This is a genomic window from Mesorhizobium sp. P2_F8 (assembly GCF_056403655.1).
Genome location: NZ_JBFUFB010000001.1, coordinates 674,022 through 763,323 on the forward strand (window position 1 = coordinate 674,022; position 89,302 = coordinate 763,323).

Annotated in this window: 92 protein-coding genes and 2 pseudogenes (1 of these 94 running past the window's edge); 42 read left to right on the forward strand and 52 right to left on the reverse strand. The window is 63.9% G+C overall.

All coding sequences use genetic code 11. The annotated features are described in order from the left end of the window. Window positions 1-57, reverse strand: partial view of a cytochrome-c oxidase, cbb3-type subunit I gene (gene ccoN, locus AC1DZP_RS03225; protein WP_477300110.1) — the beginning only. The gene continues 1,587 nt to the left of window position 1, outside the view; the window shows 57 of its 1,644 coding nt (coding positions 1-57); the start codon lies at window positions 55-57; its stop codon lies off the left edge, out of view. 296 nt (window positions 58-353) lie between these two features. On the opposite strand from ccoN, the gene AC1DZP_RS03230 reads away from it, so the two are divergent. Then, window positions 354-1,997, forward strand: coding sequence for a SulP family inorganic anion transporter (locus tag AC1DZP_RS03230; protein ID WP_477300111.1), 1,644 nt, complete (start codon window positions 354-356; stop codon window positions 1,995-1,997). Between the two features lie 43 nt (window positions 1,998-2,040). Here AC1DZP_RS03230 and AC1DZP_RS03235 read toward each other — a convergent pair whose 3' ends face one another. After that, a complete protein-coding gene (locus tag AC1DZP_RS03235) occupies window positions 2,041-3,591 on the reverse strand; it encodes a CYTH and CHAD domain-containing protein (protein WP_477300112.1) in 1,551 nt (516 codons plus the stop codon). Between the two features lie 84 nt (window positions 3,592-3,675). On the opposite strand from AC1DZP_RS03235, the gene AC1DZP_RS03240 reads away from it, so the two are divergent. Both AC1DZP_RS03240 and ppk2 read left to right on the forward strand, forming a co-directional pair. Then, window positions 3,676-5,355, forward strand: a complete 1,680-nt coding sequence (locus AC1DZP_RS03240; RefSeq protein WP_477300113.1) for a SulP family inorganic anion transporter — start codon at window positions 3,676-3,678, stop codon at window positions 5,353-5,355. A 48-nt stretch (window positions 5,356-5,403) separates the two neighbouring features. Continuing rightward, on the forward strand, window positions 5,404-6,228 hold the full coding sequence (ppk2, locus tag AC1DZP_RS03245) for a polyphosphate kinase 2 (RefSeq protein WP_477300114.1): 825 nt from the start codon (window positions 5,404-5,406) through the stop codon (window positions 6,226-6,228). A 29-nt stretch (window positions 6,229-6,257) separates the two neighbouring features. Here ppk2 and AC1DZP_RS03250 read toward each other — a convergent pair whose 3' ends face one another. Further along, window positions 6,258-6,722 (reverse strand): histidine kinase, encoded by a 465-nt coding sequence (locus AC1DZP_RS03250; RefSeq protein WP_425352276.1) that lies wholly within the window; start codon window positions 6,720-6,722, stop codon window positions 6,258-6,260. Between the two features lie 277 nt (window positions 6,723-6,999). Here AC1DZP_RS03250 and AC1DZP_RS03255 point away from each other — a divergent pair. The 5 genes and pseudogenes from AC1DZP_RS03255 to AC1DZP_RS03275 form a co-directional block, all read left to right on the forward strand. After that, window positions 7,000-7,197, forward strand: a pseudogene (locus AC1DZP_RS03255) (adenylate/guanylate cyclase domain-containing protein); the annotation flags it as partial. Beyond that, window positions 7,151-7,872: pseudogene (locus tag AC1DZP_RS03260) on the forward strand (XRE family transcriptional regulator). The pseudogenes AC1DZP_RS03255 and AC1DZP_RS03260, both read left to right, overlap by 47 nt. 232 nt (window positions 7,873-8,104) lie before the next feature. After that, window positions 8,105-8,365 carry a hypothetical protein gene (locus AC1DZP_RS03265; RefSeq protein ID WP_477300115.1) on the forward strand — a complete coding sequence of 87 codons (261 nt, stop codon included), beginning with the start codon at window positions 8,105-8,107 and terminating at the stop codon, window positions 8,363-8,365. Window positions 8,366-8,422: 57 nt separating this feature from the next. Continuing rightward, the gene (locus AC1DZP_RS03270) at window positions 8,423-8,674 is read left to right on the forward strand and encodes a hypothetical protein (RefSeq protein ID WP_457153733.1); all 252 of its coding nucleotides are present in this window, start codon (window positions 8,423-8,425) and stop codon (window positions 8,672-8,674) included. Between the two features lie 4 nt (window positions 8,675-8,678). Beyond that, on the forward strand, window positions 8,679-8,939 hold the full coding sequence (locus tag AC1DZP_RS03275; protein WP_477300116.1) for a hypothetical protein: 261 nt from the start codon (window positions 8,679-8,681) through the stop codon (window positions 8,937-8,939). Here AC1DZP_RS03275 and AC1DZP_RS03280 read toward each other — a convergent pair. From AC1DZP_RS03280 to AC1DZP_RS03295, 4 genes are read right to left on the reverse strand one after another with little or no spacing between them, the layout of a single operon-like run. Beyond that, window positions 8,936-9,829, reverse strand: coding sequence for an energy transducer TonB family protein (locus tag AC1DZP_RS03280; protein ID WP_477300117.1), 894 nt, complete (start codon window positions 9,827-9,829; stop codon window positions 8,936-8,938). The genes AC1DZP_RS03275 and AC1DZP_RS03280 overlap by 4 nt on opposite strands. Beyond that, window positions 9,826-10,293 (reverse strand): TonB system transport protein ExbD, encoded by a 468-nt coding sequence (gene exbD, locus AC1DZP_RS03285; RefSeq protein ID WP_477300118.1) that lies wholly within the window; start codon window positions 10,291-10,293, stop codon window positions 9,826-9,828. The genes AC1DZP_RS03280 and exbD overlap by 4 nt, the downstream gene beginning before the upstream one ends. A 26-nt stretch (window positions 10,294-10,319) precedes the next feature. Continuing rightward, entirely contained in the window at window positions 10,320-11,036 is a 717-nt protein-coding gene (gene exbB, locus AC1DZP_RS03290; RefSeq protein WP_477300119.1) for a tonB-system energizer ExbB, read from the reverse strand. Beyond that, window positions 11,027-11,155: a hypothetical protein gene (locus AC1DZP_RS03295; protein ID WP_477300120.1), complete on the reverse strand. Its 129-nt coding sequence runs from the start codon at window positions 11,153-11,155 to the stop codon at window positions 11,027-11,029. Before AC1DZP_RS03295 ends, exbB begins: the two co-directional genes overlap by 10 nt. Window positions 11,156-11,230: 75 nt before the next feature. Here AC1DZP_RS03295 and AC1DZP_RS03300 point away from each other — a divergent pair, with 75 nt between their 5' ends. Then, on the forward strand, window positions 11,231-11,422 hold the full coding sequence (locus AC1DZP_RS03300) for a hypothetical protein (protein WP_477300121.1): 192 nt from the start codon (window positions 11,231-11,233) through the stop codon (window positions 11,420-11,422). After that, window positions 11,388-12,062 carry a cysteine hydrolase family protein gene (locus tag AC1DZP_RS03305; protein ID WP_477300122.1) on the forward strand — a complete coding sequence of 225 codons (675 nt, stop codon included), beginning with the start codon at window positions 11,388-11,390 and terminating at the stop codon, window positions 12,060-12,062. Before AC1DZP_RS03300 ends, AC1DZP_RS03305 begins: the two co-directional genes overlap by 35 nt. 16 nt (window positions 12,063-12,078) lie before the next feature. On the opposite strand, the gene AC1DZP_RS03310 is transcribed toward AC1DZP_RS03305, so the two are convergent. Both AC1DZP_RS03310 and AC1DZP_RS03315 read right to left on the reverse strand, forming a co-directional pair. Further along, a complete protein-coding gene (locus tag AC1DZP_RS03310; protein ID WP_477300123.1) occupies window positions 12,079-13,020 on the reverse strand; it encodes an LLM class flavin-dependent oxidoreductase in 942 nt (313 codons plus the stop codon). 137 nt (window positions 13,021-13,157) lie between these two features. Further along, window positions 13,158-13,313, reverse strand: coding sequence for a hypothetical protein (locus AC1DZP_RS03315; protein ID WP_095084108.1), 156 nt, complete (start codon window positions 13,311-13,313; stop codon window positions 13,158-13,160). Between the two features lie 291 nt (window positions 13,314-13,604). On the opposite strand from AC1DZP_RS03315, the gene AC1DZP_RS03320 reads away from it, so the two are divergent. Continuing rightward, entirely contained in the window at window positions 13,605-14,372 is a 768-nt protein-coding gene (locus AC1DZP_RS03320; RefSeq protein ID WP_477300124.1) for an SDR family NAD(P)-dependent oxidoreductase, read from the forward strand. A gap of 28 nt (window positions 14,373-14,400) precedes the next feature. Here AC1DZP_RS03320 and AC1DZP_RS03325 read toward each other — a convergent pair whose 3' ends face one another. The 7 genes from AC1DZP_RS03325 to AC1DZP_RS03355 all read right to left on the reverse strand — a co-directional run bounded on the left by AC1DZP_RS03325 (window position 14,401) and on the right by AC1DZP_RS03355 (window position 22,200). Next, window positions 14,401-15,345 (reverse strand): ABC transporter permease, encoded by a 945-nt coding sequence (locus AC1DZP_RS03325; RefSeq protein WP_477300125.1) that lies wholly within the window; start codon window positions 15,343-15,345, stop codon window positions 14,401-14,403. Continuing rightward, window positions 15,342-16,397: an ABC transporter permease gene (locus AC1DZP_RS03330; RefSeq protein ID WP_477300126.1), complete on the reverse strand. Its 1,056-nt coding sequence runs from the start codon at window positions 16,395-16,397 to the stop codon at window positions 15,342-15,344. The genes AC1DZP_RS03325 and AC1DZP_RS03330 overlap by 4 nt, the downstream gene beginning before the upstream one ends. Then, complete coding sequence (locus AC1DZP_RS03335) at window positions 16,397-17,887, reverse strand: ABC transporter ATP-binding protein (protein ID WP_477300189.1); 1,491 nt, start codon at window positions 17,885-17,887, stop codon at window positions 16,397-16,399. Before AC1DZP_RS03335 ends, AC1DZP_RS03330 begins: the two co-directional genes overlap by 1 nt. Before the next feature lie 268 nt (window positions 17,888-18,155). Next, on the reverse strand, window positions 18,156-19,187 hold the full coding sequence (locus AC1DZP_RS03340; protein ID WP_477300127.1) for a BMP family protein: 1,032 nt from the start codon (window positions 19,185-19,187) through the stop codon (window positions 18,156-18,158). Between the two features lie 153 nt (window positions 19,188-19,340). Then, window positions 19,341-20,546: a 3-oxoadipyl-CoA thiolase gene (pcaF, locus tag AC1DZP_RS03345; protein ID WP_477300190.1), complete on the reverse strand. Its 1,206-nt coding sequence runs from the start codon at window positions 20,544-20,546 to the stop codon at window positions 19,341-19,343. Between the two features lie 2 nt (window positions 20,547-20,548). After that, window positions 20,549-21,346 (reverse strand): CoA-transferase subunit beta, encoded by a 798-nt coding sequence (locus AC1DZP_RS03350; protein ID WP_095084103.1) that lies wholly within the window; start codon window positions 21,344-21,346, stop codon window positions 20,549-20,551. Then, window positions 21,343-22,200 carry a CoA transferase subunit A gene (locus tag AC1DZP_RS03355; RefSeq protein ID WP_477300128.1) on the reverse strand — a complete coding sequence of 286 codons (858 nt, stop codon included), beginning with the start codon at window positions 22,198-22,200 and terminating at the stop codon, window positions 21,343-21,345. The genes AC1DZP_RS03350 and AC1DZP_RS03355 overlap by 4 nt, the downstream gene beginning before the upstream one ends. A gap of 121 nt (window positions 22,201-22,321) precedes the next feature. On the opposite strand from AC1DZP_RS03355, the gene AC1DZP_RS03360 reads away from it, so the two are divergent. Then, entirely contained in the window at window positions 22,322-23,092 is a 771-nt protein-coding gene (locus AC1DZP_RS03360) for an IclR family transcriptional regulator domain-containing protein (RefSeq protein ID WP_477300129.1), read from the forward strand. Between the two features lie 252 nt (window positions 23,093-23,344). Here AC1DZP_RS03360 and AC1DZP_RS03365 read toward each other — a convergent pair whose 3' ends face one another. Genes AC1DZP_RS03365 through AC1DZP_RS03380 form a run of 4 tightly spaced genes read right to left on the reverse strand, consistent with a single transcriptional unit; the run spans window position 23,345 to window position 28,251 of the window. Further along, entirely contained in the window at window positions 23,345-24,634 is a 1,290-nt protein-coding gene (locus tag AC1DZP_RS03365) for an NAD(P)/FAD-dependent oxidoreductase (protein ID WP_477300130.1), read from the reverse strand. Beyond that, window positions 24,634-26,013, reverse strand: a complete 1,380-nt coding sequence (locus tag AC1DZP_RS03370) for a type I glutamate--ammonia ligase (protein WP_095084405.1) — start codon at window positions 26,011-26,013, stop codon at window positions 24,634-24,636. The genes AC1DZP_RS03365 and AC1DZP_RS03370 overlap by 1 nt, the downstream gene beginning before the upstream one ends. A gap of 5 nt (window positions 26,014-26,018) precedes the next feature. Continuing rightward, the gene (locus AC1DZP_RS03375) at window positions 26,019-27,302 is read right to left on the reverse strand and encodes a nucleotide disphospho-sugar-binding domain-containing protein (RefSeq protein WP_477300131.1); all 1,284 of its coding nucleotides are present in this window, start codon (window positions 27,300-27,302) and stop codon (window positions 26,019-26,021) included. 10 nt (window positions 27,303-27,312) lie between these two features. After that, window positions 27,313-28,251 (reverse strand): GntR family transcriptional regulator, encoded by a 939-nt coding sequence (locus AC1DZP_RS03380; protein ID WP_457152145.1) that lies wholly within the window; start codon window positions 28,249-28,251, stop codon window positions 27,313-27,315. Window positions 28,252-28,481: 230 nt separating this feature from the next. On the opposite strand from AC1DZP_RS03380, the gene AC1DZP_RS03385 reads away from it, so the two are divergent. From AC1DZP_RS03385 to AC1DZP_RS03425, 9 genes are all read left to right on the forward strand, one after another. Continuing rightward, window positions 28,482-29,549 carry a polyamine ABC transporter substrate-binding protein gene (locus AC1DZP_RS03385; RefSeq protein ID WP_477300132.1) on the forward strand — a complete coding sequence of 356 codons (1,068 nt, stop codon included), beginning with the start codon at window positions 28,482-28,484 and terminating at the stop codon, window positions 29,547-29,549. Between the two features lie 100 nt (window positions 29,550-29,649). Continuing rightward, complete coding sequence (locus AC1DZP_RS03390) at window positions 29,650-30,492, forward strand: ABC transporter permease (RefSeq protein ID WP_477300191.1); 843 nt, start codon at window positions 29,650-29,652, stop codon at window positions 30,490-30,492. Continuing rightward, window positions 30,485-31,279: an ABC transporter permease gene (locus AC1DZP_RS03395; protein ID WP_477300133.1), complete on the forward strand. Its 795-nt coding sequence runs from the start codon at window positions 30,485-30,487 to the stop codon at window positions 31,277-31,279. The genes AC1DZP_RS03390 and AC1DZP_RS03395 overlap by 8 nt, the downstream gene beginning before the upstream one ends. Further along, window positions 31,276-32,349, forward strand: a complete 1,074-nt coding sequence (locus AC1DZP_RS03400) for an ABC transporter ATP-binding protein (RefSeq protein WP_477300134.1) — start codon at window positions 31,276-31,278, stop codon at window positions 32,347-32,349. The genes AC1DZP_RS03395 and AC1DZP_RS03400 overlap by 4 nt, the downstream gene beginning before the upstream one ends. A gap of 12 nt (window positions 32,350-32,361) precedes the next feature. Then, complete coding sequence (locus tag AC1DZP_RS03405) at window positions 32,362-33,636, forward strand: glycosyltransferase (protein WP_477300135.1); 1,275 nt, start codon at window positions 32,362-32,364, stop codon at window positions 33,634-33,636. After that, entirely contained in the window at window positions 33,633-33,983 is a 351-nt protein-coding gene (locus AC1DZP_RS03410; protein WP_477300136.1) for a cupin domain-containing protein, read from the forward strand. The genes AC1DZP_RS03405 and AC1DZP_RS03410 overlap by 4 nt, the downstream gene beginning before the upstream one ends. Window positions 33,984-34,001: 18 nt before the next feature. Next, window positions 34,002-34,343, forward strand: a complete 342-nt coding sequence (locus AC1DZP_RS03415; protein ID WP_477300137.1) for a cupin domain-containing protein — start codon at window positions 34,002-34,004, stop codon at window positions 34,341-34,343. Between the two features lie 29 nt (window positions 34,344-34,372). After that, window positions 34,373-34,717: a cupin domain-containing protein gene (locus AC1DZP_RS03420; protein WP_095084091.1), complete on the forward strand. Its 345-nt coding sequence runs from the start codon at window positions 34,373-34,375 to the stop codon at window positions 34,715-34,717. Window positions 34,718-34,737: 20 nt separating this feature from the next. Beyond that, window positions 34,738-36,246, forward strand: coding sequence for an aldehyde dehydrogenase family protein (locus AC1DZP_RS03425; protein WP_477300138.1), 1,509 nt, complete (start codon window positions 34,738-34,740; stop codon window positions 36,244-36,246). A gap of 41 nt (window positions 36,247-36,287) precedes the next feature. Here the strand turns inward: AC1DZP_RS03425 and bla are convergent, their stop codons facing one another. After that, the gene (bla, locus tag AC1DZP_RS03430) at window positions 36,288-37,175 is read right to left on the reverse strand and encodes a class A beta-lactamase (protein ID WP_477300139.1); all 888 of its coding nucleotides are present in this window, start codon (window positions 37,173-37,175) and stop codon (window positions 36,288-36,290) included. A 104-nt stretch (window positions 37,176-37,279) separates the two neighbouring features. Between bla and AC1DZP_RS03435 the strand changes: the two genes are divergently transcribed. Continuing rightward, window positions 37,280-38,203 (forward strand): LysR family transcriptional regulator, encoded by a 924-nt coding sequence (locus tag AC1DZP_RS03435; protein ID WP_477300140.1) that lies wholly within the window; start codon window positions 37,280-37,282, stop codon window positions 38,201-38,203. Here the strand turns inward: AC1DZP_RS03435 and AC1DZP_RS03440 are convergent. From AC1DZP_RS03440 to AC1DZP_RS03460, 5 genes are all read right to left on the reverse strand, one after another. Next, window positions 38,147-38,908 carry an SDR family NAD(P)-dependent oxidoreductase gene (locus AC1DZP_RS03440; protein ID WP_477300141.1) on the reverse strand — a complete coding sequence of 254 codons (762 nt, stop codon included), beginning with the start codon at window positions 38,906-38,908 and terminating at the stop codon, window positions 38,147-38,149. The genes AC1DZP_RS03435 and AC1DZP_RS03440 overlap by 57 nt on opposite strands. A 10-nt stretch (window positions 38,909-38,918) precedes the next feature. Beyond that, a complete protein-coding gene (locus AC1DZP_RS03445) occupies window positions 38,919-39,731 on the reverse strand; it encodes an ABC transporter permease (protein WP_457150211.1) in 813 nt (270 codons plus the stop codon). Beyond that, on the reverse strand, window positions 39,731-40,594 hold the full coding sequence (locus tag AC1DZP_RS03450; protein WP_457150210.1) for an ABC transporter permease: 864 nt from the start codon (window positions 40,592-40,594) through the stop codon (window positions 39,731-39,733). Before AC1DZP_RS03450 ends, AC1DZP_RS03445 begins: the two co-directional genes overlap by 1 nt. Before the next feature lie 64 nt (window positions 40,595-40,658). Then, window positions 40,659-41,822 (reverse strand): ABC transporter substrate-binding protein, encoded by a 1,164-nt coding sequence (locus tag AC1DZP_RS03455; protein ID WP_477300142.1) that lies wholly within the window; start codon window positions 41,820-41,822, stop codon window positions 40,659-40,661. Beyond that, window positions 41,803-42,939, reverse strand: coding sequence for an ABC transporter ATP-binding protein (locus tag AC1DZP_RS03460; RefSeq protein ID WP_477300143.1), 1,137 nt, complete (start codon window positions 42,937-42,939; stop codon window positions 41,803-41,805). The genes AC1DZP_RS03455 and AC1DZP_RS03460 overlap by 20 nt, the downstream gene beginning before the upstream one ends. A 114-nt stretch (window positions 42,940-43,053) precedes the next feature. On the opposite strand from AC1DZP_RS03460, the gene AC1DZP_RS03465 reads away from it, so the two are divergent. Continuing rightward, entirely contained in the window at window positions 43,054-43,860 is an 807-nt protein-coding gene (locus tag AC1DZP_RS03465) for a helix-turn-helix transcriptional regulator (protein ID WP_477227580.1), read from the forward strand. A 4-nt stretch (window positions 43,861-43,864) separates the two neighbouring features. Here AC1DZP_RS03465 and AC1DZP_RS03470 read toward each other — a convergent pair whose 3' ends face one another. The 8 genes from AC1DZP_RS03470 to AC1DZP_RS03505 all read right to left on the reverse strand — a co-directional run bounded on the left by AC1DZP_RS03470 (window position 43,865) and on the right by AC1DZP_RS03505 (window position 53,740). Next, a complete protein-coding gene (locus AC1DZP_RS03470) occupies window positions 43,865-45,931 on the reverse strand; it encodes a 3-hydroxyacyl-CoA dehydrogenase NAD-binding domain-containing protein (protein ID WP_477300144.1) in 2,067 nt (688 codons plus the stop codon). 166 nt (window positions 45,932-46,097) lie between these two features. Continuing rightward, complete coding sequence (locus AC1DZP_RS03475; protein ID WP_477300145.1) at window positions 46,098-47,045, reverse strand: ABC transporter permease; 948 nt, start codon at window positions 47,043-47,045, stop codon at window positions 46,098-46,100. 2 nt (window positions 47,046-47,047) lie between these two features. Further along, window positions 47,048-48,028 (reverse strand): ABC transporter permease, encoded by a 981-nt coding sequence (locus tag AC1DZP_RS03480; RefSeq protein WP_457150204.1) that lies wholly within the window; start codon window positions 48,026-48,028, stop codon window positions 47,048-47,050. Between the two features lies 1 nt (window position 48,029). Beyond that, window positions 48,030-49,457, reverse strand: coding sequence for an ATP-binding cassette domain-containing protein (locus AC1DZP_RS03485; protein ID WP_477300146.1), 1,428 nt, complete (start codon window positions 49,455-49,457; stop codon window positions 48,030-48,032). Window positions 49,458-49,506: 49 nt separating this feature from the next. Next, window positions 49,507-50,520 (reverse strand): substrate-binding domain-containing protein, encoded by a 1,014-nt coding sequence (locus AC1DZP_RS03490; protein WP_095084081.1) that lies wholly within the window; start codon window positions 50,518-50,520, stop codon window positions 49,507-49,509. 94 nt (window positions 50,521-50,614) lie between these two features. After that, window positions 50,615-51,505, reverse strand: a complete 891-nt coding sequence (locus AC1DZP_RS03495) for an SMP-30/gluconolactonase/LRE family protein (protein ID WP_457150202.1) — start codon at window positions 51,503-51,505, stop codon at window positions 50,615-50,617. A gap of 214 nt (window positions 51,506-51,719) precedes the next feature. Beyond that, a complete protein-coding gene (locus tag AC1DZP_RS03500) occupies window positions 51,720-52,454 on the reverse strand; it encodes a response regulator (protein ID WP_457150201.1) in 735 nt (244 codons plus the stop codon). After that, a complete protein-coding gene (locus tag AC1DZP_RS03505) occupies window positions 52,454-53,740 on the reverse strand; it encodes a sensor histidine kinase (RefSeq protein WP_477300147.1) in 1,287 nt (428 codons plus the stop codon). The genes AC1DZP_RS03500 and AC1DZP_RS03505 overlap by 1 nt, the downstream gene beginning before the upstream one ends. A gap of 153 nt (window positions 53,741-53,893) precedes the next feature. Here AC1DZP_RS03505 and AC1DZP_RS03510 point away from each other — a divergent pair, with 153 nt between their 5' ends. From AC1DZP_RS03510 to AC1DZP_RS03540, 7 genes are all read left to right on the forward strand, one after another. Continuing rightward, window positions 53,894-56,326, forward strand: coding sequence for a glucan 1,4-alpha-glucosidase (locus tag AC1DZP_RS03510; protein WP_477300148.1), 2,433 nt, complete (start codon window positions 53,894-53,896; stop codon window positions 56,324-56,326). Window positions 56,327-56,360: 34 nt separating this feature from the next. Next, the gene (gene gnd / locus AC1DZP_RS03515; RefSeq protein WP_477300149.1) at window positions 56,361-57,374 is read left to right on the forward strand and encodes a phosphogluconate dehydrogenase (NAD(+)-dependent, decarboxylating); all 1,014 of its coding nucleotides are present in this window, start codon (window positions 56,361-56,363) and stop codon (window positions 57,372-57,374) included. A gap of 22 nt (window positions 57,375-57,396) precedes the next feature. Further along, a complete protein-coding gene (gene zwf, locus AC1DZP_RS03520) occupies window positions 57,397-58,773 on the forward strand; it encodes a glucose-6-phosphate dehydrogenase (protein ID WP_477300150.1) in 1,377 nt (458 codons plus the stop codon). 14 nt (window positions 58,774-58,787) lie between these two features. Then, window positions 58,788-59,489, forward strand: a complete 702-nt coding sequence (locus AC1DZP_RS03525) for an ROK family protein (protein ID WP_477300151.1) — start codon at window positions 58,788-58,790, stop codon at window positions 59,487-59,489. A 214-nt stretch (window positions 59,490-59,703) separates the two neighbouring features. After that, window positions 59,704-60,165 carry a Ros/MucR family transcriptional regulator gene (locus AC1DZP_RS03530; RefSeq protein ID WP_095084073.1) on the forward strand — a complete coding sequence of 154 codons (462 nt, stop codon included), beginning with the start codon at window positions 59,704-59,706 and terminating at the stop codon, window positions 60,163-60,165. A 122-nt stretch (window positions 60,166-60,287) separates the two neighbouring features. Then, entirely contained in the window at window positions 60,288-61,388 is a 1,101-nt protein-coding gene (locus tag AC1DZP_RS03535; protein ID WP_477300152.1) for an aminotransferase class I/II-fold pyridoxal phosphate-dependent enzyme, read from the forward strand. A gap of 263 nt (window positions 61,389-61,651) precedes the next feature. Next, window positions 61,652-62,890, forward strand: a complete 1,239-nt coding sequence (locus tag AC1DZP_RS03540) for an MFS transporter (protein ID WP_477300153.1) — start codon at window positions 61,652-61,654, stop codon at window positions 62,888-62,890. Window positions 62,891-62,893: 3 nt separating this feature from the next. On the opposite strand, the gene AC1DZP_RS03545 is transcribed toward AC1DZP_RS03540, so the two are convergent. The 6 genes from AC1DZP_RS03545 to hemC form a co-directional block, all read right to left on the reverse strand. Next, on the reverse strand, window positions 62,894-63,610 hold the full coding sequence (locus AC1DZP_RS03545) for a glutamine amidotransferase (RefSeq protein WP_477300154.1): 717 nt from the start codon (window positions 63,608-63,610) through the stop codon (window positions 62,894-62,896). Between the two features lie 17 nt (window positions 63,611-63,627). Then, complete coding sequence (locus tag AC1DZP_RS03550) at window positions 63,628-64,107, reverse strand: tellurite resistance TerB family protein (RefSeq protein ID WP_095084069.1); 480 nt, start codon at window positions 64,105-64,107, stop codon at window positions 63,628-63,630. 95 nt (window positions 64,108-64,202) lie between these two features. Continuing rightward, window positions 64,203-65,804: a heme biosynthesis HemY N-terminal domain-containing protein gene (locus AC1DZP_RS03555; protein WP_477300155.1), complete on the reverse strand. Its 1,602-nt coding sequence runs from the start codon at window positions 65,802-65,804 to the stop codon at window positions 64,203-64,205. A 10-nt stretch (window positions 65,805-65,814) separates the two neighbouring features. Next, window positions 65,815-67,299 carry a COG4223 family protein gene (locus AC1DZP_RS03560; RefSeq protein WP_477300156.1) on the reverse strand — a complete coding sequence of 495 codons (1,485 nt, stop codon included), beginning with the start codon at window positions 67,297-67,299 and terminating at the stop codon, window positions 65,815-65,817. Window positions 67,300-67,410: 111 nt separating this feature from the next. Beyond that, a complete protein-coding gene (locus AC1DZP_RS03565; protein ID WP_477300157.1) occupies window positions 67,411-68,127 on the reverse strand; it encodes a uroporphyrinogen-III synthase in 717 nt (238 codons plus the stop codon). 1 nt (window position 68,128) lies between these two features. Continuing rightward, window positions 68,129-69,055: a hydroxymethylbilane synthase gene (gene hemC, locus AC1DZP_RS03570; RefSeq protein WP_477300158.1), complete on the reverse strand. Its 927-nt coding sequence runs from the start codon at window positions 69,053-69,055 to the stop codon at window positions 68,129-68,131. Between the two features lie 100 nt (window positions 69,056-69,155). Here hemC and tsaD point away from each other — a divergent pair, with 100 nt between their 5' ends. From tsaD to AC1DZP_RS03600, 6 genes are read left to right on the forward strand one after another with little or no spacing between them, the layout of a single operon-like run. Continuing rightward, window positions 69,156-70,244 (forward strand): tRNA (adenosine(37)-N6)-threonylcarbamoyltransferase complex transferase subunit TsaD, encoded by a 1,089-nt coding sequence (gene tsaD, locus AC1DZP_RS03575; RefSeq protein ID WP_477300159.1) that lies wholly within the window; start codon window positions 69,156-69,158, stop codon window positions 70,242-70,244. Next, on the forward strand, window positions 70,241-71,272 hold the full coding sequence (locus AC1DZP_RS03580; RefSeq protein WP_477300160.1) for an NAD(P)H-dependent glycerol-3-phosphate dehydrogenase: 1,032 nt from the start codon (window positions 70,241-70,243) through the stop codon (window positions 71,270-71,272). The genes tsaD and AC1DZP_RS03580 overlap by 4 nt, the downstream gene beginning before the upstream one ends. 37 nt (window positions 71,273-71,309) lie before the next feature. Continuing rightward, entirely contained in the window at window positions 71,310-71,606 is a 297-nt protein-coding gene (locus AC1DZP_RS03585) for a YciI-like protein (RefSeq protein WP_095084062.1), read from the forward strand. 42 nt (window positions 71,607-71,648) lie between these two features. Beyond that, window positions 71,649-72,074, forward strand: coding sequence for an EVE domain-containing protein (locus AC1DZP_RS03590; RefSeq protein ID WP_095084061.1), 426 nt, complete (start codon window positions 71,649-71,651; stop codon window positions 72,072-72,074). Between the two features lie 53 nt (window positions 72,075-72,127). Then, on the forward strand, window positions 72,128-72,727 hold the full coding sequence (locus AC1DZP_RS03595) for a class I SAM-dependent methyltransferase (RefSeq protein ID WP_477300192.1): 600 nt from the start codon (window positions 72,128-72,130) through the stop codon (window positions 72,725-72,727). A 49-nt stretch (window positions 72,728-72,776) separates the two neighbouring features. Beyond that, window positions 72,777-73,193: a DUF1761 domain-containing protein gene (locus AC1DZP_RS03600; RefSeq protein ID WP_477300161.1), complete on the forward strand. Its 417-nt coding sequence runs from the start codon at window positions 72,777-72,779 to the stop codon at window positions 73,191-73,193. A gap of 16 nt (window positions 73,194-73,209) precedes the next feature. Here the strand turns inward: AC1DZP_RS03600 and gcvA are convergent, their stop codons facing one another. Beyond that, entirely contained in the window at window positions 73,210-74,130 is a 921-nt protein-coding gene (gene gcvA / locus AC1DZP_RS03605) for a transcriptional regulator GcvA (protein WP_477300162.1), read from the reverse strand. A gap of 130 nt (window positions 74,131-74,260) precedes the next feature. On the opposite strand from gcvA, the gene AC1DZP_RS03610 reads away from it, so the two are divergent. Next, window positions 74,261-74,524, forward strand: coding sequence for a hypothetical protein (locus AC1DZP_RS03610; protein WP_477300163.1), 264 nt, complete (start codon window positions 74,261-74,263; stop codon window positions 74,522-74,524). Window positions 74,525-74,588: 64 nt separating this feature from the next. On the opposite strand, the gene AC1DZP_RS03615 is transcribed toward AC1DZP_RS03610, so the two are convergent. Continuing rightward, window positions 74,589-75,125: a L,D-transpeptidase family protein gene (locus AC1DZP_RS03615; RefSeq protein WP_477300193.1), complete on the reverse strand. Its 537-nt coding sequence runs from the start codon at window positions 75,123-75,125 to the stop codon at window positions 74,589-74,591. A gap of 144 nt (window positions 75,126-75,269) precedes the next feature. Between AC1DZP_RS03615 and AC1DZP_RS03620 the strand changes: the two genes are divergently transcribed. Both AC1DZP_RS03620 and AC1DZP_RS03625 read left to right on the forward strand, forming a co-directional pair. After that, a complete protein-coding gene (locus AC1DZP_RS03620) occupies window positions 75,270-75,953 on the forward strand; it encodes a response regulator transcription factor (protein ID WP_023760937.1) in 684 nt (227 codons plus the stop codon). Window positions 75,954-76,072: 119 nt separating this feature from the next. Continuing rightward, complete coding sequence (locus tag AC1DZP_RS03625) at window positions 76,073-76,528, forward strand: Crp/Fnr family transcriptional regulator (protein WP_095084055.1); 456 nt, start codon at window positions 76,073-76,075, stop codon at window positions 76,526-76,528. Window positions 76,529-76,593: 65 nt separating this feature from the next. On the opposite strand, the gene AC1DZP_RS03630 is transcribed toward AC1DZP_RS03625, so the two are convergent. The 3 genes from AC1DZP_RS03630 to AC1DZP_RS03640 all read right to left on the reverse strand — a co-directional run bounded on the left by AC1DZP_RS03630 (window position 76,594) and on the right by AC1DZP_RS03640 (window position 81,199). Beyond that, window positions 76,594-77,400 carry an exodeoxyribonuclease III gene (locus AC1DZP_RS03630; RefSeq protein WP_477300164.1) on the reverse strand — a complete coding sequence of 269 codons (807 nt, stop codon included), beginning with the start codon at window positions 77,398-77,400 and terminating at the stop codon, window positions 76,594-76,596. Window positions 77,401-77,699: 299 nt separating this feature from the next. After that, window positions 77,700-78,380, reverse strand: coding sequence for an outer membrane lipoprotein carrier protein LolA (locus tag AC1DZP_RS03635; protein WP_477300194.1), 681 nt, complete (start codon window positions 78,378-78,380; stop codon window positions 77,700-77,702). Between the two features lie 146 nt (window positions 78,381-78,526). Further along, window positions 78,527-81,199 (reverse strand): DNA translocase FtsK, encoded by a 2,673-nt coding sequence (locus AC1DZP_RS03640; RefSeq protein WP_477300165.1) that lies wholly within the window; start codon window positions 81,197-81,199, stop codon window positions 78,527-78,529. 215 nt (window positions 81,200-81,414) lie between these two features. Between AC1DZP_RS03640 and AC1DZP_RS03645 the strand changes: the two genes are divergently transcribed. Further along, window positions 81,415-81,786, forward strand: coding sequence for a hypothetical protein (locus tag AC1DZP_RS03645; RefSeq protein ID WP_477300166.1), 372 nt, complete (start codon window positions 81,415-81,417; stop codon window positions 81,784-81,786). A 323-nt stretch (window positions 81,787-82,109) separates the two neighbouring features. Here AC1DZP_RS03645 and AC1DZP_RS03650 read toward each other — a convergent pair whose 3' ends face one another. The 3 genes from AC1DZP_RS03650 to tesB form a co-directional block, all read right to left on the reverse strand. After that, entirely contained in the window at window positions 82,110-83,465 is a 1,356-nt protein-coding gene (locus AC1DZP_RS03650; RefSeq protein ID WP_095084052.1) for an ammonium transporter, read from the reverse strand. 31 nt (window positions 83,466-83,496) lie between these two features. Continuing rightward, a complete protein-coding gene (locus AC1DZP_RS03655; RefSeq protein ID WP_095084051.1) occupies window positions 83,497-83,835 on the reverse strand; it encodes a P-II family nitrogen regulator in 339 nt (112 codons plus the stop codon). Between the two features lie 217 nt (window positions 83,836-84,052). Next, a complete protein-coding gene (gene tesB, locus AC1DZP_RS03660; protein ID WP_477227558.1) occupies window positions 84,053-84,928 on the reverse strand; it encodes an acyl-CoA thioesterase II in 876 nt (291 codons plus the stop codon). A 99-nt stretch (window positions 84,929-85,027) separates the two neighbouring features. Here tesB and AC1DZP_RS03665 point away from each other — a divergent pair, with 99 nt between their 5' ends. After that, a complete protein-coding gene (locus AC1DZP_RS03665; protein ID WP_477300167.1) occupies window positions 85,028-86,287 on the forward strand; it encodes a ubiquinone biosynthesis hydroxylase in 1,260 nt (419 codons plus the stop codon). Window positions 86,288-86,449: 162 nt separating this feature from the next. Here AC1DZP_RS03665 and AC1DZP_RS03670 read toward each other — a convergent pair whose 3' ends face one another. From AC1DZP_RS03670 to AC1DZP_RS03680, 3 genes are all read right to left on the reverse strand, one after another. Beyond that, entirely contained in the window at window positions 86,450-86,977 is a 528-nt protein-coding gene (locus tag AC1DZP_RS03670; RefSeq protein ID WP_095084049.1) for a hypothetical protein, read from the reverse strand. Between the two features lie 134 nt (window positions 86,978-87,111). Further along, window positions 87,112-87,468 (reverse strand): YciI family protein, encoded by a 357-nt coding sequence (locus AC1DZP_RS03675; RefSeq protein ID WP_477300168.1) that lies wholly within the window; start codon window positions 87,466-87,468, stop codon window positions 87,112-87,114. After that, on the reverse strand, window positions 87,465-87,683 hold the full coding sequence (locus AC1DZP_RS03680) for a hypothetical protein (RefSeq protein ID WP_095084396.1): 219 nt from the start codon (window positions 87,681-87,683) through the stop codon (window positions 87,465-87,467). The genes AC1DZP_RS03675 and AC1DZP_RS03680 overlap by 4 nt, the downstream gene beginning before the upstream one ends. Before the next feature lie 255 nt (window positions 87,684-87,938). Here AC1DZP_RS03680 and AC1DZP_RS03685 point away from each other — a divergent pair, with 255 nt between their 5' ends. Next, complete coding sequence (locus AC1DZP_RS03685; protein ID WP_477227554.1) at window positions 87,939-88,364, forward strand: OsmC family protein; 426 nt, start codon at window positions 87,939-87,941, stop codon at window positions 88,362-88,364. Between the two features lie 267 nt (window positions 88,365-88,631). Here the strand turns inward: AC1DZP_RS03685 and AC1DZP_RS03690 are convergent, their stop codons facing one another. Next, window positions 88,632-89,276 carry a YceH family protein gene (locus tag AC1DZP_RS03690; RefSeq protein WP_477227824.1) on the reverse strand — a complete coding sequence of 215 codons (645 nt, stop codon included), beginning with the start codon at window positions 89,274-89,276 and terminating at the stop codon, window positions 88,632-88,634. Between the last annotated feature and the right edge of the window lie 26 nt (window positions 89,277-89,302).

Here is an 89,302-nt window from a genome sequence, read left to right on the forward strand (position 1 = left end):
AAGCGAGAGAACAACGATCGCAAGCTGGCGTTCGCCTGTTGTGAGCTGTGCAACCATATCAAGTGTCCCCCACTTGGTTGAACACAAATACGCCTACGTGCATTTCATATGATCCCCTTGTTACCGCATTGTCCAGAATAGTTTCGGCTGCCCGGCACCACTGGATCGCCCGCCCGTCAAGCTGCCGCTGCCTCATCCGCTTTCATTTGAAGGCGGACCGCACTGCCAACTGATTAGAGCCCAGGACGGTGCGTAATTGAGCGCCCTTCCTTGCCGAGGAGTTACGCGCTATGTTGAGAACCCATAACTGACATCAACAAGGTCGCTCGATTAACGAGCGCTGGCAAAGCGGCGTGAGAACTCCCTCGGTCGTTGCAGTCCAACGCCTCGATGTGGTCGCAGGTCTGACGGCCGCAGCCGTCGTCCTGCCTAAGGCGATGGCCTACGCGACGGTTGCGGGCCTGCCGGTAAGTATCGGGCTTTACACGGCGTTCGTGCCGATGATCGTCTACGCGCTGCTGGGCACATCGCGTGTCCTGAGTGTAAGCTCTACGACCACCCTCGCGATCCTCGCCGGGACACAGCTCGGGCTCGCAGTTCCGGACGGTGACCCGGGCAGGCTGATCACCGCGACTGCGACGCTCACCGCGCTGACCGGAGCCCTGCTGATCGGGGCCTTCGTGCTTCGCCTCGGGTTCGTCGCCAATTTCATCTCGTCTCCCGTTCTAACCGGCTTCAAGGCCGGCATTGGCCTTGTGATCGTACTCGATCAGGTGCCGAAGCTGCTTGGCTTACACATTGCGAAGGAAGGCTTCCTGCGCGACATTTTGAGTGTGGCGCACCATTTGCCCGACATGTCGGTGCTCACTCTGATCATCGCCATCGCGGCAATAGTCGCGCTGTTGGCCATGGAGCGGCTCTGGCCCCATTCGCCAGCTCCCCTCGTCGTGGTGAGTGCCGGGATCGTGCTTTCGTGGTTCCTTGGCTTGGATTCCTTGGGCGTTGCCACCGTGGGGTTCATTCCACAGTCGCTCCCGTCGGTCACCTTGCCCAGTCTCAGCCTTGTCCAGCAACTCTTGCCCGGCGCTCTCGGCATCGCATTGATGAGCTTCACCGAAACGATCGCCGCCGGCCGAGCCTTTGCCGACCCCGCCGAGCCACCCATCAAGCCCGACCGCGAGCTTCTTGCAACCGGCGCCGCCAACCTGGCAGGCGCTTTGTTCGGCGCCATGCCGGCGGGGGGTGGTACCTCCCAGACCGCCGTGGTCCGCGCGGTCGGCGGACGCACGCAGATGGCGTCGCTCGTCACGGCCGCCGCCGCAGCAGCCACCATGCTGCTGCTTGCCCCTCTGCTCAGCCTGTTGCCCCAGGCTGTGCTGGCGGCAATCGTGATCGTCTACTCGATTGGACTAATTCAGCCGGCCGAGTTCATCTCCATCCGCAAGGTCCGGCGAATGGAGTTTCGATGGGCGCTGGCGGCCTTCCTTGGCGTGCTTGCCTTCGGCACGCTCCAGGGCATCGTCGTGGCGATTGTCCTGTCGCTGGCGGGCTTAGCCAGTCAGGCGGCGAACCCAAACGTCTACGTTATCGGCCGCAAACGGGGAGCCGACGTACTCCGGCCGTTGTCGTCCGAGCACCCGGACGACGAGACATTCGAGGGCCTGTTGATCCTTCGGCCTGAGGGACGGCTCTTCTTCGCCAATGCTCAACGGGTCGCGGATCGGATCCAGACCCTGGTCGCCGAGCATAAGCCGCGTGTCCTCGCGCTCGACATGAGCCGGGTTTTCGACATCGAGTATTCAGCCCTCCAGATGTTGATGGAGGGTGAACGCCGCATGACCGAGCAAGGCGTGACGTGTTGGCTGGTAGGGCTGAACCCCAGCGTACTTGAATACATCCGGGCCTCAGGCTTCGCCAATCGGCTGGGACCCGAGCGCCTATTTTCCAATGTACGGGCGGCCATTCAGCATTATACGACGCGTTTCAACCAAGACTAATTAGGCACTCATTGACGCTTGTGTCAGACATGTCGGTGCCGAGTTACTTCCAGAAGGGGCGGATCTCATCCAGGTTTTCCCACAAGGTTTTTGCGCCAGCCCAGCCGAATTCGGCGCGCGCCTGGCTCGCCCCAATCACCCATCCGATGGCGCGTTGCGCGGCCGGATCGCCGGCGCCGGGCGCTTCCGCCTCCGTCAACATGGCTCTGACCATCGCCGCGTCGTTCAGGTCGCCGAAGACCGCCTGAAGTTTCTTCAATTGCTTCAGGAACTGTTCAACACGTTTCGCCGGGTACAAGGGAGAGAAGAACTCAACCGCATAGCGCAGCGTCTTCAGCTCTTTCCGCAGGTCGTGGCGTTGCTCAACCGTCAAGGTCTCAAGTCCGTGCGCGCGCTTGCTAACCTTTTTCCAGCGCTTGCTGAGTGCCTTGCCGGCCAACTCGACGACCGGCGCTGCAAGCCGCTCGGTCTGGCCAAAATCCTGAGGAACGAGCCAGCCCCGGGCCTCCACGAACCGCGCCAGGTCGATCAGGAACGCCTGCACGCGCGCCTCGGGGAGAAGCTTGCGAAGGTGATCAAGCTGCCGCCCCGCCTGCCGCGAGAGAGCATCGGCCAGGGGCGGCAAACCCGGTTCATCCACGTGGGCCTCGGCCTCCCGTCGCACGATGTCGTTCGCCACCACGTCGATATCCCTGAGACGCCCGACCTCCTGACCAAGCCAGCGGGCTTCCATGTTGAGCCGCGTCATTTCCGGGCTCTTCAGAACGGAAACGCAGGCAGAGAACGCGCTTCGCAATCGGCGCAGGCCGATCCGCAACTGGTGCGGCCCTTCGGGATCGTCCAGCTTCCGGATGACCACGACATTCGTGGCGATCTGCTCGAGGCACTCGCGAAGGACGTCGCGTGCCGCCTGCTCGGCGATCTGAGCCCGATCGAGCGCAACGTCCTCGGCATTGCGGGGCGCGAGCGGCGGGTCGATCCATCCCTGTTCCGCGAGGAGATAGCCGCGCGCCGCCTTGGAAAGGCAGGAGAACCTCAGGCCCCCGTCAGGAAACAGTAGATGCGCGATGTCGAACAGTCCGCCCAGGCTGCCCTCGATGGGTTCGATCTCGAGTTCACGCAACTCGGCCGAGCGCTCCCCCGCGTGGATTTCGCCGATGTCTATTGCCAGTTCCGCACGCGTGCCGTCCTCAAGGGACAGCTCGCTGACGGAGCGCCTGATCACGGTCTCGCAGACGGGCTCAAGCGGCGCGCCGTTCACGCGGCGAATGACCTCTTCCCGGACCGCTGCGTCGGGAATCGCTTCGAGACATGGCCGTCCGCCTGGAGCCGGATTCTCCACTTCGCCAACCTGCGACAAGCCGCCATGCAGCTCTGGCTTGGTCTTGACGGTCTGTATCCAACGTCGCCCGTCGCGCCGGAGTCTGAGCGCGACTCCTGCCTTCTTCAGCGCATGACCAGGGGTGTCGAGATAGATGCTTCTGAGCGTCCTGGTTTTCGGGCGGCCAGTAGCCAGCTTAAGCGCCTTCACGCGCGCGCTCAGTTGGGTCGACGTCGGTTCGTCGAGGAGAAATTTTAACTCGATCTCGCTCATGGCTGATTGATGTCAGGCCTTTTACAAATCTGTAGACTTAGTTTACGCTAATAAAATTGCTATGCCAGCTAAGGATTCAACCCGGTGGGCGTGCGCCTTCCCGTGCCTGCAAGCCTTTCCGGTTATCAACTGGGCTGGCTGCGAAGCGATGTTTCCGCCGGGCTTGCAGTTGCCGCGGTTGGGCTTCCCAGTGCCATCGCCTACCCCGCGATAGCGGGCCTGCCGCCAGAGACCGGCATCTACGCGAGTATCGCGCCGCTGGTGGCCTACGCGATCTTTGGCCCCTCGCGTCAGCTCATAGTCGGCCCGGACGCGGCTACGATGACGGTGCTCGCGGCGGTTTTAGTTGCCGTTACAGCGAGCGTGCCAGTCGGGCTCGAAGTGGACCGAACAGCGGTCGCAGCAGTCCTTGCGCTTGGCGTTGGGCTGTTGTGCCTGGCGGCGTGGGTGCTTCGGCTCGGCGTTCTTGCGACCTTCCTCTCGCGCCCCATTCTGACGGGGTTCTTCATCGGTATCTCGTTTTCGATCCTGATCGGGCAAATCGGTCGCTTCACCGGAGTCAAGATCGAGGCGGAAGGCCTGCTCGGACCGGTCCTCGAACTTCTGCGCAAGGCCGGATCGATACATTGGCAGTCTCTCCTGCTGGCCATGGGGATGTTCGGTTTGTTGCAGATCGTACGGATCATGCGTTTTCCGGTTCCCGGGCCAGTGCTGGTTGTGGTCCTCGCCGTAGTGCTTTCAGCCGCCTTCGACTTTGAAGGACGCGGCATTGCCGTAGTCGGCGATATTCCGACAGGGTTGCCCTCGTTGTCGTTGCCAGCGATTGCTGGCCTTCCGATCCAGACGCTGGTCCTCGGCGCTGCGGCGATCTTCGTCGTGAGCTACGGCGCCGGCATCATTACGGCCCGCAGCTTTGGGGCAATAGGCGGCTACCCGGTCGATCCAAATCGCGAGCTCATCGGATTTGGCGCTGCGAACATAGGCGCGAGCCTTTTCGGCGCCTTCCCGGTTACGGCCTCCGACTCGCGCACGGCGGTTAACTTGTCCGTTGGCGGACGCTCGCAAGTTTCGAGCATCGTGGCTGCCGCGGCCCTGATCGCGACACTGCTGTTTCTCGGGCAGACCCTAAGGATTATCCCGATCCCTGCGCTCGGGGCGATTCTTGCGGCTACTGCAATCAGCCTGATCGATCTCGCGGCCCTTAGGCAGATTTGGCGCATCAGCCGCATGGAGTTCGTCTTCGCGCTCATCGCGATGTGGGGTCCGATCGGTCTGGGCGTGCTCAACGGGGTCGTCATCGCGATCGGTGCGACGCTCGTCTATGTCCTGCGCAAGCTGATGTTTCCCCGCGACGCCATGCTCGGCCGTGTTCCAGGCCATGACGGCTTCTACAAACTGCATCGAACGCCCGAGGCCCGTCAGGTGCCCGGCCTTGCTGTTTGCCTTATCCAGGGCAGCCTGCTGTTCTTCAACACCGATTACGTCGCATCGCGGCTGCGGTCCATTGCCGAGGAATTGCCGATCGACACCCGCTGGCTGCTGATCGATGCAAGTGCAATTTCCCAGATCGACAGCTCGGCAGCTGCAATGCTGGAGGAGCTATTTGACGAATTGCGCAATCGCGGGATCAGGTTTGGCCTAGCGGACCTTCATGCCGAAGCGCGGGACATCCTTGTTCGGGCCGGCGTGATCGAGCACATCGGCTCAGACATGGTTTTCGACATTCTCGAAGACGCGTATCATGCGTTCGAGGCCCGCGCATGACAGTTCAAGGAATTTGCACCGTGTGATTTGTGTTGAAGGGAGGAACCCATGGGTAAGAAGAAGAACAAGTCGGCCGTCGTATCTGAGCATGTGGAGGAAAAATCGGAAGGGAAAAATTATGCGAAAGAACTCGCCCGGTTGCATATTGAGCTTGCTCACCTTCAGGCTTGGGTGAAGAAGACTGGCGCCCGCATCGCGATCGTTTTCGAGGGCCGTGACGCCGCCGGGAAAGGGGGAGTGATCAAGCGCCTGACCGAGCGGGTCAGCCCGCGGGTGTTCCGGGTCGTCGCGCTGCCGGCGCCGACCGATCGGGAGAAGACCCAACTCTATATGCAGCGCTACTTCGCGCACTTTCCTGCGGCAGGCGAGGTCGTCATATTCGACCGCTCCTGGTACAACCGTCCCGGCGTCGAACGCGTCATGGGTTTCTGCAGCGACAAGCAGGCGCGACGCTTTCTCGAACAGGTACCGACTCTTGAGGCCGCCATTGTAGAAGGCGGCGTAACGTTGCTCAAATACTTCCTCGATGTGAGTGAGGAAGAGCAGGAACGGCGTTTCCGGCAGCGTGCCGACGACCCCCTTCGGCAGTGGAAACTGAGCCCGATGGATGTTGAGTCATACAATCGTTGGTGGGAGTACACCCACGCCTACAACGAAATGATCCGTGCAACAGACACAAGGCATGCGCCCTGGTGGATCGTGCCGTCGAACGACAAGAAGAGCGCCCGCATCAACTGCATCTCGCACATTCTGAGCTCAATCCCCTATGAGCGCGTCGAGTTCGAAAAACCGAACTTCAGCAAACGCCAAAAGCGACCCGACGACTTCGTGGACGACGCAACTCCGCGCAACGTGGTTCCGGACGTGTTCTGACCAGCCGCTTCAGAAACCACCACTGGTTTTTATTTGCGTTCCGGCGCCCAATTGAGGAAGAGGCCGATGTCACCAGGAACTCCGCCCGGGAAGTTAATAACCATGGCTTTGAGCTTGTAACCTTGCGGCTTCCCAATGTCCAGGTAGCGCTGGTAGAATTGCTTGGCTTTACCTTGGAGGGTTTCGGTCCATTGCGGATCAGAGCTGTTGATGGCTCGGCCGCTGTCGGTACACAGGTCCGAAGGGAAGCTGTATACTAGTGCTTCGTACTTGCCATTCTTGACAGCGTTCATCACCAGGCGGCGGACCATTGCGATTTCATCGTCGTTCACTTGGTCCTTCAGGAAACTGTTTGTAAACTTCGTGAGTTCCTCATTCTCTCTCGCTCGCAGTTTTTCCTGCTTGTCTACCTCTGCCATCTGCTCCTTCAGAAGAGCCAATCGCAGTTGCTCAGCACTTGGCGGGGCTGCACTTGTGTCTACGTCTTTGGCCATTTGCTCCCTCCACCGAACCGTCCGAGAATTGAACACCAAAGCCGTCGTCGGCCTCGTTCGTTGGGCTCAATTCATGTCACCCAACCGCAAGACGCAAATCAGCATGGGTAGTCGACTAAGGCAGGCTGCCAGCCGCGCGTTTAAGGGGATCGGCCGCCGCGGCAAGAAGTCTTGTCTTCGCAATCAGCTACCATTCCATAATGGCATCTGGGGACATCAAGGTCAATTCGCGACAGGCGGCAGACTGTGCCTCGACAGAGATGCCGCTACGACCGGTCGCTTGATCGTCGACGCGGTGCGCTACGCCATCGAGGTGCAGGCCGCCATGCTCGAACGCAATGCAGGTGTTACGATCGAGCGCCCTATTGAGTTTCGCATCGGAATCCACACAGGAGACGTCGTTGAGGAGAGCGACGGCGACCTCATGGGTGACGGCGTCAACATCGCGGCGGGCCTGGAAGGCGTCGTTACCGCAGTTCGAACGCTACCTGCAAGCACAGACCGTTCCTAACAAGGCCACCGCCAAGCTGATATGCGACTTCCGGGTCGATGAAGCTGAACTGTACCGGGATCCCGGTGTCCCCGAGCCCAGGGGGCGTGGCCTGCCGCCAATTTCCCAGAGCCTGTTCCCTCAGATGATCCGCCCTCCCAGTCCATCGATCGCGGGAGGCACCTATTTCGCCTATTTTTTCGATTCCGCACCACCCCGACCCGTTGATGCGATCGGTGACCTTCGTGCGGCGCGAAGCCGAAACTGGTCACCTTCAGAAGGGTCACCGGATGGTCGGAACGGCGGGGATCGGCATGGGCACAGGCGCGCGGCAACCACCATGGGGAGGCGAACTTGCGTCTGAACTGGATCTATTTCAGCGGCATCAACCGCCGCCAGACTGGCGAGCCGTCGCTGATCTCCGTGCAATAGGCCCCCATCTCCGAACCGACGCTGACGGGCAAGGCCATGCTTCTGACCGAGGCTTGGCCGACATTCGTGTCCGTCATCATGCGGCGCGACATATCCAACATCCGCCCGAGGCACGCCATCAGCATGGAAAATGTCGTCAGGCTCGGCCATTCGAGCGTCGACCAGCTGGCGGTCAGCCTCACCCGGGACGGGCTAAGCCCTCCCGGCCACGCTGTTTACGCTAAATAAGAATAAAAATGCACCAAAAGAGCGCATACCAACGATTGTCAAACTCTGCATCTGAACAAAATCGATATTTTACACTTAACCGTCAGGAAAGATAAGTCGCAAGGCCGCCTTTTGCGCGCTCCTTTACTACAATTTTAACAAACCATTAACTCTTTCGACCTTACCTTTCTTGTCGTGAATCCCCGTTTTTAGGGTCTTTCAACGGTCCCATGAGGGTCAAGAAGGGATGAAAATGGCCAAGAAAGCGACCCCCGCTCCGAAGCTGACGATTGCCGCCGGCACGCAGACTGTCTTCTTTTCGCAGGCCGGGCATATCGGCCAAAACATGATGCCTGCGGCGACCAATCATGGCCCGTCGGCATGCCCCACCGCCGCGCTCGGTCATTCGGCGATCAACCGCCTGCTTGGTCTCGTTCGCCTCACCGATGCGCCGATCTATGACCATATCGACACCGCAAACTGCCCGCCTCCGGTGGGTCGGTCAATTAATTAGTCGGCTTATTATACCAGTGACGCGTCCCTGAGTTCCACCAGATGACAGGAGAAGCACGTGCCAAACCAATCCTTACGTCAGTCGGAGATCGATAGTCTTCAATACATCTCGTCGATGACCAATGAGCTCGTGCAGATGGCTGAAGCAAACCGCTTTCCCATGATCTCCTATCTGCTGGGCATGGCCTATGCCGAAGCCTTCGACGTCCTTCGCGGCGCACGGCCGGCCAGGCATCCGCAGCTCAGCGGCAACCCGCTGCACCCGAAGGCGCAGCCAAAGGACAATCGCGCTCACGCAAGGAGAGCGTAGCCGCATGCAAGCGCCAGCCGCATGCGCGGCGGCAGGTTCGACCCTCCGGCCAAACCGTTGGGAGACACTGTGCGCGTTGCAAAGCCTGCTGCCGCTGCTGAAAAGAGCCGCCGCAGATCTCGGCAGCGCCGACATGGTCTACTGGTTCGAACAGGCCGATACCGAGGTCGCCAGCATCATCAAAGGCAGGCCGTCCGATGCGGCCGCCATTGCGGCCTTGATTGCATTTGCAGGCCGGCCTCATCTGAATATCAACAGACCTTAGTTGCGCAGGCTGAACACGAACGGTGCCGTGCGGCTTTGGCGCGCGCCAAGTTCCGGCGGCGGTGCCGGCACGGTGGCGCCTTGCAGCACGGCGAGCGCAGCACGGTCCAGATCGGCATCCCCGGAGGAACGGGTGAGCCTGGCAGACAGGACCCGGCCGGACGAGTCGACCGTGAAGGCGACATACGGCTTGCCTTCCACGCCTCGGGCCTTGGCTGAACTGGGATAGCGCGTGTGCCGCTTGATCCAGGCCCCCAGGCGGGAGTCCCACTTGCTGGAATCGCCGGACCGCGATGCCGATTCCGCCGACTTCGGCGCGGCCGTCCTGGCCGCCGGCCTCGCATCGGCACTGGCGATGCTTGCCGTGTTCGGCGGCGCCGCCTTCTCCTTCTTCGGCCGCGGCTTTGGCTTCTCGACTGGCTTTTTCGCCTTGGCCTCGACCGGCTTGGGCTGCGGCAATGGAATAGCCACGTCGGGTGCGACGGCCTCGACAATATCGGGGACGACCTCATCCGGCGGCGGCTGGTCGACCTGTTCAGCCACCTCGGTCTGGGTGGGTTCGGTCTGATCGGGCGGGACGACTTGCCGCTGTTCGACAACCGGCTGCGCCTTCTCGGCCGCGGGCGTCGGCTCGGTCTGATCGGATGTCACCGCGTCTAGCGCGGCCACCCGTTCCTCGACCGCCGGCATCAGCACCATCGGCGCCATCTCGATCACCTGGGCTGGTGGCGGGCCACCATCGGCTTCGTCGACCATGCTGAAGTTCTGCACGGCATAGGCGACCGCGACATGGGCTCCAAGGACCAGCGCGGCCGCACCCGCCCACAAGCCAAGGTCGCGCCGGCTGAAGCGCGACAACTCGACCAAGGGCAAGGCGGCCACTTGCGTCATGGCACTGCTGCTCTGGTGGTCGCAGGCACCGGGGCATCGGCCGCGGGACCGGTTTCCAGGCCGACCAGCGCGATCTTCAGATAGCCCGCCCCGCGCAGCAGGTTCATCGCCTCCATCAGGTCGCCATAGGCCACCGCCTTGTCGGCGCGCAGGAAGATGCGCGTCTGCTTGTCGCCCTTCGTCCTGCTGTCCAAAGTGGCGGCGAAAGCCGGGCGTGGCACGCTGTCGTTGCCGATCGCCAGCGTCAGATCGTCCTTCAGCGTCAGGAACAACGGTGTTTCCGGCCGCGGCGCGGGCGTAGCGGTCGAGCCCGGAAGATCGACATTGACATCCACCGTCGCCAGCGGTGCGGCGACCATGAAGATGATCAACAGCACCAGGATGACATCGATGAACGGTGTGACGTTGATCTCGTGGCTTTCCTCGAGATCGTCGTCCATGGTCTGTCGGATTCTCCTTGCCATGGCCTTGCTCCGCTAGTCCGCCACCATCATTCCGCGGCCATCGCCGTTGCCGGCGCGACACTGCGGAAGTCCAGGTCACGGCTGACCAGCCGTTCGACACCCGCCGAGGCATCGGCGAGGATCTGCCGGTAGCCGGCTATCGAGCGCGCAAAGACGTTGTAGATGACGACAGCCGGTATGGCAGCGACAAGACCCATCGCCGTGGCCAGCAGCGCTTCGGCGATGCCAGGCGCGACCACAGCGAGATTGGTGGTCTGCGCCTGCGAGATGCCGATAAAGGCGTTCATGATGCCCCAGACGGTACCGAACAACCCGACGAATGGCGCGGTCGAGCCGATCGTCGCCAGCAGGCCGGTGCCGCGCGACATGCGTCGTGACGCCGCCGCCTCGATGCGCGACAGGCGCGAGGTGACCCGTTCCTTCAGCCCATCTCCCGAGACATGATCGAGCGCTCCGGCCGAGAGTGCGACCTCCTCTTCCGCCACCCGCACCAGAAGCGCGCCGGGGCCGCTGCTGCGGTCGAGCGCACGGCTGGCCTGCTTCAAGGTGGCGGCATCGCTGATCGCCCGTACGGCATCACGGATGCGCAGCTTGCCGGCGAAAATCTCCAGCGATTTGGCCAGCCATACCGTCCAGGTGACGAGGGAGGCGAAGGCCAGCCCGATCATCACCGCCTTGACGATGATATCGGCCGCCATGAACATGCCCCATGGCGACAGATCGTGCGGCAAGGTTAGTTCCATTGCTGTCGAAGGCCCTCCAGATCGAGCGAAACCGGACCGAGCAGCGTCCGCTCGCCGACAGCAACGCGCACCGCGTCGATGTGGAAGGCCGTCTGGGCATCAATTCCAGCCACGGTCATGGCTCTTCTCCAGTACGGCCGCCGCAATTCCAGATACTGGTTGTCGACAGGCCGATGCCAGGTTGATTATAAAACATGACATTGCTAGTCAACATTGAAGATGAGTGTAACGATCAACAATTGGTCGCGACCGTCAATATCGGCGCGAAATTCGGATCCGCGCCGCCGGCATCTGGTGTCGTCGCGTTGTTGCAAAGTGCTATGGTGCCGGTCCAAAAAACGGAAGCCAACGATGATCAAGGCGACGCCCTTCGACTTCCCTTATGACGGCAGGCTGGTCGCCGAAAACACCGCGCTCGTCGTCATCGACCTGCAGCAGGATTTCCTGTCGACGACGGGCTATTTTGCCAGGCAGGGATATGACCCCTCGCCACTGAGGGCGATCCTGCCGAACGTGGGCCGGCTGATCGCCGCCGCCCGCAAGGCCGGTGTCAGGATCATCCACACGAGGCAGGGTTATCGGGCTGACATGGCCGACATGGCGCCTTATGAGAAATGGCGCCGCAAGCGCGCCGGTCTCGAAGGCACCGAAATCCTGCTTCGTTCGGGCCCGGGGTTTCAGATCGTTCCGGAGATCGATGTCGCGCCGCATGACATCATCGTAGACAAGACCTGCAACAGCGCCTTCACCTATACGGATTTCGAGCTTGTGCTGCGCGCGCAAGGCATCACACATCTGATGTTTACCGGCTGCACGACGGATGTCTGCGTCCACACTACGCTGCGCGAGGCCTGCGACCGCAACTTTCAGTGCCTGACGATTTCCGATGCCTGTGCCAGCGGCGATCAAAAGGCCCATGAGGCAGCGCTTCATATGGTGACGGTCGAGGACGGCGTCTTCGGCGCGCTGGCGGAGTCTGCCGCCGTCATCGAAGGCCTGTCGCGGCTGAGTGGCGCGACAGGTTGATTCCAAGGGCGCCTGCTCAGCCCGCTGCACGCACCACTTGCTGCACGCGCGGCGCATATGCCCCGGGCTGCGGCACCTCCGCCTCACGACGCGCCAGCGAATTGCGCAGCAGGGCGATCGTTTCACGGCCGGCCGTTGCGATCTCGCGCGGCGTGTCGACGCCGACAATCATGAATTCATCGATCCCGAGAGCTGCATAGGCCAGCAGCGACAGGGCCGCCTGGGCCGGCGGCCCGGCAACATCGACTGCCTTGTAGCCGGCGGCGGAAGCGCCCCGGTGAATCCTGACCGGAAGCGCAAAGCGAAGCTTGCCGGCTCGGCCATGTTCGGCTGCGGCGCCGCGCACGCGCTCCATCAGCTGCCGGACCTCGTCGATCGAACCCGGCGCCAGTTCAAAGACATCGGCATGCCGACCGGCCACCTTGAGCGCCGTTCCGGACTGCCCGCCCATGCGGATGACGAGATCGGCGCCGTGCGGACCCTTGCGCGGCACATAACCGCCTTTGATGCTGTAGAACGCGCCTTCATGGTCGAACGGCCGGTCGTTCGACCACAGCCGCTTCAACAGCACCAGATATTCGTCGATGCGCTGCCAGATGACCGTGTGCCCGACCGGCCGCGTTTCGGCATCGTCGTCGTTCAGCGGTTCGCTGATCATCCTGAGCGCCAGCCGTCTGCCGCTCTTCCTGTCAATCAACGCCAGCTGGCGCGCCGCCACCGTCGGTTCGACCACGCCCGCCCAGTGGGTGAGCACGACTTCCAGCGACGACGTCCGGTCCAGCACCTGGGCTGCAAGATCCATATTGGTCAACAGCCCGGCCGAATCGTCGACGACGATCTTTCTGAAGCCGCCATCCTCGATCAGCCCGAGCTTGGTCGCGGTCTCGGCAAAGTCGTAGAAAAAGGGAACAGCGGCGTCGGCGGTCTTGCTGGGGACATGCGTGAACTCGATCGGCATTGCCATCTCCTCCATCTCTGGAATCACTGATGCTGTGAAATTCGAATCCCAGCCGCGCGAAAGCGCACCGAGGATCCGGTTCATTCAACTCCGATTGCCTGAAAGCGTGGGCGGCTAGTCCCGGTCGATCTGACGACTCAGGGAATGAGGCCCAGAACAACTGCCCCGGTGAACACGAACGCAAGGGCAAAGACGATATAGGCGAAAGCACCGGCATAGGCCGGACGAAAGGCCTGGGCGTTGACCAGCCGCTGGCTGCTGCGATCCGTCTGGGCGTTCTGGATATAGGACATATCGACCTCCGTCTCGCCGGTTAATCTATAAAACTTGTAGACTTTGTCGATTGCTATTTTTCGACCATGGGTAGAATAACTTTCTGACATCTGATCAGGAATTGGTACCGAGTTGCTGGGATGGCGTGCTTTGGCCACAGGTCGACCCGTCACGCCGTGCATTGCTCTTGTCTTGAATGAACCTATGGCCTTGTCCTCACCGCACCCAATTCATGCATTGGCCGCCCGGAGCGCGCACGATAGCATCGTGCAATCGGCAAACACGAAATCGTCTGACAGGGGAGCAGGAAAATGGGTGCAAGACTGGCCGGCAAGGTCGCCGTCATTTCGGGCGGCGCGACGGGAATGGGCGGGGCGGCTTCGGAACTGTTCGCCGCGGAAGGCGCCAAGGTGGCGATCATCGACCGCAATGGCGAGGCGGCGGCCGCAACCGCGGCGGCGATCCGCGCGCGGGGACACATAGCCGAACACTGGGTCGCCGACGTGTCCGATGAAGCCCAGGTCGAGGCGGCGGTGAAGGGCGCGACCGAAAAACTCGGCCCGATCACCGTCCTGTTCAACCATGCCGGCACCATCGTCATAAAGCCCTTCCTGGAGACGACGGTGCAGGAGTGGGACTGGCTGCATGCCGTCAACGTGCGCTCGATGTTCCTGATGACGCGCGCCGTGCTGCCCGGCATGATATCGGCCGGCGGCGGCTCGATCGTCTGCACCTCGTCGATCTCGGCGGTGGCGGCGACACCGATGGAGGTGCTCTACGACACCACCAAGGGCGCCTGCCACATGTTCGCGCGCGCCATCGCCGTCGAGTTCCGCGACCGCAACATCCGCTGCAACGCGGTCTGCCCCGGCTTCATCCGCACGCCGCACGGCCTGCGCGAGGTTGCCGATCTCGGTCGCCTCGGCATCGATGTCTCAGACGCCGCACTGGCCGCGCAGCAGGGCCGTATCGGCGAGCCGGAAGAGGTGGCCAGGGCCGCGCTTTACCTGGCCAGCGACGAATCCAGCTTCGTCAACGGCACGCATCTGTTCGTCGACAATGGGTTTACGGCGATGTGACCAGCGGGACGCTGACAGCCCTTGGCTGTCAGCGCTCCTCGCGACGAAACGGCTTGAGCAGGGCCGACGGCGCCACCGCGTTGCGCGACATGACAGCCATGGCGACAATGGTGAAGATGAAGGGAAGCATCAGGAATGCCTCGTAGGGGATATGCCCCAGCCCGCTCGCCTGCATACGCAGTTGCAAGGCATCGACAAAGGCGAACAGCAGCGCAGCCCCTGCCGAACGCCACGGATCCCAGCGACCGAACACGACCAGCGCGATCGCCACCCAGCCGCGCCCCGACACTACGCCGAAGGTGAAGGCGTTGAACTGCGCCATCGACAGGAAGGCGCCGGCAAGCCCCATCAGCGCACCGCCAAGGATGACCGCTTGGAAGCGCGTTGCGATGACGCTGACACCGGCAGAATCGGCGGCGCGCGGATTTTCGCCGACCATGCGCACCGACAGGCCCCAGGGCGTGCGGTAGAGGACGAAGGCGGCCAGCGGAATGGCAAGGATCGCCATGTAGACCAACGTAAACTGGTTGAACACCGCCGGCCCGAGCACCGGGATGCTGGAAAGGACCGGGATCGGCAGCGTCTCGAACCCCTTGATGCTTGGTGGCACCGATTGCTGGCCGAAGATCAGCCGATAGAGGAAATAGGCGAGGCCCGAGGAGAACAGCGTGACACCAATGCCGCAGACATGCTGGCTGAGGCCCAGCGCCACCGTGAACAGCGCATGCAGCGCGCCCATCAGCATGCCGGTCAGCACTGCGACGAACACACCTAGCCACAGGCTGCCGCTGAGGCTGGTGGCGGTGAAGCCCGTCATCGCCGACAACAGCATGATGCCTTCGATGCCGAGATTGAGCACGCCGGCACGCTCGGAGAACATTTCGCCGAGCGTCGCAAACGCCAGCGGCGTAGCGATGCGGATGATCGCGGCCAGGAAGCCGACCTGAAATATCTGTTCGAACACCGCGCTCATCGGGCCGCTCCGACGCGGCGGATGCGGTAGGCGGTGAACAGCAGCGCCACCAGCATGGCAAGCAATGCGGTGCCCTGGATGACATCGCTGAGGAAGGCCGGCACGCCGGTCGCACGCGACATCGCCTCGGCGCCGGTCATCACGGCGGCCAGGAAGATCGCCGCCGGCACCACGCCCAACGGATTGAGCCGCGCCAACATGGCAACGACGATGCCGGAATAGCCGTAGCCCGGCGAGATGTCGCTCATCACCTGGAAATGCACGCCGCCGACCTCGCCGACACCGGCCAACCCGGCCAGCGCCCCGGACAGCAGCGCGGTCGAGATCAGCACCCGCTCGACATGGATGCCGCCATAGCGTGCGGCCTCGGGATTCTCGCCGGTGACCCTGATCCTGAAGCCGAGCGTCGTGCGCACGATCAGGAACCAGATCAAAGGCGCCGCCAGCAGCGCCACGACAACGCCGAGATGCAGCCGCGTGCCTTCGAGCAGCACCGGAAAGTTGGCCGAATCCTCGATCGGCGGCGAGATCGGATAGCCGCTGAAACTGTCTTTCCACGGCCCTTCGATCAGCGCCATCAGCGCATAGTAGATGACCGAGTTGAGCAACAGCGAGCTGACCACGTCATCGACCTTGAATTTGACCCGCAGTGTCGCCGGCACCAAGGCAACCGCCGCGCCGGCGGCGGCACCGGCCGCCGCCATCAACAGCATGGCGAGCGGCCCCGGCATCGGGATCGCGCCGACAAAGCAGCTCGCGACCGCGCCGGCCAGCAATTGCCCCTCGGCGCCGATGTTCCAGAATTTTGCCCGGAAGGCGACCGCCACCGCCAGCCCGGTGAAGATCATCGGCGCGGCACGCACCATCGTTTCGGTGATCGCGTAGCTGTCGCCCAGCGAGGCCGTGAACATCACGCCATAGGCTTCGATGACGCCGGCGCCGGCCAACGCGATCAGGCCGCTGCACAGGACAAGCGTGGCTGCGATCGCCAGCAGCGGCAGGGCCAAATTGAACCAGGCGGGCGTCGAGGTGCGGACTTCCAGGCGAAACATCAGCTGTGCCCCTCCGCGCCGGTCATCATCAGCCCAAGCCGGGCCACCGTCGCATCGGCGCTGTCGAGCGTGCCGGCGATTCGGCCCTCATACATCACCGCGATGCGGTCGCAGAGCACCAGCAGTTCCTCGAGATCCTCGCCGATGACGACAATGCCGCAGCCCTTGGCCCGCATGTCGAGGAACTTTTCGTGGATGAAGCGGGCGGCTCCGATGTCGAGGCCGCGCGTCGGCTGCGAGACGATCAGCACCTTCGGATCGAAGGCCAACTCGCGAGCCAGCAGCGCCTTCTGCAGATTGCCGCCCGACAGCGCCCCGGCGCGGGTCATCGGCCCGGGGCAGCGAATGTCGTAGGCCTTGATCTGCGCCTCGGCGAAGGCGCGGATCGCATCCGGCTTGAGCAGGCCCCTGCTGCTGAACGCCGCCGTGCCGATGCGCGGCAGCACCATCGAATCGGCGAGCGGCAGGTTGGTGACCAGGCCGGTCGTCATGCGGTCTTCCGGGATGCAGCCGAGACCGAGCGCCTGCACCTCGCGCGGCGAATACCCAGACACTTTCTGGCCGGCAATGGTCATCTGGCCTGCATCGGGCACGCGCACGCCGGAGATCACTTCCGCCAGGGCGCGCTGGCCGTTGCCCGAGACACCGGCAATGCCGAGGATCTCGCCAGCGCGGACGGCAAGCGACACGTCGCGTAATGCCGTGCCCGAATGCCGCGATGTCGAAATACCGTCGAGCGTCAGCACCGCTGCACCGGGGGTCGATGGCCCCCTCGCCGGCGGCACGATCTCGTGGCCACACATCAGTTGCGCCATTGCGGCCGACGTCGTGTTGGCGGGGTCGTCGACACGGCCGGCGACGCGGCCATGCCGAAGCACCGTGCAGCGATGGGTCAGCGCCCGCACTTCATTGAGCTTGTGCGAGATGAAGATGATGCCGAGGCCCTGCGCCGCCATCGAGCGCAGCGCCGAAAACAGCCCGTCGACCTCCGTTGGCGCCAGCACCGCCGTCGGCTCGTCGAGGATCAGCAGTCTGGCGCCACGAAACAGCGCCTTGACGATTTCGAGCCGCTGCTGCTCGCCGACCGACAGCGCCGACACCGGAAGGTCGGGATCAAGCGTCAACCCATGCTGGCGGCCGATTTCCGCCAGCCGCGCCAGCCCGCCGGCGCGGTCGATCCGCCCTGATCTGCCTGATATGCCGATGAGCAGGTTTTCCAGCACCGTCAACCGCGGCGCCAGGTGAAAATGCTGGTGCACCATGCCGATGCCGGCGGCCAGCGCATCGGCCGAACTGGTGATCCGCACCGGCTGGCCCTGGATGAGGATCTCACCAGCATCAGGCGCATAGGCGCCGAACAGCACGTTCATCAGCGTCGTCTTGCCTGCGCCGTTTTCGCCGAGCAGGCCAAGGATCTCTCCCTGAGCGACGCTTAGATCAACGGCCTCGTTTGCCTTGACCGCGCCGAAGCTCTTGGTAATGCCGCGCATTTCGATGAGTGGGACGGGCGTCGGCAAAGATACTCCTGTTCGGAATTGGCTTTACGATTCAGCTTTGACTGATGGGGTAGCGCTACACCCCCCTCTGGCCTGCCGGCCATCTCCCCCTCAAGGGGGGAGATCGGATGTGACTTTGGCTTTCGGCACTTTTCTACTTGGAAGAAGAGTGCCGTCAACGAAGCGGCCAATCTCCCCCCTTGAGGGGGAGATGTCCGGCAGGACAGAGGGGGGCGCTTAGCATCGCCCCTCAAAGCAAGCCTCAATCCGAAACCGGCGTGTTCTCGTCAACGTCGACGCGGAAATTGCCTTCGAGGATTTCGGCCTTCTTCTTCTCGACCAACTCCTTCACGTCCGCCGGCAGCGTCTTGTCGAACTTGTGGTAGGGCGCGAGCTGCGAACCGCCCTTGGCCATGCGCGAGAAATCGCCGTAGTCCTGCGCGGTGAAGACGCCGGCCTTCACCAGTTTGATCGCCTGCTGGACGGTCGGATACATGTCCCAGACCGGGCCGGTGATGACCGTGTCGGGGCCGAGGCTCGACTGGTCGGACATGTTGGAGATGGCGAGGATCTTCTTGTCCAACGCCGCTTCGATGACGCCGAAACGCTCGGCATAGATCACGTCGACACCGGCGTCGATCTGCGCGACGGCCGCTTCCTTTGCCTTCGGCGGATCGAAGAAGGAACCGATGAAGGCGACCTTCTTCTTGATGTTGGGATTGACCTCCTTGGCGCCGGCGAAGAAGGCGTTGACCAGCCGGTTCACTTCCGGAATGCCCATCGCCGCGACAGCGCCGATCGTGCCCGACTTCGACATCTTGCCGGCGATCATGCCGGACAGATAGGCTGGCTCGTGGATCCAGTTGTCAAAGACGCCGAAATTGGGTTCCGCCGGTCCGGCTCCAGAGCCGAACAGGAAGGCGGTCTTCGGGAATTGCTTGGCGGTGCGGCGCGATTCACGCTCGGCGGCGAAGGCATCGCCCAGCACCAGCTGGTAGCCACCTTGCGCATATTCGCGCATGACGCGGCTGAAATCGGCGGTCTGCACCTTCTCCGACCATTTGTACTCGATGCCGAGTTCCTTCTCGGCCTTCTGCAAGGCGACATGGATCTGGTTGTCCCATGGCTCCTCGATCGGCGTGGCGAAGATCGCCGCCACCTTCAGCTTCTTGTCTTTGCCAAACGCGGCGCCTGGCAGCATGGCCGCAGCCAGGCCAAGCGCGCCCAATTCCAGCACATTGCGCCGCGAAAGCCCTTCGCGTTTTATCTGGATTCTATTCTTCCGGTTTTCCATTGCATTCCCCTCTGTTCGACAGCCGTGTCGAGCCGGCTGTTCGTGAAAATGTCAGACAGGGAACTATGGAACGGGTCCGCACTTTTGTCCACATGGTCAAATTTGCACGCCCGAATCAGCCTCGATCTTAGCCGGCCAAGAAGAGGCTGCCGCTCAGGCCCGTTCGAGCGCGATCGCTATGCCCTGGCCGACGCCGATGCACATGGTTGCCAGCGCATAGCGGCCGCCGCGTTCGCGAAGCTCCAGCGCCGCCGTACCGGATATGCGGGCGCCCGACATGCCGAGCGGATGGCCGAGCGCGATGGCGCCGCCATTCGGATTGACGTGCTCCGCATCCTCGGCAATGCCGAGTTGGCGCAGCACGGCGATGCCTTGCGAGGCAAAGGCTTCGTTGAGCTCGATGACGTCGAATTGCTGCGGCGTCAGCCCAAGCCGCGCACACAGTTTTTGCGTCGCCGGCGCCGGGCCGATGCCCATGATGCGTGGCGCCACACCGGCGGCCGCACCGCCAAGGATACGAGCGATCGGCGTCAGGCCATATTTCTTGACGGCTGCTTCCGAGGCAATGATCAATGCGGCCGCCCCGTCATTGACGCCAGAGGCATTGCCGGCCGTCACCGTGCCGCCTTGCCGGAACGGCGTCGGCAATTTGGCCAGCGCATCGACCGTAGTGCCGGCACGGGGATGCTCGTCCTTCGAGACGACCACCGCATCGCCCTTGCGCTGCGGGATGGTCACCGGGGCGATTTCCTTCGCCAGCCGGCCATTGGCCTGTGCGTCGACAGCCTTGTCCTGGCTGCGCACGGCAAAGGCGTCCTGGGCCGCGCGGGAGATGGCGAACTCTTCTGCCACATTCTCGCCGGTCTCCGGCATCGAATCGACGCCATACTGCTTTTTCATCACCGGGTTGACGAAGCGCCAACCGATGGTGGTGTCATAAATCTCGGCGTTGCGCGAAAACGCGGCGTCGGCCTTGGGCATCACGAAGGGCGCGCGGCTCATCGATTCGACGCCACCGGCGATCATCAGTTCGGCCTCGCCCGCCTTGATCGCCCGCGCGGCGATGGTCAGCGCATCCATGCCCGAGCCGCACAGCCGGTTGACGGTGGAGCCCGGGATCTCCTTTGGCAGACCGGCCAGCAGCAGCGCCATGCGCGCCACGTTGCGGTTGTCCTCGCCGGCCTGGTTTGCGCAGCCATAGATGACGTCGTCGACGGCCTGCCAGTCGATACCGGGATTGCGGTCGACCAGTGCTCTCAGGGGTATGGCGCCAAGGTCGTCGGCGCGCACCGAGGACAGCGAGCCGCCGAAGCGGCCGATCGGCGTGCGGATGTAGTCGCAGATATAGGCCTCGGCCATGTTCATGCAGCCTTTGCTTTTCCGCTTCCCTCATGCGCCGCCTTGGTACGGGCCTGCAGGTCGCGCAATGTCGTCAGTTCGAGTTCGCTTGGCGCCGGCGTTTCGTCAAGCGCCTCCGCGAACTTTACCATCCAGCCACAGGTCTCCTGCACCTGCTGGCGCGTGACACCGGGATGCAACGACACGACCGTGAATTCCTTGGTCACCGGGTCCGGCTTCCAGATGGCGAGATCGGTGATCAGCAAGGTCGGGCCCGCGGTGTCGATGCCAAGCCGCTTTCGATGATCGCCGCCCTCGCCATGGCCGAAGGAGGTGAAGAAGTCGATCTTCTCGACCATGCCGCGCCTGGTCTGCGCCATGGTGATGTAGATCTCCTTCGACGACGTCGCGATCTCCGGCGCGCCGCCGCCGCCGGGCAGCCGGGTCTTCGGGTGGAAATAGTCGCCGATGACGGTGGTGTTGATGTTGCCGAACTTGTCGAGCTGGGCAGCACCCAAGAAGCCTATCGAGATGCGGCCGCCCTGCAGCCAGTAGCGGAACATCTCCGGCACCGCGACGGTGGTGACCGCGGTTTCGCACAATTCGCCATCGCCGATCGACAGCGGCAGCACGTCTGGCGCGGTGCCGATCGTGCCGCTCTCATAAATCAAGGTGATGTCGGGTGCATGCGTCAGCCGCGCCACATTGCAGGCGGCGGACGGCGCGCCGATGCCGACGAAGCAGACATCGTCATTCCGCAGCGCGCGGCTGGCGGCGATCGTCATCATCTCGTTGGGGGTGAAGTCCGGATTGTCGCTCATGCCGCTTTCCTCAGATGCTCGACACGGGCCGCGAAATCGTCGGCGCTCTTCTCGATGACGTTCGCCTGCATCCACGCCTGGAATTTGTCCCGGTCGGCGGCGATCTCGTCCCATTCGAGATAGGCCGCATTGTCGCGCGCGTAATAGCCATGCGCGTAGGACGGATGCGAACCCCCGGGCACAACGGAGATCGCCGCGATCGTCCAGCGCGGCAGCACCGTCAGATTGGGGTGCAGATCGTCGAAAGTGTCGACCACTTCCTCGACTGTCACGACCGCTCGGCTAGCCGCCAGCACCGCTTCCTTCTGGATGCCGACGATGCCTTCGACCAGCACATTGCCTTTCCGGTCGGCCTTCTGCGCATGGATGAAAGTGGCATCGGGCCGGATCGAAGGAACGGCTGCCAGCACCTCGCCGGTGAACGGACAGGTCACCGATTTGATATTCGGATTCACTGCTACCAGCCCGGCGCCGCGATAGCCGCGAAACACCGCGCAGGGCAGGCCGGCAGCACCCGCCTCATAGGCGTTGGCCATGCCGGCATGGCTGTGTTCCTCGATCTCGATCGATCTGGGAAAACCGTTCTCGATGGCGTCGCGGGCGCGCCGCAGCAGGCCGACGCCGGGATTACCGACATAGGAGAAGATGATCTTCTTCGCCATGCCCATGCCGATCATCTGGTCGTAGATCAGGTCCGGTGTCATGCGGATCAGAGTCAGGTCGCGAAACCCCTGGCGGATCGCCTCATGCGCCGCCGCCGTCGGGATCAGATGGGTGAAGCCTTCGAAGGCGACGGAGTCGCCATTGTTCAGGTTCTCGGCCACAGCCTGTTTGAGCGGCAGGAACTTGACCATCGCATCGGGCTCCCGGGTTCAAGAAAGTTCGTATTGCGAACATATGTTTTGTATGCGATACTTTCTACGTTGAGTGAGAGGTTGAGTCAATCCTGGCAAGGATATCGTTCTGGGAGGTGAGATGGACGAAGAGGCCGCTTCCCGTGATCATGTCGGCTCGCTCGAGCGGGGCCTTGCCGTTATGGAGATCCTGGCCCGGCGTCCCTCAGGCATGACGCTGACGGAAATGGCCGAGGAAGCGGGCCTGACCCGCGCCGGCGCCCGCCGCTTTCTATTGACGCTTGTCGCCACGGGCTACGCCACCCAGGCCGGCCGCGTCTTTTCGCTGTCGCCGCGCCTGCTGACGGTTGCCCGCACCTGGCTCGGCGGCGCCTCGCTATGGAGCTTCGCCGCCCCGACCATGCGGGCAGTGGCGGCTGAGTTGAACGAGGCCTGCTCGGCGGCGATCCTGTCGGGCCAGGATGTCGTCTACGTCGCCCGCATTCCCGGCCGCCGCATCCTCAGCGTCTCGCTCGACGTCGGTACCAGGCTGCCCGCCTATTGCACCTCGATGGGGCGCGTCCTGCTTGCCGGCCTGACGCCCCAGGAATTGGACGCATTTCTCGGCCAGGCGACGATCGAGAAACGGACCCCAAAGACAATCACCGACACGCGGCTGCTGGCATATGCCATTGGCAAAGCCAAAGCGGATGGCTTTGCCGTCGTCGACGAAGAGCTGGAGCTCGGCCTGCGCTCGATCGCCGTGCCGATCCGCGACCGCTCGGAGCGCACGGTCGCGGCCATCAACGTCTCGACCCAGTCCGCGCGTTTCACCGTCGCGGAGATGGAACGGGAAATCCTGCCGGCGCTGCTCGAGGCCAAGCAGCGCATCGAGGATTTTTTCGTCGTCTAAAGAGATCATTGCGAGCTTAGGAATAAGCCCTCATCGTCGGCGCCGCCCCTCATTGCCCTGCCGGGCATTTCTCCCCTTATAGAGACGGGGAGAAAGTAGCTGGCCGCAACGCCGACGCCTTTTTGCGACGCTGGCGATTGGCGAAACCATAAATGAAAGCGCCCCTCTCCCCGTCACTATACGGGGAGAGGATGCCGGCAGGCAGGTGAGGGGCGGCGCGAACTTCGATGCGTAGCCGCGGCGTACTCACCCTCAATGCTTGATGCGGTCGCGCATCGCATACCACAGCATGCCGAGCACATAGAGCGGTCCGCGCAACGCCGTGCCGCCCGGGAATGGCATGGGCGTGAGCGTCGAGAACAGGTCGAGCCGCGAAGCGTCGCCGGTGATCGCCTCGGCCAAAAGCTTGCCCGACAGTGTCGACAGGATGACGCCTTTGCCGGAATAGCCATGCGCAAAATAGACCTCGCCATAGTGCCCGACATGCGGCAGCCGCGACGTCGTCACCGACACCAGCCCGCCCCAGGCATGATCGATGCGACATCCCTGAAGTTGCGGAAAGGTCTTTTCCATATGCGGCCGCACAAAGCCGGCAATGTCGGCCGGCGGCGACGGCGTGTAGCGCTCGCCGCCACCGAACAGCAAGCGCCCGTCCGCCGACATGCGGTAGTAGTTGACGACGAAGCGGGTGTCGGACACCGCGACATTGGCCGGGATGACATTGCGTTTGCCCCCCAGCGGCTCGGTGGCGACGATGTAGTTGCCGACCGGCATGACGCGGCTGTTGACGCGCGGCTCCAATCCGTTGAGCAGTGCATCGCCCGCCAGCACGACGTGTTTTGCCCGGACCGACCCCTTGGCCGTCGAGACCCGGATCGAAGGCTCGCGCTCCAGCCGCACGGCGACCGAATTCTCATGAATGGTGACACCGGCCGCGGCCGCCGCGCGGGCGAGGCCGAGCGTGTAGTTCAGCGGATGCATGTGGCCGCCAAGCGGCTCGTACATCGCGCCGTGATAGGGCGTGTCGACCTTGCGGCGGGCTTCCGCCGCCGACAGGATTTCGGCATGCGGGAACTTCATCACCGTGGCCAGGCACTCCGCCTCTTCCTCGAGATCCCTAAGGTCGGACCCATTGACCGCCCCGACCAGATGGCCGGTCAGCCTGAGATCGCAATCGATGGCGTGGCGCTCGATGATGTCGAGCACCAGCCCGCGTGCCTCGAAGGCGAGGTCGAACAGGACCTTTGCCCGCTCGGGCCCGTAGAGCTTGACCAGGCCCTTGGCGCCCTTGCGCAGGCCGGGGATCATCTGGCCGCCATTGCGGCCGGAAGCGCCCCAGCCGATCTTGCCGCCTTCGAGCAGCACCACCTTCAGGCCGCGCTCGGCAGCGTGAAGGGCCGCCGACAGGCCGGTGCAGCCGCCGCCGACGACAACCAGGTCGGCGTCGACATCGCCCTGCAGGGCGGGATGGTCCGGCGACGGATTTGCCGTCGCGACATAGTAGGATTTGCCGATATCCAAACCGGAATTGAAGCCCATCATTACACCTTCAGCAGCAGGTGGTCGCGTTCCCAGCTCGTCACCACGCCCTGGAACAGGTCGAGCTCGACGCTCTTGACGCGCAGATAGGTCTGGAAGAAGTCCTCGCCGAGCAGTTCCCGCACTGGGTCGCAAGCGGTGAAACGATCCAGCGCCTCCTCCATGGTTTTCGGCAGCGTGCTTTTGATCTTGTAGGCATTGCCCGACGCCTCGGCCGACCGCGCCAGCTTCTGCTCGACGCCGAGATAGCCCGCGAGGAGCGAACCGGCGATCGCCAGATAGGGATTGGAATCCGCGCCCGGCAACCGGTTCTCCACCCGCCGCGCGGCGCGGCCACCGGCCGGCACCCGCAGGCCACAGGAGCGGTTGTCGTGCGACCATTCGATGTTGGCCGGCGCGCTGTGGTTCGGCCGGATGCGACGGAACGAGTTCACGTTGGGCGCAAACAGCGGCATGATCTCCGGGACATATTTCTGCAGGCCGCCGATGAAATGGCCGAACATTTCGGTGTCGGCATCGTCGCTGCCGGCAAACAGCGTGTTGCCGGCCTCGTCGATGACCGACATGTGCAGATGCATCGAGCTCCCCGCCTGTGCCGCGATCGGCTTGGCCATGAAGGTGGCATGCATACCACTCTGTTGGGCGGCCTGGCGCGTCAACCGCTTGAACAGCAGCACCTTGTCGGCCAGCGGCAGCGCGTCGCCATGCAGGAAGTTGATCTCCAGCTGCGCCGTACCCGATTCATGGATCAGCGTGTCGAGCGGCAGTCCGGATGCCGCCGCATAGTCATAGATGCGGCGGACCACCGGCTCGAACTCCTCCAGTGCCGCCATATCGTAGGGATGCTGCACGCTCTCGGCGCGGCCATTGCCGCCGACCGGTGCCGTCAGCGGCCGGTCGGGATCGGGATTGGGCGCGGTCAGGTAGAATTCGAGCTCCGGCGCCACCACCGCCCGCCAACCGCGCTGACGGTAGAGGTCGAGCACGGCTCTCAGCACATGGCGTGGCGAGGCCATCCATGGCCGGTCGTCCATGTGAAAGGCATCGGCGAAGACATAGGCCTTGCCTGCACCGGCGCCGGGCGCCAGGGTGAGCGTCGAAACATCCGGCACCATGCGCATGTCCGGGTCCGAGTAGGCAAAACCCTCGTCGATCGAACCGGTGTAGCGGCCGTCGATGCTGACCAGGAAGGCGCTACTCGGCAGGTAGAGCGCGCGGTCCTCCAGCGCCTTGAGGAACTTGGCTGCCGGCAAGGCCTTGCCGCGCAGGACCCCGTTCATGTCAGGCACCAGGCACTCGACCTCGTTGATGCCGTGCTGGGTCAGCCAGGCCTTGGGATCGTTGCCACTGGAGAGGGAAGTATTCGTGTTCATGTCAGGCATTTCGTTCATGTCCGTATCAGAGAGAGTATGGCTTGCGCGGCCACATCCGTTCCGGGTTTCAGCGCCATATGGGCTGCATTGTCCCTGAGGCGGGCGCGCATTGCGTCATCGGCCAGCAGGCCGAGAATGGCGCTCTCCAATACTCCTTCGGTCCAGGCATCACGGCCGATATGGTCGCCAACGCCGGTTTCCTCGGCGCGTCGGGCATTGTCATGCCCGTCCCAGCAATAGGGCATGATCAGCGACGGCACGCCGAAGCGCAGCGCTTCGCAAAAGCTGTTATTGCCGCCGTGATGGATGAACAGGTCGCACTTCGCAACCACCGACGGCTGCGGAAACCAGGCGTCGAGATAGACATTGTCCGGCACAGCGCGATAGGCGTCGCGCAGGCCGCCGGCATTGACGATGAAGCGGGCCGGCAGCCTGTCGAACACGGCCAGCATGCGCTCGATCAGGCCGACATCCATGGCGCCGAGACTGCCGAAGCTCACATAGACCAGCGGCCCGCCATTGCGCGGGAACACAGGCACTGCGAACGGCCCTTCCGAACGCACGCAGCCTTCCAGATAGACGAAGCGGTCCGGGTCGAGCGGCTCGGCGCGTTCGCGGCGCACGATCGTCGGCGTCAGCAAAAGGTTGAGGTCTGGCGAAGCTTCGAGAAACAGGCCCTTCGGCAGCGGCGCCAGGCCGGCATCCGTCCGAAAGCGGTTGAAGCGGTCATGCGCCGGCGCCGAGGCTCTGAGATAGCGGGCCTCGAACGCCGCGCGTTGCGGGTCGTCGGCGCCAAGCCCCGACAGATAGGGGGGCACCCGAGCGTCCGGAAGCTCGGTCTCGGCGCAGGAGACCACCCGCACCCACGGGCAGCCGGCGGCAGCGATCGCCGGGAACATGATGACATTGTCGAGCACCACCGCGTCCGGCTTCAGCCGCGCCAGCAATTGGCGCAGCGGCGCTTCGGCGTTGACCGCGGTGTCGACGATCGCCTGCCAGGTCGGCGCGACATAGGTTTCGAGCTGGTCGATCGGGCTCAGCCTGAAATGCGGCAGATGCCTGCGCACGAAGGCCTGCCAATAGCTCTGTCGATCGCTGTCGCTCAGCGGCTCGTCGGTCGGCAGCTGGTATTCCAGAAAACCATAGTCGGCAAAGACACCGGAGAAGCCGGCATGACAGATGAAGACAGGCCGGGCGCCCTTCGCCCGCAGCGCCTGCGCGATGCCGACGCAATTCAACGCCGCGCCGAAACTCGCTTCGGGAAACAGCGCGATGGTCGGGCTGGCTCTTCGCGTCAATTAATCCTCGTCATTCCGGCCGGCTGATCATGCCGAACAGGGCGGGCGCCCCGCGGCTGGCCGCTTGCGGTCGCTGGTTGCGGGAGAGCCGCAGGTGAATGCGAAGCAGATCGGCAGCCACCTCATACTGCCGGCTTTCAAGATGGTCGAGTATGTTCAGGTGCTCACGCAGCGATTGCCGCAGCCGGAAGACGTTGACGCCGGCATAGATGCCCGGCAACCGGCGCAGCCTGAGGTGATCGGCCAACGCGTCGGCCACGAACCGATTGGCGGAGCCCTCCGCCAGCATGCCGTGAAAATCGATGTCCAGCCGCTGGAACTCGCGTGTGTCGAATGCGGCGTCCGGCAGCGCCGACAGCGCTTCCATGCCCTGGCGCAGGGCCGCTGCGCGTGCGCCGTCAAGCCGGAAGCCGGGGGTCAGGATGGCGGCGGGCTCCAGCAGCAAGCGGTACTCATAGCTTTCGCCCTGCGCCTCCGGGTCGTCAGGCGCGCGGCGGAAGAGCCAGGACTGGCCGGGCGCACGGTCGAGCAAATTCTCTTCCGTTAGTCTGTTAAGCGATTTTAGTACCGTCTTGCGCTCGGCATTGTACCGCCGCATCAACCCGGCGACGGTCACCGTCTGGTCCAGCCGCCGCGCCGACCGGTCGCGCAGGATCGCCTCGGCGAGTTCGTCCTCCTCGGTAAGTGGCAATTCAGCGGCAACGGCCGGCTGGCTCGTGAGGTCGACGGCAAGGTGATAGCCGGAATCCGCCTCCCAACGCACAACGCCCTGTTCCACAAGCAGGCTAAGCGCAGCCCGCACTGGCGTACGCGACACATTGCACAGCGAGGCGATCTGCTGTTCCGGCAGGCGCGCGCCGGGTTCGAAGCCGCGCTGCCGGGCCACATCCAGGATGCGCTGTGCCAGGTCGAGGTGGTTGGTGCGGGGTCGTCGGGCTGCGGCTTGCATGACAATGCTCGTGAACGGACATGACCTATATGCTTTGACCGATCGGCCCCACGGACGCAATCGGCCAGATTCCACGGTCGCTTGGCAAATTATGGATTGACGTACTTTTTTCTGCAATAGTACTGTCAGGACAATCGGCACAAAGAAGACCGAGGGAACAGGATCGAGGCGGCGGCATGGGTCGCCGCCGCCGAATGAATTCGACGATCAACCAGAATGGGGAACCTGTCATGACCGCCACCACTCTCTTGCGGCACCGTTCGCTGAAGATGCCGTCAATCGCACTTGGTCTGGCCCTGGCGCTGGCCCCACCCGCGGCTGCGGCCGACCTGGTCATTTCCAACTGGGACGGCTACATGGCTCCCGACGCCATGGCTGCCTTCAAGACCGCTACCGGCGTCGCTGGCGAAGTGGTTGTTCATGCCACCAATGAAGAGATCATGGGCAAGCTCATCGCCGCCGGCGGCAAGGGCTATGACGTGGTCTTCGTCTCCTCGCCCTTCGCCGAGGTGCTGAACAAGCTCGGCCTGACCGAGCCGATCGACCACGCCAAGGTGCCCAACCTCGCCAACCTCTACCCTGAAGCGACCAAGCTGCCGCATGATGTCGGCAACGCCTTTTCAGTCCCCTACACCTGGGGCACGACAGGCCTCTGCTACCGCTCCGACCTGGTGAAGGTGGCGCCGACCAGCTGGAGCGACCTTCTCGCCCCCTCCGACGACCTCAAGGGCAAAACCACCATGCTGGCGACCGACCGCTGGCTGCTGGCCGCTGGCCAGCTCGACAAGGGTTTTTCGGTCAACGAGACCGATCCGGCCAAGATGGCCGAGGTCAAGGACCTGCTGATCTCGGCCAAGAAGACCCTGCTCGCCTATGACGACACCACCTTCTATTCGAAACTGGTTTCCGGGGAGGCGCTGATGGTGCAAGCATGGGACGGCTGGTGCAATTACGGCATCGCCGAGAAGCCCGAGATCAAATACGTCATCCCCAAGGAAGGGTCGGATCTGTGGGTCGACACGATGGTGGTGATGAAGGCTTCCGCCAACAAGGACGCGGCCTTCCAGTTCATCAACTTCATGCTCGACGCCAAGAACCATGCCTGGGCGGCGCAGAACATCGACTATAAGGTGCCGAACAAGCCGGCTATGGAAAGCCTGCCGGCCGATTTCCTGGCCAAGTTCCCCAACATGGCGATGCCGGTGGCCGACCTTGTCAAGTTCGAGCAGCTGCGTGACGTCGGCGACGCCCAGCGCGACTATTCGAAGATCGTCAGCGAGATCAAGGCCGCGCAGTAAGCAAGCGTCAAACCAGACATCACGGCCGGCGGCGCTTCTGCTGCCGGCCTTGAGCGGTACCCAAACATTGTCCCAGACCAGACTTCGCTCCTCCTTGCTGATGGCCCCGGCGCTGGTCTGGCTGACCGCGCTGATGGTCGTGCCGTGCGCGCTGGTGCTGGCGCTCGCCTTCTTTCGCCGCGGCATCTATGGCGGCATCGAATACACCTTCACGCTGGAGAATTTCGGGCTGGTTTTCGACCCGCTCTATGCCGGCATCTTCCTCAAATCTGCACGCATCGCCGGCACGGCGACGCTGATCGCGGTGGTGATCGGCTATGCCGCCGCCTATGCCATATCAGCCGCACCGCGCCGGCTGCAGCCGGTGCTGCTGTTCTTCGCCGTGCTGCCGTTCTGGTCCAACTATCTGATCCGCACCTATGCCTGGATCGTGCTGCTCAACCGCGAGGGCCTGATCACCCAGCTGCTGCGCTGGTTCGGCTACACCGGCGAGCCGCCGTCGATGCTCTACACCGAAGGTGCCGTCATCGCCGGCCTGGTCTACAACTACCTGCCCTTCGTCATCCTCGCCTGCTACGCACCGCTGTCGCGTCTCAACCCAGAACTCGCCGAGGCTTCGCGTGACCTCGGCGCTTCGGCCATCACCACCTTTCGCCGTGTCATCCTGCCGCTGACCGTGCCCGGCATCGCCGCGGGCGCCGTGTTCGTCTTCGTGCTGTCGATCGGCAACTTCGTTACGCCGGCCCTGCTCGGCGGTGGCCGCTTCCAGATGATCGGCAATCTCGTCTACGACCAGTTCCTGACCGCCAATGACTGGCCCTTCGGCGCGGCGCTCGCCATGGTGCTGATCGCCATCATGCTGCTGGTGCTGATGGCGCAGGCGCTGGCCGCCGATCGCGCCTCGGGCCGCGCCGCGCAAGTGAGCGGAGGCGCCGATGGCTGAGCGCTCGCCCGCCACGCGGCGCACGCTCTGGCTCGTACTGAGCCTGATCTTCGCCTTCCTCTACATCCCGATTGCCGTGCTGGTGGCGCTGTCCTTCAACGAGGGCGGCCTTCCGACCGCATGGTCGGGCTTTTCGCTGAAATGGTATGTCTCGCTGGCCGGCAATTCCGCGATCCTCTCCGCCGCGCTCAACACGCTGATCGTGGCGCTGGTGTCGACCGCCATCGCCACGCTGCTCGGCACGCTGCTGGCGATCGGCGTCGAGATGCGCCAGCATTATAGCAAGGGTCTCGAAGCGCTGATCTTTGCGCCGATGATCATTCCCGACATCGTGCTGGCGATCGCGCTGCTGTCGTTCTTCTCCATGCTCAACCTGACCATGGGGCTGCACACCATCATCCTTGCCCATGTCGTGTTCAACCTCGCCTTCGTCTGTTCGGTGGTGCGTGCCCGGCTGAAAAGTTTCGACTGGTCGATTGTCGAGGCGTCCACTGACCTTGGCGCGTCCGCAGTGACCACCTTCCGGCGGGTGACATTGCCGGTCATCCTGCCGGCGGTCATCGCCGGCGCGCTGCTTGCCTTCACGCTGTCGGTCGACGAGTTCATCATCGCTTTCTTCACCGCCGGCGCCGGGCGCGCCTCGACCACGCTGCCGATGCAGATCTACGCGATGATCCGCTTCGGCATCACGCCGGAGATCAACGCGCTGGCGACCATCGTCATGGCGGTCTCGATCACCGCGCTGACCTTGTCGCAGCGGCTCAATCGAGGGGTCATCGGCCAATGAGCGAACCGCGCACGCTGCTGGCCGTCGATCATGTGTCGAAGAATTTCGGCCGCGTGACCGCTGTCGACGGCATCTCGCTCGACATCCGCGAGAACGAGTTCTTCGCCCTGCTCGGGCCTTCGGGCTGCGGCAAGACCACGCTGCTGCGCATGCTGGCCGGTTTCGAAACGCCGAATGACGGCCGCATCCTGCTCGACGGCCGCGACATTGCCAGGACCCCGCCCAACAAGCGGCCGGTCAATTTGATGTTCCAGTCCTACGCGCTGTTTCCGCATATGAGCGTCAGGGCCAACGTGTCCTACGGCCTGGAGATGGAGCGTTTGCCGGCTAGCGAAATCCGCTCTCGTGTCGATGCCATCCTGGCGACGACAGAACTCGTTCCCTTCGCCGACCGCAAGCCGGAGCAATTGTCGGGCGGTCAGAAGCAGCGTGTCGCGCTCGCCCGGGCCCTGGTCAAGCGACCCCGGCTGTTGCTGCTCGACGAACCGCTTGGCGCGCTCGACAAGAAACTGCGCGGCGCCATGCAATTGGAATTGAAACGCCTGCAGCACGAGGTCGGCATTACCTTCGTCATCGTCACCCACGATCAGGAAGAATCGCTTGTGATGGCCGACCGCATGGCCGTGCTCAAGGACGGCAGGCTGCTGCAATGCGACACCCCGCATGCGGTCTATGAGCATCCGGCCGACCGTTTTGTTGCCGACTTCATCGGCGTGATGAATTTCGTGCCGGGCAAAGCCGTCGCCGATGGCGTGCTGGCCGCCAATTGCGCTCGGATCGCCGGCAAGGTACCCGCCACGCTTCCGCCCGGTGCGTCCGCTGTCGCCTCGGTGCGGCCCGAGCGCATCCGGCTTTTCCCGTCGGTAGAAACCGCCAACCGCACCACCGGCGCGGTCGAGGCATTGGCCTATCAGGGGCTCGACCTGCAACTGCATGTCCGCACCCCCCTGTCGCCAAAACCGTTCCTGGTGCGCGTCACCGCCGATGCCGCGGATCGCCGGCCGGTCTCGTTGGGCGACCAGGTCGAACTCGGCTGGGATGCCGCCGATGTCAGAATTTTCGCAGAGTGAAGGAGAAGCTTGATGGCGCAGAAGACGATCGCGTTTTTTCCAGAAGCGGCCTATGGCCCGGCGCTCAATTCCGTCGGCATCGCCCAGGCCGTCGAAGCGCGTGGACACAAGGCCGTGTTCCTCTCCGATCCCGGCTTCGTCGACGTCTACAAGGGCTACGGCTTCGAAGCCCATCCGGTGAACCTGTCCGAACCGATGCCGCCGGAGCAGATGGCCAAGTTCTGGGAGGACTTCATCAATGGCCACATCCCGAATTTCCGCAAATCGCCTTATGACCAGGTCAACAATTACGTCAAGGATTGCTGGACGGCGATCGTCGACAGCGCCAAATGGGCGCAGAAGGATCTGCCGCGCGTTCTGGCTGACATCAAGCCGGACGTCATCTGCGTCGACAACGTCATCCTGTTCCCGGCAATCAAGCAGTTCGGCAAGCCGTGGGTGCGCGTCATCTCCTGCTCAGAAAACGAGATCGAGGATGAGGACATCCCGCCACATCTTTCCGGCTGCGGCGAGAACGACCATGCCGGCCACCAGCGCTACCGCGACCATTTCAACGCGGTGATCAGGCCGATCCATGACGACTTCAACGCCTTCCTCACCGCCAACAACGAGACGCCCTATCCGATCGGCCAGTTCTTCGAAGCCTCGCCCTACCTGAACCTGCTGCTTTATCCCGAGGCGGCAAAGTTCAAGCGCCGCCATCCGCTCGACCCGGCAAAATTCCAGTATCTCGAAGGCTGCGTGCGACAGGAAAAACCCTACACGGTGCCGACCTTCGCGAAAAACAATGACGGACCGCTGCTCTATGTTTCCTTCGGCAGCCTCGGCGCCGGCGATGTCGACCTGTTGAAGCGCATCATCGCGACGTTGGGCAAGACGCGCTACCGGGCGCTGGTCAATGTCGGCGGCTACAAGGACCAGTACACGGACGTGCCCGGCAACGTCATCGTCGAGAGCTGGTTCCCGCAGCCCTCGGTCATCCCGCAGGTCGATGCGGTGATCCACCATGGCGGCAACAACTCGTTCACCGAGTGCCTCTATTTCGGCAAGCCGGCTATCATCATGCCCTATGTCTGGGACGGCCACGACAACGCCACCCGCGTCGAAGAAACCGGCCACGGCTTCGGCATGCCGCGCTACGACTGGAACGATGCCGAGCTCGTCGCTAAGATCGAAGCCTGCCTGACCGATCCGGCGATGAAGGCCAGGCTGGCAAAGACCTCAGCGCAGATGCACGGGCAGAACGGCCCGGAAAAGGCAGCTGGGTTGCTGGAGGCGCTGCTGTGACCTCCTCCGCACCACACCTCCATCAGGCCTCGACCCGCACCGATCTCGTCGACTGGGGTGCCCAGCCGGATGCGCTGGACGGCGCGTCCCATTCCACCGGCAGGCTGGTGCACAAAGGGCCGAACAACCAGCCGGAATCCGGCATCTGGGTCTGCACGCCTGGCCACTGGCGGCTGGCGATCCCGCGCGATGAATTGTGCCATTTCGTCGCCGGCCGCGCGACCTACAGGTCGAATGTCGGCGAAGTGATAGAAGTCAGTGCTGGAACCGTGGTCATGTTCCCGGCCGGCTGGGCGGGCGAATGCACCGTGCATGAGACCATGCGCAACGTCTACATGCTGGCCTGATCCTCGGAGCTTCACGACATGCCGACACCGCACTGGCAAAACGCCTCGACAGTGGACCTGGACGATTGGGGCGCGGGCACCAACACGCTCGCCGGCTCGCCGCGCGCCTCGGGCAAGATCCTATCGCAGAACCAGGACGGATCGAGCGAATGCGGCCTGTGGTCATGCACATCGGGCACACGAAACGTCACCTTTCCTGCCGACGAGTTCTGCCATTTCCTGTCGGGACGCGGCAGCTATGTCCATGAGAACGGCGAAGAAGTTCCGGTCGAGGCTGGCACGCTTGTGTTCTTCCCCGCCGGCTGGACCGGCATCTCCATCATCACCGAAACGCTGACCAAGGCCTTCATGTGCCGGTGAGCACCAATGCCATCCGAGGGAAAATCGATATGACAACACCGATCATGAAGTCCCCGCTCACTATTACCGACCTCGTCGACTGGGGCGTCATCCCGACGATGATCGAGGGCGAATCCCACACTTCGGGCAAGCTGCTGTACAAGGGGCCTGAAGGCCGTTCCGAATGCGGCCTGTGGGTGTGCACTCCGGGCAAATGGCACTGCCACGTCACCCGCGACGAGTTCTGCCACTTCCTTGAGGGCCGCTGCACCTATGTCCATGAATCCGGCGAGATCATCGAGATCGAGCCGGACACGGCGGCGTTCTTTCCGCAGGACTGGAAAGGCGTCTGCACCGTCCATGAGACGATCAAGAAGGTCTACATGATCCGCTGAGCGGGTCGGAGAGGATATCCATGCATTTCTCCCCTGACCGGCCGACTTTCTTCGTCAATCCCGATTACCGGCAGATGACCGGCGCGACGAAACCGGTAATCGACCCGGCGACGCTGGAAACGGTCGGTGCGATAGCCGCTGTGACAGATGGCGAGATCGATACAGCGCTGACTGCCGCGACAAAGGCGCAGGCCGCCTGGAAAAGGCTCGACGCCAAGAGCCGCGCCAAGCACCTCCATGCCGTCGCCAATGCCATCGAAGCGGCCGACTTCACGCGTTGTGCCGAGCTGATGGTGCGCGAGATGGGCAAGCCCTATCCGGAAGCCATCGGCGAGATCGCCAACTGCGCGCCGATCTTCCGCTACTATGCCGAGATGGCGCGCGACGATGCCGGCAAGATCGCCGGCACGACGCAGGCCGGGTCGTTCCAGTATGCGCGCTACGAGCCCTATGGCGTCTCCGTCCACATCATGCCTTACAACTTCCCGATCCTGCTGATGTGCTGGACGGTCGCGGCATCGCTCGCCGCAGGCAATGCCTGCGTCATCAAGCCGGCCGAGGCGACGACGCTGTCGACGCTCGACTACATGACCGTGTTCCGCTCGCTGCCGGAGGGGCTGGTCTCCTGCCTGCCCGGCGGCGCAGTAGCCGCGCAAGCGTTGATCGCTTCCGAGCGCACCCATGCCGTCGCCTTCACCGGCTCAGTCGCCGCCGGCAAGGCAGTGGCGGTGGCCTGTGCCGAATGCATGAAGCCGTGCGTCATCGAAGCCGGCGGCAGCGATCCGCTGATCATCAGCCAACACGCCCCGCTCGATGTCGCCGCGGCCGGCAGCGTCACCGCCGCCTTCCACCTCACCGGCCAGGTCTGCACCTCGGCCGAGCGCTTCTTCGTCGTCGACGCCGTGCATGACCGCTTTGTCGACCTGTTCGCCGAAAGGACACGCGCGCTGCGCATCGGCAACGGCATGGACAAGACCGAGATCGGCCCGCTGGTCAGCGAAGGCGCGCGGGCGAAAGTGATGCGCCTCGTTGACGATGCTATTCGCAACGGTGCCAGGGCGGTCACCGGCGGGCGCATCCCGCCCGCACACAACACAGGCTGGTTCTACGAGCCAACGATCCTGACCGGTGTCACCCCTGATATGGCGATCGTGCGCGAGGAGTGTTTCGGGCCGGTCGCCGCGATCTGCCGTGTCCGGGATTTCGACGAGGCGATCCGGCTTGCCAATGACAGCCCGTTCGGGCTTGGCGCCTCGGTGTTCACCACCGATCTGGCCGAGGCGCATGAGGCCGCCGAGCGGCTCGAGGCCGGCATGGTCTGGGTCAACAACCCGCTGATCGACAATGACGCCTTGCCCTTCGGCGGCTGGAAGGCCTCGGGCCTCGGCCGCGAGCTTGGCCGCCAGGGACTGGACGCCTTCCGCCGCTCGAAGATGGTGATCATCGACCACAGACCGGCTATCCAGGACTGGTGGTATCCCTACCCCGACAGCTGGTTCCGCGAGACCGGCGGCCGCAAACATGTGTGAGGGCAGCGGCGCGGCAACACCGCGCCGCCCGACACAAAGATTTACACCGCGATCGCTTCGACCAACGCGCGCGAGACAGAGGCAATGACGGCGTTGCGCTTGGCCAGGGTCTGTTTCGTGCCCGTCAGATAGACCGACATCAAAATCGGGTTGCCGGAAGCCGGCCAGATGACGGCCGCGTCATTGGTGCTGCCGCGCGCGCCGGTTCCGGTCTTGTCGCCGCATATCCAGCCTTTCGGCAGTGCCACCCTTATGCGCTCGTCGCCGGTCTTGTTCGCCATCAGCCAATCGACAAGCTGCGCCCGGCTCTTCTTCGACAGGCTGTTGCCGATCGTCAGCCGTTCGAAATTGTCGGCCATGGCCAGCGCCGAGGTCGTGTCGCGCGCGTCGCCCGGCAGCGACTCGTTCAGCTCCGGTTCGATCCGGTCCAGCCTGGTCACCTTGTCGCCGATCGAACGCAGATAGGCCGTCAGCTGCGCCGGCCCGCCAAAGGACTCCAGCAACAGATTGGCCGCCCCGTTGTCGCTGACTGTCACGGCGGCCTCGCAAAGCTGCGCCACGGTCATCTCGCCGCCGGCATGTTTCTTGGTCGTCGGAGAGTTCGCGATGACGGCGTCGTGCGGGATCTTGATGCTGCGGTCGAGCTGCTCGATGCCGCCATCGACGCGATGCAGGATGAACGCCGCCGCGAGTGCCTTGAAGGTGCTGCACATGGGGAACAGCTCGTCCTCACGATAGCCGAATTGCGCGGTCGTTCCGGAGATCCGGCAGGACACGCCGAGCCGGCCGCCGCTTTTCGCCTCGATCCGCCTTATTTTCGGCAAGACCCCATCAAATTTTGTCGGGCTCGTTGCCGCCTTCGCAATGGCGCCAACCGGGGCCGTCAAAACCACCGCGAGACCACTGATGAAACTGCGTCTGCTTGTCATGTCCACACTCTCTGTCGCCCCGCGCAGCAGAACTGGACCGGATCCGGCGCCATCGCAAACGAGTAAACATCGCCCCCGCCATAAGAAAAATTAGGGCTGGGATGATGAAGCGATCGCACCTCCCGTTGAATGGCTTGCGCGCCTTCGAGGCCTCCGCAAGGCATCTCAGTTTCACCGGCGCCGGCCTCGAACTGCGCGTCACCCAGGCCGCCGTCAGCCATCAGATCAAGGGCCTCGAAGAGATCCTTGGTATCAAGCTTTTTCGCCGATTGCCGCACGGCCTCGCCTTGAGCGAGGAAGGCGAAGCCCTGCTGCCCGTGCTGAGCGATGCCTTCAACAGGATCAGCGTCACGCTCGACCGCTTCGAGGGCGGCCGCTTCAACGACATCGTCACCATTGGTGTCGTCGGTACTTTCGCCTCGGGATGGCTGATCCCCAGATTGCCGGCATTCCATCAGGCTTATCCGGACATCGAGCTGCGCATCTCGACCAACAACAACCGGGTCAATCTCGCCGCCGACGGTCTCGATTTTGCCATCCGCTTCGGCGACGGCTCCTGGCAGGGAACCGAGAACACACCGTTGCTGCCCGGCGGCTTCTCGCCGGCCTGCGCGCCCGACATCGCCGCGCGTCTGCGCGACCCGTCCGACCTCGCGCGCGAAACGCTGCTATGTTCCTACCGGGAAGACGAATGGTTGCGCTGGTTCGAGACGGCAGGGTGCCATTGCCCGCCGATCAAGGGCATCGTCTTCGACTCATCGGTCACCATGGCGAACGCTGCCGTCCAGGGCGCCGGCGTGGCGCTGCTGCCGATTTCGATGTTCAGCCGCGAGCTCTGTTCGGCTGAGCTGGTGCAGCCTTTCGACTGCACGGTCGACGTCGGCCGGTATTGGCTGTCGGCGCGGCGCAGGCGCCAGAATTCGCAGGCAATGACCATCTTCGCCGACTGGTTGAAGGCCGAGACGGCTACTTCAGCCGATGCTTTCGCCACCGTCGATCACCAGCGCCTGGCCGGTCATGAAGGATGATCGGTCGGAAACGAGGAACAGGATCGCCTCGGCGATCTCTTCGGCGCTGGCCCAGCGTCCCATCGGGATCTTGGTGCGGACATAGTTTTCGATCGCCGCGCGCCCGCCCATCTGGGCGATGAACGGCTCGTTGAACGGCGTATCGACCCAGCCTGGGCAGAGCGCATTGACGCGGACATTGTGGCTGGCATAGTCGAGCGACATCTGCCTGGTCATCGCCACCACCGCATGTTTCGACGTGGCGTAGGCGATCATCTCGCGGTCGTAGAACACGCCCGAATTCGAGGCGGTGTTGAGGATGACACCGCCGCCCTGTGCGATCATCGACGGCATGACCAGCCTGGCCGCGAGGAATTGCGCCCGGACATTGACCCGCCACGAGGCATCCATGCCACCGACCTCGACTTCAGTCAGCGTACCGCCGACCTGGATGCCGGCATGATTGTGCAGGATGTCGATACGCCCATGCCTGTCGAGCGTACCGGCAATGAGCTGCTCGACCGCCGCGTCATCCGCGACATCGGTGGCGAGCGCCTCGGCCCGGCCGCCCGCCGCGCGGATGTCGCAAGCCGTTGCCTCGCCGCTGGCCGGGTCCCTGTCGGCGATGACGACCAGCGCGCCTTCCCTGGCCATGATCATGGCGCCGGCGCGCCCGATGCCGGAGCCGGCACCCGTCACCACGGCGATGCGGTCTTTGAGGATCATGGCGCGACTTTCAGTTGGACGGTTTGCGTTGGCGCAGCTGCCATTGGGCAAGCACGACAAGCAGCACGGAGGCGACGAGCACGATCGTCGCGATGGCATTGATTTCCGGCGTCACGCCACGCCGGATCGACGCAAACACATAGATCGGCAGCGTCGTCTGCGCACCGGCGACGAAGAAGGCGACGATGAAATCGTCGAAGGAGAAGGTGAAGGCGAGCAGGAAGCCGGCGACCACCGCCGGCATGATCTGCGGCAGGACGATGCTGCGGAACGTCGTCAACGGCGTCGCGTAGAGATCGCTCGAGGCCTCGACCAGGTTGCGGTCGAGGCTGCCGAGACGCGTGCCGACGATCATCGTCACCAGCGCCATCGAAAACAGGCCGTGTGCCGCGATGATCGAGCCATAGCCGAGCGACAGGCGCGGCGGCTGGTCGTCGGGCCATATCGAGGCGAGGAACGGGTTGACGACTGCGAACAGCTGGACGAGCGCGACCAGCGTCGAGATGCCGATGACGACACCCGGGACGACGATCGCGGCACCCAGAAGCGCATCGAAGACAGCGCGGGTCCGGACGCTGACGCGCGCCAGGCCAAGCGCGGCCGCGGTGCCGCACAGCGCCGCCAGCGAGGCGCTGGTGGTGGCGATGAACAGGCTGTTCTTCAACGCTTCGACCAGGAACGGGTTGGCCAGCGCCTTGCCGTACCATTGCACGGAAAAGCCGGTGAACTCGCTCGCATGGTGACCGGCGTTGAAGGAGAACAGCACCACAAGCGCAATCGGCAGGTAGAGGAAGGCGAAGACGGCAATGACGAAGGCGCGCATCAGATCAGATCCACCCGGCGGGCGCCCGAAACCCGGGTCGAGATGCGGTTGGCGGCAATCAGCACCACCACCGAGACCAGAACCAGTGTGATCGCGATGGCCGATCCGAACGGCCAGTTGCGCGACTGCAGGAACAGGTCGACCAGCGCATTGCCGATGAAGAACACCTTGCCGCCGCCAAGCAGCGTCGGGATCAGATACTCGCCGAGCAGCAGGATCATGACCAGCGAGAAGCCGGTCATCACCCCCGGCAGCGACAGTTTCAGCGTCACGCCAAGGAATGTGGAGAGTGGCGTCGCACCGAGATCGGCGGAGGCTTCCAGCAGCCGGCGGTCGAGCCGCTCGAGGCTGACATAGATCGGCAGGATCATCAGCGGCAGATAGCCATAGACGATGCCGAGCAGCACGGCGCCCGGCGTGTTGATCAGCCTGATATCCTCGAAGCCGACATAAGCGAGCAGAGCAGGAATGCCGCGCCCGCCCAGCACATACATCCAGGCATAGGTCCGCATCAGAAGGCTGGTCCAGAACGGAATGACGACGAGCGCGAGCAGGATCAGCCGCCAGCGCTGCGGCGCCTGCAGGGCGAGGTAGTAGGCAACCGGATAGGCGACGAGAAGACAGGCGAGCGCGCCCATCGGCGCCAACATCATGGTGTTCCAGAAGGCGGTCGCCCGCGCCGGAAGATTGGCATATTGCGCCAGCGTAAAGGCCGCCTGGTAGCCGCCTTCCGGCGCCCGCTCGCCAACGCTGAACACGGCGATGGCTATGAACGGCAGCACCAGGAAGACCACCAGCCACGCCGCTGCCGGACCGAGCAGCAAGGCGGTCAGCAGATTATGACGAAGTTTATTGCCGTGCATTGAAACCGCCCCGGTGCCGGCGGACATATGCCCGCCGGTCAATTGTCTGCATCAGGCCGGTCGCTCAGGCCGACTTGAAGCGGGCCATCAGTTCGGCCCGGCCGGGATCGGTCAGTGTTGCCGCTGCGCCGAACTCGAGCGGCGTCAACAGGTCCGCAGCCGGATAGAGGATCGGATTGTCGAGCACCTCCTTGGGCAGCAGCTTGTTGACCCGCGCATCGGTCGACGGCGCACCGTTGGCCAGGTGCTCCTTGACCGCGACCTGCGGGTTCATCAGGTAGTTGAGCAGCGCGTAGCCGGCGGGCTTGTTCGGCGCGTCCTTGGGGATGGCATAGAAATCGGTCCAGATCTCGCCGCCTTCCTTGCCAAGCACATAGGCGATCTCGGGAATGTCGCGATGCAGCTGCGCACCGTCATTGGTCCAGCACATGGTCATCCAGGCGTCACCGGCGCGCATTCCCGGCTGGTAGTCGGATGAGACCGCGAACAGATGCGGCTTCACCTTCAGCAGCAATTCCTCCGCCTTGGCGAGTTCGTCCTGTTTCAGCGAGTTGAACGAATAGCCGTAATATTTCAGCGCATTGCCGATTGTGGTCAGCTGGTAGTCGTGCACCATGGTGCGGCCATCGCCCTCCGCCATCGCTGTGTCCCAGAACTCCTTCCAGCTGGTCATCGGCTTGGTCAGCTTCTTGGTGTTGACGGCAAATCCGGTGGTGCCCCAGTTCTTCGGCACGGCGTAGGTCGTCCCGTCGATCGTGCCTTCCGACGTGAAGCGCGGATCTTCCTGCGAGCCGTCGAAATTCGGCAGCTTCGCCATATCGAGCGCCTCGATGATGCCGAGCTTCTTGTAGGTCGAGATCGTGTAGTTGGTCGGCACGAAAAGGCTCCAGCCGGAGGCGCCGGCCTGCAATTTGGCCAGCATCTCCTCGTTGGAGCCGAACACGTTGACCTCGACGGCAACGCCGGTGTCCTTCTTGAAATTCTCGAATGTCGCCGGGTCATGATAGTTCGGCCAGGTGGCGATCGACATGCGGTCGCCGAGGCTTTCAGCGGCAAAGGCCGGCGTCGGCATGATGCCGATCTCGCGCGCCATCACCGCCGTCGCAATTCCGAGGCCGGTGAGGCCGAGGAAGTCTCGGCGGCCGATCGAGCCGCGCTTCAGGCGCATCAGCTGGTCGACGAAGTTTTCAGGGCTTATCGGCAGTCCATCACGATATGATTTCGACATTTTTGGTTACCCTCTGGTTGGTCCCGTTGTTCTTGGGGTCCGGAAACGCCAAGGGCGTTCCGGCGGCAAAGCCGATGGCGACGGGTTCACCCGGCTTGAAAAGATTGCCGTGGCCGATCAGGTGATCGGCCTTGGCGAGCAGCGTTCCGATGCCCTGGACCTCGATCGCGTATTCGGCGGTCGAGCCAAGGAAAATCCGGTTGCGAACGATGCCCTTGAACCGGCCGCTTTCCGGAGCGCCGAGACTGAGCGATTCAGGACGCAGGCTGACCGAGACGGTCTCGCCCTGCCGCAAGGCCGTCCGCTTGCGCGCTGCAATGACGGTGCCGTCGGCAAGCGCGATGTCCACCAGTTCGCCCGAATGTCCGGCGACCTTGCCGCTCAGCAAATTGGTCTTGCCGACGAAATCGGCGACGAACAGATCGGCCGGCTCGTCATAGATCTCGCTCGGTTGTCCGAGCTGGACGATGCGGCCGCCATTCATGACGCAGACGAAATCGCTCATCGACAGCGCTTCCTCCTGGTCGTGGGTGACCAATACGAAGGTGATGCCGATTTCGCGCTGCAGGTTCTGCAACTCGATCTGCATGTCGGTGCGCAGCTTCTTGTCAAGCGCGGCCAGCGGCTCGTCAAGCAGCAGCACGGCCGGCTTGTTGACCAGTGCGCGCGCCAGCGCGACACGCTGCTGCTGGCCGCCGGACAGTTCATGAATCTTGCGGCGGCCATAGCCGGCGAGCCGCACCATGGCCAGCGCCTCGCCTGCCCTTGAGGTGATCTCGCGCGACGACAGCCGCGGTCGTGCCTGGCGCAGCCCGTAGGCGACGTTGTCCTCGACATCGAGATGCGGAAACAGCGCGTATTGCTGGAACACCATGTTGACAGGCCGCCGGTAGGGCGGCGTGCCGGCCATGTCCTGGCCGCGAATGAACACCTGACCTTCGCTCGGCTGTTCGAAGCCGCCGATCATGCGCAGGCAGGTCGTCTTGCCGCAGCCGGACGGTCCGAGCAGGGCGACAAAGGCGGAAGGCGGGACGGCAAGATCGATGCCGTTGACCGCGGTCACCGCGCCATAGCGTTTGGTGACGCCGCGAAACTCGATGTCGGGCACTGCGGTCAAGGCTGCGGGCTCCAGCAACAGGGCAATTTCAGGACGCTACCAGAGCCAATGGCGGCTAGTATATACCTCGCAGGTGGTATATCTGATCTATTTTCTCGTTTAAGGGGGTATGGATTGTCCCGCAGCGACGAATACGGCCAGCTTGCAACGCTTGTCACCGCGACGCGGGAGACGAGCGGCGACCTCTTCGGCAAGGCGATGGTCGATTGGCTGCGCCAGCATGTCAGCTTCGACCACTGCGTGATCTTCGGCTATCGCGGTGCCGCACGCCCGCCGCTGCTGTTCGAGACCTTTTCGCCGGCCGAAAGCCATGTCTTCGTCGCGCTCTACCAGGAAGGGCCGTATCTGCTCGACCCGTTCCACCATGCGGCGGTGGAGCGCAAGGAAGGGTTCTGGCGCATGCGCGAACTCGCGCCGGACCGCTTCTATGCCAGCGAATATTTTCGCTCCTACTACAGCCAGACCAGGTTGGCCGAGGAGGTCGGCTTCTTCGTGCCTTTGCCGGGAAAGGACGCGCTGGTGTTGTCGCTGATGCGGCTGCGTGCGTCGGGTCCGTTCGGCACCGCCGATGCCAGGCTTCTGCGCGACATGGCTCCGGCGGTGATCAGCTTCGCCAGATTGCGCTGGCCTGCCCTCCCGGCCGACGAACCGCCCGAGACAAAGCAGGACGAGACGATCGCTCCGGTCAACGAGTTCGATCGCGCCCATATCTGGCAGAGCCTGTCGCTGACGCCGCGCGAAAAGCATGTCGTCGACCTGGTGCTGCAGGGGCATTCAACCGAATCGATCGCCAGGGCGATGCGCATCGTGCCGGGAACCGTGAAGGTCCATCGCCGCAACATCTACCGCAAGCTCAAGATCAAGTCGCAGGCCGGCCTGTTCGCGCGATTCGTCGAGATCATCGACGCACGGGTCCGGTAATTCCTTAGCCCCCGGTTTCCCAGGAGCCGGTTTCGGCCATCCGCCTGAGCAATGGCGCCACCTTGAACACGTCCTTGCCCGTCCGCTGATGCCAATGGTCGAGCCGCTCGATGAGCTTGGCTGGACCTTCGAGGCCGGCCCAAAACATCGGCCCGCCCTTGCCGACGGGAAAGCCATAGCCGTTGGCCCAGACGACATCGATGTCGGAGGCGCGGGTGGCGATGCCTTCCTCCAGGATGTTGGCGCCCTCGTTGACCAGGGGATAGAGCGTGCGTTCGATGATTTCTTCCGCGCCGATAGCGCGCGGCACGATGCCCTTCTCGGCCGCCTTGTCGCGGATCAGCGCCTCGACTTGCGGATCGGTGACCGGCGTGCGCGCGCCGGCCTCGTAGAGATAGAAACCGCGGCCGGTCTTCTGGCCGAAACGTCCTTGTTCGCACAGGGCGTCGGCGATCACGGCCGTCTGGCCGCGCGCCTTGCGGTTGCGCCAGCCAATGTCGAGGCCGGCGAGATCGCCCATCTGGAACGGCCCCATCGGCCAGCCGAAATCGGTGAACGCCTGGTCGATCTGGCGCGGCGTTGCGCCCTCCAGCAGAAGCGCCTCGGATTCGGCGCCACGCGCCGCCAGCATACGGTTGCCCACAAAACCGTGGCAGACGCCGACGACGACAGCCACCTTGCCGATCCGCCGCGCCAGGTCGACGACGGTAGCCAGCGCATCGGGAGCGGTCTTCTCGGCGCGCACGATCTCCAAGAGCTTCATGACATTTGCCGGCGAAAAGAAATGCAGTCCGAGCACATCCTGCGGGCGTGAGGTCGAGGCAGCGATTTCGTTGATGTCGAGATAGGAGGTGTTGGTGGCGAGGATGGCGCCGGGCTTGGCCACCGCGTCGAGCTTGCCGAAGACCTCCTTCTTGACCGCCATGTCCTCAAACACCGCCTCGACGATCAAGTCGCATTCGGCGAGATCGGCATAGTTGGTGGAGCCCGTGAACTGGGCGAGCCGCTGCCGCTTGGCATCTTCGGTCAATGATCCCCGCGTGACGGAGACGGCATAGTTCTTGTCGATCGTGCCCAGTCCGCGTTGCAGCGCCTCCTGGCTGGTCTCCAGCAAGGTGACGGAATAGCCGCCATTGGCGAAAGCCATGGCGATGCCGCCGCCCATGGTGCCGGCGCCGATGATGCCGATACGCGCGATCCTGCGCTTGATGATATCCTTGCCGGGAACCTTTGCCGCCTCACGTTCGGCGAAGAACAGATGGCGCTGCGCGCGCGACTGGTCGCTGGCGACGAGCTCGACGAACAGCGCGCGCTCTGCCGCCAGCGCCTCGTCGAACGGCAGCGTAACGGCATTGCGCACCGCCTGCGCGCAGGCGACCGGCGCTTCGAGGCCGCGCGCTTTTTTGGCAAGGTCCGCCGCCTCGGCGTCGAAAGCCGCCAGGTCGGTTTCCCTAGGCCCATCATTTCGATCGCGCACCGGCGTGAAGGGACCACCCTTGCGGGCTATTTCCCTGGCGAAGTTCACGGCATGCGTGGTCAGATCGCCTTTGAAGACGGCGTCGATCAGACCGTCAGCATGCGCCTCTTCTGCACCGATCGGCGAACCGGAAACGATCATCTTGAGCGCCTTCACCGCGCCGACCAGGCGCGGCAACCGCACCGTGCCGCCGCCGCCCGGCAAGAGACCGAGCTTGACTTCCGGCAGGCCGAGCTTGGCGCCGGTGTCGGCGACGCGGAAATGACAGCCGAGCGCCAGCTCCAGGCCGCCGCCCAGCGCGGTGCCGTGGATGGCGGCGATCGTCGGCTTGGCGATGGTTTCCAGCGTCGCCACGATGGCGCGCAGTTCGGGCTGCTGCACCGGCTTGCCGAATTCGGTGATGTCGGCGCCGGCAACGAACGTTCGGCCGGCACAGGCGATGACGATCGCTGCGACCGACGGATCATCCCGCAACCCAACGAGAGCCTGCATCAGCGGTTCGCGAACATGAAAGCTCAGCGCATTGACCGGCGGATTGTCGACGGTGACGATGGCGACATCGCCGTCGCGGCTGACCTTCAGAAAATCGGACACGCAAACCTCCCAGCATTTGATGAGCGGCTTGCAGCCGCGCGCACGGGATTTACAGCGCCATGACGCTGATGGGAACCGGGTGCCGGCCTGGCACAATGATTACCGGCCTTGACGTACCCCTGATGCCGGCAGCCTCCGCCGCCACCACGCTGAGCGCCAATCGCAACTACCGCAGCGCCTTCTGCCCCCCAGCGGCCGTGATGACACCGACAATGATCAGCCCGGTCAGCAGCAGCCGCACGCCGGCGCTGACGCCGAACGTGTTGAGCATCGTCAAAAGCAGCACCAGGAACAGCGCCGCGCCCCAGACGCCCGGCACATTGGCTTTGCCGCCGGCCACCGAGGTGCCGCCAATGACGACGACGGCGATCGAGGCCAGCAGATATTCGTTGCCGATATCGACATTGGCGCCACGGAAATAGCCCGCGAGCAGCGCCCCGTCGATACCGCCGAGCGCCCCGGACAGCATATAGGTGAGGAAGCGTATGCGGCCGACATTGACGCCGGCAAGCCACGCCGCGCGGATGTTCTGGCCGATCGCCAACACCGAACGGCCATAGATCATCCGCTGCAGCGCGATGGCCGCGCCGATGGTGAACAGCACGGTGAGGATCGCCAGCACTGGAATGCCCAGCACCTGCCAGTTGGCGAAATCGGCGAAGCCGGGCGGCGGCTTGATCTGCAGCCCGCGCCCATAGCTGATGTCGATCGACTGGATGATGAAGCTGGCCGATAGTGTGGCGATGATCGGCGGAATGCGCAGCGCCCAGATCAGCAAATAGTTGGCGGCGCCGATCGCGGCACCCGTGGCGAGCGCCGCCAAAAGCCCGACCACGATCACGGCATCGTTGCCGTCCATCACCTTCATGGCGACGGCGCTGGCCAAGCCGATATTGGCCGGCAGCGACAGATCGACATTACCGGGCCCAAGCGTGATGACGAACATCTGGCCGACACCGACAATGACGGTGAACACCGCCAGCGACAGTGCCGCGGTGACCATGCCGCCGGCGCCATAACCGCCGGTGAAGGCGATCGTCGCCAGCCACACCAGCAAGGCGCCAAGGAACGACCAGATCCAGGGTTTGGCGAGCAGTGGTCTCAACGCGGCCATGGCTACCTCTCCCTGCGGCTGATCAGCACGCGGGCCGCCAGCACGATGATCAGGATGGCGCCATTGGCGGCCACCTGCCAGTCGGGCGGAATGTGCATGAAGGTGAGCAGCGGCGAGGCGGCCAGCGCCAGTGTCAGCGCGCCGATCACCGCGCCGATCGGCGACACCCGGCCGCCGACGAATTCGCCGCCGCCGAGGATGACGCCGGCAATCGCCAGCAGCGTATAGCCATTGCCGATATTGGCATCGGCCGAAGTGGTGATGCCGATCAGTGCCATGCCGGACAGCACGCCGAACAGGCCGGCCAGCGCAAACAGCACGATTTTGGTCTTGAGCAGCGACCAGCCGGCGCGGCCGAGGGCGGCCGGATTGCCGCCGGAACCGCGCAGGATCACGCCGTAGGAGGTACGCATCAGCCCGAAATGGACGATGAGCCCGATCAGCAGCGCCGCGATGATCGGGAACGGCACGAAAGGCGGCTTGAATGCCATGAACGCCAGCAGCCAGTCCGGCGCCTTGCCGCCGGGTTTGGGCAGGACGAGGATGGCCAGCCCTTGCCAGACGAAGCTCATGCCAAGCGTCACCACGATCGAAGGCAGGTTGCGCAGATGGATCAGCGCGCCGAGCAAGGCATAGACGCCGATCGAGCCGAGCAGGATGGCGACACCGATCAGCGGCGCGTCCTTCAGCCACGTCGCGGTAACGCAGCCGACGAAACCGACGAAAGTGCCGATCGACAGGTCGAGCTCGTTGCCGGCGATGACGAACATCTGCGCGATCGTCGCCAGGGCGATCGGGATCGCCAGGTTCAGCATCAGGCTGAAGCCGAAATAGCTGATGGCCCGCGGATTGAGCCAAGCGATGGCGAGTAGCACCAGCGCCAGCGACAGCGCCGGCAACAACCCGCGCAACAGGCGGGCACGGGCCAGCGCGCCACGCTCGGCGGAACTCCTGGCAGTGGTGTCGAGGCTGGCGGCCTTCATCTCAGGCCGCATCGCCGAACGAAGACTGGATGATCTTCTCTTCGGTCAATTCGTCGCGGCCCAGATTGGCGACGATGCGGCCGTTCTTGAAGACATAGATGTGGTCGCAATTGTCGAGCTCTTCGGTTTCCGTGGTGTACCAAAGGACCCGATGCGCGGCGTCGATATAGGCACGAAGCTGGAGGTCTATGACCTCGTACAGGAAGACGTCCGAGCCAAGCGCCCGGGCAAACAGCGCCTTCTGCTGGTTACCGCCCGACAGCGAGAAGATGTTGTCGTTCATGTCCGGGGTGCGGATGCCGATCTTCTTTTGCCAGACTGCAGCGAGCTCGGCCTCGCGCTGCGGCGAGATCAGCAGCCCGTTGCGCAAACGCGCCAGCGAGCGGATGCCGATATTCTGCGCAATCGACCATTGCGGGAAGATGCCGTCCGACTGGCGGTCGCCGGCCACCAGCGCCACCGGCGCGGTGACCTCGATACCGGCTCGGGCACGCGATGCAGCAGCGAAGATCGCCAGCAACAGGTCGGTCTGGCCATGGCCCGCCAGACCGGCCAGGCCGATGATCTCGCCGGCACGGGCGACAAGGTCGGTGCCGTCCTTCTGCACGGCGGGTCGCGCCCGCACCCGCAGCGCGCTGGCCCCCGGTTTGGCGTCGGCGACTTGCGCCGCGATCTTCTGGCGCGCTTCCGCCCCGCCCATCGCCGTCACCAGCCGGTCGCGGTCGAAGGCACCAGCGGCGTCGGCGACAACCACCTTGCCGTCGCGCATCACCACGATGCGGTCGGCGTTCCGCAGCACCTCGCCCAGCACATGCGAGATCAGGATGCAGCTTTTGCCGCCGGCGACGAAGCGGCGCACGAAGGCTAGCAACTGTCCTGCCGTGTGCGCGTCGAGCGACGATGTCGGCTCGTCCAGGATGACGAGGTCGAGCCTATCCTGCGTGACCGTGAAGGCGCGCGCCACCTCGACCATCTGGCGCCGGCCGATCGACAGGTCGCCGACGATGTCGGACGCCGAGATGCTGTGACCGGGAAAGATCTCGTCGAGCTTGACGGCGATCAGTTCGGCCGCCTTGCGCCGCCAGCCGAAGCCGCGCAGCGACGCATGGTTGATGCGCGTGTTTTCGGCGACGCTGAGATTGGGACACAACGACAGTTCCTGGAACACGCAGCGTATGCCCAGTTGTTGGGCCCGCGACACCGAGTAACTATCCTCGATGCCGCCATGCACGCCGATCTGGCCGCTGTCGGGCACCAGCGTGCCCGCAACCATGTGCATCAGCGTCGACTTGCCGGCGCCATTGTGGCCGACAAGCCCGACGCATTCGCCGGGGCCAACGTGGAAATCCACGCCGCCCAGCGCGCGAACGGCGCCGAAATGTTTTTCGGCGCCGTTCAGTCTGATGATGTCAGCGTTCCCTGCAACCATGCTCAACGATATCCGCTCGACGATACGGACGGCAACGCTTCTCCGACACTCACTTGATATTGGCTTTGATGGCCGCGATCGCGTCCTCTTGCGTGTATTCGTGGCTGGCAACGCCACCCTTGACGATCTTCGGCAGCTCGGCTTCGAAATCGTCCTGGGTAAAGGCCAGATACGGCACCAAGAGATCGTGCGGGATGTCGGTGCGGCCGTCGAGCACCTGTTGCGCCACCCAGAAAGCCAGCGACGACACGCCCGGCGCGATCGACGCCGACCAGGTCTTGTAGCCGTCCTTGTCCTTCTGCTCCTTCCACCACTGCAATTCGTCCTGGCGGTTGCCCATGATGATGGTCGGGCGCGGCTTGCCGGCGGCGGCAAAGGCCTGCGCAGCGCCATAGCCGTCACCGCCCTGGTCGACGATGCCGACGACATCGGGCAGCGACGGCAGGATGGTCGCGACCGCCTTCTGCGCGGTGGTCTGGTCCCAATCGCCGGTCACCGAGCCGACAATCTTGAACTCGGGATGGGCAGCGACACCTTCAAGGATGCCGGCATGGATGGCGTCGTCGATCGAGGTGCCGGCAAGGCCACGGATTTCCAGCAGATTGCCGCCCTTGGGCTGGAACTTGGCCATCTGCTCGACTTCCTGCTTGCCCATGTCCTTGAAGTCGACGACGACGCGATAGGCGCAAGGTTCGGTGACGGTGCCGTCGAAGGAGACGACGGTGATGCCGGCGTCACACGCCTGCTTGATGGCGCCGTTGAGTGCGTCCGGCGAAGCGGAGTTAATGACGATCGCGTCATAGCCCTGCAGGATCAGGTTCTGCACCTGAGCCGCCTGCGTCGGCACTTCCTTGTCGGCGGTCGTGAAGATATCGGCCGCGCCGACGACCTTGTCGGCGACCGCCTTCTTGGTGACGATGCCATAGCTGTCGAGCATCGCCTGCCGCCACGAATTGCCGGCGTAGTTGTTGGAGAAGGCGATCTTCTTGCCACTGGTGTCGGCAAGTGCGGTGCCCGAGGCGAGCATCGCCGCCAGAGCGCCCAAGACAAACAGTTTCTTCATGTCGTAATCCTCCCAGATGTTTACTGCTGCAGTTCCTGCCGGTTTTGACCCCGGCCTCACTCCCAATCTGATTTGAGCACGGACGGTCCCGAACTCAAAACAGTCTCAATCCCGGCACGCGCACCCGGAGCCGGTACAGCGACGTCGATGCGGCGATGTAGAGGCTTCTCAGATCATCGTCGCCGAAGGTGAAATTCGCGCAGTCTTCCGGCGTCCGGATGACGCCCAGAATGGCACCCGACGCGTCGAAGACATGGATGCCGCCGGGGCCGGTGCAGTAGACATTGCCGCGGCTGTCGATCTTCATGCCGTCCGGCGCTCCCGGCCCGTCACCCTCTGTCACCGCCCACACCGCACCGCCGTTGAGGTCGCCATCCGCCTCGACGCCGAACACCCTGATATGTCCGCGTTCGGTGTCGTTGATAAACAGCCGCGACTCGTCCAGCGAGAAGCAAAGGCCGTTCGGCTGGACGAAATCGTCGGCCAGCAATGTCAGCCGGGCGCCGTCGCCGTCGATGCGGTAGACGCCCTGGAAAGACAATTCCTGCGGCCGCGGCACGCCGTAGAATTCCACCCGGCCATAACCCGGATCGGTGAAGTAGATCGAGCCGCCGGTGGCAACGACGATATCGTTCGGGCTGTTGAGCTGCTTGTTCTGATGGTGTGTGGCAAGAACGGTCACGCTGCCATTGGGCTCGGCGCGGGTCACTCGGCTCGTCGCGTGCTCGCAGGTGACCAACCGTCCCTGGCGGTCCAGCGTACTGCCATTGGCCTTGTGGCTCGGCTCGCGGAACAGTTCGATCTCGCCCGAGGCACTGCGGCGATACATGCGGCTTTCCGGAATGTCGGAGAAAACCAGCCACTTTTCATAGGGGTGCCACACCGGCCCTTCGAGGAAACCGAAGCCGCTCGCCAGCGTTTCGATCGTCGCATCGCCGACGACGTCGTCAAAGCCGGAATGGCGAGCTCGCGCCGACACCGACATCACTGGTGCCTGGCGGCGCGAACAGCCGTGCGAATTCGCATGGCGACGAATGGCATGAGCGCTTCCCTGACATGTTTTCTTATTGGGGATCGAAGGTAGTTGCGGCACCGGCGTGGCGATACGGGTCAAAGCGCACGCCCGACTGTGCATTTGCACAGTCGGGTCCAAGCAAAGCAGAAGTGTCAAACGGCTTTCCGAACCGCTCTGGCTGCGGTCAGTGATCGGGCGAAGCCTGCGCCAGCCAGGCGTCGAGCCGGTCCTGCTCGCGGCGCAGCGCGTCGATGTTGATCAGGCCGCGCGCCATGGCGAGATAGATCGCCCGCGTCCGCGAGTTGAACACGGATGCATCGCCGGCCCCGTCCTCCGCCGGCACGATACCGAGCTTGTCGTAGACATGCTTGATGCGGCTCTGCGCGCCGCGGATCGACAGGCCGCGGCGCGCGGCGATCGCCCGGTCGGTCAGGCCAAGCGCGATGTCGATCAGGCTTTCATATTCGCCGTCGGTGATTCCTTCGAACTTGTCCTGGACGCGGTGCTGGATGCCGCGAATCTCGCGGTCGATGATGCAGTGGCCCTCGCGGAAAACGCCGCGCAAGGCCGAGCGCATGCCTTCCTCCGTTGCCGATTTCAGCACATAGCCATAGACCGAGCCCGGCGGCACGATACGCGCCACACCGCGCACATAGGCCTCGTCGGCGAAGTTCGACCAGAATAGGATGTGCGTGCCGGCGCGGCGGTTCCAGATCGCCCTGGCAACCTCGATCCCGGTCGCCTTCGGCATCTGCAGGTCGAGCACGACATGCGGCGGCTCGCGCTCGGCCGCCAGGTTGATGGCGTCCTCGCCGTCGCTCGCTTCGATCACCTCGACGTCGCCGGGCCACAATTGCTCGACGGTGCGCCGCGCGAAGGTGCGGTGCAGTCCGTCATTTTCGGCGATCATCACAAGCATCAAATGGCCTCCGACACGGCGAGCTGGCCAGGCGCCGCTGCAGCCGCCGCAACCGGCAGCTCCCGCAACGGCCGGCGGTCGATCTCCACGACGACACGGGTGCCGCCACTCTTGCGGCCGGCCTGCCCGATGCGCAGCCGCGCACCGATCAGCGCGGCGCGCGTATGCATGTGGCCAATGCCGCCATGGGCGGCCGGATCGACAGCGCCGCAGCCCTGGCCGTCATCGGTGACAATCACCCGCAGCACGCTTGCGGTCGACGCCAGCAGCACATCGATGCGGCGCGGCGCGGCGTGGCGAACCGCGTTGTTGATGGCTTCCTGCACGATCCGGTAGAGTGCCGTGCGGACGGGCTCCGGCAGATTGTCGGCGCCGCCGTCGCTGGTGTCGGCGATGCGCACGGCGATGGGCGGTTTGGCTCTGGCGACACTGCGGTTGAGATGCGCTTCGACCGCATCGCGCAGGCCGAACAGTTCGAGCACGCTCGGCCGCATGTCGTCGACGATGTGGCGCAGTTCCGTTAGGCAGCCGGCGACCTCCTGCTCAAGGTCGGCAAGCTGCGCCGCCCGCGCCACGCCCTGGCCGCGCAGGGCCGAAAGCTGGCGTGCGATGCGGGCGAGGTCGGCAAGCGTCTGGTCATGCAGGTCCATCGCCATGCGCCGGCGTTCGCGCTCCATGCCTTCGGTCAGCTGCGAGGCGCCGACGCGCAGCAATTCGACGCGGTTGCGCGCCTCGCTCTCGGCAAGCATGGCGCGGCGCGCCTCCTCGGTCTGGATCAGCGCAAAGATATAGGGCGCGATCAGGTCCGCGCATTGCTGGGCGACTGCGACATCGGCAAGCGTGTAGCAGCCGACCTCGTGCCGGCTGATGTTCAGCGCCCCGATGATGCCGCCGCGCGCCCTGAGCGGCACGACGATGCGGCTGCGCAGCTTGGCGGCGAAGATCGGTCCATCGATCGCAGTGGCGAAATGGAAGCGCTCGTCGCGCAGCGCGTCGTCGGAAAGCAGATAAGCCACCTCGCCCCACAGCACCGAGCGAATCGGGCTGACTTCGGTCGGCAGCGGATGCTGGGCAAGCTCGCTCCAGCTGGTGTGGAAGCCGGCTTCATAACAGGCATGCCTGCGCCCATCATGCGACAGCACCGCCAGATCCATATGGTCGTGCGGAATGAGCGTGCCGATCTCGATGGCTGTGGCGCGAAACGCCGTGCCGGGATCGATATGGCCAGCAAGCGCCGCCGAAATCGCCAGCAACCGGTCGATCAGGACCAGGGACACCTCCGGCATTGGCTTCGCGATCCTCCCGTGCCGGGAATAGTGGACGCTACCCGGCGCCGCTGTCAACGAGGGCGCGATTGGCGGTGGCGATCAACTTGCGGTGCAACGATTGAAAAGGGTTCGCGTCCTGGTCTAGGGAAAGGGCCAGGAGATCGCAATCGAATGCCAGTGACGCCAACCGTTGCTCCGGGCGCCCCGGGAATCCCGGCTCGCTGGACGTCAAGCGCCAAGAGTGGCGTTGGAACGTCCCTTTCCCCAAGCGGCCATATCTGGTTCACGATCAGCCATGGCATCCTCAACGAGATCTACTATCCGCACCTCGACCGCGCCTGCACGCGCGACCTTGGCCTGATCGTCACCGGCCCCGAAGGCTATTTCTCCGAAGAAAAACGCGATGCTGTGCACGCCATCGAACCGTTCGAGGATGGCGTGCCGGCCTACAGGCTGGTCAACACCGCGACCGACGGTGCCTACCGGATCGAAAAGCGCATCCTTGCCGACCCGGCGCGGCCCGCTTTGCTGCAGGAAATTACCTTCACAGCGCTCAAGGGTGCCGCCGGCGACCATCGCGTCTACGCCTTGCTGGCGCCGCATCTCGTCAATGCTGGCATGGGCAACACCGCCTGGGTCGGTAACCACAAGGGAAAACCTGTGCTGTTCGCCTCGGGGCGCGGCACCTGCCTGGCGCTGGCATCGTCACTGCCCTGGCGCACCGGCTCGGCCGGCTATGTCGGCGTCTCCGACGGCTGGCAGCAACTCCACAATACCGGCGAGCTCGATCCGGCCTGCCAACGGGCCGAGAACGGCAATGTCGCGCTGACCGGCGAGATCGGCTTTACCGCTTCCAAGACAACGGCCTTGCTGGCGTTGGGCTTTGGCGCGACATCGGACGAGGCGGCCGAAAATGCCTTCGCCAGCCTGAAGCAAGGTTTTGAGCCCGCCGCCAAAGCCTACGTCGAGAGATGGCGGAAGTGGCAAAAGAGCCTGCTGCCGCTGGACCGGCATGGCGAGTCCGGGATCAACTTCTATCGCGTCTCGACCGCGGTTCTGTCGACCCACCGGTCGATCGCCATACCGGGCGCGGCGGTCGCCAGCCTTTCGATTCCGTGGGGCTTCAACAAGGGTGACGACGACCTCGGTGGCTACCATCTGGTCTGGCCGCGCGATCTGGTCGAGACGGCCGGAGGTTTTCTCGCCGCCGGCGATGCCGCGTCGGCCCTGCAAATCCTCGACTATCTCAGCTCCATCCAGCAGCCGGACGGCCACTGGCCGCAAAACGCCTGGCTCGACGGATCGGCCTATTGGCCAGGCATCCAGATGGACGAATGCGCCTTCCCGTTGCTGCTGGCCGATGCACTGCACCGCGCCGGGCACCTGCCGCAAGCCAGGCTGCTCGCCTTTCAGCCGATGATCGAGCGCGCCGCCGGCTATGTCGTGCGCGACGGACCCGTTACCGGTGAGGACCGCTGGGAAGAGGATGCCGGCTACAGCCCGTTCACGCTTGCCGTCGAGATCGCGGCACTGCTTGCCGCGGCCGACCTGCTCGACGCCTGCGGCAAGCAGGTCGCCGCGACCTATCTGCGCGAGACCGCCGATGTCTGGAACGACCAGGTCGAGCGTTGGACCTATGTCACCGGCACCGCACTCGGCAGGCAGGCCGGCGTCGACGGCTATTACGTGCGCATCGCTTCACCCGACAGCGCCGGGGCCGGTTCGCCGAAGGACGGCTATGTCCCGATCAAGAACCGGCCTCCCGGCGATACCGACCAGCCAGCCGAGGCGATCGTCAGCCCGGACGCACTGGCTCTCGTCCGCTTCGGCCTGAGGGCAGCTGACGATCCGCGTATCGTCGACACCGTCACGATCATCGATGCGCAATTGCGCTGCGACCTGCCGCAAGGGCCGCTCTGGTACCGCTACAATGACGATGGCTATGGCGAGCATGAGGATGGCGCACCCTTCGACGGCACCGGCCAGGGCCGGCCGTGGCCGTTGCTCGCCGGCGAACGCGCCCATTACGAGCTTGCAGCCGGACGCAAGGACAGAGCTGTGGACCTGCTGGCTGCTCTGGAAGGCTCAGCCGGGCTGGGCGGCCTGCTACCCGAACAGGTCTGGGACGGCGCCGACATGGCCGAGCGCGAACTGCTGCACGGTCGCCCCTCGGGCAGCGCCATGCCGCTGGTCTGGGCGCATTCGGAGCATATCAAGCTGTTGCGCTCGGTACGCGACGGCACGGTCTTCGACATGCCACCTCAAGGCGTCAAGCGGTACATCGAGGACAAGACCGTGTCGCCGTTCAGGACATGGCGCTTCAACAACAAGATCCGCACGCTGCCGGCCGGCAAGACGCTGCGCGTCGAGCTCTTGGCCCCGGCGACGGTTCGCTGGAGCAGCGATCACTGGGCGACCGCCGCCGACAGCCAGACGATCGAGAACGCCTTCGGCATCCATCTTGCCGATCTGTCCACCGCCAGCCTCCCCGCCGGAAGCACGCTGATCTTCACTTTTTTCTGGCCCGAAGCCGGCGATTGGGAGAATGTCGACTTCTCCGTCATATCAGGCGATCAGGATAGCCAGTCGATCCTTCCTCGATAAACCCAGTAAATCTCCAGGAAACAGGGACGAAACCATGCAGATCGGAATGATGGGATTGGGCCGGATGGGCGCCAACATGGTCCGGCGCCTGATGCGCGACGGCCACGAATGCGTCGTCTACGACATCAACCCGGCCAGCGTCGCGGCTCTGGTGACCGACGGCGCTTCAGGGACGGCATCCATGGAAGAATTCGTCGGCAAGCTGGCCAAGCCGCGCTGCGTGTGGCTGATGCTGCCGGCGGCGATCACCGGCAAGATCATCGATCAGGTGGCCGCCCTGATGGAACCCGGCGACATCATCATCGACGGCGGCAATTCCTACTATCACGACGCCGTCGACCAGGCCGCGAAACTGGCCGCCAAGGGTATCCATCTTGTCGATGTCGGAACCAGCGGCGGTGTCTGGGGCCTTGAGCGTGGCTATTGCCTGATGATCGGCGGTCCCGACGTGGCGGTGCAGCACCTTGATTCGATCTTTGCCACGCTGGCGCCCGGTGCCGATGCCGGCTCCAATCCGCCCAAGGATGCCGGGACCGCACCCTTTGGCTATCTGCATTGCGGGCCGAGCGGTGCCGGCCACTTCGTCAAGATGGTGCACAACGGCATCGAATATGGCGTGATGGCCGCCTATGCGGAAGGCATGAACATCCTGAAGTCGGCCAATGCCGGCAAGCGGCAACGAACGGCGGACGCCGAGACCAGCCCTCTGGAAAACCCGCAATACTACCAGTTCGACGTCGACCTCCCTCAGGTGGCCGAGGTTTGGCGGCATGGCAGCGTCATCGGCTCCTGGTTGCTTGATCTCACCGCGGGCGCACTGAAGAATGATCCGGGCCTGGCGAATTTCGGCGGCCGCGTCTCGGATTCCGGCGAAGGCCGCTGGACGCTGAAGGCGGCGATCGACACCGGCGTGCCGGCGCCGGTTCTGTCCTCGGCGCTGTTCGACCGCTTCTCCTCGCAAGGCGAGTCCGAATTCTCCGACAAGCTGCTCTCGGCAATGCGTTATGCCTTTGGCGGCCATGTCGAGAAGCCGAAGTCCGGCTCGTGACGGCGGCAGGGGAGACACGCCGATGAGCCCGGAACGGTCCGACACGCTGGTGCTCTTCGGAGCCACCGGCGACCTCGCCCACAAGAAGATATTTCCAGCCCTTTACCAGATGGTGGCCAAGGGCACGCTCACCGAACCGGTGATCGGCGTGGCGTTCGACGCCTGGGATCTCAAGCAATTGCAGGCGCGCGCCCACGACGGCATCGTCAATGCACTCGGCAAGATCGACGAAAAATTGTTCGCCAAGTTCGCCTCCCTGCTGCGCTATGTCAGTGGCGACTACCGCGATCCGGCGACGTTCGAGAAACTCAAAACTGCGCTCGGCACCGCCCAGCGGCCGCTGCACTACATGGCGGTGCCGCCGACCATGTTCGAGACCGTCGTCCAGGGACTGGAGCAATCGGGCACGGCTCGTGGCGCACGGCTGATGGTGGAAAAGCCCTTCGGCCACGACCTGCAGTCGGCGCGCTGGCTGAACCGGGTCCTGCATCTGGTTTTCGACGAACAATCGATCTTCCGCATCGACCATTATCTCGGCAAGGAAGCGATCCAGAACCTGCTCTATTTCCGCTTCGCCAATTCCTTTCTGGAGCCGATCTGGAACCGCAACTTCGTCGAGAGCGTGCAGATCACCATGGCCGAGGATTTCGGCGTCGAGGGGCGTGGCCGCTTCTATGACAATGTCGGCTGCATCAGGGACGTCATCGAGAACCATCTGCTCAACATCCTGCTGCTGCTTGCCATGGAGCCACCCGTCGGCCGTTCGGCCGACGATTTGATCGACGAGAAGGTGCAGGTGCTGCGGGCGATCCGCACCTTGACGAAAGACGATGTCGTGCGCGGTCAGTTCACCGGCTATCTCGCCGAACCCGGCGTGGCACCGAACTCACCGGTCGAGACCTTTGCCGCGGTGCGTTTCTTCGTCGACACCTGGCGCTGGCAGGATGTGCCGTTCTTCATCCGCGCCGGCAAGAACATGCCGGTGCATGTCACCGAAGTGGTGGTGCGGCTGAAGCGGCCGCCGCTCGACGTCTTCGATCCGATCAAGCCGGCCGACCAGAACTACGTTCGCTTCCGCATCGATCCGCAAGTGGTGATCGCCATCGGCGCCCAGCGCAAGGCGGCGGGCGACGACATGATCGGCGAACAGGTCGAGCTGACGGCGCTCGACGACAGCAAGAGCGACATGCCGCCCTATGAGCGGCTGATCGGCGATGCCATGAACGGCAACGGCCAGCTGTTCACCCGCCAGGACGCCAGCGAAATGGCCTGGCGCATCGTCGGCCCGGTGCTCGGCGACACCACGCCGCCGCACGTCTATGAACCGCTTACATGGGGTCCGGCGGACGCGATGGCCGGGTTCGGGCCGCCCAATGGCTGGATCGATCCGGTAAAGTGAGTGGAGGTGGCGCAATGGCCAAAGCGGTGAAACAACCGGCATCGGCTGAGAAGATCGTGCTTGCGATCGATATTGGCGGCTCGCATGTCAAGATTCTCAGCAGCGCCGGCGGCGTGGAGCGGCGCGCCGACTCCGGGCCCGGCCTGACGCCGCAGCAGATGACCGATACGGTAAAGAAGCTAGCCGAGGGCTTGTCCTACGACGTCGTCTCGATGGGCTACCCCGGCCCGGTCACCCACAACAGGCCGCTCACCGACCCTGCCAATCTCGGCAAGGGTTGGGCCGGCTACGATTTCGCCGCGCAATTCGGCAAGCCTGTGAAGGTGGTCAACGACGCGCTGATGCAGGCCATCGGCAGTTATGAAGGCGGCCGCATGCTGTTCATCGGGTTGGGAACCGGTCTCGGTGCCGCGATGATCGTCGACAACGTCGCCCAGCCGATGGAACTCGCCCATCTTCCCTACAAGAAGGGCAAGAGCTTCGAGGACTATGTCGGCGAACGCGGCTTGGAAAAGCGCGGCAAGAAGAGATGGCGCAAATATGTCTTCGACGTCGTCGACCGGCTCCGCGCCGCCATGCAGCCTGACTACGTCGTCATTGGCGGCGGCAATGTCGACAAGCTCGATGAATTGCCCGCCGACAGCCGGCGCGGCGACAACACACGCGCCTTTGAAGGCGGATTTCGTTTGTGGCGCGACAAAGCGCTGATAGTCTGATATTGTTATTGTTTAATATAGTTGTTCAAAATAACGTGTGCCGCGGCATCAAGTCATTGCGCTGCGCAGATTTGCCGACTAGGAATCCCGCGCCACAACAACGCTGCCGTCCCGTGGATGCACAAAGGACGCCGTAGCATTTTGATTTTGCGCATGATCCTTTCCGGGAATCGAATCCGATTTTCAGGTCATTCGCTTTAGACGGAGAAATAGATTGACCGACGATAACGACAGCGCCCGTAAAGACATCGACCTGCTCGAGCTGACCGCTCACATCGTGTCCGCTTACGTCGAGAAGAACCGCCTGCCCGCTTCTGGTCTCGCCGATCTCATCGCCAGCGTCAGCACTTCGATAAGCGGGCTCGGCCAGCCGGTGGTCCCGGTGGCAGCTCCGCTGGTCCCGGCGGTCAACCCCAGGAAATCGGTGACACCGGATTTCATCATCTGCCTCGAGGACGGCAAGAAGTTCAAATCCCTGAAACGTCACCTCGGCGTGCATTTCGGCCTGACGCCGGACGCCTATCGCGCCAAATGGGGCTTGCCGGCTGACTATCCCATGGTCGCCCCCAACTATGCCGCTTCGCGTTCGCTGCTGGCGAAGTCGATCGGCCTCGGCCGCAAGGCCGCCGAAGTCGTGCCCGCCAAGGGCAGGGGCAGGAAGAAGGCCTCGGCCTGAGCAATTCGGTCCTGAGCCAACACTTAGGACGACTGGAACAGAAGCCTGCCGGCGAATCCGCCTTGGCAGGCTTCATGTTTTTGTGGCTTGGATGAACCGAACGGGGTCTTTTGGGGGAAGCCATGAACTACACCAGGATGGTGATCGAGAAAGAGGCGCCGGAAGAGTACGGCTACGACCGGATCCGCTACAATCTTTCCGAAAGTTCGATCGCCGACCAGAAACTCTCCGATATCGGCCTATCCTTGCCCGATCTCACGCTCTTCTACGGCGAGCATCGCGGCGACAAGGAATTGCGCGCGCTGATTGCCGCACAGGACGCCGGCGTCTCGCCCGACGATGTCCTGGTCACCGCCGGTGCTGCTGGCGCCCTGTTCATCATCTCGACCTCGCTGTTGTCGCAGAGCGATCATCTGGTCGTCATCAGGCCCAACTACGCCACCAACATCGAGACCCCAAGGGCGATTGGCTGCGCCATCAGCTTTGTCGACCTGGCCTTCGAGGACGGCTTCGCCATCGATGTCGGCCAAGTTGCGGCGGCGATACGGCGGAACACCAGGCTGATCAGCGTCACCTGCCCCCACAACCCGACCGGCACGATGATGAGCCGCGCCGACCTCGACGCCCTGGTCGCGCTCGCCGAAGGCAGGGACTGCCATCTGCTGGTCGACGAAACCTATCGCGACCTCTCCTATGGCAAGCGCCTGCCGTCCGCGGCATCGCTGAGCCCGAAGGCGATCAGCGTCTCGTCGCTGTCCAAGGCCTTCGGCATTCCCGGCATCCGCATCGGTTGGCTGATCACCAGGGATGCGGAACTTCAGGAGAAATTCCTCGCCGCCAAGGAGCAGATCGGCATCTGCGGCAGCGTCATCGACGAAGGCATCGCGCGCGGCATGCTCGAGCGGCGGGACGTGTTCCTGGCGACGCTGCTGCCAGAAATGGCCAGGCGCCGCGACATCGTCCAGGCCTGGATCGACCGCGAGCCGCTGGTCGACTGGGTGCGCCCTGAAGGCGGTGTCGTCGGCTTCCCGCGCCTGAACGTCGATCCCGACTTCGACCTCGACCGGTTCTATGTGAACCTGCTGGAAAACCATGGCGCCTATGTCGGGCCCGGCCATTGGTTCGAAATGCCAAAGCGCTTCTTTCGCGTCGGTTTTGGCTGGCCGACGGAAGCCGAGTTGAGGAGCGGCCTCGACGCTATCTCCGCGGCGCTCAGGCAATAACGTCCTCGTGCAATCAACGGAACAGGGTGAAAATTCGTTGATCCAGCGCTGATTTTGGCGCACATCGCGCTGCGAACTTTGTTAGAAATTCCCTTGGCCGGAACAGCGCCCATCCGGGAAGTGCCCCGCCGGCCATCGCATCGGCCCGAAAATCGGTTCCGATTTTCGGAAAGCACGATGCGAAAACCAAAGTGTTGGAGCGTACTTTGTGCGTCCGATTGGACGCACGTCGCTCCAATGCCATCGCAACGGGGCCTCGATCCATGACTGCCGCACAAACCTCGCCGGACCAGCGCTATGCCGCGTTCCGCCACCGCTCCTTCCTGAGCTATTGGGCGGCGCGTTTCCTCACCACCTTCGCCACCATGATCGTGTCGGTCGCGGTCGGCTGGCAGATGTATGACCTGACGAGGGATCCTCTCGATCTCGGCCTGGTCGGTATCGTCCAGTTCCTGCCGTCGCTGCTGCTGGTGTTGGTCACCGGTGTCGTCGCCGACCGCTTCGGCCGCCGCCTGATCATGGCGCTGGCGGTGGTGATGGAGGCGATCTGCGCGCTGACCCTGCTGTTCCTGACCCTGCATGGCATCAGCGGACCGCTGCCGATCTTCGTCGTGCTTGCCATGTTCGGCGTCGCCCGCGCCTTTTTCGGGCCGGCCTCGGCCTCGCTGTTCGCCAATCTCGTGCCACCTGAGGATTTCGCCAACGCCATCGCCTGGAACTCGTCGGCCTGGCAGACGGCGACCATCGTCGGCCCGGTCGCCGGCGGCCTGCTCTACGGCGTGTCGGCGGAAGTCGCCTATGGCACCGCCGCCGTGCTTATGCTTGCGTCCGGGTTGCTGATCTTCACCATCCCGAAGCCCGCGCAACGCACCGAGACCGAGAAGCCGACGCTGCAGAACCTGTTCGGTGGGTTCAGCTATATCTGGAGCGAGAAGATCGTGCTGGGCGCCATCTCGCTCGATCTGTTCGCCGTGCTTTTGTCGGGCGCCTCGGCACTGCTGCCGATCTATGCGCGCGACATCCTCCAGCTCGGCCCCTGGGGCCTAGGCCTGCTGCGCTCGGCGCCGGGCGTGGGCGCCATCTGCGTCGCCATCTGGCTGGCCGGCCATCCGATCCGCAACCATGCGGGGCTGATCATGCTCGGCTTCGTTGCGGCGTTCGGCGCCTTCACCGTGCTGTTCGGCCTGTCGACCATCACCTGGCTGTCGATCGCAGCGCTCGCCTTCCTTGGCGCTACCGATATGTTCAGCGTCTATATCAGGGAGACCTTGATCCAGCTGTGGACGCCCGACCATGTGCGCGGCCGAGTCAATGCCGTGAACCAGGTCTTCGTCGGTGCCTCCAACGAGGTCGGCGAATTCCGCGCCGGCACGATGGCGGCGTTGATCGGCACGGTTCCGGCCGTCGTGGTCGGTGGCGTCGGCGCGATCGCGGTCGCCGGGCTGTGGATCGTGCTGTTCCCGCAACTGCGCAAGGTGCGCCACCTCAACGGGCGAAACTGACGTCTATCGCAGCGCCGGCTTGGCGAAGATCGTGCGCAGGAATTCATCCAGCCAGCGCTTGAGATGCATGTCCCAGATCAGCCGGCCGCCGAGATGATCGCGGCCGGGCTGCGCCCCGGGCAACTCGAAGCGATGCGCGCCGCGCACCACCCAGCGCTGCATCATCGCCCTGGTCAACTCGCCGTGGAACTGGATGCCCCAGGCATTGTCGCCATAGCGGAAGGCCTGGTTGGGATAGGTCTCGGCCGTCGCCAGCAGCGTCGCGTCCCTGGGCAGTGAAAAACCCTCGCGGTGGAACTGATAGACCATCTCCGGCCAATGCATCAGGGTCTTGCCGGCTTCGGTCGCCTTCAGCGGATACCAGCCGATCTCGACCAACCCTTCGCCGTGACCCTCGACCTTGCCGCCGAGATGGTTGACCAGCATCTGCGCACCAAGGCAGATGCCAAGGCACGGCCGGTTCTCCTTGAGCGGTACTTCCAGCCAGGCGGTCTCGCGACGAACGAACTCGTCCTCGTCATTGGCGCTCATCGGTCCACCGAACACCACCGTGCCGGCGTGGCCGTCCAGCGTTTCCGGCAAGGTATCGCCGAGCGGCGGGCGACGGATGTCAAGCTCGAAGCCCTCTTCCAGGAGCATGTGGCCGACACGTCCGGGGCTCGAATTCTCCTGATGCAGCACGATCAGGATTTTTGGCTTCGAACTCGTTTGGCGCGGCATGGGCAGGCGAAATCCGTCTATTCGTCGCTCGATGTTCCGGTGGCGCCGGGTGCCTGCTCCGCCGCCTTGCGACGTGCCTCGATGCGGTCGCGGCGTTCGACGCCGATCAACTCGGCGACGCGCCAGACCGTGTTGTCCTCCAGCTCGTGCAGCTCGCCATCGGCGTAGACGATCTCCCACATCAGGCCGATGAAGGCCTTGCGCGCCTCAGCATCGAGATGGCGCTTCAAGACACTGGTGAAGGCATAGAGATCGATCGCCTCATTGTCGGCCCGCTCGCCGGCGGCGGCGAGCGCTTCGAGTTCGGCGCCGCTGATCGAGTAGCTCTGGGCCAGCACCGCCTTGAACCGCTCCCACTCGACATCCTGGCGCACGCCATCGGCATTCATGACGTGATAGAGTAGCGCCGAAGCCGCAACGCGCGGATCGTCGCTGCTGGCATGCGTGCCGGCGCCGGCCGGCAAATCCCTCAGAAATGACAGAACGCGTTCAAACATGATCCATTCCTTAGAGCATGATGCCGAAAAGTGTGAAGCGGTTTTCGGACGACATCATGCTGCTTGGTTACAGAGGCCCTCACGGCCGGCCCAACTCAAAACAACCGAAACCGGCGCGGCGATTTTTCCGCTTCCTCGTCCGGATCGACGCCGGGATCATCCGGCAGCCGCGCATGCTCCTCGGCCGGCTCGACCGCTTCCGCGTTGGTCGGCACCTCGGCGAAGGCGGCGGCAGTGATCGGCTGGACATGATCTTCCTCGCGGGCCTCAGCCTCCTTGCCCGCCGAAATCTCGCCGCCAGCGTCATCGATCACCTCGACCGGCCTCTCGCTCACCGGCTTTGCCAGCGCTTCGATGACCGGCACGGGGGCGGCCGCTGCATCATCATGGCTGTCGATCAGCTGGCCGAGACGCTCCATCGGCGCGCGCCACTCGAAGGCGTCGAGCCGGCCGGTGACCGGCGATACCGGCGCCCACCGCTCCGAAACGACGCCATCGGCGACCCAGGCCGGATCGCGCGGCGCCCGCACCGCCCTGGACAGAAGCTGCCGCACCTTGCCCTGGTCGCCGGTGTCGGCCTCCTCGATGTCGGCCAATAGCAGATAGGCACCCTCGCGGCGGTCCATCCTGATCGCTGCCTCGGCCTCGCGGCGGGCAGTCGAAAAATCCAGCGCATCAAGTGCTGCGCGTGCCACCGTCATCGACGACTCGGCGTGGTTCTTCTTCATCTCCTGCAGCTTTTTCGCCCGGTTGAGGCGGTCGAGCACCGCATCGCCTGGCCGTGCATGGGTATAGAGCTCGGCGATCTCAGGATGCGGCTCGGCCCTCCACGCCGTCTCGAGGATTTTCGAGCCCTTGCGCACGTCGTTCTGCTTGAACAGCGCGGCCGCGGCGGCGACAGCGGCGGGGGCGAAGTCCGGCCGCAGCCGGTTGGCCTCGATTGCCGCGGTTCTGGCGGCAGTCGGATCGCTACCGGCAAGCGCCTGCGCCTTGGCCGTCAACAGCACGGCGCGACGGCGGTTGGCGGCATCGCGTTCGATCTGCCGTGTCGACTTCTGCGCGTCGACCAGCTTCAAGGCACCGTCCCAGTCGCCGCGCGCGGTCAATTCTTCCAAGGTCGATTCGGCCGCCCAGGCCAATTGCGGTGACATAACGGCGGCGCGGCCGGCATAGTGCCTGGCGGCGTTGCGGTCGCCCAGCCGTTCGGCCTCGAGATAGAGCCCGCGCAGGCCGAGCAGCCGCATTTCGGGGTCGTCGAGCATGCTCTCGAATTTCTGCCGCGCCCCTTCGTGATCGCCTTCGAGCAGCGACGCCTGCGCCTCAAGCAGATGGATCAGCGGCTCCTGGTCGGAGCGGATCAGCTTGGCCGCTTCCTTGGTTTTCTTGCGAGCCAGCGCGCCGTCACCGGCGCCGGCGGCGATCATGCCGGTCGACAGCGCCTGATAGCCACGGTCGCGGCGGCGCACGCGGAAATAGCGCGAGATGGTGTAGGGGCTGTTCCACAGCGACTTGATCAGCCACCAGAAGATCATCACCGCGGCGACGACGGCAACGACGGCCACTGCCGCCACCATCAGGCTGACCTGGTATTGGTAGCCGCTGAAAGTGACGACCATGTCGCCGGGCCGGTCGGCCAGCCAGGCAAAGCCCAGCCCGAGCGCGAAAACGACGATAAGGAAGGCCAAGAGGCGGATCATGGTGTTGCCCTCATGCCTTCATCGCGCCAGAGATCAGCGCGTCGACCTGTGTTTCGACCTCGATGCGTGCTTTCAGTTTGCCGGCAAAGTCGGCACCGGCCGCCTTCACGGCTTCGGGCAGCGTGTCATACTCGCTGAGCGCCTTGGCATAGTCGCCCTGGTTGACCGCCACTTCCATGCGCGCGACGGTTTCCGGCGCACCGGCACCTTCGACGGCGCCGATCGGCCGGACCTTGACCAGCGATTCGGCGCTCGACAAAAGGTTCTGCAGGAAACCGGCATTCTCATCGACAGGCGTCGCGGCGGCGACCATGGCATTGGCAGCGGCATCCGCTTGCGATGCGATCTCGGCGCGGGTCGGCACGCCTTTTTCAGCGTAGGTGCGCAGTGTCGCGAGTTGCGGCGCATCCGGCGAAATTGCGGCAAAGGTTTCGAGTTCGGCCGAGAATGGCGCGCCACGGTCGAGCGCGGACTTGAGCGCCGACGCGGCGATGGCGAGCGCGATCTTCGGCTGTCCCGCCGCCGCCTCGACCTTGCCGGAAAGCTGCGACACCGACTGCTCCAACGCGGTGAGCCGGCCATCCAGCGCCGTCGTCGCTTCGCCGGCTGACTTCGCCTGTGCGTCGAGACCAGCCAGTTTTTCGTTGAGCGGGCCGAGATCGACCGGTGCCGTGCCGCCGGCCTTACCTAGGGCGGCGACCGCGGTTTCGATCTGCTTGATCTTGTCGCCAAGCGCTGCGAGCCCGGCAGTGTCGCCCGCTCCACCGGATTCGACCGCCGACTTCAGCGCCGCGACATCGGTCTTGACCTGATCCAGCGCCGACGACAGGCCATCGACCTTGGCCGACGCGTCGGTGTTGCCGCCCGTTTCCTTCAGGCCGGCGATTTCGCGATTCAGCGCGGCGATCTCGCTGTTGACGCCGTCGAGCGATACGCCGGAACTGGACCCCGGCGCGCCGAGCAGCCCGGCATATTGCAGGCCACCCGCGCCGACCAGCGCGATGACGCCGCCTATGATGCCGGCGGCAATGCCATTGAGGCCGCTACGCTTTGCCGGTGGTGTTGGCGCCATTCTGTCGTCCCGTGTCTCGGTTCTCGCCTTGTTGTCGTCGGCCTGGGAGCGCTTCGCCGACGCATCCTCGAAATTGTAGTCGAAGGCTTTGGTCTTGTTGGCCGGCGCCTCGGACGCTCCGGGATAGGCAGGTTCGGCTTCGCTGGCGCCCTTGGCTGCCGCTTCTGCGGCCGTCGCCGCTGGCTGTTCCGATTCGGCCTGGGCGTCCGCATGCTCCCAGGGCTCGAGATCGGTCTGGTCGGCATGCACCGGTTCTTCGGGAATCTCGGCCCGCGAGACGGCCTCCTCCGGCGCCTCTTCGGCGCCGGCCTGGGGCTTGGCGGCGTCCTCGTCGGCGATGCGCGAGACCGCGCCGGGCTCGAGATCGATGGTCACCGGCTCGCGGCGGCCTTTCGAGTGTCGCATCTTCGGCGTCTTGACCATGCTTGGGCTCCGCACAATTCGCTTCGTCTCAACGCCTGGCGGCGCATGATGGTTCAGAAAATGGTCTAGCACATCACCAAGCGGTGAAAAGGGGCGGTGTGATGACGCGGCTCAGGGCCGCGCCCGCAAAAGTGCCAGCAGCGTTTCCTCGTCGGGCCGCACGGCAATGCGGATTCTTTCATTGGCGGTATCGTCAAGCGCTGCCGCGATGCGCGCGGAAAGGGCGAAAAACCTTGTCTTTTCAAAGAGCCCTAGCAGAGCGGTCCGCCTGGCCAGGATCTGCATCGCGGCGGCGGCCTTGGCTGAATAAAGCAGCACCGCATCGGCGGGTCGGCCGGACAGGCGCTCGAGGATGGCTTCATCGGAATAACCCACCGCGAGCGTGTCATATGTCTCGACGGCATGGACCTGGACGCCTGCTGCTCTCAGCCTCTGTTCGAACACTGGGAAGCGCACGCGTCCGCAGAGATAGACGATGGTCATCCCCGAGAGATGACCGGCAAGACTGGCGGCAAGCGCCTCAGCATCGCCCGGGCCTTCGCTGACCGAGGAGAACCCCGCTTTGCGAGCCGCTTCCGCCGTCCTTGTTCCCACGGCATGGCAGGGCAGACCGGCAAGCGCCGCGATGAGCTCCCTGGAAGCAAGCCGCACGGCATTGGCGCTGGTGATGGCCACCGCGACGGCATCGCCCGGAAACAGTCCGGCATCGACCGGCAACGCCGCCGTTTCGGTCAAGGGCAGAAGGATCGGCTGGAACCCTGTCTCCTGAAGCCGCTGTGCCGTGCGCGAGGCGCCCGGTTCCGGTCTCGTCACCAGGACGCGAAGCATTTCAGAGCCAGCCGTCGAAGAACTTTTCGCCGGCCCTGGCCCGCACGGTCCGGGCGGCTTCCTGGCCGATGCGGCCAGCATCCTGCGCCGGTCCCTGCAGATCGACCGTGTGCGACTGCGTGCCGTCGGGCGAGATGATCAACCCGGCAAAAGACAGCTCTCCGGCCTCGATCGCCGCGTAACCGGCGATCGGCGTGCGACAGGAACCATCGAGCGCCGCCAGAAAGGCGCGCTCGCAGGCGAGCGCCTGGCCGGTCGGCGCATCATGGATCGCCGCCAGCATCTTTTCGACGTCGCCATCGCCGATGCGGGTTTCGATGCAGATCGCGCCCTGTCCCGGCGCCGGCGGAAAGATGTCGAGCGGCATCAGGTCGGTGACGACGTGATCGAGCCCGAGCCGCTTCAGCCCGGCATAGGCCAGGATGGTGCCGGCGGCGACGCCTTCATCGAGCTTGCGCAGGCGCGTCTGCACATTGCCGCGGAACATCACTACGTCGAGATCCGGCCGCATCCGGCGGATCAGCGCCTGTCGCCGCAGCGATGACGAGCCGACTTTCGCTCCATGCGGCAGGTCGGCGATGGTCTTCGCCGCCTTGCCGATAAAGGCGTCGCGCGCGTCCTCGCGCGGCAGGAAGGCGCTGAGTTCGAGACCGTCGGGCAGTTGCGTCGGCATGTCCTTCGACGAATGCACGGCGATGTCGATCCGGCACGCCAGCAGTGCCTCCTCGATCTCTTTGGTGAACAGGCCCTTGCCGCCGGCCTCCGACAGCGGCCGATCCTGGATGCGGTCGCCGCTGGTCGAGATGACGACGATCTCGAACGCTTCCGCCGGCATGCCATGCGCGGCCATCAGCCGCGCCTGCGTTTCATGCGCCTGTGCCAGCGCCAGCGGGCTGCCGCGTGTTCCGATTCTCAAGATTGTTTGCATGGCGTGCGGTCCGTGATAACCCCCGGGCAGACCGAGGCCTTTCCGGGCTTTCTCCTAATGGGGAAAGCGCTGACAGACAATCTCTAGGGACAGCGACGAATTGATCCGCGTTCTGGGCATTGAGACGAGTTGTGACGAGACCGCTGCCAGTGTCGTGGCGCTGGACGGTGACGCTGCGCCAAAAATCCTATCCAACATCGTGCTCAGCCAGATCGAGGAGCATGCCGCCTTTGGCGGCGTCGTACCGGAGATCGCGGCGCGCGCCCATGTCGAGGCGCTGGACGGTATCGTCGAGGCAGCCCTAGCCGATTCGGGCACAGCACTTGCCGATATCGATGCGATCGCAGCCACTGCCGGCCCCGGTCTGGTCGGCGGGCTGATTGTCGGGCTGATGACCGCCAAGGCGATCGCCGCGGCGGCGAACAAGCCGCTGATCGCCATCAACCACCTCGAAGGCCATGCCTTGACCGCAAGGCTGACCGACGGGCTCGATTTTCCCTATCTGCTGCTCCTGGTCTCCGGTGGCCACACGCAGATCCTCGCCGTGCGCGGCGTCGGCGACTATCAGCGCTGGGCAACCACCATCGACGATGCGCTCGGCGAAGCCTTCGACAAGACCGCCAAGATGCTCGGCCTGCCCTATCCCGGCGGACCCAATGTCGAGAAGGCTGCCCAAACCGGCGATGCCTCGCGCTTTGCCTTTCCGCGTCCGATGAAAGGTTCGGCCCAGCCCGACTTCTCCTTTTCCGGCCTGAAGACCGCCGTGCGCCAGGCGGCGACAGCCATTGCGCCCTTGAGCGACCAGGATGTCGCCGACATCTGCGCCTCGTTCCAGGCAGCGGTGGCCGATGCGTTGGCCGACCGTGTCGCGCGTGCGCTGGCGCGCTTTCGCGAGACGTTTCCCGGCACCAAAAATCCGGCCCTGGTGGTTGCCGGCGGCGTCGCCGCCAACCGCACCATCAAGGCGACGCTGGAGCGGCAGTGCGACGAGGCCGGCTTCACCTTCGTCGCGCCACCGCTGAAACTGTGCACCGACAATGCGGCGATGATCGCCTGGGCCGGCATCGAACGGTTGCGCGAAGGCATGGCGCAGGAAAACGGCTTCGACTTCGTGCCGCGCTCGCGCTGGCCGCTGGACAGCATTTCGACGCCGATGGTCGGCTCCGGCCGGCGCGGAGCCAAGGCATGAATGGCCGGGAGATGAACAGCCAAGACAAGGAAAACCCGGGCAAAAGCGGCTGGCGCGTCAGCGTGCTTGGCGGTGGCGCCTGGGGCACAGCGCTGGCGCTGGCCATGCTGCGTGCGGGCCATTCGGTGCGGTTGTTCGCCCGCGACCCCGAAACCGTCGCGGCGATCGATCGCGGCGAGAACCCGCGCTATCTGCCCGGCATCGCCATCGCGCCCGGCATCGACGCGACGAGCGACATCAAGGCGGCACTCACTGGCGCCGATTGCGTGCTGGCGGTGACGCCGGCGCAATCGCTGCGGGCAACGCTGGCGGTCGCGAAAGGCCATGTGCCTGCCGATATCCCGCTCGTCCTCTGCGCCAAGGGCATCGAGCGCGACACCGGCGCCTTGCTGTCGGCGATTGTCGGCGAGATCCTGCCGCAAAATCCGGTCGCCGCTCTATCGGGTCCAAGCTTTGCCACCGATGTCGCCCGGGGCCTGCCGACTGCGGTGGTCGTGGCCGCCCGCGACGAGGCATTGGCCGCGGACCTCGCCGCCCGCTTTTCGGCGGAGAATCTGCGCTGCTATTCGAGCGACGACCTCATCGGCGTCGAGATCGGCGGCGCCTTGAAGAACGTCTTCGCCATTGCCGCAGGTGCTGTCACCGGGGCGGGGCTCGGCGCCAGTGCCCAGGCCGCCATGGTGACGCGCGGCTTCGTCGAACTGCGGCGCATCGGTGCCGCCTTCGGCGCCAGGCCCGAAACGCTGATGGGCCTGTCCGGCCTTGGCGACCTGCTGCTCACCTGCTCGTCGACCCAGTCGCGCAACTTCGCCTATGGGCTGGCGCTGGGGCAAGGCAAGCCGCTTGCCGGATTGCCGCTGGCGGAAGGCGTGCCGACGGCGGCGATCGCCGCCCGCATCGCCACCGAGCGCAACATCGACGCGCCGATCATTGCCGCCGTGGCGGCCATACTGGACGGCACCATCACCATCCGGCAGGCTGTGACAGCCTTGATGACCCGGCCGCTCAAGACCGAAACCAACGATTGATCCCCACGACATCGATCCCACGACCAGGAGAAAGACCATGCTGTTTGCTTTGATTTGCAAGGACAAGCCCGGGAGCCTGCAGGTGCGCCTCGACACGCGTCCCGAGCATATCGCCTTTCTCGAAGGGTTGAACGGCGACAAGAAACTGGCTTTCGCCGGTCCCTTCCTTGACGCCGAAGGCAAGCCCAATGGCAGCCTCGTCGTCGTCGAGGCACCGGACCTGGCAGGGGCACAGGCCTTGTCGGCCGCCGACCCGTACGCCAAGGCCGGACTGTTCGACAGCGTCGAAATCCGCCAGTGGAACTGGACGTTCAACAAGCCGGCGGCTAGTTAATTCCGGTCGCTGGCGGACGCACGCCAAGGAGGAGCAAAAGAAATGAACTACTGGCTGTTCAAATCCGAACCCTCGGTCTTCTCCTTCGAGGCGCTGAAGGCGAAGGGCAAGGCCGGCACGCAATGGGATGGCGTGCGCAACTATGCCGCGCGCAACAACATGAAGGCCATGCAGATCGGCGATCTCGGCTTCTTCTACCATTCCAACGAGGGGCTGAACGTGGTCGGCATCGCCGAAGTCTGCGCGCTTGCCCATCCCGACACCACGACCGACGACCCGCGCTGGGAATGCGTCGACATCCGTGCCTTCAAGGACGTGCCGAACCCGCCGACGCTGGAAGAGGTCAAGGCCAATCCAAAGCTTGCCGAAATGGCGCTGGTTCGGCTCGGGCGACTTTCCGTGCAGCCGGTGACGCCGGCCGAATGGAAGGAAGTCTGCCGCATGGGCGGCCTGACACCCGCTCCGTGACGGCGCTCACGCCAGACAGCGCGAAACAATTCATCCTCGACAACACGGCGCTGATGGCGCCGCCGCATGTGCCGGAAATCCTGCTTCATCTTGCCGACGAGGCGCATGATTTGTGGCAGCGGACGGAGGATGAGCTGGTCGAGATCGGCCTGCCGCCGCCCTTCTGGGCCTTTGCCTGGGCCGGCGGCCAGGGCCTTGCCCGCTACATCATCGACAATCCGGCTATGGTGCGGGGAAAGCGTGTGCTAGACTTCGCTTCCGGCTCCGGCCTCGTCGCCATCGCTGCGGCCAAGGCCGGTGCTGCCGGCGTGATCGCAACCGACATCGATCCTTTCTGTGCGACCGCGATCCGCCTCAATGCGCAAGCCAACGATGTCGGGATCGGGTTCCTCGGCACCGATTGCATCGGCACCGATGCCGGCTGGGATGTGATCCTGGCAGGCGACGTTTTCTACGACAATTCCTTCGCCGTCCGGCTGATGCCGTGGTTCGCAACGCTGAAGGCGCGCGGCGCCGAGATCCTCGTCGGCGATCCCGGCCGGTCGTACATGCCGAAGGCAGGGCTGGAACCGCTTGCGGTCTATGAAGTGGCCGTCACCCGGGCACTGGAGGATTCACTGGTCAAGCGCACCACCGTCTGGCGGTTTGCTTGACGCCTTCGCCGAACAGGCGTTCCATCAGATTTGCATTGGAGGGGGACGCATGGATTTTGAAGCAGTGAACTGGCTGGCGGTGATCGCCGCCGCCGTCGTCGCATGGTTGTTCGGCGCCGCCTGGTACATGGGCCTGAGCAAACCGTGGCTGAAGGCCGCCAGGCTCGATCCCGCAACAATGAAGAAATCACCGCTGCCCTTCGTCATCAGCTTCATCGCCGAACTGATCATGGCCTACATAATGGCCCTGGTGGTCGGCGCGATGACCGGCGGCGAGCCGACATTGCTCGCCGGACTTGTTTTCGGCTTCGTGCTTTGGCTGGGCTTCGTCGCCACGACGCTCTCGGCCAACCATCGCTACCAGGATTTCGGCTGGGACCTGACCCTCATCGACGGCGGCCCCTGGCTCGGCGTGCTGCTGATCATCGGCGTGGTCATCGGCTGGTTCGGCGCGGCGGCAGGCTGACGACCTGCCGCGATCGTCAGGTCTGCGTCCTGGCGACTTCCTCGAGAATCCATTCGCGAAAGGCGGCGATGCGTGGATCGTCGGCAGTGCTCTCGGGATAAACCAGGAAATAGGCGAACTCGGCTCCCACCCTCAGGCCGAGTTCAAAAGGCTGCACCAGTCTGCCTTCGGAGAGGTCGTTTGCCACCATGGCGAAGTCGGCGAGTGCGACGGCATTGCCCTCGATCGCCGCCTGAACGGCGTCGGTGGAGTTCCTGAACACGATGGTGCGGCTGTCGTCGAAATCGTTGATGCCGGCCGCCGCCATCCACATCCGCCAGTTCGGCCATGTCACGCCTTGCCGCGCCCATTCGATATGGGCAAGCGTGTGGTTGAAGAGGTCACGCGGCTCGCGCAGCGGCGGACCGGACGTCAGCAGGCCCGGGCTGCACACCGGGATGATGATGTTGTCGAACAGGCGATGGGCGCGAAGGCCCGGGTACTTCCCGACGCCGAACCGGATGCCGACATCGACGTCGTCGAGCTCGAAATCCCGCACTTCGTAGGCGATGTCGAACCTGAGCTCGATATTGGGGTGATGCCTGCGAAAATCATCGACGCGCCGCATCAGCCATTTTGAAGCGAACTGCGCGTCAAGCGTTACCTTCAGCAGTGTCGTGCCGCGGGTCAGCTTGCGTGCCCGCGAGACGGCCCGGCCAAGCAGGTCGAGTGCATCGATCGATGCCTCGAACAGCACCGTGCCCGCCGCCGTCAGCCGGATGGTGCGGCTGGTGCGGGTGAACAGCACAATGCCCAGTTGATCCTCGATTTCCTTGATCTGATGGCTGACCGCTGCCGGCGTCAGGCCGAGCTCGTCGGCGGCACGCGTGAAGTTGAGGTGTCGGGCGGCAGCTTCCAGCGTCCTCAGCGCTCGCGTTCCAGGCAGCAGGCGGGACATGCCATCCTCAAATAAAACTTGACGATCTCAAAAGAACTACTCGTTTCTCATTTAAATTTCAATGCGGCATGATCCACCCATCGCAACACCATCAAACCGGATTTGATATCCGGATGAAACGGATCACCCCATGTCCCACATTGTCGTGAATGCGCCGGTATCCACGCCGGCCTGGCTTAGCGCGGTGCTTGACTGGTTTCGCCATGCCAGGATCGCCATCCGCCTCGCCCGCCACGATATAGCCCACCAGAGCGTCGAGAACCTCTCCGATCGCCAGCTATGCGACATCGGCGCCGAGCGCCGTGACGTCGCCCGCGCCGTGGACAGGGAAATGGGTCGGCTGGGCCTGCTCGACATCGGCTGGCAGAAGCCAGGCAGGCGATTAGGGGAGTAAGGAAATAGGGCAGTACGGCAGCAGGGGGAGTTAAGACACCGACACACATGCCCTACTGCCCTACTTACCGCATCACCCTCATCACCGTCCTATCCGACAGCAGCGGCAGCAGCCGCGCCATCGTGCGTGCGGTCACCGCCACACACCCTTGAGTCGGCGTGAAGCCGGGGCGCGCCAAATGGAAGAAGATGGCGCTGCCGCGCCCACGCCGGCGTGGCGCCAGGTTCCAGTCTAGCACCAGGCAGGCGTCATAGAGGCGGTCGTCGCGCCGCATGCGTTCGTGGCTGGCGCCATAGGGGATCTTGACCGGCCTGTTATAGTTGCGGTCGTCAGGCACTTCGCACCAGCCCAGATCAGGCCCGATCGGCGTCATCGCCAAACGGGTTTTGCGGCCGCTGGAGAACTGATCTCCCCGGAAATAGCCCGACAGGATCCGCATCGGGCCAAGCGGCGTGGCGCCGTCGCCTTCACGCTTGTCGGCCGAGATGCCGCCCCGCCCCAGCGCGCACGCAAACACCGTTGTGCCGGCCTGCAGCAGGCCCTGGCTCGGGTTTCCGGGCCTCGCCCGCACGGTCAGCACGCGAAGCCCTTTTCGCAAAATTGCGCCGGCTGCATTGCTATCGCGTTTTTTCTTGTATGATCGTGCCACGGAACAAATCACTGTGATCGGCTGTTGTGCTGGTCAGCTTCCGCATAAAGAGACAGCGGTCAACTGAATTTTCTTTTCAAAACAACGGATTGATCCATGACTTCACGCACCATTCTAATCGTCGACGACGATGACGACCTGCGCGGCACTCTGGTCGAGCAATTGTCCCTCTATGAAGAATTCGACGTGCTGCAGGAATCGACTGCGGCAAAAGGCGTCGCGACCGCGCGCGGCGGCCTCATCGATCTGCTCATCATGGATGTCGGGCTGCCCGACATGGATGGCCGCGAAGCGGTGAAGATCCTGCGCAAGGGCGGCTACAAGGCGCCCATCATCATGCTGACCGGCCACGACACCGATTCCGATACGATCCTTGGTCTCGAGGCCGGCGCCAACGACTATGTGACGAAGCCGTTCCGCTTTGCCGTGCTGCTGGCGCGCATCCGGGCGCAATTGCGCCAGCATGAGCAGAGCGAGGACGCCACCTTCTCGGTCGGGCCCTACACCTTCAAGCCCAGCCAGAAACTGCTGATCGACCCGCGCGGCGGCAAGGTGCGGCTGACGGAGAAGGAGGCCTCGATCATCAAATATCTCTATCGCGCCGACCAGAAGGTGGTGACACGCGACGTGCTGCTCGAGGAGGTGTGGGGCTACAATTCCGGCGTCACCACGCACACGCTGGAAACCCACGTCTACCGGCTGCGCCAGAAGATCGAGCGCGATCCTTCCAATGCGGAAATTCTTGTGACAGAAAGCGGTGGCTACAAGCTGGTTCCTTAAACATTTCATTATCCAATCAGCGGCCGGGCGGGACCGCATTCGGGTACGATCCAGTTGGAGGGGGTTGTGGATCGTATCGCAGGGGAGGGAATGGACTGACCGTTCGGGGACACAGCTAGATGGCGTTGGATGACGACATTCGCATCCTGTCCGCCGTGAGGCTCTTCGAGGGCTTCACGCAGGAACAGTTGCGTCTGCTCGCCTTCGGCGCCGAGAACACAATATTGCTTGCCAACCACAAGCTTTACCGCGAGGACGACGAGGCCGATTCCGCCTATGTCGTGGTCAGCGGGCGCATCCTGCTCTATCGAGAGCAGAACGGCGAACGCATCCCGATACGTTCGGTCGGCCCCGGCGCGATCCTGAGCGAACTGGCATTGATCGCCGACAGCAACCGGCTGACCAGCGCGTCGGCCGAAATCGATTCGGAAGTGATACGGCTCAGCCGCAAGATGTTCCGCCGCATCCTGGAAGAATATCCGGAAATCGCGGTGAATCTCCACCAGCGTATCTCCGAGGAATTTCAGACACTGATCCGCCGTATCGAGGAACTGGCGCCCCGCTTCTCTGACTAGCGGCAGCGATGAGCTGGTCATCCCGCTGCCAGGACCTTAGGGATGAGGTCGGCCGCGTCGTAGCTTTAATCGAGATCGAAGCGCGCTATGACCGGCACATGGTCCGACGGCCGCTCCCAGCCGCGCGCCAGGCGCAGGATCTCGTAGCCGGCAAAATCAGCCACCAGATTTGGCGACGACCAGACGTGATCGAGCCGCCGGCCACGGTCAGAGGCCTGCCAGTCCTGCGCGCGATAGCTCCACCAGGTGTAGAGTTTCTGCTCCAGCGGAATATTGAGCCGCATCAGGTCGACCCAGTTGCCGGCCAGCCGCATCGCCTCGAAGCTTTCCGTTTCGACCGGCGTGTGGCTGACCACGTTGAACAACTGCTTGTGCGACCAGACGTCGTGTTCGAGCGGGGCGATGTTGAGGTCGCCGACAAGGACCGAGCCGGACACCTCGTCATGCTCGGCACGGATGGCATTCATCTCGGCGACGAAATCGAGCTTGTGCTTGAACTTCCTGTTGATGACAGGATCCGGTTCGTCGCCGCCTGCCGGAACGTAGAAATTGTGCAGCAGGATGGCCTTGCCGCCGGCTCGCACCGTCACTGACAGATGCCGGCTGTCCTCGATCTCGCAGAAGCGGCGCCTTTCGACCACCTCGATCGGCCGCCGCGCCACCGTGGCGACGCCGTGGTAGCCCTTCTGGCCGTGGAAGGCGATGTGCTCGTAGCCGAGCTTGCGGAACGCCTTTTCGGGAAACAATTCGTCCGGAACCTTGGTCTCCTGCAGGCAGAGCACATCCGGCGCATGCTCGACAAGCAGGCGTTCGACGATCGGCATGCGCAGACGAACGGAGTTGATGTTCCAGGTGGCAATGGAAAAGGGCATTCGGCAATCCAGGACAGCGTATGGCCAGCCAGAACCGACAGGCCCCTGGCGGGCAAGACGCCTTTTGACGGAGTCAGTCCGGGAAACTGCCAGCCGCAAGCCGCAAAGACAAGCCGGCCCCCGCCCAGCGAGGCGCGACCCAGGGCTTTCCACAGCTATTGACGTGATTGGTCCTGGGGCGGTTCATCGTTTCACGGAAACGCAGAACCGCTCTATCTCCTTGTTTTGACGCGATTCCCCCAGGGAAAGCACGACGCGCTTTTCCCGGGAAAACCGTTTCACACTTTTCCTGGAATGCTCTACCGCGCCTTGGTGTTGACTTCGCGATTCGCGCTGTAGTCGATGGCGAAGGTGTCGGCGGCGAAGCTGACGCCTTCCTTGACGTTGAAGATCATCACCGTCGTGTCCTTGCCCTGTGCGTCGGTGATCGTCCACTGACGCAGCTCGTAGGATTTGGCATCGAACATCATCGTTATCTTCGAATTGCCGAACACCGATTTGTCGGCGAGCTGGATGGTGGTGAGGTCGTCTTCCTGCTTGACGCTTTTGACGCGGTCGCCAGAGAGATCGATCTTGTCGTCGAGCAGCAGCTTCAGCGGCGTCTTCGACAGCGGATAGAGATCGGAGGTGTTGAGCCTCTTGTTGAGGATGACCACCGACTTGCCGTCTGAAATCACCCGGAAATTTGACGCGCCGTCATAGTTGAAGCGGATCTTGCCCGGCCGTTCGAGGAAGAACTTGCCGCCGGTCTGCTCGCCCTTGGGGCCGAACTGCACGAATTCGCCACTCATCGATTTGACCGAGGAAAAATGGTCGGCGATCTTCTGTGCGGCCGGCGGCACGGCCGCTTGCGCCGAAGCCAGCAACTGGAAGCCGGGCATCACGTTGAAGGCCGCCGCCCCTGCAAACCCCAGGCCCAGCCCGAGCAACTGGCGCCGGGTGGGAGCAAAACCGCGGAGCGCTGAAGGATCGTTTTTCATATCGGTCACTCTCATCTGATTCCTGAGTTGCTCTAGTGCTTGGACCCCCAGTTGGGCTGAAGTTTGGCGGGTCAGTCGCGCCTCATTCGCTTCAACGCCCTGAACGGTTCAAGGTTGCGAGACAGGAGATGTCATAAGGATCGCGGTCAGAACTTGTCCTCTTCGGTCGGCACTAGGATCTCACGCTTGCCGGCATGGTTGGCCGGGCCGACGATCCCTTCCTTCTCCATTTTCTCGATGATCGAGGCGGCGCGATTGTAGCCGATGCCCAGCCGGCGCTGGATGTAGCTGGTGGAAGCCTTGCCGTCGCGCAGCACCACGGAAACAGCCTGATCGTAAGGATCATCGGAATCTTCGAAATTGCCGTTGCCGCCGCCACCGCCGGAACCGCCCTTGCCCGACGGCTCGTCGTCGTCCTCGCCATCATCCTCTGTTATGGCATCGAGATATTCCGGCACGCCCTGCAGCTTCAGATGCGCGACGATCTTCTCGACCTCTTCATCAGCGACGAACGGGCCGTGCACGCGTTGGATACGGCCGCCGCCGGCCATGTAGAGCATGTCGCCCATGCCGAGCAGCTGCTCGGCACCCTGCTCGCCCAGGATGGTGCGGCTGTCGATCTTCGACGTCACCTGGAAGGAGATGCGGGTCGGGAAATTGGCCTTGATGGTGCCGGTGATGACGTCGACCGACGGACGCTGTGTCGCCATGATCACATGGATGCCGGCGGCACGCGCCATCTGCGCCAGGCGTTGCACCGCACCTTCGATGTCCTTGCCGGCGACCATCATCAGGTCGGCCATCTCGTCGATGATGACGACGATATAGGGCATCGGCTCGAGGTCGAGATTCTCGGTCTCGTAGATCGCCTCGCCGGTCTGGCGGTCGAAACCGGTCTGCACGGTGCGCGAGATCTTTTCTCCCTTCTTGTCGGCTTGCTGCACACGGGCGTTGAAACCATCGATGTTGCGCACGCCGACCTTCGACATCTTGCGGTAACGGTCCTCCATCTCACGCACGGTCCATTTCAGCGCCACCACCGCCTTCTTCGGATCGGTGACCACCGGCGTGAGCAGATGCGGAATACCGTCATAGACCGACAGTTCCAGCATTTTCGGATCGATCATGATCAGCCGGCAATCCTGCGGCGTCAGCCGATAGAGCAGCGACAGGATCATGGTGTTGATGGCGACCGACTTGCCCGAGCCGGTGGTGCCGGCGACCAGCACGTGCGGCATCTTGGCGATGTCGACGATGACCGCCTCGCCATTGATGGTCTTGCCCAGCGCCAGCGCCAGTTTGGCCTTCGTCGTTTCGAAGTCGCGGCTGGCCAGAATCTCGCGAAGATAAACGGTTTCGCGCTTGGCGTTCGGCAGTTCGATGCCGATGGCGTTGCGGCCGGGCACCACGGCGACGCGGCAGGCGATGGCGCTCATCGAGCGGGCGATGTCGTCGGACAGGCCGATGACGCGCGAGGATTTGATGCCGGGCGCCGGTTCGAGCTCATAGAGCGTGACGACGGGACCGGGGCGGACGGCGATGATCTCGCCCTTGACGCCAAAATCCTCCAGCACGCCCTCGAGCAGGCGGGCATTCTGTTCCAGCGCGTCCTTGGACAGGCTGGCATCGCGCACCACGTTCTTCGGTTCGGACAGGAAATGCAGCGACGGCATCTCGAATTTTTCCGAGCCGATCAGCGATGTCTGCGCCTCGCGCTGGACGCGGGCGCCTGGAGCCGGACGCGGTGCCGGCGCCTCGACGCGGGTGGCAGCATCGGAGCGGAACTGCTGCACCCTGGCGGTCGGCGCCGAACGGCGTTGCACGACGTGCTCATCGTCGAAATCGGCATCTTCGCCATTGTCGAAGCGATCGCCGAAGACATCGTCATCATCCAGATCGACCGAAATACTGCGGTCATTGACCATGGCGGCGAAGAATTCGGGCTCAACGCGGGCGCGACCGTCCGGGCTCATCCGCGATTCGGCGAACTCGGCCGATTCGACCCGTTCGGCGGCGCGCCGCCAGCCGCTCGCGCGCGGCTCCATCTCCGGCTCGTACTCCTCCCGCTCCTGCCTGCGGCGCGCGGCGCGGCGGTGCATCCAGGCGCGCAGCGACAGCCACCAGTGGGTGATGGCGCCAAGCGCCAGAATGCCTTCGTCGCCTTCATCCTCGTCATTGTCGAACAAAAGGTCGTCCTCACGCGGATCGACGGAAGGCTCGTCCTCCATCACGGCGAAGCCGTTCTTGCGTCCGATCAGCGCCGAACCGTGGGCAAAGAGCCACAGCGCGGGTGCGGCCAGCAAGATGGCGATGATGCTGGCGAACAGCCCGGTCGGATAGCCGCCGATCACAATCCCGGGGATCTTAAGCACCATGTCGCCGAACACGCCGCCGAGGCCGGTGGGCAGCGGCCAGGTCTTGGGCGGCACCACGCAGCCGGCCATTGCCGCGGCGAGCAGGGCGAAACCAAACCATGAAAGCCCGCGCCTGGGCAACCTGTCGACGCCGCGCGCGGAAAACAGCAGAAAGCCCCAGATCACGGTCGGAACCAGCGCAGCAACCGCGGCAAGGCCGAAGAACTGCATGGCCAGGTCGGAGAACACGGCGCCGGCATAGCCCATGGCGTTGGTGACGGTGTTGTTCGTCGCGTGCGAGAAGCTCGGATCGGCGACATTCCAGGTGGCAAGGCTGGCGACGCCGAATGCGGCCAGCACGAACAGTCCGGCGCCGACCAGCCGCCCGACCTGGCGCCGCGCGAACGCCTGGATGCCGTGCCCCGTATCGGCCAGCGCGAGCGGTGCTGAAGCCCCTGAACGCATGCTCATCCCCGTCTGTCATTGCTTCGTGCGGGTGCGTGGCGCACTCCGGCAGATTCGGGTCTCAGACTATCGGCGGGAAGGTTAAGGGCGCATTAACTATAAGAGGTTGAGATGATCAAACCTCGTTACCGACGGTTGAGCCGCTTGCTGCCCGAGGAAAGCGACCTGAGAAAGGGCCGTGACGTTGCCGCAGGGCCACCAATTTGGGTAGAGGCATGCAATCTGTCATCCTTCGCGTGGCGGTTCTGGGCTGGGCAGGGCTCAGTCTCCTGCTCGTTTTGCACTGGTTTGTCGAACTCGGCATGGTGGGCTTTCCGGATGGCTACGTGACACCCTTTGCCATGGCGACCAGCCCGCTGCTGCACACCCTCGCCACCGCCTGTCTGATGCAAGGCCTGTATTTTTTGTACAGGGGTCTTTTCGGCAAAGGATTTGGATTGCTGGGGCTCGGCCTGCAGATTTTCATCGCGGCCGTCCTAACGGTGGCGCCTGTGCTGATTGTCAGGAATTGCCCTCATTCCCAGACATGCAGCAGGGCCTATGAGACGCTGACAAACACCATGATGGACGACGGCGCCGGCGGATAGGGCTGCCGCCGGAACGGTTTGTCGGGAGATCCTGCTCAAGCCCTGTCCACGCGCGGCCTCGCAGCGGGCACAGGGCACGCCATTGTTTGGTCGGCAGAAAAGATCGAACCTCGGCTCGATCAAGACGCCTGTCGGCGTGGTACCAAAAAAGAGGCCCGGAACGTGTCCGGGCCTCAATGCGTGACCTCCTTTCGGGAGCGTCACGACGGGATCTTTCAAGGCAATTCCAGGAAAATGTGCGGTGGTCTTCCGTTCGGAATTGCGTAGGCAGGTAAGGGGGCCGGCGGGAGGAGGGTTCCACCGGCCCCTTGGCTAAGCTGGCCTTACGGCACCACTTCGCCATGCTGGGAGATGTCGAGGCCCTCGACCTCTTCCTGGGTCGTCGGACGCAGGCCGACGAGCGCCTTGACGATGTAGAGGATCACGAAGGTGGCGATGGCCGTCCACACGATGGTGACGGCGACGCCGTAGATCTGCTTGCCGAGCGAAGCACCCGACGACAGGCTGTTGATCGCCGGATCGGCGAGCACGCCGGTGAGCAGGGCGCCGATGATGCCGCCAACGCCGTGCACGCCGAACGCATCGAGCGAGTCGTCATAGCCGAACATGTGCTTGACCTTGACCGCCGAGAGATAGCAGACGACGCCGGCAACGATGCCGACGATGAAGGCACCGGTCGGGTTGACGAAGCCGGAAGCCGGCGTCACCGCGACCAGGCCGGCAACGGCACCTGAGATGATGCCGAGCACGGAGGGCTTCTTGGCGACGATCCATTCGGCGAACATCCAGGCCAACGCTGCTGCTGCGGTGGCAACCTGGGTGTTGAGCATGGCGGCACCGGCGAGGCCGTCGGCAGCCAGTTCCGAACCGGCGTTGAAGCCGAACCAGCCGACCCACAGCAGGGAAGCACCGATCACCGAGTAGACCAGGTTGTGCGGCGCCATGTTGGTGGTGCCGTAGCCTTCGCGCTTGCCGAGAACCAGCGCGCAGACCAGACCGGCGACACCGGCGTTGATGTGCACGACCGTACCGCCGGCGAAGTCGAGCACGCCAGCCGTGCCGAGGAAGCCGCCACCCCAGACCCAATGCGCGATCGGCACGTAGACGACCAGCAGCCAGAGCGCCATGAAGATCAGCAGCGCCGAGAATTTGAAGCGTTCGGCGAAGGCGCCGGCAATCAGCGCCGGGGTGATGATGGCGAAGGTCATCTGGAACATCGAGAAGACGAATTCAGGAATGTTCGCGACGCCCGGCAGCCACAGCGAGGCTGTGGTGATGCCGTGATGGAAGAATTTCGAGGTGCCGCCGAGATAGGCATTCATGCCGCCACCGTCGGAGAAGGCCAGCGAATAGCCGAACATGAACCACAGCACCGTCACCAGGCAGGTGATGGCAAAGCTCTGCATGATCGTGGCGAGCACGTTCTTCTTGCGCACCATGCCGCCGTAAAACAGCGCCAGGCCCGGAATGGTCATCATCAGCACCAGCGCCGTCGAGGTCAGCATCCAGGCGGTGTTGCCGGTGTCGAGCACCGGGGTGGGGGCAGCAGCCGGTGCAGCCGCGGCCGCGGCGGGAGCCGCTTCCTGAGCGAAGGCGGCGACCGTGCCCAATGCTGCGAGAGCGAGCGACCCTAAAAGGGCGGCGCGTCCCGTCGTCTTCAAGGTGGAAGGAATATTCATTGAACTCTCCATTGGAATACGTGTTCGCCGCTCAGAGCGCGTCGGTGTCTGTTTCGCCGGTGCGGATGCGCACCGCCTGATCGATGCCGAAAACGAAGATCTTGCCGTCGCCGATCTGGCCGGTCTTGGCGGCCGCGGTGATGGCTTCGACGGCTTTGTCGACCACGTCGGCACTGACCGCGACTTCGATCTTGATCTTCGGCAGGAAACTGACCGCGTATTCCGCTCCGCGATAGATTTCCGTATGTCCCTTCTGACGCCCGTAGCCTTTGACTTCGGTGACGGTCAGGCCCTGGATGCCGACGGCGGTAAGCGCTTCACGCACCTCGTCGAGCTTGAACGGCTTGATGATTGCCATCACGATTTTCATAAGGTTTCACCCTTTGCTGTTGCGGTCCCCCGCGTTTGCACGACTTCACCGAACCCAAAGAGCCGGAGAGTGCCCGACAGGATTCAAGCTCCGTGCCAATTGCCGAAGCAGGGTGTTAACCCGTTGTAAACAAAGGAATTGAGGCCGCCAAAGCGACGACGTGCCCGCAACAGCGGCACATCACTTGCTTAAAAATTAGGCAATTTTCTCAAAATGCCTACTCTGCAGGCGATCGCTTGAGCCGGATCAGCCCTTCCTGGGCAACCGAGGCGATCAGCGTGCCATCGCGGGCAAACAGCGAGCCGCGCGTAAAGCCGCGCGACCCCTGAGTCGACGGGCTGTCTTGCGTGTAGAGCATCCAGTCGTCGAGCGGATGGCTGCGATGGAACCACATGGCGTGATCGAGGCTTGCCGCCTGGATGTCGCGATCGAAAATGGCGCGGCCATGCGCGAAGGTCGATGTGTCGAGCAGCGTCATGTCGGAAAGATAGGCCAGCACCGCCGCCTGGATGGCGCGATCCGCCGGCACCGGACCGGTCGTGCGGATCCAGATGTTCTGCTTCGGCTCCAGCTTTTCACGACTGGTGTAGTGCTTCAGCATGACCGGCTTCATTTCGATCGGCCGGTCGCGTTCCCAGTAGCGCTTGATGCCTTCGGGCACCGCCTCGCCGAATTTGCCGAGCAATTCGCGCTGCGACAGCAATGTGTCTGGCGCCGGGACGTCCTGCGGCATCGGCACCTGGTGTTCGAGGCCGACCTCGTCCTGCTGGAACGAGGCTTCCAGCGAAAAGATCGCCTGGCCATGCTGGATCGCCACCACGCGGCGCGTGGTGAAGGAGCCGCCGTCGCGGATCCGGTCGACCTCGTAGACGATCGGCACCTTGGTGTCGCCGGGCCGCATGAAATAGCCGTGAAGCGAATGCACGTGGCGATCTGGGTCGACTGTCCGCTGTGCCGCCACCAGCGCCTGGGCGATGGTCTGCCCGCCGAACACGCGCTGCCAGTCGAGCAAGGGGCTGCGACCACGATACAGATTGTGTTCCAGCTTCTCGAGGTCGAGAATACCGAGAAGCTCGTCCATGGCAGCCGTCATATTTTCGCACCCTTGCCGCAGAAGTGTTATGGCGGTTTCCGACAGGACGGACAGGCAGTCAAGGGCGCAAGCCCGGTCGGCGTGGAAGGAGCGAAGAAGATGGAACGCAAGACCGACGCAGAAAACAGATCCGGGCTCGATGTTCTGGTCGCCGGTGCCGGCTATGTCGGCTTGGCCAGCGCCGTCTCGCTGAAGCAGGCGCGTCCGGGCCTTGCCGTCGCTCTGGTCGATGCTGCGCCCGCCGGCGCCTGGCAAAGGGATGGCCGCGCATCGGCCATCGCCGCCGCTGCCTGCCGCATGCTCGACCAGCTCGGCGTGTGGGCCGAGATCGCGCCGCAGGCCCAGGCGATCACCGAGATGATCATCACCGATTCGCGCGCCTCCGATCCGGTGCGCCCGGTCTTCCTGACCTTCGACGGCGAGGTCGCACCGGGCGAACCCTTTGCGCATATGGTGGCCAACCGGGTACTGAACGGCGCCTTGCGGGCCAGCGCCGAGAAACTCGGCATCGACATCATCGAAGGCGTCGCCGTGCAGGGTTTTGAGACCAACGGCGCCGGCATCACCGTGCATCTTGCCGATGGTGCGACGCTGAAGGCCCGGCTGCTGGTTGCCGCCGACGGCGTCAACTCGAAGCTGCGCGACATGGCCGGCATCAAGACGGTGAAGTGGGAATATGGCCAATCCGGCATCGTCTGTACGGTGGCGCATGAACGCCCGCACAATGGCCGCGCGGAAGAGCATTTCCTGCCGGCCGGCCCGTTCGCGACGCTGCCGCTCAAGCCCGACGAGGACGGAACCAACCGCTCCTCGATCGTCTGGGTCGAGCGCACGCAGGATGCCGAGAAGCTGGTTGCCGGTGACGATCTCGTCTTCGAGCACGAACTCGAACAGCGTTTCAGCCTGAAGCTTGGCGAGATCCGCGTCGCGGACAAGCCGCGCGCCTGGCCGCTCGGCCTGACCATCGCGCGCGCCTTCGTCGCGCCGCGCATAGCGCTGGCCGGCGACGCCGCCCACGGCATCCACCCGATCGCCGGCCAGGGCCTCAATCTCGGCTTCAAGGATGTCGCGGCTCTGGCCGAAGTGATCGTCGAGGCCGACCGCCTCGGCCAGGACATCGGCGCGCTCGACGTGCTCGAACGCTACCAGCAGTGGCGGCGCTTCGACACCGTGCAGATGGGCATCACCACAGACGTGCTGAACCGGCTGTTTTCCAACGACATCGGCCCGCTGCGCGCCGTCCGTGACATCGGCCTCGGCCTGGTCGAGCGCATGCCGCGACTGAAGGAGTTTTTTATCCGCCAGGCATCGGGATTGTCCGCCGGGACGCCAAGACTTTTGAAAGGCGAGGCAATCTGAGCCGTTTCACGGACGTGCCAGGGTGTATTGAGATTCAGGTCAGGCCGAGCCGAGAATGGTGAGTTCCGAGAACCGGAGCGGAGCGTACTTTTGAGTACGTGAGCACCGGAAGCGCAGGAAGTCGCCGTTCGCAGGCCGGCCTCACCTGAATATCAGCACACCCTAGTTGACCTCGAAGCCCAGCTTCTGCCGCAGCCGCAATATGCGCTGGTCGGCGATCTCAAGGCGTTTCTCGCCACCTTGCGCGGCGCGGTTGACCATCTGCAGCAGATCGTTTCGCTCGGCCACATCGAGCCGTTCGCGCAGGAACGGCGCCAGCTTGTCGATGACGATCGTCGTGTCGTCGATCTGTGACGCGGCCCATTTGGCGTAAATCACCGCCTCGTCCGTCTTCTTCTTGTCGGCGATCTCCGAAATCACCGCGCGAATGACCGCCTCGCGCTGCGGCAGCACAGGCCCATCCTCGGAAACGATGGCGGTAATCAACGTCGCGGCCGCCACCACCGGATCGTCGATCGCCGTCAGCGGCGACAGGGCCGCCTGCTTGCGCAGCTTCTTGCGGCGCACGGAGCCCTGGACCCGACCGATGACATCGGCAACGTCACGCGCTGCCTCGTTCATCGCCTTCATCCGGTACCACCAGAACGCCGCTGCGCCCAACACGCCAAGGATCGCAATCAGGAAAGGCATGAAGAATCCCCCAAAATCCCGGTGACGATAGGAGAACTCTTGCCTTGCTTCAACGCGCAAAAGTTGCGATCGACCGAGACGTTCGCTCGACCGAACGCCCTGGTTTCGAAGTGGCCGCAACGCATGGCACGGATCTATGATCCCGGTATGTCGTAGATGGCGCGGACCTCGATCGTGCCGAGTTCGGCCAGCGGGATGCCAGCAGCGATGTCCAGCGCCTCGTCGAGATTTTCTGCCTCGACCATGACGAAGCCAAGCAACTGCTCCTTGGTCTCGGTGAAGGGCCCGTCGGTGACCAGCCGCTTGCCCTGGCGTCGCCGCATCGTCTTGGCGGTCTTCACCGATTGCAGCGCCTCGGCCACGATCAGCAGGCCTTTGTCCTCAAGCGATCGGTCGTAGGCCAGCGAATCGGCGTTGAGCTTGGCCGACCCTGCCGGGGTCAGCGCGTGAAGATCCTTTTCCTCACCATAGACCAGGCAAACATATTTCATTTCGAGCTCCCTTGCTGTGTCGAGGCGACGAGCGTGTCGGCCCGGCCCTTGCCCGCCGCAGCGTGGTCGAGAATGCACACCGCAACCCCGATGATGGCAACCGCCGCCAGAAACCGGCCGAACGCCGGCGCGGGCTGGTGCATCCAGTCGGCCTCCTGTCCACCGCCTCCGCGGCCTGCTTTTTTCTTCCAATGCGCACAAAACAGCATATCCATGTGATCCTCCATCCGGCCATCAAACTTGGGTGGCCGCCCGCAGGACGGGCGAGGCGGATCAAAGTCGACATTTCTGCACGCGCATTTTTTCAAAAAGAATCGAGGCAACCGCGGTCGACACCCGTGTAGTGGTCCAAAGAGCGCAGTGGCCTTCGCGTCCGCACGCGCTATAGTTGACCGGACGCCGGCCCCAACCTCGATCACAAGCCCGGCAACCCACCACCACAGCCCACCACGACAACCAAGGAGGAATTCATGGACCGCACCGCAAACGCCGTCTGGAAAGGCAATCTGAAAGAGGGAAACGGCACGCTCGATACGCAGAGCGGGGCCCTGAAGGGCACGCCCTATTCATTCAAGGCGCGCTTCGAGGACGAGAGCGGCAAATCCGGCACCAATCCGGAAGAGCTGATCGCCGCGGCGCATGCCGGCTGCTACGCCATGCAGTTCTCGCACTTCCTGGCTGAAAACGGCACGCCCGCCACCGAGCTCGACGCCAAGGCCGTGGTGACGCTGGTTCCCGGCACCGGCATCACCGGCAGCGCCCTCACCGTGGTCGGCAAGGTGCCGGGCATCGATGCGGCGAAATTCAAGGAACTGGCCGAAAAGGCCAAGGCCGAATGCCCGGTCTCCAAGGCACTCGGCGCCATAAAAGTGTCGCTCGACGCCAGCCTTGGGTGAGAGCTCGGGTTCGATACAGAAACGCCGGCTCAAGGGCCGGCGTTTTGCATTTTGTAGAAGCATCTTTCGCAACGCCGGCGCCGGGTCACCCCCTCTGCCCTACCGGGCATCTCCCCCTCATGGGGGGAGATTGGCAGCTTTGCCGTCCTGCGTCATTCAGCGTCGGAGATTGGCGAAAGTCGAGGTGACGTCCAATCTCCCCCCAAGAGGGGGAGATGTCCGGCAGGACAGAGGGGGGCGCTGTCCCGCCAGCGTCTCGAATGATTGTTAGCGGCCTTCGCCGGTCAGTGCCTCGATGAGGGCGCGCAGCCTCGCAACTTCTTCCTCGAGGGTACTGACGCGCTCTTCGAGGCCGGAGACCGATGAGGCGACCGACGGCGCCTGGTGCATGGCGACGGGCGCGACCTGCACCGCGCCGCTCAGCAGGTGCATAAAACGCTCCTCGCGCTGGCCGGGGCCGCGCTCGATCAGAACCACCAGCGGCGGCCTGCGGCCGATCAGCAGGTCGAGGTCGGTGCGGAGCGCCTCGATCGACGAAAACCGCGCCATGCGCTCGGTTCGCGCCAGCAATTCATGCGCCGTCTGCGCGCCGCGCAACAGCATCAGGCCGATCAGCGCGATCTGCGCCGTGGTAAGCGAGAAACGCTGCGCCACCTGATGCTCGTAGCGCTCGACGCGCGAGGCGAAGACCTGCCGGACCAGGCCCTTCTGCTCCAACTGGCTCAGCGCCCGCCTGACCTCGACAAGCTCGACCGCCATCACCGGCTCGCGCGCCGTCTTCTGGTTGGCCGCGGCATGCGCGCCGTTGAGCGTCAGCGGATAGACATCCGGCGTCAGCTCCTTCTTCTCGATCAGGCAGCCGAGCACGCGCGCCTCGACAGGGGAGAGAATGGGAAGGTCGGTATCTGTCATGGCGTCGCTATCCTTCTGAGGCCGGC

Coding starts and splice junctions, on each gene's coding strand:
- AC1DZP_RS03235 (WP_477300112.1), bottom strand. CDS start 3,591: ATGAGCGAGATCGAGTTAAAATTTCTCCTCGACGAACCGACGTCGACC.
- ppk2 (WP_477300114.1), top strand. CDS start 5,404: ATGGGTAAGAAGAAGAACAAGTCGGCCGTCGTATCTGAGCATGTGGAG.
- AC1DZP_RS03250 (WP_425352276.1), bottom strand. CDS start 6,722: ATGGCCAAAGACGTAGACACAAGTGCAGCCCCGCCAAGTGCTGAGCAA.
- AC1DZP_RS03265 (WP_477300115.1), top strand. CDS start 8,105: ATGGCCAAGAAAGCGACCCCCGCTCCGAAGCTGACGATTGCCGCCGGC.
- AC1DZP_RS03275 (WP_477300116.1), top strand. CDS start 8,679: ATGCAAGCGCCAGCCGCATGCGCGGCGGCAGGTTCGACCCTCCGGCCA.
- AC1DZP_RS03280 (WP_477300117.1), bottom strand. CDS start 9,829: ATGACGCAAGTGGCCGCCTTGCCCTTGGTCGAGTTGTCGCGCTTCAGC.
- exbD (WP_477300118.1), bottom strand. CDS start 10,293: ATGGCAAGGAGAATCCGACAGACCATGGACGACGATCTCGAGGAAAGC.
- exbB (WP_477300119.1), bottom strand. CDS start 11,036: ATGGAACTAACCTTGCCGCACGATCTGTCGCCATGGGGCATGTTCATG.
- AC1DZP_RS03295 (WP_477300120.1), bottom strand. CDS start 11,155: ATGACCGTGGCTGGAATTGATGCCCAGACGGCCTTCCACATCGACGCG.
- AC1DZP_RS03300 (WP_477300121.1), top strand. CDS start 11,231: ATGACATTGCTAGTCAACATTGAAGATGAGTGTAACGATCAACAATTG.
- AC1DZP_RS03305 (WP_477300122.1), top strand. CDS start 11,388: ATGATCAAGGCGACGCCCTTCGACTTCCCTTATGACGGCAGGCTGGTC.
- AC1DZP_RS03310 (WP_477300123.1), bottom strand. CDS start 13,020: ATGCCGATCGAGTTCACGCATGTCCCCAGCAAGACCGCCGACGCCGCT.
- AC1DZP_RS03315 (WP_095084108.1), bottom strand. CDS start 13,313: ATGTCCTATATCCAGAACGCCCAGACGGATCGCAGCAGCCAGCGGCTG.
- AC1DZP_RS03320 (WP_477300124.1), top strand. CDS start 13,605: ATGGGTGCAAGACTGGCCGGCAAGGTCGCCGTCATTTCGGGCGGCGCG.
- AC1DZP_RS03325 (WP_477300125.1), bottom strand. CDS start 15,345: ATGAGCGCGGTGTTCGAACAGATATTTCAGGTCGGCTTCCTGGCCGCG.
- AC1DZP_RS03330 (WP_477300126.1), bottom strand. CDS start 16,397: ATGTTTCGCCTGGAAGTCCGCACCTCGACGCCCGCCTGGTTCAATTTG.
- AC1DZP_RS03335 (WP_477300189.1), bottom strand. CDS start 17,887: ATGCGCGGCATTACCAAGAGCTTCGGCGCGGTCAAGGCAAACGAGGCC.
- AC1DZP_RS03340 (WP_477300127.1), bottom strand. CDS start 19,187: ATGGAAAACCGGAAGAATAGAATCCAGATAAAACGCGAAGGGCTTTCG.
- pcaF (WP_477300190.1), bottom strand. CDS start 20,546: ATGGCCGAGGCCTATATCTGCGACTACATCCGCACGCCGATCGGCCGC.
- AC1DZP_RS03350 (WP_095084103.1), bottom strand. CDS start 21,346: ATGAGCGACAATCCGGACTTCACCCCCAACGAGATGATGACGATCGCC.
- AC1DZP_RS03355 (WP_477300128.1), bottom strand. CDS start 22,200: ATGGTCAAGTTCCTGCCGCTCAAACAGGCTGTGGCCGAGAACCTGAAC.
- AC1DZP_RS03360 (WP_477300129.1), top strand. CDS start 22,322: ATGGACGAAGAGGCCGCTTCCCGTGATCATGTCGGCTCGCTCGAGCGG.
- AC1DZP_RS03365 (WP_477300130.1), bottom strand. CDS start 24,634: ATGATGGGCTTCAATTCCGGTTTGGATATCGGCAAATCCTACTATGTC.
- AC1DZP_RS03370 (WP_095084405.1), bottom strand. CDS start 26,013: ATGCCTGACATGAACACGAATACTTCCCTCTCCAGTGGCAACGATCCC.
- AC1DZP_RS03380 (WP_457152145.1), bottom strand. CDS start 28,251: ATGCAAGCCGCAGCCCGACGACCCCGCACCAACCACCTCGACCTGGCA.
- AC1DZP_RS03385 (WP_477300132.1), top strand. CDS start 28,482: ATGACCGCCACCACTCTCTTGCGGCACCGTTCGCTGAAGATGCCGTCA.
- AC1DZP_RS03390 (WP_477300191.1), top strand. CDS start 29,650: ATGGCCCCGGCGCTGGTCTGGCTGACCGCGCTGATGGTCGTGCCGTGC.
- AC1DZP_RS03395 (WP_477300133.1), top strand. CDS start 30,485: ATGGCTGAGCGCTCGCCCGCCACGCGGCGCACGCTCTGGCTCGTACTG.
- AC1DZP_RS03400 (WP_477300134.1), top strand. CDS start 31,276: ATGAGCGAACCGCGCACGCTGCTGGCCGTCGATCATGTGTCGAAGAAT.
- AC1DZP_RS03405 (WP_477300135.1), top strand. CDS start 32,362: ATGGCGCAGAAGACGATCGCGTTTTTTCCAGAAGCGGCCTATGGCCCG.
- AC1DZP_RS03415 (WP_477300137.1), top strand. CDS start 34,002: ATGCCGACACCGCACTGGCAAAACGCCTCGACAGTGGACCTGGACGAT.
- AC1DZP_RS03420 (WP_095084091.1), top strand. CDS start 34,373: ATGACAACACCGATCATGAAGTCCCCGCTCACTATTACCGACCTCGTC.
- AC1DZP_RS03425 (WP_477300138.1), top strand. CDS start 34,738: ATGCATTTCTCCCCTGACCGGCCGACTTTCTTCGTCAATCCCGATTAC.
- bla (WP_477300139.1), bottom strand. CDS start 37,175: ATGACAAGCAGACGCAGTTTCATCAGTGGTCTCGCGGTGGTTTTGACG.
- AC1DZP_RS03435 (WP_477300140.1), top strand. CDS start 37,280: ATGAAGCGATCGCACCTCCCGTTGAATGGCTTGCGCGCCTTCGAGGCC.
- AC1DZP_RS03440 (WP_477300141.1), bottom strand. CDS start 38,908: ATGATCCTCAAAGACCGCATCGCCGTGGTGACGGGTGCCGGCTCCGGC.
- AC1DZP_RS03445 (WP_457150211.1), bottom strand. CDS start 39,731: ATGCGCGCCTTCGTCATTGCCGTCTTCGCCTTCCTCTACCTGCCGATT.
- AC1DZP_RS03450 (WP_457150210.1), bottom strand. CDS start 40,594: ATGCACGGCAATAAACTTCGTCATAATCTGCTGACCGCCTTGCTGCTC.
- AC1DZP_RS03455 (WP_477300142.1), bottom strand. CDS start 41,822: ATGTCGAAATCATATCGTGATGGACTGCCGATAAGCCCTGAAAACTTC.
- AC1DZP_RS03475 (WP_477300145.1), bottom strand. CDS start 47,045: ATGGCCGCGTTGAGACCACTGCTCGCCAAACCCTGGATCTGGTCGTTC.
- AC1DZP_RS03480 (WP_457150204.1), bottom strand. CDS start 48,028: ATGAAGGCCGCCAGCCTCGACACCACTGCCAGGAGTTCCGCCGAGCGT.
- AC1DZP_RS03485 (WP_477300146.1), bottom strand. CDS start 49,457: ATGGTTGCAGGGAACGCTGACATCATCAGACTGAACGGCGCCGAAAAA.
- AC1DZP_RS03490 (WP_095084081.1), bottom strand. CDS start 50,520: ATGAAGAAACTGTTTGTCTTGGGCGCTCTGGCGGCGATGCTCGCCTCG.
- AC1DZP_RS03495 (WP_457150202.1), bottom strand. CDS start 51,505: ATGTCGGTGTCGGCGCGAGCTCGCCATTCCGGCTTTGACGACGTCGTC.
- AC1DZP_RS03500 (WP_457150201.1), bottom strand. CDS start 52,454: ATGCTTGTGATGATCGCCGAAAATGACGGACTGCACCGCACCTTCGCG.
- AC1DZP_RS03505 (WP_477300147.1), bottom strand. CDS start 53,740: ATGCCGGAGGTGTCCCTGGTCCTGATCGACCGGTTGCTGGCGATTTCG.
- AC1DZP_RS03510 (WP_477300148.1), top strand. CDS start 53,894: ATGCCAGTGACGCCAACCGTTGCTCCGGGCGCCCCGGGAATCCCGGCT.
- gnd (WP_477300149.1), top strand. CDS start 56,361: ATGCAGATCGGAATGATGGGATTGGGCCGGATGGGCGCCAACATGGTC.
- zwf (WP_477300150.1), top strand. CDS start 57,397: ATGAGCCCGGAACGGTCCGACACGCTGGTGCTCTTCGGAGCCACCGGC.
- AC1DZP_RS03525 (WP_477300151.1), top strand. CDS start 58,788: ATGGCCAAAGCGGTGAAACAACCGGCATCGGCTGAGAAGATCGTGCTT.
- AC1DZP_RS03535 (WP_477300152.1), top strand. CDS start 60,288: ATGAACTACACCAGGATGGTGATCGAGAAAGAGGCGCCGGAAGAGTAC.
- AC1DZP_RS03540 (WP_477300153.1), top strand. CDS start 61,652: ATGACTGCCGCACAAACCTCGCCGGACCAGCGCTATGCCGCGTTCCGC.
- AC1DZP_RS03545 (WP_477300154.1), bottom strand. CDS start 63,610: ATGCCGCGCCAAACGAGTTCGAAGCCAAAAATCCTGATCGTGCTGCAT.
- AC1DZP_RS03550 (WP_095084069.1), bottom strand. CDS start 64,107: ATGTTTGAACGCGTTCTGTCATTTCTGAGGGATTTGCCGGCCGGCGCC.
- AC1DZP_RS03555 (WP_477300155.1), bottom strand. CDS start 65,804: ATGATCCGCCTCTTGGCCTTCCTTATCGTCGTTTTCGCGCTCGGGCTG.
- AC1DZP_RS03560 (WP_477300156.1), bottom strand. CDS start 67,299: ATGGTCAAGACGCCGAAGATGCGACACTCGAAAGGCCGCCGCGAGCCG.
- AC1DZP_RS03565 (WP_477300157.1), bottom strand. CDS start 68,127: ATGCTTCGCGTCCTGGTGACGAGACCGGAACCGGGCGCCTCGCGCACG.
- hemC (WP_477300158.1), bottom strand. CDS start 69,055: ATGCAAACAATCTTGAGAATCGGAACACGCGGCAGCCCGCTGGCGCTG.
- AC1DZP_RS03580 (WP_477300160.1), top strand. CDS start 70,241: ATGAATGGCCGGGAGATGAACAGCCAAGACAAGGAAAACCCGGGCAAA.
- AC1DZP_RS03585 (WP_095084062.1), top strand. CDS start 71,310: ATGCTGTTTGCTTTGATTTGCAAGGACAAGCCCGGGAGCCTGCAGGTG.
- AC1DZP_RS03590 (WP_095084061.1), top strand. CDS start 71,649: ATGAACTACTGGCTGTTCAAATCCGAACCCTCGGTCTTCTCCTTCGAG.
- AC1DZP_RS03595 (WP_477300192.1), top strand. CDS start 72,128: ATGGCGCCGCCGCATGTGCCGGAAATCCTGCTTCATCTTGCCGACGAG.
- AC1DZP_RS03600 (WP_477300161.1), top strand. CDS start 72,777: ATGGATTTTGAAGCAGTGAACTGGCTGGCGGTGATCGCCGCCGCCGTC.
- gcvA (WP_477300162.1), bottom strand. CDS start 74,130: ATGTCCCGCCTGCTGCCTGGAACGCGAGCGCTGAGGACGCTGGAAGCT.
- AC1DZP_RS03610 (WP_477300163.1), top strand. CDS start 74,261: ATGTCCCACATTGTCGTGAATGCGCCGGTATCCACGCCGGCCTGGCTT.
- AC1DZP_RS03620 (WP_023760937.1), top strand. CDS start 75,270: ATGACTTCACGCACCATTCTAATCGTCGACGACGATGACGACCTGCGC.
- AC1DZP_RS03625 (WP_095084055.1), top strand. CDS start 76,073: ATGGCGTTGGATGACGACATTCGCATCCTGTCCGCCGTGAGGCTCTTC.
- AC1DZP_RS03630 (WP_477300164.1), bottom strand. CDS start 77,400: ATGCCCTTTTCCATTGCCACCTGGAACATCAACTCCGTTCGTCTGCGC.
- AC1DZP_RS03635 (WP_477300194.1), bottom strand. CDS start 78,380: ATGAAAAACGATCCTTCAGCGCTCCGCGGTTTTGCTCCCACCCGGCGC.
- AC1DZP_RS03640 (WP_477300165.1), bottom strand. CDS start 81,199: ATGCGTTCAGGGGCTTCAGCACCGCTCGCGCTGGCCGATACGGGGCAC.
- AC1DZP_RS03645 (WP_477300166.1), top strand. CDS start 81,415: ATGCAATCTGTCATCCTTCGCGTGGCGGTTCTGGGCTGGGCAGGGCTC.
- AC1DZP_RS03650 (WP_095084052.1), bottom strand. CDS start 83,465: ATGAATATTCCTTCCACCTTGAAGACGACGGGACGCGCCGCCCTTTTA.
- AC1DZP_RS03655 (WP_095084051.1), bottom strand. CDS start 83,835: ATGAAAATCGTGATGGCAATCATCAAGCCGTTCAAGCTCGACGAGGTG.
- tesB (WP_477227558.1), bottom strand. CDS start 84,928: ATGACGGCTGCCATGGACGAGCTTCTCGGTATTCTCGACCTCGAGAAG.
- AC1DZP_RS03665 (WP_477300167.1), top strand. CDS start 85,028: ATGGAACGCAAGACCGACGCAGAAAACAGATCCGGGCTCGATGTTCTG.
- AC1DZP_RS03670 (WP_095084049.1), bottom strand. CDS start 86,977: ATGCCTTTCCTGATTGCGATCCTTGGCGTGTTGGGCGCAGCGGCGTTC.
- AC1DZP_RS03675 (WP_477300168.1), bottom strand. CDS start 87,468: ATGAAATATGTTTGCCTGGTCTATGGTGAGGAAAAGGATCTTCACGCG.
- AC1DZP_RS03680 (WP_095084396.1), bottom strand. CDS start 87,683: ATGGATATGCTGTTTTGTGCGCATTGGAAGAAAAAAGCAGGCCGCGGA.
- AC1DZP_RS03685 (WP_477227554.1), top strand. CDS start 87,939: ATGGACCGCACCGCAAACGCCGTCTGGAAAGGCAATCTGAAAGAGGGA.
- AC1DZP_RS03690 (WP_477227824.1), bottom strand. CDS start 89,276: ATGACAGATACCGACCTTCCCATTCTCTCCCCTGTCGAGGCGCGCGTG.